The sequence below is a fragment of the Pseudomonas sp. TH21 genome (genome assembly GCF_016651025.1).
Taxonomy (GTDB): Bacteria; Pseudomonadota; Gammaproteobacteria; order Pseudomonadales; family Pseudomonadaceae; genus Aquipseudomonas; species Aquipseudomonas aylmerensis.
Window position 1 is genome coordinate 1,825,511 of the sequence record NZ_JAEKEQ010000001.1, and the last position, 115,343, is coordinate 1,940,853.

Consider the following 115,343-nt stretch of genomic DNA (forward strand, 5'->3'; position numbering starts at 1 on the left):
GTGGTGGTCGCGGCGCGGCCACCGGTGTCCAGCACAGGCGCCTGCTTGAACAGCTTGCCGACAAAGGCCTTGGCCTTGTTCTCGTCGCCGCCGTTTTTCAGCACGTAGCCCCAGGCCGACAGGTAGGTGTAGCGGCCGTTACCGGAAGTCTTCGGGTTGGGCACGATCACTTGCACGCCGTCTTTCAACAGGTCCGGCCAGTCTTTCAGGGCTTTCGGGTTGCCTTTGCGCACGATAAACACCGTGGCGGAGGTGAACGGCGCGCTGTTGTTCGGCAGGCGCGTGACCCAGTTGTCCGGCACCAGCTTGCCGTTGTCGGCCAGGGCGTTGATGTCGGTGGCCATGTTCATGGTGATCACGTCAGCCGGCAGACCGTCGATCACCGAGCGCGCTTGTTTGCTGGAGCCGCCGAAGGACATCTGCAGGGTCAGCTTGTCGTTCGGGTGCTCGGCGTCCCAGTGTTTCTGGAAGGCGGCGTTGTAGTCCTTGTAGAAATCGCGCATCACGTCATACGAGACGTTGAGCAGAGTGACCGGGGCTGCCTGGACGGCGCCCGCCAGGGCAAGGCCGGCGGCCAGTAGAGAGGCGCTAACGAGTTTTTTCACTGCTCATTCCTTGTTGTTCGAGAAGGTTATCGATTGAGTGAGGGCATTTTGCCAGCGACTATAGCTGGGCCTGCATAGACGCTTAAAGATTAAAACGCACTTTGCTTATTCCACTTTCTTAAACAACGCATTGCCACAGCGCGAGCAGAACGCCGCGTTGGGCTCGTGGCTGTTCTTGTTGCACACCGGGCAGTCGGTTTGCAGCTGCTCACCGCGCATGGCACTGGCCAGTTCGGCGGTAAAAATCCCCGTCGGCACGGCGATGATCGAGTAACCGGTGATCATCACCAGTGACGAAATCACCTGGCCCAGCGGGGTCTTGGGCACGATATCGCCAAAGCCCACGGTGGTCAGGGTCACGATCGCCCAATAGATGCCTTTGGGAATGCTGGTAAACCCGTGCTCCGGGCCTTCGATCACGTACATCAAGGTGCCGAATACGGTGACCAGGGTGCACACACTGACCAGGAACACCACGATCTTCTGCTTGCTGCCGCGCAGCGCGGCCATCAGGTAGTTGGCCTGCTTGAGGTAAGGGCTGAGCTTGAGCACGCGGAAGATCCGCAGCATCCGGATGATGCGGATGATCAGCAGATACTGGGCGTCGCTGTAATACAGCGCGAGGATGCCGGGGACGATGGCGAGCAAATCCACCAGCCCATAGAAGCTGAAGGCATAGCGCAGCGGCTTGGGCGAGCAGTACAGGCGCAGGCCGTACTCGATGGCGAAAATGATGGTGAAGCCCCACTCGATGTAGGCCAGCACGTCGGCGTAGTTGTCGTGGACGGTCTGGATACTGTCGAGGATCACAATCACCAGGCTGGCGAGGATGATCAGCAGCAAGGTGCTGTCGAAGCGCCGGCCGGCCGCTGTGTCGCTTTGGAAAACCATGACGTAGAGCCGCTGACGCCAGTCGTTGTTGCTGTCCATAAAGCCCGCCTGAATCGAATATCGAGCAAGCCTAGGGGGATTCGAAGGGGCTGTCCATGCGGGGTTTACCCAGCATCCGGCGACCGGCACGCACCAGCCAGCACGCGAGGATGAACGGGGCGGTCAACGCCGGCAGGTGCAGCGCGGCAAAGCCTGGCGTGAGGACGATTGCCAGCAGGATGCCGAGCAGCGGTTGCCAGGCGTGGCGGCGCGTCTGACACAGGGCCAGGGCCGCCAGCGCGGGGTTGTAGCTGTGCAGGCCGAGCAGGGCGCTGGCGGTCTCGTCGAGCAGCAGCGCGATCAGCACTCCGCAGAGGGCGCCGGTCAAGGCCCAGAGGGCGGCACGCCGATTGGCCAGCCACAGGCCAAGCGCGATCAGCGCACCGGCGAGGGGCTGGTCGAGCAGCATGATTTGCGCGAGCCCGGTAAAGGGCGCGGCCAGGACGGCCAGGGTGTCGGCTTCGCCGAGTGCAAACGTGCTCGGCGGCACGCTGCCCAGCAACAGCCAGCCCAGGCCGACAAACGGTGCGGTGTAGGCGGGCAGGTCATCGGGGCGGGTTGCGTGTTTGAGCCATTGTCGCGTGAGCATCGCACTCAAGCCGCCGCACGCCAGGATCAGCGGTGGCAGCACGGCCGACCAGGCAAAGTGCTGGCTGATCAGCAAGCCCAGCAGTACGCCGTTGTAGCTATACAGGCCGGCCTGGCGTTCGGCCTTGGGATAACCCCGGCGCTGGGCCGTGAGCAAACCGGCGACGCCTCCCAGCAACGCCCCGCCGAGCAGGGCCGGGGCGCCGATCAGGATGGCCAGCAGGCACAGCAGGCCACACAGGGGATGGCGCTGCAGGAAGATCTGGCTGAAGCCGTTGAGCAAGGCTTCGGCCCAGTCGGGGCAGGATTGGTTGGGCATGGTGGGTGAGTCTGAGGGACCGATTTGCCCCCAATCGCCGGCAAGCCAGCTCCCACATTTGAATCGGTTCACCAATCAAAATGTGGGCGCCGGGCCTGCCCGCGATGAGGCCTGAACAGACGCTAGATCAACGTCTCGATACGCAGCGAGTTGGTCGACCCCGGTTGCCCGAACGGCACTCCCGCGGTAATCACCAACGTATCCCCGCGCTGCGCCATCCCCTGGGCCTGGGCGATCTCCAGCGCGGTCGAACACACTTCATCGACCTGGCGCAGCCGATCATTGACCACCGAATGCACGCCCCACGCCACGCTCAAGCGGCGCGCAGTGGAGAGGTTCGGCGTGAGGTTGAGGATCGGCGCCACCGGCCGTTCCCGCGCCGCGCGCAGGCTGGAGCTGCCGGACTCGCTGTAGTTCACCAGCACCGCCACCGGCAGGATGCTGCTGATCCGCCGGATCGCACAGCTGATGGCGTCCGACACCGTGGCGTCCGCCTTAGGCCGGCTGACGTCCAGTTGCGTCTGGTAGTCCGGGCCGTTTTCGACCTGGCGGATGATCTTGCTCATCATCTGCACGGCTTCCAGGGGGTACTCGCCGGACGCGGTTTCCGCCGACAGCATCACCGCATCGGCGCCTTCGGCCACGGCGTTGGCGACATCGGTGACTTCGGCGCGAGTCGGTGCCGGGGAGAAACGCATGGACTCGAGCATCTGCGTGGCCACCACCACCGGCTTACCCAACTGGCGGCAGGTGCTGATGATGTCTTTCTGGATCTGCGGCACGCTCTCGGCGGGCACTTCCACACCCAGGTCGCCCCTGGCCACCATGATCGCGTCGCTCAGCTCGGCGATTTCCTGCAGGCGCTGCACGGCCGAGGGCTTCTCGATCTTGGCCATCAGGAACGCTTTGTCGCCAATCAACTCACGGGCTTCGCGGATGTCTTCCGGGCGCTGCACGAACGACAGCGCCACCCAGTCCACACCCAGCTCCAGGCCGAAGCTCAGGTCGCTGCGGTCCTTGGCGGTGAGCGGGCTGAGTTCCAGCAGCGCCTGTGGGACATTCACACCTTTGCGGTCGGACAATTCGCCGCCATTCAGCACCGTGGTGTCGATGGCATCCGCATGCTTGGTGATGACCCGCAGGCGCAATTTGCCGTCATCCAGCAGCAGGTCCATGCCCGGCTCCAGCGCCGCGATGATTTCCGGGTGCGGCAGGTTGATACGGCGCTGGTCGCCCGGCGTGGGGTCCAGGTCCAGGCGCAGGGCCTGGCCACGCACCAATTGCACCTTGCCTTCGGCAAAGCGCCCGACCCGCAGCTTCGGCCCTTGCAGGTCCATGAGGATGCCCAGCGGGTAGTTCAGCTGGCGCTCGACCTGGCGAATCCACTGGTAGCGCTGGGCGTGATCGGCGTGCTCGCCGTGGCTGAAGTTGAGGCGGAAGATATTCACGCCGGCCTCCACCAGCTCGCGGATATCATCGATACCGTCGGTGGCCGGCCCCAGGGTGGCGAGGATTTTGACCTTCTTGTCAGGCGTCATGTTTGGCAGTCTCAAGGATCAGGATGGCGCGGAAATCATTGACGTTGGTGCGCGTCGGTTCGGTGACGATCAAGCCCTCGAGCGCGGCGAAATAGCCGTAGCCGTTGTTGTTATCCAGCTCGTCGCTGGCCGACAGGCCCAAGGCCTCGGCGCGGGCATAGCTGCAGGGGGTCATGATGGCGCCGGCGTTGTCTTCGGAGCCGTCGATGCCGTCGGTATCACCGGCCAGGGCGTACACGCCCGGCAAGCCCTTGAGGCTGTCGGTCAGGCTCAGCAGGAATTCGGCATTGCGCCCGCCACGACCATTGCCGCGCACGGTGACGGTGGTTTCGCCACCAGAGAGGATCACGCAGGGCGCCGCCAGTGGCTGGCCATGCTGCACGATTTGTCGGGCGATGCCGGCGTGCACCTTGGCCACGTCCCGCGCTTCGCCTTCAAGGTCGCCGAGGATCAGCGGGCTGAACCCGGCCTGGCGGACTTTCACCGCGACCGCTTCGAGGGATTGCTGCGGGCGCGCGATCAATTGGAAGTGGCTGCGCGCGAGTGCCGGGTCACCCGGCTTGACGGTTTCCGAGGCCGGGTTCTGCAACCAGCTGCGTACCGAGGCGGGAGCGTCGATGCCGTAGCGCTTGAGGATCGCCAGCGCCTGTTGCGACGTGCTCGGGTCGCCAACGGTGGGGCCGGAAGCAATCACCGTGGCCTGGTCGCCCGGCACATCGGAAATCGCATAGGTGTAGACCGTCGCCGGCCAGGCCGCCTTGGCCAGTCGGCCGCCCTTGATCGCCGAGAGGTGCTTGCGCACGCAATTCATCTCGCCAATGGTGGCGCCGGATTTGAGCAGGGCTTTGTTGATGGCTTGCTTGTCGGCCAGGGTGATGCCTTCGGCGGGCAGGGCGAGCAGGGCAGAGCCGCCGCCAGACAGCAGGAAGATCACGCGGTCGTCTTCGGTCAGGTTGCTGATCAATGCCAGCACGCGTTTGGCCACGGCGAGGCCGGCGGCATCGGGGACCGGGTGGGCGGCCTCGACCACTTCGATTTTCTTGCACGGCGCGCCGTGGCCGTAGCGCGTAACCACCAGGCCAGAGACTTCGCCCTGCCAGGCGTTTTCCACCACCAGGGCCATGGCGGCGGCGGCTTTGCCGGCGCCGATCACGATCACGCGGCCGCTGCGGTCGGTGGGCAGATAAGGTTCGAGGACTTGCCGGGGGTGGGCGGCGTCGATGGCTGTGGCAAACAGCGCGCGAAGCAGGTGTTGCGGATCGACCGACATAAGCGGGCTCCCGGGGGATTCTTGTTATTAGGGGGGCATCAATTCCAGGCCGGAATGCGATCAAATGTGGGAGCGGGCTTACTCGCGGATGCGTTCTGACATTCAACATCCATGCTGACTGATACACCGCTTTCGCGAGCAAGCCCGCTCCCACATTCGACCGCATTCAAAGGTGGAAGCGGTGTGGGTTACTTATCGCGAATCGAAAAATTCGCCATATGCTCCAGCCCCTTGATCAGCGCCGAATGGTCCCAGTTGCCGCCGCCGATCGCCGTGCAGGTGCTGAACACCTGTTGGGTGCCGGCGGTGTTCGGCAGGTTGATCCCCAGCTCCTTGGCACCGGCCAGGGCCAGGTTCAGGTCCTTCTGGTGCAGGTTGATGCGGAAGCCCGGATCGAAGGTGCCCTTGATCATGCGCTCGCCATGCACTTCGAGGATCTTCGAGGAGGCAAAGCCGCCCATCAGCGCTTCACGCACCTTGGCCGGGTCGGCGCCGTTCTTCGAGGCGAACAGCAGCGCTTCGGCCACCGCCTGGATATTCAGCGCGACGATGATCTGGTTAGCCACCTTGGCCGTCTGGCCATCGCCATTGCCACCCACCAGGGTGATGTTCTTGCCCATCCTCTGGAACAGGGGCAGGGCGCGTTCGAAGGTCTGCGGCTCGCCACCGACCATGATGCTCAGGGTGCCGGCCTTCGCGCCGACTTCACCGCCGGACACTGGCGCATCCAGGTACTGCGCGCCGGTCTGGTTGATCTTGGCGGCGAACGCCTTGGTGGCGGTGGGGGAGATCGAACTCATGTCGATCACCACCTTGTTGGGTGACAGGCCGGCGGCGACACCGTCGGCGCGGAACAGCACGTCATCGACCTGCGGGGTGTCGGGCACCATGACGATGATGAACTCGGCTTCCTGGGCGACTTGCTGCGGGTTGGCCAACGCGATGGCGCCCGCGCCGATCAGCTCGGCCGGCGCCTTGCCGTGATGCTCGGAGAGAAACAGTTGGTGGCCTGCTTTCTGCAGGTTGGCGGCCATGGGTTGGCCCATGATGCCGGTGCCGATGAATCCGATTTTAGCCATGACGAAAATCCTCTCTTTATTCGATGTGAGAGCTGCTTTTTGTGGGAGCTGGCTCGCCTGCGATGGCATTACCTCGGTTTAACTGAGAGACCGAGTTGCCTGCATCGCAGGCAAGCCAGCTCCCACACAAGCCCTGCTTTCACATTGGGTTTTGTGTTGTTCAGTCAGATCGCGTTGTGGGTTTTGAGCCAGCCCAAACCCGCTTCGGTGGTGGTCAACGGCTTGTATTCACAGCCGACCCAGCCCGAGTAACCGATGCGGTCCAGATGCTCGAACAGGAAGCGATAGTTGATCTCGCCGGTACCCGGCTCATTGCGCCCGGGGTTGTCCGCCAGCTGGATATGGTTGATCTCGCCCAGGTGCGCGGCCATGGTGCGGGCCAGGTCGCCTTCCATGATTTGCATGTGATAGATGTCGTATTGCAGGAACAGGTTGGCGCTGCCCACTTGCTCGCGAATCGACAGGGCCTGGGCGGTGTTGTTGAGGTAGAAGCCCGGAATGTCGCGGGTGTTGATGGCTTCCATCACCAGCTTGATGCCCACCGCTTGCAGCTTGTCGGCCGCGTACTTGAGGTTGGCGACAAACGTCTTTTCCAGGGTTGCATCATCGACACCGGCAGGCCGGATCCCCGCCAGGCAGTTGATCTGGGTATTGCCCAGCACCTCGGCGTAGGCGATGGCCAGGTTGACCCCGGCGCGGAATTCCTCGACCCGGTCCGGGTGGCACGCCAGGCCGCGCTCGCCTTTGGCCCAATCACCGGCCGGCAGGTTGAACAGCACTTGAGTCAGGCCATGGGCGTCAAGTTGTGCCTTGATTTCGGCGGAGCTGAACTCATACGGGAACAGGTACTCGACCCCTTCGAAACCGGCCTCGGCGGCGGCTTTGAAGCGGGCGAGAAAGTCCTGCTCGGTAAACAGCATGGACAGGTTGGCGGCAAAGCGCGGCATAGGGTTCTCCTTAATCGAGCAGGGAAATGGCAGTCGGCGCATCGTTGCCGACCAGGGCCAGATCTTCGAATTCGTTGACGGCGTTGATCTCGGTGCCCATGGAAATATTGGTCACGCGCTCCAGGATGATCTCGACGATCACCGGCACCTTGAATTCCTCGATCATCTCCTGCGCCTTGCGCAGGGCCGGCTGGATCTGGCCCGGCTCGAACACACGCAGGGCCTTGCAACCCAGGCCTTCGGCGACGGCGACGTGGTCGACGCCATAACCGTTGAGCTCCGGCGCGTTGAGGTTGTCGAAGGACAGCTGGACGCAGTAGTCCATTTCAAAACCGCGCTGGGCCTGGCGGATCAGCCCCAGGTAGGAGTTGTTCACCACCACGTGGATGTACGGCAGCTTGAATTGCGCGCCCACCGCCAGCTCTTCGATCATGAACTGGAAGTCATAGTCGCCGGACAACGCCACCACCTTGCGGCTCGGGTCGGCCTTGACCACGCCGAGCGCTGCGGGGATGGTCCAGCCCAACGGGCCGGCCTGGCCGCAGTTGATCCAGTGGCGCGGCTTGTACACGTGGAGGAATTGCGCGCCGGCAATCTGCGACAGGCCGATGGTGCTGACGTAGCAGGTGTCTTTGCCGAACACCTGGTTCATCTCTTCGTACACCCGTTGCGGCTTGACCGGCACCGCGTCGAAGTGGGTCTTGCGCTGCAGGGTGGCCTTGCGCTGCTGGCAATCATGCAGCCAGGCGCTGCGGTCCTTGAGCTTGCCGGCGGCTTTCCACTCGCGCGCCACTTCAATGAACAGGGTCAGCGCGGAACCGGCGTCGGAGACGATGCCCAGGTCCGGGGTGAACACGCGGCCAATCTGTGTCGGCTCGATGTCGACGTGAATGAACTTGCGGCCTTCGGTGTAGACCTCCACCGAACCGGTGTGGCGGTTGGCCCAGCGGTTGCCGATGCCGAGCACCACGTCCGACTTGAGCATCGTCGCGTTGCCATAGCGGTGGGAGGTTTGCAGGCCGACCATGCCGACCATCAGCGGGTGGTCGTCGGGGATGGTGCCCCAGCCCATCAGCGTCGGGATCACCGGGATGCCAGTGAGTTCGGCGAACTCCACCAGCAGTTCGCTGGCGTCGGCGTTGATCACGCCACCGCCGCTGACCAGCAGCGGCCGCTCGGCGGCATCGAGCAGGGCCAGGGCTTTTTCCACCTGGATGCGGGTTGCCAGCGGCTTGGCCAGGGGCAGCGGCTGGTAGGCGTCGATGTCGAATTCGATTTCGGCCATCTGCACGTCGAACGGCAGGTCGATCAACACTGGGCCTGGGCGGCCTGAGCGCATTTCGTAGAAGGCTTTCTGGAACGCGTAGGGCACCTGGCCAGGTTCGAGCACAGTGGTTGCCCACTTGGTCACGGGCTTGACGATGCTGGTGATGTCGACGGCCTGGAAGTCTTCCTTGTGCATCCGTGCACGCGGGGCTTGGCCGGTGATGCACAGGATCGGGATCGAGTCCGCCGAAGCGCTGTAGAGGCCGGTGACCATGTCGGTGCCCGCCGGGCCCGAAGTGCCGATGCACACGCCGATATTGCCGGCCTTGGTGCGGGTGTAACCCTCGGCCATGTGCGAGGCGCCTTCAACGTGGCGAGCAAGGACGTGATCGATGCCACCGACCTTCTGCAAGGCCGAATACAGCGGGTTGATCGCGGCGCCAGGGATACCGAAGGCGGTGTCCACGCCTTCACGGCGCATCACCAGGACGGCGGCTTCGATTGCTCTCATTTTGCTCATGATTTTGGTGCCTCTTGCGTTTTGTAATTGTATACAAGTGGTGTCTGGATAAAGTGTATTCACGGCGAGCGGCGCAGGTCAAACCATTTTGTTCGCGGCCCTTTGCGTTCGTCGGAAGGCATTTTTTCGACGTATGGAGTGTTTGTGCGAAATTATTGTATACAAAATTAATTGTCATTGTGTTCTATTTGTTTGATCGAGCATCTGATCAGACAGACCTCCACCGCTTTCCCAATAACAAAAGAAGGACGGCACCATGAGCGCTTTAACCTTGAAAATCGCCACCCAGCTCGCCAGTCAGGCCCTCAACGCAGGGCGCACGCTGTCGACGGCGCCGCTGACCATCGCGGTCCTCGACAGCGGCGGCCACTTGATCACCCTGCAACGCGAAGACGGCGCCAGCCTGCTGCGCCCGCAGATCGCCATCGGCAAGGCCTGGGGCGCGATTGCGCTGGGCAAGGGCTCGCGCTTGTTGGCACTGGACGCGCAGCAGCGACCGGCGTTTATCGCGGCATTGAACAGCCTGGGGCAGGGCAGCGTGGTCCCGGCACCGGGCGGGGTATTGATTCGAGATCGAGAGGGGGTGGTACTGGGGGCGATCGGGATCAGTGGCGACACATCGGACATCGACGAGCAATGCGCGATCACCGCAATCGAGGGCGTGGGGTTGTTGGCGGATGCGGGGGTGCCCGCGTGAGTTGAAGTGACGGTGCGGGCCTCTTCGCGAGCAAGCCCGCTCCCACATTTTGAATGCATTCCAAGTGTGGGAGCGGGCTTGCTCGCGAAAGCGGCGACGCGGTCTCGGCACTAAACCCGGCTCACCTCCCACAACGGATCACCCCCAAATTTCTCCAGTAACCCGGCTCCCACATTTGGAATGCAATCCAGTGTGGGAGCGGGCTTGCTCGCGAAGGCGGCGAAGCGGTCTCGGCACTAAACCCAGGTCACCTCCCACAACGGATCAACCCAATCCCCCCAACAACCCGGCTCCCACATTTTGAATGCATTCCAAGTGTGGGAGCGGGCTTGCTCGCGAAAGCGGCGACGCGGTCTCGGCACTAAACCCAGATCGCATCCCACAGCGGATAGTCGCCGATTCGTTCTACCAAGTTGGCCCGCAATGGATTAGCCACCACATACCGGGCCATTTTCACCAGGTCGTCTTCCTTTCGTAGCGCACGATCATGAAAGCTGGTTTGCCAAAGCCTGCCTTTGCGACCGCTGGCGCCGTTAACGGTGCGGGTGCTTTTGGATTTCACCTGGCACATCAGGTCTCCCAAGGAGCCTTTTTGCAGTTCGATCAGCCAGTGGAAATGGTCTGGCATCACCACCCAGGCCAGGGAGTTGGCCAGCCCTTGGTATTGGGCGAGCCGGAATTGCCCGACCACCAGGCGGCCGAGGTGGAAGTCGCGAAATATCGGCAGGCGTTCGTGGGTGTTGGTGGTGATCAGGTAGACACGGTTCGATTCGCTGAACCGCCCGATACGCAGGCGGTGTGAAGTGGCTAAATCAGGCATTCCATGGCCTCTCTTCAAGTGGTGTCCTGAGAGGCTAGATCTCGCCGATCAATGCTGGGCGCCAGGCTTTTGGCAGGATGTGTCTGGAAAGCCGCTTTCGCGAGCAAGCCCGCTCCCACTGGGGGTGGAGGGATTCGAACATTTTGTGTTCAGCACCGCATAAGTGCAGGCGCTGGCTTGCCTGCGATGCAAACACCATCCTCCATCAGTCCGGCTCACACCCCTTGAGCACCAACCGGATGATCGTCTGCGCTGCCGCTTCATAGTCCGCCTCATCCAATTTGGCCTTTCCGGTCACCGCCGAGATCTGCCAATCGAAATCCGCATAGGTCTGCGTCGCGGCCCAGATGCTGAACATCAGGTGGTTGGGGTCAATGGCGGCGATCAGGCCGCGATCTACCCAGTTCTGGATGCAGTCGATGTTGTGCTTGGCCTGGGCGTTGAGCTGTTCAACCTGGTCGGCACTGAGGTGCGGTGCGCCGTGCATGATTTCGCTGGCGAACACTTTGGAGGCGAAAGGCAGGTCGCGGGAAATGCGGATTTTCGAGCGGATGTAGTTGCTCAGTACCACCGACGGCTCACCCTCGGGGTTGAACGGCGTGGACGCTGCCAGGATCGGCTCGATAATGCTTTCGAGCACCTCGCGATAGAGGTTGTCCTTGGACTTGAAGTAGTAATAGACATTGGGCTTGGGCAGCCCGGCCTTGGCGGCGATGTCGCTGGTTTTGGTCGCGGCGAAGCCCTTGTCGGCAAACTCCTCGCTGGCCGCCCGCAGGATCTTTTCTTTGTTGCGCTCGCGAATGGTGCTCATAAACCAGGGTTTTCCTTGCCAGGACAGGCGGTTGCGCATGGTAGCACCGGCCTTGCGCAGCGCTCAAGAATCCTACTCCAGGCCTTGCAGGCCGGGGGCTTGCGCCAGATTGTCTGTCTTGATGCTGAACGCATTCAAGGTTGTACAGGCATAGGCCGGGCGCGCTGCTAGAGTTCAGGTCAGCCACCGACTCATTGCAGCGGTCGGTCTATCCTGATTTCGGCGTTCGAGAGAGAAACCGTGGAGAAAAGCAAACGACGCACGTTCGCCTGGCTGGCGGGCGTCGTCCTGGTGGTACTGGCGATTGTCCTGGGTCTCCATTTCTTCACCGCGCAGCACAAGGGCAAGCCTGCAGCCACAGGTGAACCGGTGGCCGTGGTGCCCGTCGCCTTGCAGGATGTGCCGGTGTACATCGACGCCCTCGGCACCGTGACCCCGACACGCAGCGTCACGGTGGTCAGCCAGGTCGACGGCATCCTCAGCAGCGTCGAATTCAAGGAAGGCCAGCACGTCAGCAAGGGCCAGGTCATCGCCCGCATCGACGACCGTGCGCTCAAGGCGCAATTGGCTGTGGCCAAGGGCACGCTGGCGCACGACCAGGCCGTATTGAGCAATGCCCAGCGCGACCTGGCCCGTTATCGCGACCTGGTCAAGGCCGGCTCTACCAGCCAGCAAACCCTCGATACCCAGGCCGCCGTGGTGCAGGAGCAGCAGGGCACCGTCGCCGCCGACCAGGGCAATGTACAAAACCTCGAGGTGCAACTGAGCTACTGCACCATCACCTCGCCGGTGGATGGCGTGGTTGGCTTGCGCCTGGTCGACCCCGGCAACTACGTGACCACCACCAGCACCACCGGCATTGTGGTCATTACCCAGATGAACCCGGCCACGGTGGTGTTTGCCGTGCCCGAAGATGACCTGGGCAGCATCGACCAGGCCATGGCCCGTGGCAGCGTGACCGTGCTGGCCTACGACCGCAATAAAAAGACCCTGCTGGCCACCGGCAGCCTGCTGGCCCTGGATAACCAGGTCGACACCAGCACCGGCACGATCAAGGTCAAGGCGCAGTTCGACGACGCAGGTGATGCGCTGTTCCCCAACCAATTCGTCAACGCGCGTCTCAAGGCCGACACCTTGAGCCAGGTCGCCGTGGTGCCGACCCGGGCGATCCAGCACGGCAGCAAGGGGGATTTCGTGTTTGTGGTCAACGGCGACAAGGCCGCGCTGCGCAACGTCAAGACCGGGCCGTCGATGGGCGATGTCTCGGCGATCCTCGAGAACGGCGTCAAGCCTGGCGAGCAGGTGGTCACCGAAGGTGCCGATAAACTTGACGACGGTTCGCCGGTAAAAGTCGTCGCCCAGTAAGGAGCTGCCGGTCATGAATGTCTCGCGGCCCTTTATCGAACGCCCGGTGGCAACCACGCTGATGATGGTGGCCGTGCTCTTGCTCGGGTTGCTCGGGTACCACTTGCTGTCGGTGTCGGCGTTGCCCGAGGTCGATTACCCGACCATCCAGGTCTTCACCCAATACCCCGGCGCCAGCCCGGACGTGGTCAGCTCCTCGATCACCGCGCCGCTGGAGCGCCAGCTCGGCGAGATGCCGGGGCTCAAGTCGATGAACTCCACCAGCTCCGATGGCGCCTCGGTGGTGACCCTGCAATTCGACTTGTCGTTGTCCCTGGATGTCGCTGAACAAGAAGTGCAGGCGGCGATCAACGCGGCCGGTACCTTCCTGCCGGCGAACCTGCCGTACCCGCCGGTGTACAGCAAGGTCAACCCGGCGGACGCGCCGGTGCTGACGCTGTCGCTGACCTCCGATGTGCTGCCGCTGACCAAGATCGAAGACCTGGCCGACACGCGCCTGGCGCAGAAAATTTCGCAGATCACCGGCGTCGGCCTGGTCACCATCAGCGGCGGCCAGCGCCCGGCGGTGCGGGTCGAGGCCAATACCTCGGCGCTGAACAGTCTCGGCCTGTCCCTGGATGACCTGCGCACCTCGCTGGGCACCGCCAACGTCAACCAGGCCAAGGGCAATATCGACGGCAAGTTCCAGGCGTATTCCATCGGCGCCAACGACCAACTGCAATCGGCCGAGGAGTACCGCGACCTGGTGATCGCCTACAAGAACGGCGCGCCGATTCGCCTGTCGCAGATCGCCAGTTCGACCCAGGGCGCCGAGAATCCGCGCCAGGCCGCCTGGACCAACAGCACGCCGTCGATTGTGTTGAATATCCAGCGCCAGCCTGGCGCCAATGTGATCCAGGTAGTCGACCGCGTGCAGCAATTGCTGCCCAAGCTGCGCGCCAGTTTGCCAGCCACATTGAAGGTCGACGTGCTCACCGACCGCACCCAGACCATCCGCGCGTCGGTCACCGACGTGCAGTACGAATTGGCCATGGCCATCGCGCTGGTGGTGATCGTGATTTTCATCTTCCTGCGCAACGTCGCGGCGACGATCATTCCGGCGGTGACCATCCCGCTGACGCTGGTGGGTACGCTGGCGGTGGCCTATGCCCTGGGCTTTTCCCTCAACAACCTGACGCTGATGGCGCTGACCATCGCCATCGGTTTCGTGGTGGATGACGCGATCGTGATGATCGAAAACATCACGCGCTACCTGGAGGCTGGTGACTCGCCGCTGGAGGCGGCCCTCAAGGGCTCGGCGCAGATCGGCTTCACGATCATCTCGCTGTCGATTGCGCTGATCGCGGTGATGATCCCGTTGCTGTTCATGGGCGATGTGGTCGGGCGGCTGTTCCGCGAATTCGCCATGACCGTGGCCGTGACTATCGTGATCTCCGCGCTGATTTCCCTGACGCTCACGCCGATGATGTGCGCGCGGATGCTCAAGCACCGGCAGCAGGAACACCGGGTGGATTTCTTCGACCGCATCAACACGCACTATGTGCGGGGCCTCGATTGGGTGCTGGCGCACCGCACGCTTACGTTGATCTCGGTGGTGCTCACCGCAGCCCTGACCCTGGTGACACTGGTGCTGATGCCCAAGGGCTTTTTCCCTGATCAGGACACCGGCCTGATCCAGGGGATTTCCCAGGCGGCGCCGACCATTTCGTTCCAGCAGATGCAGGTGGAGCAGCAGCGCCTGGCCGCGCGGATTCTCAAGGATCCGGCGGTGCAGAGCCTGTCGTCGTTCGTCGGCATCGACCAGACCAACCCGACCATCAACCAGGGCAACCTCCTGATCAACCTCAAGCCCCGAGGCGAGCGCGACAGCAGCACGGAAGTGATCCGCCGCCTCGCCGATGCCAACGCCGACGATGCCGGCATCCGCCTGTACCTGCACTCGGTGCAGGACCTGACGCTGGACGCCACGGTGTCGACCACCAGCTATCGCCTGGGCCTGCAAGCCACCGACCCGGATGAGCTGGAGCAGTGGACCAACAAGCTGCTCGCGGCGATCAAGCGGGACCCGATGTTCACCGACGTGCAAAGCCAGGCGATGCAGTTTGGCAACCAGATCCAGCTGACCTTCGACCGCGCCACCGCCTCGCGCCTGGGCATCACCCCGCAAGCCATCGACGATGTGCTGTATGACGCGTTTGGCCAGCGCCAGGTGTCGACGATCTACACCCAGCTCAACCAGTACCACGTGGTGATCGCCACCGATCACCCGCCGCGCAACCTGCCGGATCTGCTCACCGGCTTGTACGTGGACATTCCCGCCGGCGGCGTGGCGCCGCTGTCGAGCATGGCCACGATGCAGGTGGTGCGCACCCCGGTGACCATCAATCGCCTCGGGCAATTTCCCTATGCGGATGTGTCGTTCAACCTCGCGCCGGGGCAAACCCTTGGCGCAGCGGTGACCCGGCTCAAGGACATTGAGGCCAAGGTCGGCCTGCCGCTGTCGGTGCAGGCCAACCTTGAGGGGGCGGCGGCGACGTTCGAGGCGTCGCTGTCCAACCAGGTGTTCCTGGTGGTGGCGGCGATTGTGGTGGTGTACCTGATGCTGGGGATTCTCTACGAGAGCTTCGTGCACCCGGTGACGATCCTCTCGACATTGCTTTCGGCCGCCCTCGGCGCGTTGCTTGCGCTGCTGGTCACTGGCACGCAGTTTGACATCATCGGTTTGATCGGCATCGTGCTGTTGATCGGCATCGTCATGAAGAACGGCATCATGATGGTCGACTTCGCCCTGGCACTGCTGCGCGAGGGTGGGCTGACCCCGGTGGCGGCGATCCGGCAGGCGGCGGAGTTGCGGTTTCGGCCGATCCTGATGACCAGCATGGCCTCGCTGTTCGGCGCGGTGCCGCTGGCGCTGGGCACCGGTATCGGCTCGGAACTGCGCCATCCACTGGGCATCGCGATCATTGGCGGGCTGATGCTCAGCCAGTTGCTGACGCTGTTTTCCACCCCGGTGATCTTCCTCGCCATGCACGGGCTGGAACAGCGCTTCAGCCGGCGCCCGGTTGAAGCGGACCCGGCGCAATGAACCTCAGCGCGCCGTTTGTCCATCGCCCCATCGCCACCACCCTGATGGCGGCGGGGCTGGCGCTGTTCGGCGCGCTGGCCTTTATGCTGTTGCCGGTGGCGCCGTTGCCGGAGGTGGATTTCCCCACCATCAGCGTCAGTGCCTCGTTGCCTGGCGCCGACCCCAATACCGTCGCCAGTTCGGTGGCCACGCCGCTGGAGCGCGAGTTCGGGCAGATCGCCGGGGTCACGCAAATGACCTCCGCCAGCAGCCTCGGCTCCACCCGCATCACCCTGCAGTTTGATCTCAACCGCGATATCGACGGCGCCGCGCGCGACGTGCAGGCAGCGATCAACGCGGCGCGCACCAACCTGCCGAGCGACCTGTCCGGCAACCCGACCTATCGCAAGGTCAACCCGGCCGACTCGCCGATCATGATCATCAGCCTGACCTCCGACAGCGCCACGCCGGGGCAGATGTACGACGTGGCCTCGACCCTGCTGGAGCAGAAACTGTTGCAGACCACCGGCGTCGGCGACGTGACGGTTGGCGGCGGTGCGCTGCCGGCGGTGCGCGTGGAGCTCAACCCGGATCGCCTCAACCAGTACGGCGTCAGCCTGGAGCAGGTGCGCCAGGTCATCAGTGCCTCGAATGCCAACCTGCCCAAGGGCAACGTGGCAATCGGTGACCGCTCCTACGGGATTGGCGCCAATGACATGCTGCTCAACACCGACGACTACGGCCCGTTGGTGGTCAAGGAACACAACGGCGACCTGATCCGCATCGCGGACCTCGGCTACGTGCGCGAAGACGTGCAGGACCTGCGCAACTTCGGCCTGTCCAACGGCAAGCCGGCGGTGTTGCTGGTGGTGTTCAAGCAACCCGGCGCGAATGTGATCGACACGGTGGACGCGGTAAAAGCCTCGCTGCCGTTTCTGCAAAGCTCGATCCCGGCGTCGATCAAGCTCAACCTGTTGATGGACCGCACCACCACCATCCGCGCCTCGCTGCATGATGTGGAAGTGACCCTGCTGGCGTCGATCCTGCTGGTGACGCTGGTGACGTTCGGGTTTTTCCGCGACTGGCGCAGCACGCTGGTGCCGGCGATCGTGGTGCCGCTGTCGTTGCTCGGCACCTTCGGCGCGATGTACTTCCTCGGCTACAGCCTGAATAACCTGTCGTTGATGGCGCTGACCATTTCCACCGGGTTTGTGGTGGACGATGCCATCGTGGTGGTGGAAAACATCATGCGCCACCTGGAGAAAGGCGAGAGCCGGGTCCAGGCTGCGCTGAATGGCGCCAAGGAGGTCGGCTTCACCGTGCTGACCATCAGCGTGTCGCTGGTCGCGGTGTTCATTCCGCTGCTGTTGATGGGCGGGATTGTCGGGCGGCTGTTCCGTGAGTTTTCGGTATCGCTGTCGGTGGCGATCGTCATCTCGATGCTGATCTCGCTGACGGTCACGCCGATGCTCGCCAGCGTGTTGCTGCGCGCGCCCAAGGAGGTGCACGAAGGCGATGAACACCCGGATTCGCGTTTTCACCGTTTCTACGACCGGACCCTGGGGTGGGTCATCGAGCATTCGATCCTGATGGGCCTGGTCACGGTGCTGGTGATCGTGCTGGCCGGGGTGCTGTATGTGCTGGTGCCCAAGGGCTTTTTTCCCCAGGAAGACACCGGCCGCCTGCAGGGCAGCATCCTGGCCAACCAGAGCATTTCCTACGGGGCGATGCAGACGGACTTCACCGAGATCAACCGCAAGGTCATGACCAACCCCAATGTGGAAACCGCCGCCGGGTTTGTCGGTGGCGGCGGCGGTGGCGGTGGGGCGGTCAACAGTGCGCAGATGTTCGTGCTGCTCAAGCCACTGGGCGAGCGCAAGGACGACGCCAGCCAGGTGATCGGGCAAATCCGCCACGCCCTCGGTGACTTGCCCGGCACCAAGCTGTTTCTGCAGTCGGCCCAGGACATTACCGTGGGCGGCCGCCAGAGCGGCGCGCAATATCAATACACGCTCACCGCCGATGACCAGTCATCCCTGGACGAGTGGGTGCCGAAGGTGGTGGCTGTGTTGCGCAAGCTGCCGCAGTTGACCGACCTGAACACCGACCAGCAGGACAACAGCCTGCTGGCCAATGTCGGCATCAACCGCGACACGGCGGCGCGGCTCGGGGTGAGCATGTCGGCCGTCGACCAGACGCTGTACGACGCCTTTGGCCAGCGCCAGGTCTCGACCCTCTACCGCGCCGCCAACCAGTACCACGTGGTGATGGAAATCGCCCCCGAATACTGGACCGACCCGTCGGCGCTCAAGGGCATTTATGTGCCGGTGGGCAGCGCGGCGCTGGCCAGCAAAGGCAGCGTCGTCGCGCCCAACCTGGCGGCGCAGTCGACCTTGGTGCCACTGTCGGCGATTGCCGATGATTCGGTGGCGCGCACGGCGATCTCCATCAGTCACCAGGGCAGTTTTCCGGCGGTGACGGTCTCGTTCAACCTGGCGCCCGGCACGTCCATCGGCCAGGCCACCGCCTTGGTCGACGACGCGGTGAAGCAACTGCGCATGCCCGCCAGTGTGGTCGGGCAGTTCGCCGGCACCGCCCAGGTGTTCCAGTCATCGGTGGCCAGCGAGCCGTTGCTGATCGTCGCGGCATTGCTCTCGGTGTACATCGTGCTGGGCATTCTGTATGAAAACATGATGCACCCGCTGACGATTCTTTCCACCTTGCCTTCGGCGGGTGTCGGTGCCTTGATCGCGTTGCTGCTGACCGGCACCGAACTGTCGATCATCGCGCTGGTGGGCGTGATTTTGTTGATCGGCATCGTCAAGAAGAACGCGATCATGATGATCGACTTCGCGATCACCGAACGGCGCGAATTCGGGCTCACGGCCAAGGCGGCCATTCGCCGTGCGTGCCTGATCCGCTTCCGGCCGATCATGATGACCACCCTGGCGGCGATCCTCGGCGCGCTGCCGCTGGTGCTGGGCACCGGCTATGGCTCGGAATTGCGCCGGCCGCTGGGGATTTCGATTATTGGCGGGTTGCTGCTCAGCCAGGTGCTGACGCTGTACACCACCCCGGTGATTTACCTGTGGCTCGACCGGGCGTCCCAGCGCCTGGGACGGCGTAAGGAAGCAAGCGCATGAAACTCACAGACAGCGTGCTGTTGTTAAGCCTGGTACTCGGTGGTTGCATGGTCGGGCCCGACTATCAAAAGCCTGCGATGCCGCTGCCGCAGACCTTCAAGGAGGGCGCGCAGTGGCAACGCGCGGCGTCCAATCCCCAGGGCGCGTTGGACAGCCAATGGTGGCTGGCGTACCAGGACCCGGTGTTGAATGACTTGGTGGCGCGCTCGGCCAAGGCCAACCAGTCGATCATTGCCGCTGAAGCCGCGTATCGGCTGGCCCAGGCGCAAGTGGCGTCGAGCCGCGCCGGGCTCTGGCCGACGGTGGGCGTGGGGTTGTCCGGTTCGCGCGGCGAGGGCGGTGACGGCACCACGTCCAGCAGCACCACGTCGACGGGCGTGAAAAACAGCGTCAGCGCGACGTTGACCGCCAGCTGGGAGCCGGACCTGTGGGGCGAGGTGCGTCGCGGCATCGAGTCAAGCCAGGCCGCCGCGCAGCAATCCGATGCGTTGCTGGCCGGGGTGCGCTTGTCGATCAGCTCCAGCGTGGCCAGTAACTACCTGGCGCTGCGCCAGATGGATATCGACGTGCGCCTGCTCCAGCAGCAACAGGCGATCAACCAGCAGTTGCTGGCCATGATCCAGGCCCAGTTCACCCAAGGCGTGGCGACTAACGATCAGCTGCTGGTGGCTCAGGACCAACTGACCACCTCGATTGCCGACCTGCAGACTTCCCAGCGCGACCGCGAGCAATATGAACACGCATTGGCGGTGCTGGTGGGCATGGCGCCGAGTGAATTCAGCGTGGCGCCACGCAATGACTTCAGCTTTGTCGTGCCGCGCCCACCGCTGACCCTGCCGTCGACCTTGCTGCAACGGCGCCCGGATGTGGTGGCGGCCGAGCGCTCGGCGGCAGCGGCCAATGCGAAAATCGGTGTGGCTGAGGCAGCGTTCTTTCCGACACTGGATTTGACCGCCCAGCTGGGTTATCGCGGCAGTGCCTTGGGCGGGTTGTTCTCCTTGCCCAACCGCATCTGGACCCTGGGGCCGGCGCTGGCAGAGACGATCTTCGACGGCGGCGCCCGTGAGGCCGCGGTCAAACAGGCCGAGGCCAGCTACGACCAGATCGCCGCAAACTACCGTGGCACGGTGCTCAGCGCCTTGCAGAACGTCGAGGACAACCTGTCGGCGATCAATCACCTGCAAACCCAGGCCGATGCCTTCCAGCAGGTCTACCAGCGCAACCAGCAACTGTTCGGCAGCCAGGAGGCGCAATTGCGTGCGGGTACGGTCAGTCGCGAGACGGTATTGACCCAGCAACTGGTGTTGCTGCAAGCCGAACAGAACCTGCGTGACACCCAAGGGCAGCTCAGCCAGGGCAGTGTGGCGTTGATCCAGAGCCTGGGCGGTGGTTGGCAGCCCTGATGCCCCGTTCATCACGCAGGCGGGGAGACCGCCATCGCCGGCAAGCCAGCTCCCACCCGGTGAGCAAGATCAACAGCAGATCGGCAGTGATCCGCGTTATATTCGCGGCATTCTCACGGCAGGAAGTCCCCCAATGGCAGGAAGCAGTTTGCTGGTACTGATCGACGACATCGCTGCGGTGCTCGACGATGTGGCGTTGATGACCAAGATGGCCGCCAAGAAAACCGCCGGGGTCCTCGGCGATGACCTGGCACTCAACGCCCAGCAGGTCTCTGGAGTACGCGCCGAACGGGAGATCCCGGTGGTGTGGGCGGTGGCCAAGGGCTCGTTTCTCAACAAGCTGATTTTGGTGCCGGCGGCGCTGTTGATCAGTGCGTTTGCGCCTTGGGCGGTCACGCCGCTGTTGATGCTGGGCGGGGCTTACTTGTGTTTCGAGGGGTTTGAAAAGCTCGCGCACACCTTCCTGCACAAACGCACCGAAGAGCAGGCGCATCTGGTCGAGGCCGTGGCCGACCCGGCAACCGACCTGGTGGCGTACGAAAAGGACAAGATCAAAGGCGCGATCCGCACCGACTTCATCCTCTCGGCGGAAATCATCGCCATCACCCTCGGCACCGTGGCCGCTGCACCGTTGATGCAGCAGGTGGTCGTGCTGTCGGGCATTGCCATCGTCATGACCATTGGCGTGTATGGCCTGGTGGCCGGCATCGTCAAGCTCGATGACCTGGGCCTGTGGCTCACCCAGAAGCCCGGCCAGATGGCGCGCAGCATCGGCGGCGCAATCTTGCGCGCGGCGCCGTACATGATGAAAAGCCTGTCGGTGATTGGTACTGCGGCGATGTTCATGGTCGGCGGCGGCATCCTGACCCATGGCGTGCCGGTGGTGCATCACTGGATCGAGACGGTCAGCCAAAGTACCGCAGGCTTGGCGTGGTTAATGCCGACCTTGCTGAATGCGGTGGCAGGGATCATTGCGGGGGCGGTGGTGTTGGCCGTGGTGTCGGTGGTTGGCAAGGTATGGCGAGCGACGAAAAGCTGATTCACGGCTGTTCAAGCTTAATCCTACTGTTCCAGACGGCAGGTGTGCCTCCTGGTCACGGTGTCAGCTGAGTCAGCAAAATCAGCGCAATAAAAAAGGCCATTCATTCGAATGGCCTTTTTTTGTCAGCGGTTACTACTCCGCAATCTGCAACTTGCGCGACTCGGTATAGATATACCGCACCTTTTCATACTCGAACGGTGAGTTCATCTGCCCATAGCGGAAGCTGGTCTGGTAGCGCTTGTCGACCGCGCGCAGGGCCCAGATTTCCGGGTGGTTTTCGCTGACTTTGGACACGTTGAGGAAGTTGATCTCGGTCTCCGCGCCGTAATCGACCAGCAAGCCCGTGGTGTCACGCAGGTTCGACGGGCCGAAGATCGGCAGCACCAGGTACGCGCCGCCTGGCACGCCATAGAAGCCCAGGGTCTGGCCGAAGTCTTCGCTCTGGCGCGGCAGGCCCATGGCGGTGGCCGGGTCCCACAGGCCGGCGATGCCGATGGTGGTGTTGAGCAGCAGGCGCCCGGTGGTTTCCAGGGAGCGGTGGCCCTTGAGCTGCAGCAGGCTGTTCAACAGGTTGGGCACGTCGCCCAGGTTGTTGAAGAAATTGCTCACTCCGGTGCGCAGGAAGCTCGGGGTGACGTAACGGTAACCGTCGACCACCGGCAGGAACACCCATTGGTCGAAGCGGTAGTTGAAGTGGTACACGCGGCGGTTCCACGACTCCAGCGGGTCGTAGACGTTGAGCGCGGTCAGCGACGAACGCTCGAACTCGCGTTGGTCCAGTCCCGGGTTGAACTTGAGCTTGGTCAGCGGTTCCTTGAAGCCATCGGAGCCCACCACGGTAGGCGCATGGGCCTTGCTGTTGTCGGCGTTGGCCACGCCTGCGCACATCAAGGCGGCAAGCAGCAGAAGATATTTAGCCACGGAAGAACTCCAGCATGGCGTCGGCGTTGACGCGGTAATTGAGGTTGCCGCAGTGGCCGCCCAGCGGGTAGACGGTCAAGCGATCGCCGAAGGTTGTACGCAGGAAACCGAGGTCGCCGGGGCCCAGGATCACATCGTCGGCGTTGTGCATGACGGCGATTTTCGGGCTGTTGTGCAGGTAATCCTTGAGTGCATACAGGCTGACCTGGTCAACCAGTTGCAGCAGGCTGCCGCCATCGGAACGGGCGCGCCACATCGGGATGACCTGCTCGGTCAGGTAGCAGTCGAAATCGCATTGCAGCGCACGCTTGAGGAACGGCGTGAGGCTGGTGCCTTCGGTGATCGGGTATTTCGGCGGGATGATCAGGCCACGGCGGTTGATCAGGTCCGAAGTGAAGGCAATGTCGGCGGCCGAGAAGCGGAAGGAGGTGCCGATCAGCATGGCCATCTGTTCGTTGGTCAGGTGCTGCTTGGAGTTCTGGAAGTCGTAGAGCAGGGCGTCATTGAGGTCGATGTAGCCCTTTTGCTGGAAGTAGCGGGTGAGCTTGTTCAACACCAGCTCATAGAACGTGGTGGTGTTGTTGATGCCCTTGACCTCGGTCTGGACCAGTTTGTCGAGGTTGGTGATCGAGGTGTAGAGGTTGACCGGCGGGTTGAGCAGCAGCACTTTCTTGAAGTTGAAGCTGCGGCGGGTCTCGTCGAGCTTGCTGACAAAGGCCGCATCCAGGGCGCCGAGGCTGTAGCCGGTGAGGTAGAAGTCGGTTACCGGCAGCGAGGCATTCTGTGCACGCACGGCCTGCATCACGCGGTACATGTCTTCGGCGTCTTCCTGGCTGATCCCAGGGGTGGCAAAGCGCGAAGCCGAGGCGATGAAGTCGAAGCTGGTCGGCGACGACAGTTGCACCACGTGGTAGCCGGCCTGGTAATAGAGTTTTTTCAGGTATTCGTTGATGCTGCTGTCAAACCGCGCACCGGTACCTGCGATCAGGAAGATCAGCGGGGCGGCACGGTCCTGCTTGGCGATGCGGTAAGTCAGCTTCTTCACCGCCCAGAAGTTGTCCGGCAGGCTGAATTCGCGCTCGGGGCGCATGTTCAGGGTGTAGTCGGACTGATTGATCTCGTCGTCGCTCGGCAATTTGGGCCGCAGGTCAGGCGGTGTGGTTGCGATGGTCGCTTCGAACGGGTTGGTCAAAGGGTAGCCATAGCTGGCTTGGTCGATATCGACGGCCAGTGCTGACGCACTCAAAAAAAGGCTGCCCAGCAAGGCAGCACAGCGCAAGGAACGGAGCATGACTTTATCCCTAAGAGGAAACGTGCTGAATGAAGTTCGCAGGCTATGACCACCGCGTTGCCACCGAAGTGCCAGCCCTCGGCACGAAAAGTCGGAAAAAAACGTCGGAATCGGGGTAATAGTAGCCAGACGATACACTTTGGCACGCTTTGTTGAACAGTTATCTGCGTACACACCTTGCTAACGGCCGCCGGCGCATTAAGCTGAGCGCCGTTTTTGCCTATCGGAGTGCCCCATGTCTCGCCGCTTGCCGTTGATTTTGCTGCTTATCGCCTTGCCGTTGTGGCTGGCTGCCAGCTATGCCGCGCGTTATGGCTTCATGGAGGATGGCCAGTGGGTCGGCATCTGTGCGGATGAGGCCAGCCGCTGGGAATGCCAGGTGCGTTCGAACCTGGGCCTGATGATTCACTTCAAGGTGTTGGGCTGGGCGGCACTGGTGACGTCGGTGCTCGCGTTTTTCGTGCCGGGCCGTGCGGGGTGGGGTTTGGCGGTGTTAGGGCTGGTATTCGGCCTGCCGGCGCTGGCGTTGTACAACACCACCTTCGCGGTGTTTGCGGTGGTGATCGCGGGGTTGCGGTTGGTGCGCAAGAACAGGGCCATCTGAATAGGCGCTATCGCCGGCAAGCCAGCGCCTACGATCAAGTGTAGGCACTGGCTGGCCGACGAAAGTGGTGTTACGCCTTACGCACTCGCAGACAGCGCCACAACGCTACAACCATGAGCAGGCTAACCACCGCCCAACCCCACGCCTGCTGGTTCAACAACCCTTCACGGTACAACTGCGGCGCAACGCCGGCGCCGATGATGAAGGTCAGCAGGGCAATCTCCCGGCGTGGCCCGGTCACCGGGCGTACCAGGTACACCAAGGCCGGCAATACCAGCGCTGCACTCGGGAAGCTGCGATAACGTGGGTCGAACACCAGCGCCAGCATCATCACGGCGCCAGCAAAGCCGGCGATTGCCACCAGCCAGCCCGCGCGCTGCTCCAGCCAGTTGAACGCCCGCTCGCGCCAACCTTCGCGTGCGCTCAAGGCCAGCGCAGCGTGGGCCAGCACCAGCAGGTTCAGCGCGACCAGTAACCCGGCCCATACCCACTCATCATTGAAACGCGCGGTCACGCGAGTCAGTTCAGCCCAGGTGCCGATGGAGCAGGCCGCCACTGCGCCCAGCAGCGGCAGGGCAAACGCGGCCCGGGTGCTGCGCACGCGACCGCCGAGCGCCAGCGTGCCCAGCAGGATAATCCCGCCCACCCCCAGCCACAGCGGCCAATACGGCACGTTGGTCACCGGGCCGGCAAGGATGCCCTTGTCCTGGCGATCGGCATCGAACAGGCCCCAGTAACCGCCGACGGCGCCTTCACTCGCGCGCTTCCACGGCTGGTCAAAGGCTTCGATCAGGTTGTAATGCCAGCCATTGGCTTCAGCCATGGCGACGAAACCCCGCATGAACTTGGCCTCATTGACCCGGCTCGGCACCGCCGTTTCGCGCTGGCGGCCTTCGCTCGGCCAGCCGGTCTCGCCGATCAACACGTCCTTGGGGGCAAACTTGTTGCCGAACGTCTGGCGTACATCGCCCACGTGCTTGAGCGCCTGGTCGATGCCGGACGGATCATCTTCCCAGTAGGGCAGCAAGTGAATGGTCAGGAAATCCACCGCCGGGGCGATTTCCGGGTGTTGCAGCCAGAACTCCCAGACATCGGCGTAGGTGACCGGCTGCTTGATCTGGCTTTTGACGGTATGGATCAGCGTCACCAGCTGTTTGGCGGTGACCTCCTTGCGCAGCAGGGCTTCATTGCCGACGATCACCGACGTCACTACATCGGGGTTGGCGTTGGCGGCAGCGATCAACGCGTGGATTTCTTTTTCGGTGGCAACCGGGTCACTGCTGACCCAGGCGCCGGCCATCAGTTTCAATCCATGCTTGCGCGCCATTTCCGGCAAGGCTTCCAGGCCGGTCATGGAGTAGGTGCGGATGCATTCGAAGCGGGTGGCCAGCAGGGCGAGGTCGGCGTCCATGCGCTCGGGACGCAGCTTGAACGGCTGGTCGAAGGGCGATTGGTCTTTGTCGAACGGCGTGTAGGATGCACATTGCAGCTTGTGGCTGGCGCTGGCGACATCCGGCAGCACGACCGGGCGGCCGAGGCCGTACCAATAGCCAGCGAGGGCCAGCAGGCCGAGGATCAAGGCGAAGCAATAGGGCAGGGCAGGGAAGCGGGCGGTCGCGGGCATGGTCGGCTTATCTGGAGGAGCAAAGGCGCGCATCTTACCCGGATTTGCCCCGTCCCAGTGGGGCTGCATAATTTTGACATGCAAAGTTCGGGCGGGATTCCGGGTTCGAGTCCTACAAAACTTCCTACTGGCGATGTGATGTCGTTTCTTGCTTGCATGAGGTCGCTGACAGAGCAGGTCCGAGGTTCCGGCAGGTTGATGATCGAAGTGTCAGTTCTCCGCTGGCGGCGCACTACCGTGATTGATGCGCGTGAAGGGGGCGCGGTGCACCACATAACAACAGGTTGACGTCGCTCGGCATCCGCCGGGCGCAGCACTTTCGGGGAAGTACTATGAAGATGCGACGACTCTTGGGCGCGGCTGCCACGCTGGTAGTTGCGATGAGCTCCACACTGGCCAGTGCCGACAGCAAAACCCTGAGCATCGGCTACGTGGACGGTTGGTCGGACAGCGTTGCCACCACCCACGTGGCGGCAGAGGTGATCAAGGAAAAGCTCGGTTATGACGTGAAACTGCAGGCCGTCGCCACCGGGATCATGTGGCAGGGCGTGGCCACCGGCAAGCTCGACGCCATGCTTTCCGCATGGTTGCCCGTGACCCACGGCGAGTATTGGGCCAAGAACAAGGACAAGGTGGTCGACTACGGCCCCAACTTCAAGGATGCGAAGATCGGCCTGATCGTACCGGAGTACGTCAAGGCCAAGTCCATCGAAGACCTCAAGACCGACACCACCTTCAAGAACAAGATCGTCGGCATCGACGCCGGCTCAGGCGTGATGCTCAAGACCGACGAGGCGATCAAGGCCTATGGCCTGGACTACAAGCTGCAAGCCAGTTCGGGCGCCGCGATGATCGCCGAGCTGACCCGTGCCGAAGACAAACAGGAATCCATTGCGGTCACCGGTTGGGTGCCACACTGGATGTTCGCCAAGTGGAAACTGCGTTTCCTGGACGATCCAAAAGGGATTTATGGTGCTGCTGAAACCGTCAACAGCATCGGCAGCAAGGGCCTGGAGAAGAAAGCGCCGGAAGTCGCAGCCTTCCTGAAGAAATTCCAGTGGGCCTCCAAGGACGAAATCGGCGAAGTCATGCTGGCGATTCAAGAGGGCGCCAAGCCTGACGCAGCGGCCAAGGATTGGGTCGCCAAGCACCCTGAGCGGGTGGCCGAGTGGGTGGGTAAATAAGGGTTAACCCTGTAGAAGTCACGCAGCAGGCCTAATGTGGGAGCGGGCTTGCTCGCGAATGCGGTGTGTCAGTCAGCACATTTATTGACTGATGTACGGCATTCGCGAGCAAGCCCGCTCCCACATTTTTTTGCCTGCATTCGGGCTGTTGTTTATTTGTTGACTGAAAAACTTGCGAAGTTGCTATCTCGCTCTACTACTAAGGTCGTCTGGAACCTGTCCCGCAGCCGCATACAGTGGATACGTTCCAATAATAAAAAAGCTGTGCTGCGAGGATAAAAACAATGAACGACAGCATTTACCTCTCGATTCAAAACAGCCCGCGTTTCAAGGAGCTGGTCAGAAAAAGGGAAAGGTTCGCCTGGATTCTCTCGGCGATCATGCTAGGGCTTTACTCCGCTTTCATCCTGTTGATCGCCTATGGGCCACAAGTGCTGGGGGCCAAGCTCAGCCCCGGTTCGTCGATTACCTGGGGCATTCCCCTGGGCGTCGGGCTGATTGTGTCTGCCTTTATCCTGACCGGCATCTACGTGCGCCGGGCCAATGGCGAGTTTGACGACCTGAACAATGCGATTCTCAAGGAGGCTGCGCAATGATCCGGCGTCTACTGGCAATATTCGGCGCGTCGCTGTTTGCGCCTGCTCTTTGGGCGGCGGACGCATTGACCGGTGAAGTGCACAAGCAACCGTTGAACGTCTCGGCCATCGTGATGTTTGTCGCGTTTGTCGGTGCCACCCTGTGCATCACCTACTGGGCTTCCAAGCGCAACAAGTCGGCGGCCGACTACTATGCGGCCGGCGGCAAGATCACCGGCTTCCAGAATGGCCTGGCGATTGCCGGCGACTATATGTCGGCGGCGTCTTTCCTGGGTATTTCCGCCCTGGTGTTCACCTCCGGCTACGACGGCCTGATCTACTCGATCGGCTTCCTGGTGGGCTGGCCGATCATTCTGTTCCTGATCGCCGAGCGCCTGCGTAACCTGGGCAAGTACACCTTTGCCGACGTGGCGTCCTACCGCTTGGGCCAGACCCAGATCCGCAGCCTGTCGGCATGTGGCTCGCTGGTGGTGGTGGCGTTCTACCTGATCGCGCAGATGGTCGGTGCCGGCAAGCTGATCCAGCTGCTGTTCGGCCTGGACTACCATGTCGCCGTGATCCTGGTAGGTATCCTGATGTGCCTGTATGTGCTGTTCGGCGGCATGCTGGCGACCACCTGGGTGCAGATCATCAAGGCCGTACTGTTGCTGTCCGGTGCCTCGTTCATGGCGCTGATGGTGATGAAGCACGTCAACTTCGACTTCAACACGCTGTTCGCCGAAGCGATCAAGGTTCACCCTAAAGGTGAGGCGATCATGAGCCCTGGCGGCTTGGTCAAAGACCCGATCTCGGCATTCTCCTTGGGGCTTGCGCTGATGTTCGGTACCGCTGGCCTGCCGCACATCCTGATGCGCTTCTTCACCGTAAGCGACGCCAAGGAAGCGCGTAAGAGCGTGCTGTATGCCACAGGCTTCATCGGTTACTTCTACATCCTGACCTTTATCATCGGCTTCGGCGCGATCCTGCTGGTCAGCACCAACCCGGCGTTCAAGGATGCTGCAGGCGCCTTGCTCGGCGGTAACAATATGGCGGCAGTGCACCTGGCCAACGCGGTGGGTGGCAGTATCTTCCTGGGCTTCATCTCGGCCGTGGCGTTTGCCACCATCCTGGCAGTGGTTGCCGGTTTGACCCTGGCGGGTGCCTCGGCGGTGTCCCATGACCTGTATGCCAGCGTGATCAAGAAAGGCAAGGCCAACGAGAAGGATGAGATTCGCGTGTCGAAGATCACCACCATCGCCCTGGCTGTATTGGCGATCGGCTTGGGTATCCTGTTCGAAAGCCAGAACATCGCGTTCATGGTCGGCCTGGCATTCTCGATTGCCGCCAGCTGTAACTTCCCGGTGCTGCTGCTTTCCATGTACTGGAAGAACCTCACCACCCGTGGCGCCATGATTGGCGGCTGGCTGGGCCTGGTCAGTGCGGTTGGCCTGATGATCCTGGGCCCGACCATCTGGGTCTCGATCCTGCACCATGAAAAAGCCATCTTCCCGTACGAATACCCGGCGCTGTTCTCGATGATCATCGCGTTCGTGGGCATCTGGTTCTTCTCCATCACCGACAAGTCGGCGGCGGCAGAGAAAGAGCGTGCGCTGTACTTCCCGCAGTTTGTGCGTTCGCAGACTGGCCTGGGAGCGAGTGGGGCGGTTAACCACTAATCGCTGTAGCTGTTACAAAAAAATGCCCCGGTCGCGAGATCGGGGCTTTTTTTTGCTTTTATTGGTAACGGATACGACAAAACTGTTTCTCAAATCCAGCAGCAATAAGACTGCCTGGCGAGGCCGTTTTCACCCCTGTGCACGGTAACGCTGACTGTCACGTGAGGCATTCCCCCGCAGAACGTAGGAACGGTCAGCCACGACCCATTGCAGGAGCCGGTTTGCGGCGATGGTAGCCTGGAGCCTGGCGCTGTCCTTGCGGGCCTCACTACAGTGGGGGAGGGGGCGTTGGGGCTGCAGAAACAAATAAGGCCTCCAGAGGAGGCCTTATTCAGTGCAAGGAGGCAGTCAGCTGCTTACTTGCGATCTTCCAGCTTGGTGATGTCACGCGACTCGTAGCCGGTGTACAGCTGGCGCGGGCGGCCAATCTTGTACGGGCTGGAGAGCATTTCTTTCCAGTGGGAGATCCAGCCCACGGTCCGCGCCAGGGCGAAGATCACGGTGAACATGCTGGTTGGAATGCCGATCGCCTTGAGGATGATCCCCGAGTAGAAGTCGACGTTCGGGTACAGCGAGCGTTCGATGAAGTACGGGTCGGTCAGGGCGATCTCTTCCAGGCGCATGGCCAGTTCGAGTTGCGGATCGTTCTTGATCCCCAGTTCCTTCAGGACTTCGTCGCAGGTCTGCTTCATCACGGTGGCGCGCGGGTCACGGTTCTTGTAGACGCGGTGACCGAAGCCCATCAGCTTGAACGGATCGTTCTTGTCCTTGGCCTTGGCGATGAAGGTGTCGATGTTCGAGACATCGCCGATTTCATCGAGCATGGTCAGTACGGCTTCGTTCGCACCGCCGTGGGCAGGGCCCCACAGTGCGGCGATACCGGCGGCGATACAGGCGAACGGGTTGGCACCCGAAGAGCCAGCCAGGCGTACGGTAGAGGTGGAGGCGTTCTGCTCGTGGTCGGCGTGGAGGATGAAGATCCGGTCCATTGCCTTGGCCAGCACCGGGCTGATCGGTTTGATCTCGCACGGAGTGTTGAACATCATGTGCAGGAAGTTTTCCGCGTACGTCAGGTCGTTGCGCGGGTACATCATGGGTTGACCCATGGAGTACTTGTAGACCATCGCGGCCAGGGTCGGCATCTTGGCAACCAGGCGGATCGCGGAGATTTCGCGATGCTGCGGGTTATTGATGTCCAGGGAGTCGTGATAGAAGGCCGACAGGGCGCCGACCACACCGCACATGACGGCCATCGGGTGGGCGTCGCGACGGAAGCCGTTGAAGAAGGTCTTCAACTGCTCGTGAACCATGGTGTGGTTCTTCACGGTGCTGACGAACTGCGCTTTCTGCTCGGCTGTTGGCAATTCGCCATTTAGCAGCAGGTAGCAGGTTTCCAGGTAGTCCGATTTCTCAGCCAGTTGCTCGATCGGGTAGCCCCGGTGCAGCAGAATGCCATTATCGCCATCGATATAGGTGATCTTCGACTCGCAAGAGGCGGTCGACATGAAGCCTGGGTCGAATGTGAAACGGCCCGTGGCCGTCAGGCCCCGTACGTCGATAACATCGGGACCAACGGTGCCGGTTAAAATGGGCAGCTCGACGGGGGCTGCGCCCTCGATGATCAACTGCGCTTTTTTGTCAGCCATGTGGCCTCCTATTTATGCTTCAAATCATCAGACAGACCCCCCACGCAGGGCCCGCACCACTATAGTGAGATAAATTCAGATGTCAATTTGCCTAAAGTCTTGCTCCAGAAGGCTTTAACCGTACTTTTTCCTCGAAATTGACTGCCATTTACGCCTTTTATCCCGCCAGCGCAATCAGCTATTAGGGTGAGGAGCGCGCGTTGTCATTAGTAACCTAACTGTCTATACTCGGCCACCGACCGCCAAGGGCTTTTGGGCTTGCTTTCATTGGGGGTCGCACTCCCTGGGTGGTGCTTACCTGACCAGTGCACTCCCCAACAACTTTGCCCTGATTGTTAGGGGCTCTTCAGTGTGAAAAAAAGCCGTGAATAGCCAACGACCTGTAAACCTAGACCTAAGGACCATCAAACTCCCCATCACCGGCGTTACGTCGTTCCTGCACCGTGTTTCCGGCATCATCCTGTTCCTGGGCTTGGGCATCATGCTTTATGCATTGAGCAAATCCCTGGGTTCCGAGGAAGGATACGCCGAGGTGAAGGCATGCTTGACCAGCCCGCTGGCCAAGTTCGTAGCATGGGGCCTCCTGTCCGCTCTGCTGTATCACCTGGTAGCCGGTGTGCGCCACTTGATCATGGATATGGGCATCGGTGAGACGCTGGAAGGCGGCCGACTGGGCTCGAAAATCATCATCGCCATTTCCGTGGTGCTGATCGTTCTGGCAGGAGTTTGGATATGGTAACCAGCGTTACGAATCTGTCGCGTTCGGGCCTCTATGACTGGATGGCACAGCGTGTGTCTGCGGTCGTTCTCGCGGCTTATTTCATTTTCCTGATCGGATACCTCGTCGCAAACCCGGGCATTGGCTATGAGCAATGGCACGGCCTGTTTTCCCACAATGCGATGCGAATCTTCAGTCTGCTGGCACTTGTAGCCCTGGGCGCACACGCCTGGGTCGGCATGTGGACCATCGCGACCGACTACCTGACGCCAATGGCGCTGGGCAAGTCCGCGACTGCAGTACGTTTCCTCTTCCAGGCAGTATGCGGCGTCGCGATGTTCGCTTACTTCGTCTGGGGTGTGCAGATTCTTTGGGGTATCTGATTCATGGCTAACATTCCAACTATTTCATTCGACGCCATCATTATTGGTGGCGGCGGTGCTGGCATGCGCGCAGCGCTGCAGCTGGCCCAGGGCGGTCACAAGACTGCCGTGATCACCAAGGTGTTCCCGACGCGTTCCCACACCGTCTCGGCCCAGGGTGGCATCACCTGCGCCATCGCCTCTGCCGACCCGAACGATGACTGGCGCTGGCACATGTACGATACCGTCAAGGGTTCCGACTACATCGGTGACCAGGACGCTATCGAATACATGTGTCAGGAAGGCCCGGCTGCCGTATTCGAGCTGGACCACATGGGTCTGCCGTTCTCGCGTACCGAGCAAGGTCGTATCTACCAGCGTCCATTCGGCGGCCAGTCGAAGGATTACGGTAAAGGCGGCCAGGCTGCCCGTACCTGCGCTGCGTCCGACCGTACCGGTCACGCGCTGCTGCACACCCTTTATCAGGGCAACCTGAAAGCCGGCACCACGTTCCTGAACGAGTACTACGCGGTTGACTTGGTCAAGAACGCGCAAGGCGAGTTCGTCGGTGTGATCGCCATCTGCATCGAAACCGGTGAAACCACCTACATCCGCGCCAAGGCAACTGTCCTGGCGACCGGCGGTGCAGGTCGTATCTACGCGTCGACCACCAATGCACTGATCAACACCGGTGACGGCGTTGGCATGGCCCTGCGTGCTGGCGTGCCGGTGCAAGACATCGAGATGTGGCAGTTCCACCCGACCGGTATCGCCGGCGCGGGCGTACTGGTTACCGAAGGTTGCCGTGGTGAAGGTGGTTACCTGATCAACAAGCACGGCGAGCGTTTCATGGAGCGTTATGCTCCGAACGCGAAAGACCTGGCGGGTCGTGACGTTGTTGCCCGTTCGATGGTCAAGGAAATCATCGCCGGCAACGGCTGTGGCCCGAACGGCGACCACGTACTGCTCAAGCTCGATCACCTCGGCGAAGAAGTGCTGCATAGCCGCCTGCCAGGTATCTGCGAGCTGTCCAAGACCTTTGCTCACGTTGACCCGGTGGTTGCTCCGGTGCCGGTTGTTCCGACTTGCCACTATATGATGGGCGGCGTGCCGACCAACATTCATGGCCAGGCGATCACCCAGAACGCCGAAGGCCAGGATGAAATCATCCACGGTCTGTTCGCGGTAGGCGAAGTGGCTTGCGTATCGGTTCACGGTGCCAACCGCCTGGGCGGCAACTCGCTGCTCGACCTGGTGGTATTCGGCCGTGCTGCTGGCCTGCACCTGGAAAAAGCGCTGACCGACGGCATCGAATACGATGACGCGACCGACGCCAACATTGAGGCCGCCCTGGCGCGCCTGAACGCTCTGAACGAGCGTACCGATGGCGAAGACGTGGCGACCCTGCGTCGCGAGCTGCAAAGCTGCATGCAGAACTACTTCGGTGTATTCCGTACCGGCGAATACATGCAGAAGGGTATTGCCCAGCTGGCTGACCTGCGCAAGCGCATCGCCAACGTCAAGATCAACGATAAGAGCCAGGCCTTCAACACCGCTCGTATCGAAGCTCTTGAGCTGCAAAACCTGCTCGAAGTGGCTGAAGCGACTGCGATCGCCGCCGAGGTTCGTAAAGAATCCCGTGGTGCTCACGCTCGTGAAGACTTTGAAGATCGCGACGACGAAAACTGGCTGTGCCACACCCTGTACTTCCCGGGTGACAAGCGCGTTGCCAAGCGTGCCGTGAACTTCTCGCCGAAGACGGTTCCGACGTTTGAACCGAAGATTCGGACTTACTAAGGGTGGCTGCCATGTTGAAAGTCAGTGTTTACCGCTACAACCCTGATCAGGACGCTGCGCCGTTCATGCAGGAATTCCAGGTCGATACCGGTGGTAAAGACCTGATGGTGCTGGATGTATTGGCACTGATCAAAGAGCAGGACGAAGGTTTCTCCTATCGTCGCTCTTGCCGTGAAGGTGTATGCGGTTCCGACGGCATGAACATCAACGGCAAAAACGGCCTGGCGTGCATCACGCCACTGTCCGCTGTCGTCAAAGGCAACAAGCTGATCGTTCGTCCTCTGCCAGGTTTGCCGGTTATCCGTGACCTGGTCGTCGATATGAGCATCTTCTACAAGCAATACGAGAAAGTTAAGCCGTTCCTGCAGAACGATACTCCGGCTCCGGCCATCGAGCGTCTGCAGTCCCCGGAAGAGCGTGAAAAGCTCGACGGTCTGTACGAGTGCATCCTTTGCGCTTGCTGCTCGACGTCGTGCCCATCCTTCTGGTGGAACCCGGACAAGTTCCTGGGTCCAGCTGCCCTGCTGCAAGCGTACCGCTTCCTGGCAGACAGCCGTGACACCAAGACGTCCGAGCGTCTGGCTTCGCTGGATGACCCGTTCAGCGTATTCCGCTGCCGCGGGATCATGAACTGCGTCAACGTATGTCCCAAAGGCCTGAACCCGACTAAGGCCATTGGTCACATCCGTAACATGCTGCTGCAAAGCGGCGTGTAACGACGTTGTAGTAAAAGCAGGACCGTTGTGCCCGTAAATGCTACGGCGCAGGCTTCAACCGGCGCCGTAGTTTTAACTTGAGCAGCGACTTACAAAGCCGCGGCTCTTATTTTGAAGAAATGAGACAAGCAGGGGCATTCGGGTTGGTACCCGAACTATCAGCGTGATCCTAAGTGGCTTGTTTTGGTCGCTGCACTTGGCCTTTTGCAAGCAAACTCGGTGTTTTCGCCGGTGGTGTCCCCAAATCGAGGGTGACCAAGCATGCAAGAAAGCGTGATGCAGCGCATGTGGAACAGCGGCTATCTTTCAGGTGGTAACGCTGCCTATGTGGAAGAGCTTTATGAGCTCTACCTGCACGACCCTAACGCTGTGCCAGAAGAATGGCGCACCAAATTTCAGACGTTGTCTTCAGACGGCAACGCTGCCACCGATGTATCGCACGCAACAATTCGCGATCAGTTTGTGCTGCTGGCAAAGAACCAGCGCCGCGCCCAACCGGTTTCCGCCGGCAGCGTGAGCAGTGAGCACGAGAAGAAGCAAGTTGAAGTATTGCGACTGATCCAGGCCTACCGGATGCGTGGCCACCAGGCGGCCCAGCTTGACCCGCTGGGGCTCTGGCAGCGTCCTGCACCTGCTGACCTGTCGATCAATCATTACGGCTTGACCAATGCCGATCTTGATACGACCTTCCGTGCCGGCGACCTGTTCATCGGCAAAGAGGAAGCGAGCCTACGCGAAATTCACGAAGCGTTGCAGCAGACATATTGCCGCACCATTGGCGCTGAGTTCACGCACATCACCGATTCCGAGCAACGCCACTGGTTCCAGCATCGCCTGGAAGGCGTGCGTGGCCGTCCGGTGCTGTCTGCCGACGTGCGCAGCCACCTGCTGGAGCGCGTGACCGCAGCTGAAGGTCTCGAGAAATACCTGGGTACCAAATACCCGGGCACCAAGCGTTTCGGCCTGGAAGGCGGCGAAAGCCTGATTCCGATGCTCGACGAGTTGATCCAGCGTTCCGGTTCCTACGGCACCAAGGAAATCGTGATCGGCATGGCTCACCGTGGTCGCCTGAACGTGTTGGTCAACACGTTCGGCAAGAACCCGCGCGAGCTGTTCGACGAGTTCGAAGGCAAGAAGAAGGTCGAGCTGGGCTCCGGTGACGTTAAGTACCACCAGGGTTTCTCGTCCAACGTGATGACCACCGGCGGTGAAGTTCACCTGGCCATGGCGTTCAACCCATCCCACCTGGAAATCGTTTCTCCAGTGGTCGAGGGTTCGGTACGTGCTCGCCAGGATCGTCGTAACGACACCACCGGCGAGAAGGTCCTGCCGATTTCCATCCACGGTGACGCGGCATTCGCCGGTCAGGGCGTGGTCCTGGAAACCTTCCAGATGTCGCAGACTCGCGGCTTCAAGACGGGCGGTACCGTTCACATCGTCATCAACAACCAGGTGGGCTTCACCATCAGCAACCCGTTGGACGCGCGTTCCACCGAGTACGCCACCGACGTTGCCAAGATGATCCAGGCGCCGATCCTCCATGTGAATGGTGATGATCCGGAAGCCGTGCTGTTCGTGACCCAACTGGCCATCGACTACCGCATGCAGTTCAAGCGTGACGTGGTGATCGACCTGGTTTGCTACCGCCGTCGCGGTCACAACGAAGCCGATGAACCAAGCGGCACCCAGCCGTTGATGTACCAGCAGATCACCAAGCAGCGCACTACCCGTGAGCTGTACGCCGAAAGCCTGACCAAGGCCGGCGTGGTTGACGATGCGCGTGTTCAGGCGAAAGTCGACGAATACCGCAACGCGCTGGACAACGGTCTGCATGTAGTGAAAAGCCTGGTCAAGGAGCCGAACAAAGAGTTGTTCGTGGACTGGCGTCCTTACCTGGGCCACGCCTGGACTGCACGTCACGATACCTCGTTCGACTTGAAGACCCTGCAGGAACTGTCTGCCAAGCTGCTGGAAATTCCAGAAGGCTTCGTCGTACAGCGCCAGGTCTCGAAGATCTACGAAGACCGTCAGAAGATGCAAGCCGGCGGCCTGCCGATCAACTGGGGTTACGCCGAAACCATGGCGTACGCGACCCTGGCGTTCGAAGGTCACCCGATCCGCATGACCGGCCAGGACATCGGCCGTGGTACGTTCTCGCACCGTCACGCGGTATTGCACAACCAGAAAGACGCCAGCACCTACGTACCGCTGCAACACCTGTACGAAGGCCAGCCGCGTTTCGACCTGTACGATTCTTTCCTGTCCGAGGAAGCCGTACTGGCGTTCGAATACGGTTACTCGACCACCACGCCGAACGCGCTGGTGATCTGGGAAGCCCAGTTCGGCGACTTCGCCAACGGTGCCCAGGTGGTTATCGACCAGTTCATCACCAGCGGCGAGCACAAGTGGGGCCGTCTGTGCGGTCTGACCATGCTGCTGCCACACGGTTATGAAGGTCAGGGTCCGGAGCACTCCTCGGCCCGTCTGGAGCGTTACCTGCAGCTGTGCGCCGAGCACAACATCCAGGTGTGCGTGCCGACTACCCCGGCCCAGATCTACCACTTGCTGCGTCGCCAGGTGATCCGCCCGCTGCGCAAGCCATTGGTAGTACTGACGCCGAAGTCGCTGCTGCGTCATAAATTGGCCATCTCGACCCTGGAAGATCTGGCTGACGGCTCGTTCCAGACCGTGATTCCAGAAATCGACACGCTGGACGCCGCCAAGGTCACTCGCCTGATCCTGTGCAGCGGCAAGGTCTACTACGACTTGCTGGAAAAACGCCGTGCAGAAGGCCGCGAAGACATCGCCATCGTGCGTATCGAGCAGCTTTATCCGTTCCCGGAAGACGACCTGATGGAGGCCATCGCGCCTTACACCAACCTCACCAACGTGGTGTGGTGTCAGGAAGAACCGATGAACCAGGGCGCGTGGTACAGCAGCCAGCATCACCTGCGTCGCAGCATCGGTAACCACAACAAGGCCCTGGGCCTGGAGTACGCCGGTCGTGATGCTTCTGCTGCACCTGCGTGTGGTTATGCGTCGATGCACGCCGAGCAGCAGGAAAAACTGCTGCAAGATGCTTTCACTGTTTAACGCCTTCGCGCTGACTGAAACCGAATTTTAAGGACCCACAGATAATGGCTATCGAAATCAAAGCCCCGTCATTCCCGGAATCGGTTGCCGATGGCACCGTTGCCACCTGGCACAAGAAACCAGGTGAGGCCGTCAAGCGTGACGACCTGATCGTCGACATCGAGACCGACAAAGTCGTGCTGGAAGTGTTGGCCGAAGCTGACGGCGTACTGGGCGCAATCGTTGCCGAAGAAGGCGCTACCGTGCTGTCGAACCAGGTTCTGGGCTCGATCGAAGAGGGCAGTGCTGCCGCCGCCGCTCCAGCCGCTGCTGCACCGGCTGCTGCTCCAGCCGCCGCCGCTGCTCCGGCTGCGGGTGGCGAAGATCCAATCGCTGCACCGGCTGCGCGTCAGTTGGCTGAAGAAAATGGCATCAACCTGGCTTCCATCAAAGGCACCGGCAAAGACGGCCGTGTGACCAAGGAAGACGTGGTTGCCGCTGTTGAAGCCAAGAAAAACGCACCGGCTGCCGCACCTGCCAAGGCTGCTGCCCCGGCTGCTGCTGCGCCTGTGTTCGCTGCTGGCGACCGCACCGAGAAGCGTGTGCCGATGACTCGCGTACGTGCCACCGTGGCCAAGCGCCTGGTTGAAGCACAGTCGAACATGGCGATGCTGACCACCTTCAACGAAGTCGACATGACTGAAGTCATGGCCCTGCGTTCGAAGTACAAGGACCTGTTCGAGAAGTCCCACAACGGCGTGCGCCTGGGCTTCATGTCGTTCTTCGTGAAAGCGGCCACCGAAGCGCTGAAACGCTTCCCGGCTGTCAACGCTTCCATCGACGGCAACGACATCGTTTACCATGGCTACGCAGACGTCGGCGTTGCCGTGTCCAGCGACCGTGGCCTGGTGGTTCCAGTACTGCGTAACGCCGAGCTGATGAGCCTGGCTGAAATCGAAGGCGGCATCGCGACCTTCGGCAAGAAAGCCCGTGACGGCAAGCTGACCATCGACGAGATGACCGGCGGTACCTTCACCATCACCAACGGTGGTACCTTCGGTTCGATGATGTCGACCCCGATCGTCAACCCGCCACAAGCCGCGATCCTGGGCATGCACAACATCATCCAGCGTCCGATGGCCATCAACGGCCAAGTCGTGATCCGCCCAATGATGTACCTGGCACTGTCTTACGATCACCGCCTGATCGATGGTAAAGAAGCCGTGACTTTCCTGGTGACCATCAAGAACCTGCTGGAAGACCCGGCTCGTCTGCTGCTGGACATCTAAAGACGCAGCTGCAAGTTGCGAGCTACAAGCTGTAGGAAAAAGCAGCTTGGCTTGCAGCTTGTCGCTTGAAGCTTGTCGCTGAATAGAGGATCTATTTTCATGACACAGAAATTTGACGTTGTAGTGATTGGTGCAGGTCCTGGCGGCTACGTTGCCGCCATCAAGGCCGCACAACTGGGCCTCTCGACTGCTTGCATCGAAAAATACACCGACAAGGAAGGCAAACTGGCACTGGGCGGTACCTGCCTGAACGTTGGTTGCATTCCTTCCAAGGCGCTGCTGGACAGCTCCTGGAAATTCCACGAAGCCCAAGACGGCTTCGCGATCCACGGCATCAACCATGCTGGCGTGACCATGGACGTGCCAGCAATGGTCGGCCGTAAAGCCAACATCGTCAAAGGCCTGACTTCCGGCGTTGCGACCCTGTTCAAGGCCAACGGCGTTACTTCCCTGCAAGGCCACGGCAAACTGCTGGCCGGCAAGAAAGTTGAAATCACCAAGCCAGACGGTTCGGTTGAAGTCATCGAAGCCGAGAACGTGATCCTGGCACCAGGTTCGCGTCCAATCGACATTCCACCGGCTCCAGTCGACCAGAACGTGATCGTTGATTCGACCGGCGCCCTGGAATTCCAATCGGTTCCAAAACGCCTGGGCGTGATCGGCGCTGGCGTGATCGGCCTGGAACTGGGTTCGGTCTGGTCCCGTCTGGGTTCTGAAGTGACCGTGCTGGAAGCCCTGGACACGTTCCTGCTGGCTGCCGACACTGCGGTGTCCAAAGAAGCGCTGAAAACCCTGACCAAGCAAGGTCTGGACATCAAGCTGGGCGCACGCGTGACCGGCTCCAAGGTCAACGGCGAAGAAGTTGTCGTGACCTACACCGACAAGGATGGCGAACAGACCATCACTTTCGACAAGCTGATCGTAGCCGTGGGTCGTCGTCCGGTGACCACCGACCTGCTGGCTTCCGACAGCGGCGTGAACATCGACGAGCGTGGTTTCATCCACGTTGACGATCACTGCGCAACCACCGTTCCTGGCGTGTACGCCATTGGTGACGTGGTGCGTGGCATGATGCTGGCGCACAAGGCTTCCGAAGAAGGCATCATGGTTGTCGAGCGCATCAAGGGCCACAAAACCCAGATGAACTACGACCTGATCCCGTCGGTTATCTACACCCACCCGGAAATTGCATGGGTCGGCAAGAACGAACAGCAGTTGAAAGCTGAAGGCGTTGAAGTTAACGTCGGCACCTTCCCGTTTGCCGCTTCTGGCCGTGCCATGGCAGCCAACGACACCGGTGGTTTTGTCAAAGTCATCGCTGATGCCAAGACTGACCGCGTATTGGGCGTCCACGTGATCGGCCCAAGCGCTGCAGAACTGGTTCAGCAAGGCGCAATCGGTATGGAATTCGGCACCAGTGCCGAGGACCTGGGCATGATGGTCTTCTCCCATCCGACCCTGTCCGAAGCGTTGCACGAAGCAGCGTTGGCAGTGAATGGCGGCGCCATCCACATCGCCAACCGCAAGAAGCGCTAAGCGAGATAATAAGAAACCACGGCGGAGTTGCCCGTCGTGAGCCTTGCGCGCAAGACTCACCGCGGAATATCCGCTGGACGCAGCCTTGCGCAGCTTTACGGGCCTTGAGCCCTGCAAGTTGCGCAAGCAGCAGTCACAGGTGGCGCGGCACTCATAATGAGCGCAGCGCCGAATGCGCAGTACCTAACGAAGACGGTAAAAAGCATGAATCTTCACGAGTATCAGGGTAAGCAGCTGTTCGCTGAATACGGCCTGCCAGTTTCCAAGGGCTACGCAGTAGACACCCCGGAAGCAGCAGCAGAAGCTTGCGACAAAATCGGCGGCAGCGAGTGGGTTGTCAAAGCCCAGGTCCACGCCGGTGGTCGCGGTAAAGCGGGCGGCGTTAAGCTGGTTCGCAGCAAAGAAGACGCCAAGGCCTTCGCACAGCAGTGGCTGGGCAAGCGTCTGGTGACTTACCAGACTGATGCCAATGGCCAGCCAGTCACCAAGATCCTGGTTGAATCGTGCACTGATATCGCTAAAGAGCTGTACCTGGGCGCTGTCGTTGACCGTTCGAGCCGTCGCATCGTGTTCATGGCTTCCACCGAAGGTGGCGTGGACATCGAGAAGATCGCTCACGAAACCCCAGAAAAAATTCTGAAAGCCACTATCGATCCACTGGTTGGCGCTCAGCCATTCCAGGGTCGTGAGCTGGCTTTCCAGTTGGGTCTGGAAGGCAAGCAAGTTGCCCAGTTCGCCAAGATCTTCGTTGGTCTGGCCAAACTGTTCCAGGATCACGATCTGGCCCTGCTGGAAGTGAACCCGCTGGTGATCAAGGCTGACGGCGATCTGCACTGCCTCGACGCCAAGATCAACATCGACGCCAACGCCATGTACCGTCAGCCTAAGCTGAAGACTTTCCACGATCCGTCGCAAGACGATCCGCGCGAAGCGCACGCTGCCAAGTTCGAACTGAACTACGTAGCCCTGGAAGGTAACATCGGTTGCATGGTCAACGGTGCTGGCCTGGCCATGGGTACCATGGACATCGTCAACCTGCATGGCGGCAAACCAGCCAACTTCCTCGACGTGGGCGGTGGTGCTACCAAAGAACGCGTTACCGAAGCCTTCAAGATCATCCTGTCCGACTCCAACGTCGCTGCAGTACTGGTCAACATCTTCGGCGGCATCGTTCGTTGCGACATGATTGCCGAAGGCATCATCGGTGCAGTGAAAGAAGTTGGCGTTAAAATCCCGGTTGTTGTTCGCCTTGAAGGTAACAACGCTGAACTGGGCGCTAAAGTACTGGCAGAAAGCGGTTTGAACATCATCGCGGCTACCAGCCTGACCGACGCTGCTCAACAAGTTGTCAAAGCTGCGGAGGGCAAATAATGAGCGTCCTGATCAATAAAGACACCAAAGTTATCTGCCAGGGTATTACCGGTTCGCAAGGTAGTTTCCACACCCAGCAAGCCATCGAATACGGCACCAAGATGGTTGGCGGCGTAACTCCGGGCAAAGGCGGCACCGAGCACCTGGGCCTGCCAGTGTTCAACACCGTGAAAGACGCTGTAGCAGCCACTGGCGCCACCGCCAGCGTGATCTACGTTCCAGCTCCTTTCTGCAAGGACTCGATCCTGGAAGCAGCATTCGGCGGCATCAAGCTGATCGTGTGCATCACCGAAGGCATTCCTACCCTGGACATGCTGGACGCTAAAGTTAAGTGCGACGAGCTGGGCGTAGTCCTGATCGGCCCTAACTGCCCAGGCGTGATCACCCCAGGCGAATGCAAGATCGGCATCATGCCAGGTCACATTCACTTGCCAGGTAAAGTCGGTATCGTTTCGCGTTCCGGCACCCTGACCTACGAAGCTGTGAAGCAGACCACTGACGCCGGTTTCGGTCAGTCGACTTGCGTCGGCATCGGCGGTGACCCGATCCCAGGCTCGAACTTCATCGACATCCTGAAGCTGTTCCAGGAAGACCCGAAGACCGAAGCGATCGTCATGATCGGTGAGATCGGCGGTTCGGCTGAAGAAGAAGCGGCTGCCTACATCAAGGCACACGTGACCAAGCCGGTTGTTTCCTACATCGCTGGTGTGACTGCCCCTGCGGGCAAGCGCATGGGCCATGCTGGCGCAATCATCTCTGGCGGCAAAGGCACTGCAGACGAGAAATTCGCTGCACTGCAAGACGCAGGCGTTAAAACCGTGCGTTCGCTGGCAGACATCGGCAAGGCCCTGGCCGAGCTGACCGGTTGGGCTGTCAAGTAAGCCTCGCGCTAACCTGACGCTTCACCACGCAAAGGCCACCTTCGGGTGGCCTTTGTGCTTTCTGCAGGTTGCTGAAAATCAAAATGTGGGAGCGGGCTTGCTCGCGAATGCGGTCTATCAGTTGATACATTCAGTGCTGACCCACCGCATTCGCGAGCAAGCCGCTCCCACATTCTATTGCGTTCCAGCATTTAGATATACAGATGCGACATCAAAGTGTCGCTTATCGGACAGTCCGCCCCGCAACAGTGCGTTTGTCAGGCTAATTCTGTAATCTAGCCGCCTCTTTATGCGTCCGCATCCCAAAAGGAAGCTGCGCGCTAGACCGGTCGGTCCCCATCAGGGCCGGCAGTATTTCCCTCATCCATAGGGAATCCCTCTCTAAATTCCGATTCAGTAGTGTGGTATTTCCTCAAATGAAAGTGTTGAAAAGCCAGGATGTCCTGGCGCTGGGCTTCATGACGTTTGCCCTGTTCGTGGGCGCTGGCAACATCATCTTCCCGCCAATCGTTGGTTTGCAGTCCGGGCCTCACGTCTGGATGGCAGCGCTGGGTTTCCTGATCACTGCGGTGGGCCTGCCGGTGGTCACCGTGATCGCCCTGGCCAAGGTCGGCGGCGGCATGGACGCGTTGAGCAGCCCGATCGGCAAGATCGCCGGTGGCCTGCTCGCGGCAGCGGCGTATCTGGCGGTAGGGCCGCTGTTCGCCACCCCGCGTACCGCAACCGTGTCGTTTGAAGTCGGCCTGGCGCCGTTGACCGGTGAAAGTCCGCTGGCACTGTTTCTCTACAGCTCGGTGTATTTCCTGGTGGTGTTCTTCGTCTCCCTCTATCCGGGCCGACTGCTGGACACCGTGGGGCGTTTTCTCGCGCCGCTGAAAATCATCGCGCTGGCCATCCTCGGCATCGCCGCGTTTGCCCTGCCGGCCGGCGAAGTGGGCGTGGCTACCCCTGAGTACGTGGCTGCGCCGTTCTCCCAGGGCTTTATCAATGGTTACCTGACCATGGACACCCTGGGCGCGCTGGTGTTTGGCATCGTGATCGTCAACGCGATCCGTTCCCGTGGTGTCGATTCGCCCAAGCTGATCACCCGCTACGCGATCATTGCCGGCCTGATTGCCGGCGTCGGCCTGGCACTGGTCTACATCAGTCTGTTCCGCCTCGGTTCGGGCAGCCATGCAGTGGCTGCCGGTGCCAGTAACGGCGCTGCGGTATTGCACGCCTACGTGCAGCACACGTTCGGTTCGCTGGGCAGCGGCTTCCTCGCGGTGCTGATCTCCCTCGCGTGCCTGGTCACTGCGGTGGGCCTCACCTGCGCCTGCGCCGAGTATTTCAGCCGCGTCCTGCCGCTGTCCTACAAGGCCCTGGTGGTGATCCTCGCGCTATTCTCGCTGTTCGTGTCGAACCTGGGCCTGACCAAGCTGATTGCGTTCTCGATCCCGGTGCTCACCGCGATCTACCCGCCGTGCATCGTGCTGGTGGCCTTGAGCTTCTGCAAAGATTTCTGGCAGGAACAGGGTCGTATCGTCGGTCCGGTGATGCTGGTGTCGTTCATCTTCGGTTGCATCGACGCACTCAAGGGTGCTGGCCTGGCCGATTGGATGCCGTCGCAACTGGCGCACCTGCCATTGAGCGAGCAGGGCCTGGCATGGTTGGTGCCTTCGGTGATGACCTTGGGCGTGGCGTTCGTGATTGATCGCATGCTGGGCAAGCGCAGCGAAGCGCTCGCTTAAATAGCCGGCTTCACGCTACATGGAAATGCCCCGTATCAATCGATACGGGGCATTTTTTATGTGTTTGCAACACGATCCCGTAGGAGCCGGCTTGTGTTCACCCAACCACCGCTTAATAGGACCCCCATGTCGTTCGTCGAAACCAATCAGATCCACCTGCTTGCCGCCCTCTGGTTTGTCCTGTGTTGGGGCGGCTACACCCGCTATGCCACCTGGAAGGCCCGGGACACTGCGTGCCTGGCCAGTGTGCTGCATCTGTATCGCGAAGACTGGATGCGCCGCATGCTGCTGCGCGACAACCGCATCGCCGACGCCAGTGTGATCGGCAACCTGGAACGCAACGCGTCGTTCTTTGCCTCCAGCACCTTGATCATCCTGGCCGGCATTCTCACCGTGCTCGGTGCTTCAGAGCGCGCAGTCTCGCTGCTGGCTGACATTCCCATGGTGCAGCAGGCGTCCCAGGGCATGTCGGAGATCAAGCTGCTGTGCCTGGCCCTGGTGTTCGTCTATGCGTTCTTCACGTTCAGTTGGTGCATGCGCCAGTACAACTTTGCGGCAGTGCTGGTCGGCTCGGCGCCGATGGTGGGGGAGCGGCATGTGTCGGAGCAGGAGCGCAAGGCATTTGCGCTACGCGCGGCGCGGGTGATTTCCATGGCGGCCAACCAGTTCAACTTCGGCCTGCGCGCTTATTACTTCGGCATGACCATGCTGGCGTGGTTTGTCAGCCCCTGGTTGTTCATGTTGATGAGTGCCGGAGTGGTGGTCGTGCTGTACCGTCGCGAGTTTCATTCCGACGTACTGCAAGTGATGGTGTATACCCAGACGGACACACCGCCGCCGGAGGCGGTTAAAGAGTCGGCTTAAGTAACCTTGAAATAAAAACACCAGGCAAAGTAAAGCCCGCTATCTAAGCGGGCTTTCTTTTTGCAGCCAAGCTATTTCAAGCCGCGGTATCAAGAACCGCTGGCAGGGGTAGCAGGTGCTGCTTCTTTCGCTGCGGCTTCGTTCGATTCAGCCTGAGCTTTGGCAGCATCGGCGTTTTCTTTCGCAGCGTCGTTCACTTTATCCTGAGCCTTCGCCATATCTTTTTGAGCTTGCTCGGAATGTGCGGCGGCGTCTTGGGCTTTGTCTTCGGATTTCTTATCGCAGGCAGCGAGACCGAGGGCAGCGGCCAACATCATGGAAATAGCTAAAGTCTTGCGCATGGGGTGTTTCTCCTTATTGAAGATATCTACTGGCCTTTCGAGCATGGGCGTTCTGCATTAGTTCCTTTAATTCCACAGATATATAAACCATCGGCGCAAAGGAACTTTCCTGCCCGCCGGCTATTGCACCGATCATCACTAATAAGAGTCTTCAACGAATGACCGAAAATCCCTTGTTAGAGCGTGCGTCGCGCTTTGTATCAGCCTTGCGCCATTGTCAGGTGCTGGGTATCACCGCTCATCAGGCCAGCGAGGAGGGCATCACGCTGCTCATGCCCTATGCGCCGCAACTGGTCGGCGACCCGCGGACCGGCGTCATTCACGGTGGCGCATTGACCTCCCTGATGGACACCGCCTGCGGCATGGCCACCCTGTGCGTGTTGCCGGAGTTCGAGGTGTGCCCGACCCTCGACCTGCGTATCGACTACATGCATCCCGCCGCACCGCACCAGCCTGTCTATGGGTTTGCCCAATGCTACCGGGTGACCACCGACGTGATCTTCACGCGCGGCTTTGCCTACCAGGATGACCCACAGCAGCCTATCGCCCATGTCGTCGGCACGTTCATGCGCATGGGCAAGCGTCTCAAAGGGGCGCAAGGGTTGAGCAACACGATCAAGGGAGAGCAGGCATGACCCATCGATTCAAGACGCGCCTGGAGCAGGCCCATGAACGCGGCGATTACGCAGCGCTGCTCGAACTGATCCCCTACGCCAAGCTGATCGGTATCGAATGCACCCGGCTTGGGGATGAGTTGCTGTTCCGCCTGCCGGCCAACAAGGACAATATTGGTAACCCGATATTGCCGGCGCTGCATGGCGGGGTCATCGCAGGCTTCATGGAGTTGTCTGCCGCGCTGCATCTGCTGGTGTTCACCGGCGCGCCGGGCTTCCCGAAAATCATCGATTTCTCCCTCGATTACCTGCGTGCCGGGCAGTTTCGCGACACCTACGCCAAATGCCAGGTGTGGCGCCAGGGCCGACGGGTCGCGAATGTGGCGATCACCGCCTGGCAAAGCACGCAGGCTGAGCCCATCGCCACCGCCCGCGCGCATTTCAAGATTGAGGAAGTCGGCCGCCCTTGAAATCCTGCTCTTAGCCCCCAACTTTGATGACAACCCGCCGCCAACCCTCAAGGGCGCGGCCACTGCCATCCAATTGGAGTTTGATGACCATGAGTGTGGAAACTCAAAAGGAAACCCTGGGCTTCCAGACCGAGGTGAAGCAACTGCTGCACCTCATGATCCATTCGCTGTATTCCAACAAGGAAATCTTCCTTCGCGAATTGATCTCGAACGCCTCTGACGCTGTCGACAAATTACGTTTCGAAGCCCTGTCCAAGCCTGAATTGCTGGAAGGCGGCGCCGAACTGAAAATCCGCGTGAGCTTCGACAAGGACGCCAAGACCGTCACCCTCGAAGACAACGGCATCGGCATGAGCCGCGAAGACGCGATCACCCACCTGGGGACCATCGCCAAATCCGGCACCGCCGACTTCATGAAAAACCTCTCGGGCGACCAGAAGAAAGATTCGCACCTGATCGGCCAGTTCGGCGTGGGCTTCTACTCGGCCTTCATCGTCGCCGACAAGGTGGAAGTCTTCAGCCGCCGCGCCGGCCTCGACGCCAGCGAAGGCGTGCATTGGTCCTCGAAAGGCGAGGGCGAATTCGAAATTGCCACGATCGACAAGGCTGATCGCGGCACGCGCATCGTCCTGCACCTCAAGTCCGGTGAAGACGAATTCGCCGATGGCTGGCGCCTGCGCAACATCGTCAAGAAGTACTCCGACCACATCGCCCTGCCGATCGAGCTGCCGAAAGAACCAGCGGCTGCCGAAGGCGAAGAAGCGCCTGCCCAGGAATGGGAAGTGGTCAACCGCGCCAGCGCGCTGTGGACCCGTCCGCGTACCGAGATCAAGGACGAGGAATACCAGGAGTTCTACAAGCACATCGGTCACGACTACGAAAACCCGCTGAGCTGGAGCCACAACAAGGTCGAAGGCAAGCTGGAATACAGCTCGCTGCTCTATGTGCCGGCCCGCGCGCCGTTCGACCTCTACCAGCGTGAAGCGCCAAAAGGCCTGAAACTCTACGTACAGCGCGTGTTCGTCATGGACCAGGCGGAATCCTTCCTGCCGCTGTACCTGCGCTTCATCAAGGGCGTGGTCGACTCCAACGACCTGTCGCTGAACGTGTCGCGGGAAATCCTGCAAAAAGACCCGATCATCGACTCGATGAAGTCGGCGCTGACCAAGCGCGTGCTCGACATGCTGGAAAAACTGGCGAAGAACGAGCCTGAGCAATACAAGGGCTTCTGGAAAAACTTCGGCCAGGTCATGAAAGAAGGCCCGGCGGAAGATTTTGCCAACAAGGAAAAAATCGCCGGCCTGCTGCGTTTTGCCTCCACTCAAGGCGACGACGGCGAGCAGAACGTTGCCCTGGCCGAATACCTGGCGCGCGCCAAGGAAGGCCAGGACAAGATCTACTACCTCACCGGCGAAACCTACGCGCAGGTCAAGAACAGCCCGCACCTGGAAGTCTTCCGCAAGAAAGGCATCGAAGTGCTGCTGCTGACCGACCGTATCGATGAGTGGCTGATGAGCTACCTCAACGAGTTCGACGGCAAATCCTTCGTCGACGTGGCTCGTGGTGACCTGGACCTGGGTAACCTCGACTCCGAAGAAGAGAAGAAAGAAGCCGAAGAAGTCGCCAAGTCCAAAGAAGGCCTGGTTGAGCGGATCAAGGCGTCCCTGGGCGACGCGGTCAGCGAGGTGCGGGTTTCCCACCGCCTGACCGATTCCCCGGCGATCCTGGCTATCGGCGAGCAGGACCTGGGCATGCAGATGCGTCAGATCCTGGAAGCCAGCGGCCAGAAGGTACCGGACTCCAAGCCGATCTTCGAATTCAACCCGGCTCACCCGCTGATCGAGAAACTCGACGGCGAGCAGAGCGAAGAGCGTTTTGGCGACCTGTCGCACATCCTCTTCGACCAGGCGGCCCTGGCCGCTGGCGACAGCCTGAAAGACCCGGCCGCCTATGTGCGCCGACTGAACAAGCTGTTGGTGGAACTGTCGGTTTAACACCGTTGTAGAAAAACCCGCTTCGGCGGGTTTTTTCATTTGTAGCGCTTCACTGCAGGTGCACGCCTGTCGATGAAAAACTCGATGGCACTGCGTTCATTCAGGATGCTCGCGCTATTGTTGACGTTCTTCCCGAGCAAGCGTGCGCCTACACCTCAACTGGAGTAAATGATGAGCCAAGTCACTGTGCGTTCCGTGGTCTATCAGATTGATGGCCAGTCTTATGAAAGCCGCCTGGCATTCGATGCCAGCCACAAGGGCCCGCTGCCGGGTCTGCTGATGGCGCCGAACTGGATGGGTGTGAGTGCGGGGGCCGAAGAAATCGCCAAGACCGTCGCCAGCAAAGGCTATGTGGTGCTGATCGCCGACCTGTACGGGCAAACGGTGCGCCCATCCAACGGCGATGAAGCCGGTGCAGCGATGATGCCGCTGAAAAATGACCGCCCGTTGTTGAACAAGCGCATGCAAGCAGCGTTTGAGCAACTGCAAGGCCAGACCGAAGCCGCAGTGGACACCTCGAAACTGGCTACCTTTGGCTTCTGTTTCGGCGGCTGCTGCTCTCTGGAGCTGGCGCGTACCGGTGCGCCGCTCAAGGCTGCCGTGTCGTTCCACGGCACCCTCGACACGCCGAACCCGGCGGACGCGAAGAACATCAAGGGTTCCGTGCTGGTGCTGCACGGTGCTTCCGACCCGTTGGTGCCGAAAGAGCAACTGCCGGCCTTTGAAGATGAAATGAACGCGGCCGGTGTGGATTGGCAACTGCTGAGCTACGGCGGCGCGGTGCATTCGTTTACCGACCCGCATGCCAATGTGCCGGGCAAGATGATGTACGACGCAAAGACCGCTGCGCGGGCTTTCCAGTCGATGCATAACTTGCTGGATGAAGTGTTCAAGGGCTAAAGCTTGAGCGCCTGTCAGGGCGTCTTAGCGGCCAAGCCCACTCCCAGTTGAATGTGGGAGCGGGCTTGCCTGCGAAGGCTATCTGACAGGCAACTCGATCCTGTCGGTTTCTCCCGGCACCGTCGGCCAATCCCCAGCCGCCCAGCGCTGCCTGGCCTGCTCGATCAGCGCCGGATCGCTCGCGACAAAATTCCAATTGATCCGTCGTGGTCCATCCAGTGGCGCGCCGCCAAACACCACCAGGTGACAATCACTGTCGGCAAACAACGTCATTGCCTGCCCGGGCTTCAGCACCACCAGGCTGTTGACCTCCAGCCCCTCGCCGTCCAACTGCGCTTCACCGTCCAGCACATACACGGCGCGTTCCTCATGCTCATCCGGGATCAGCAGGGTGGTGGCCGTCTGCATCTGCACCTCGGCATACAGCGTGGGTGACAGCACCGGCACCGGCGATTTCAGGCAGAAGCCGCTGCCCGCGATCATGCGGATCGTCACACCCAGATTGTTACTCACCGGCAGGCTCGCGGCTGGGTGATGGCTGTAGTGCCCTGGTCCGTTTTCGTGGTCCTTGGGCGAAGCCAGCCACACTTGCAGCCCGTGCAGGCTGAAGCCACTGGCCTTGAGCGCCTCGGGCGTGCGCTCGACGTGGGCAATTGCGCTGCCGGCAGTCATCCAGCTGACATCGCCGGCCTGCACCACCTGGTCCGAACCCAGGCTGTCCTTGTGCTGCAGTGCGCCTTCGAACAGGTAGGTGAGGGTCGACAGGCCGATATGCGGGTGCTGGCGGATATTCATGCCGCTGCCTGGTGCGTAGCGGGTGGGCAGCATATGGTCGAAAAACACAAAAGGCCCGACGCTGCGGCATTCCCGCGAAGGCAGCGGGCGCAGGATAGGCTGGCCTTCGACATCTTCGGGGCGCGGGCGGATCACAGTGAGGGCGGTCATGGTGCATCCCAGTCTGAGCGGGTTAGGTGGCTTTGAGCATAACCCGCCCGACGGGAGGTTGCCGCTATTGGCTGAAGGCGCCTTCCGACAATGTTGTCTCGATGGTGACTTCGGCCGTGGTCATCAGCTTGTGCACCGGGCAGCGATCCGCCACGCGATGCAGTTCGTCGCGCTGCTCGTCAGTCAGCACGCCCTTGAGGGTCAGCTTGACGGCGAGCTTGTATTTACCCTTTTGCTCTTCACTGGCGTCGTGGCTGACTTCCACGGTCACGCCGGTCAGCGGGATGTCTTTTTTCTGTGCGTAGAGCTTGACGGTCAAGGCCTTGCACGAGGCCAGCGCGGCATCGAAGTAGTCGTGGGGGGAGGGCGCCGAATCGTCACCGCCCAGGCTTTTGGGCAGGTCGGTAAACAGCTCGTGGTTGTTGATGTTGACGCTGTGACGGAAGTTGTCGGCGTTCAACGTATTGACGGTAACTGGCATGGCAAACCTCACAGGGTGGCAGGATGAAGGTCATGCAGTTATAGAGCATGCTGGCACTTCGGTGTTCCGCGATTTTTGCCGGCTGAACCCCGGCAAGGCGCGCAAGGTCTACCAGAGTCAGCCCCTATCGAGGTTTTATCGTGCCCTGGACCCGCCTGAGTCTTGCCCTGTTACTCGCTGCCACCAGCCTGGCCGCCCACGCGCGTGACTATGCCTACAGCGACGCGCACCTGCATTACGTGGATTTTTTCCAGGAGACGGCAGGCATGGACAAGCTGCTCAAGGCCATGGCCGATAACCGCATCGAGCACGTGATGATTTCCGGTATCCCGGTGGCGAAGAAATGGCACGAAGACGAACCCAAGCGCCCGCGCTACTACGCCGGTGATGACGCCGATGCCTATTGGTACAGTGCCACCGATGTGATCGTTGCGGCGGCGGTGACTAAACTGACGCCTGAACAGCGCCAGCACTTTCATCCCTTCCTCAGTGGCTTCAACCCCAACGACAAGAACTCCGCCGCGCACATCCAGCGCATGCTCGATCTCAATCCCGGGCTGTGGCAGGGCATCGGCGAGGTGTTCACCCGCCACGACGACCTGACCGCCCTGACATCCGGCGATACCCCGCGCGCGAATAACGAAGCCATGACCCGCATCTATCACTTGGCGGCCGAGAACGACCTGCCGGTGATGCTGCACTCCAATATTACCTCCAAGCGCGAACGGAATCCGCTGTACCTGGCCGAAGTGGAGGAATCACTGCGCAACCACCCGCACACGCGCTTTATCTGGGCGCATGCCGGCACCAGCAAGGAAATCCATCGCCACCAGGTGCAGATGGATTTTTTACTGCCCACCTTGAGTCGGCTGCTGGAGGCCTATCCCAACCTGTACATCGACCTGTCCTGGAGCATGCTCACGCCTTACTTGCTGGATGACGCGGGCAAGCCTCGGCCAGAGTGGACAGCGTTGGTGGAGCGCTTCCCGGAGCGTTTTATGCTGGGGTCGGACGTGGTAGGGCGTTTCAACAAGCTGGGTAAGGAAATGCACCGCTTCGAGCCCTTCCTCGACGCGCTTCCTGAGGACATTGCCCACAAGGTGGCGCGGGATAACTTCCTGGCCATCCTGCCTAAAGCGCCTCGCGATTTGCCTCCTCGTTGATATCGCGTTTTGGTCTTACGCAATCGGGCGAGGACGCCGATAACGTTCAGGAGACCGGCTGCAGGTGGATGCAGCGCTTCTGGAAGGAACCTACGCAATGAATGTTCGCAGTTTGAATATCGCCCCGCGCGCCGGCTTGGGCTTTGGCGTGCTGGCATTGATGGTGTTTGCCCTGGGCGGCTTTGCCCTGTTGCAGATGGCCAATATGCGCCAGCAATCGGATCAGGTGGAGAACAACTGGCTGCCCAGCGTGATGGCGGTGGGGGAGATGAGCCAGGACCTGCTGCGGGTGCGCGCGCTGACCTTGCGCTTGCTGCTTAACCGCGAGCCCGAGGCGCTGGCGCAGAACGAGCGCAAGCTCAATGACCTCAAGAGCGGCTTGCATCACGCGCAGACCCTGTACGAAGCGCTGATCGTGCTGCCCGAGGAGCGCACGCTGTTTGACCGCTTCAAGGTCCAGGAACAGCAATACCTGCAACGCCAGGAACAGGTGATGGGGTTTTCCAGGGCCAATCAGCTGGAGGACGCTATCAGGGTGGTCAACGGCGAAATGAATCAACTCGCCGATGAAATGGCTGCGACCCTGCGCGACCTGGTCAACCTGAATAAGACCAACGCCAACCTGGCGGCAAGCCTGGCGCAGAGTGTGTTCAGCCAGTCGCGCAGTTGGGTGATCGGCATGATCGTGCTCACGGCGTTGATTACCATCGGGCTGGCGGTGTGGCTGACGCGCAGCATTGTGTTGCCACTGGCGCAGTCGTTGAAGGTCGCCCAGGGCGTTGCCAGTGGCGATCTCACCGGCAACATAAGCGTCACCGGCAACGACGAGCCCGCGCGCCTGCAGCAGGCGCTCAAGGGCATGCAGGAGAACCTGCGCGACACTATCCGGCGTATTTCCGAGTCGTCGAACCAGTTGGCATCGGCTTCCGAGGAGCTCAGTTGTGTCACCGAGGACGCCACGCGCGGCCTGCATCAGCAAAACCAGGAAATCGAACAGGCGGCCACGGCGGTCAACCAGATGACGGCAGCGGTGGAGGAAGTGGCGAGTAACGCCGTGGCCACCTCCCAGGCCTCGCGCGAGTCCGACCGCATTGCCCAGCAAGGGCGTGAGCAGGTGCACCAGACGGTGGTGTCCATCGAGGCGCTGGCCACTGACGTGACCGACAACGTGACGCAGGTCGAGGACCTGGCGCAAAAGGTCTATGGCATCAGCAAGGTGCTGGACGTGATCCGCTCGATTGCCGAACAGACCAACCTGCTCGCACTGAATGCAGCCATCGAGGCGGCGCGGGCCGGGGATGCCGGGCGCGGCTTTGCGGTGGTGGCCGATGAAGTGCGCGCGCTGGCCCACCGTACCCAGCAATCGACCCAGGAAATCGAGCAGATGATCAGCGGCATTCAGCAGGGCACCGACCAGGCGGTCAGCTCGATGCAACAGAGCAACAGTCGCGCGCGTTCCACCCTGGATATCGCCAAGTCGGCGGGGATGGCACTGGAGGAAATTGCCTCGGCGTTTACCTTGATCAACGAGCGCAACCTGGTGATCGCCAGTGCGTCCGAGCAACAGGCGGCCGTGGCGCGGGAGGTGGATCGCAATTTGATGAACATTCGCGACTTGGCGCACCAGACATCGACCGGGGCGAACCAGACCAGCGCGGCGAGCCAGGAGTTGTCGCGGCTGGCGGTGGACCTGAATTCGATGGTGGCGCGGTTTTCGGTGTAGGGCAGCTGCTCGAGCTGGCGCCATCGCAGGCAAGCCAGCTCCTACATTTGGCTGTATTCACACTTCAAAATGCCGGAGCTGGCTTGCCTGCGATAGAGGCGCCGCGGTCTCACCTGTAATCACCCACAAAAAAGCCCCGAACCAGTCGGGGCTTTTTATTGGGTCGAGCTACAGGTCTTACTTACCCTGCCAGCGTTTCAGTACCAGGGTGGCGTTGGTGCCACCGAAGCCGAAGCTGTTGCTCATCACGGTGTCGATCTTGGCGTTTTCGACGGTCTTGGTCAGGATCGGCATATCGGCGACGACCGGGTCGATCTCGTCGATGTTGGCCGAACCGGCCATGAAGTTGCCTTCCATCATCAGCAGGCAGTAGATCGCTTCGTGAACGCCGGCGGCGCCCAGGGAGTGACCGGACAGGCTCTTGGTGGAGCTGATGGCTGGCGCCTTGTCGCCGAATACCGCACGCACACCTTCCATTTCCTTGGCGTCACCGACCGGAGTCGACGTGCCGTGGGTGTTCAGGTAGTCGATTGGGGTATCCACGGTGGACATGGCCATCTGCATGCAACGGATGGCGCCTTCACCGCTTGGCGCAACCATGTCGTAGCCGTCGGAGGTCGCGCCGTAGCCGACGATTTCCGCGTAGATCTTGGCGCCACGGGCGAGGGCGTGTTCCAGCTCCTCGACCACCACCATGCCGCCACCGCCGGCGATGACGAAACCGTCACGCTTGGCGTCGTAGGCGCGGGAGGCCTTCTCCGGGGTTTCGTTGTACTGGGTGGACAGTGCGCCCATGGCGTCGAACAGGAACGACTGGCTCCAATGTTCTTCTTCACCGCCGCCGGCGAACACGATGTCCTGCTTGCCCAGCTGGATCTGCTCAACGGCAGTCCCGATGCAGTGGGCGCTGGTCGCGCAGGCGGAGGAAATCGAGTAGTTCACGCCCTTGATCTGGAATGGCGTGGCCAGGCAGGCGGAAACGGTGCTGCCCATGGTCCGTGTGACGCGGTAAGGGCCTACACGCTTGACGCCTTTTTCGCGCAGGATGTCCAGCGCTTCCATCTGGTTCAGGGTGGATGCGCCGCCCGAACCGGCGATCAGGCCGGTGCGTACGTTCGAAACCTGGTCTTCGCTCAGGCCGGAGTCGGCAATCGCGTCTTTCATGGCCAGGTAGGCATAGGCGGCAGCGTGGCCGACGAAGCGGTAGATCTTGCGATCGATCAGTTCTTCGAGGGGCAGGTCGATGGAGCCGGAAACCTGGCTACGCAGACCCATTTCGGCATATTCCGGGTTGAAGCGGATGCCAGGGCGACTTGCACGCAGGTTAGCGGTGACGGTCTCTTTGTCATTGCCCAGGCAAGAAACGATGCCCAGACCAGTGATAACGACGCGGCGCATGCGGATAACCCTTAAAAGTTGTCAGTGGAAGTGAATACGCCGACCCGAAGGCCTTCGGCAGTATAGATCTCGCGACCGTCGACGCTCACCGAACCATCGGCGATGGCCAGGTTCAGCTTGCCCTTGAGGACGCGCTTGATCTGAATGTTGTAGGTGACTTTCTTGGCGGTCGGCAGGACCTGGCCAAAGAACTTCACTTCGCCCGAACCCAGGGCACGGCCGCGGCCCGGCAGGCCTTGCCAGCCGAGGAAGAAACCGACCAGCTGCCACATGGCGTCGAGGCCCAGGCAGCCCGGCATCACAGGGTCGCCTTCGAAATGGCAGGCGAAGAACCACAGGTCCGGGGTGATATCCAGCTCGGCGACCAATTCACCTTTGCCGTACTTGCCACCCTCTTCGCTGATATGGGTGATGCGATCCACCATCAGCATGTTCGGGGCGGGCAGTTGCGCGTTACCTGGGCCGAACAGCTCACCGCGACTGCAGCGCAGCAGGTCTTCCCGAGTAAAGGCGTTTTGTTTGGTCATGCGAGCTCCTCAATAATCCCATGCGGCAGGGTAGGGCAAATCTTCCCGAACCGAATGAAGCGTTCATGCCTCATGTCGGCAGCCTACACATAGACTATTGCGTTGTAGTGAAAGTCACAGCGGCAAGGTACTGAATGTACACTTGTTCACTGAAATTTTAAACCGGGCCTGTTTATCGGCCCGTTTGGGTGCCTAAGACTGCCGCACTTTCGTCTTTCACGCCAGTCGGAAGTGGCTGATGGCGCGGCGCTATTGCACCCAACGCTGCAGTATTTGCTGCAAATCCGTGCGTTTGAACGGCTTGGCCAGGTAATCGTTCATTCCCGCTGCGAGACACGCCTCACGGTCACCCTGCAGGGCGTTCGCGGTGAGGGCGATAATCGGCAGGTCGGCGCAGCCCGGCAACTGGCGAATCTGGCGGGTCGCTTCATAGCCGTCGATCAGCGGCAGCCGGCAATCCATCAGGATCGCAGTGAAAATCAGGCTCTCGGCGCTGCGGATCGCCTCGGCGCCGTCGGTGGCCAGACTGACCTGGAAGCCCAGGCTGCGCAGCATGGCTTCGACCACCGTGCGGTTCACCGGATTGTCCTCCACCAGCAACACATGGCGACCCTCTCCGGCGCTGGTCTTGCCTTCGGCGTTGGCGGCAATCGCCGGCACGCTGTGCTGGTCGATGGCCAGCGGGATTTCCAGGGTAAACACCGAGCCACGGCCTTCTTCGCTCTGGGCGCGCAAAGTGCCACCCATGCGCTCGGCCAGGGTACGGGCGATGGGCAGGCCGAGGCCAGTGCCGCCGTAACGTCTTGAAATGGAACTGTCAGCCTGCTGGAACGCATCGAACATCAATTCCAGGCGTTCGGCGGAAATCCCGATGCCACTGTCGCGCACGGTGCAGGTGAACCACACCAGTTCATGGTCCAGGGTCTGCCAATGGGGCTCGACGCTGACGGTGCCGTGTTCGGTGAACTTCAGCGCATTGCCGATCAGGTTCACCAGGATCTGGCGGATACGCGTCGGATCGCCCTGCACCCGCAGGGTGTCCATGCCGGGCGGGATCGGTAGTTGCAACGCCAACCCGCGCTGCTGGGCGCTGTGCTGGAAGGCCTGGGCACAGCTGTTGATCAGGTCCGCCAGGTTGAACGGAATGTGCTCCAGCTCGAGGGCGGCGCGCTCGATGCGCGAGAAGTCGAGGATGTCGTTGATGACCTTGAGCAGGTGCTCGGTGGACTCGGAGGCCAGCGCCGCGTATTCGGTCTGCTCCTCGGTCATCTCGGTGGTTTCCAGCAACTGCAGCATGCCCAGCACGCCGTTCATCGGCGTGCGCAGCTCATGGCTCATCATCGCCAGGAAGTCTGACTTGGCGTTGTTGGCGCGCTCAGCCTCCTCGCGGGTCTGGATCAACTGCGCCATGGCCTGCTGCTGTTCGCGACTGGCCTGGTTGAGGCCTTCGGCGAGGTTGTTGATATGCCGCGACAGGTCGCCCAGTTCCGAGTCATCGACAATCGGCAGCGGCGTCTTGTAGTCGCCTTGCTGGATGGCTTTCACCGCGTGGCCCATGGCGCTGATCGGCTGCGACAGGCTGGCGGCCAGGCGCCGTGCGAGCAGGAAGGTAAACAGCAGGGCGAACAGCGCGAGGATCCCGGCCTTGAACAGGATTTCCTGCTGGCGCTGGCTGAACGCGTCGTTGGACATGCCGACAATCACCCGGCCCAGGTAGTCCGCGCGGGGTGCCTTGGGTTCGTTGAGATTGTCCTGGAAAAAGTCGTTGCCCAGCTGGATATGCTGGAGGCGGATCGGCGCCTGGAAGACTTTCACCGACAGCGAGCGGTCATGTTTTTCCGAGGGCTGCTCGACGTAGACGAGGATGTTCTCGCTGCTGTCCTGGATCTCCAGGAAGCGCACGTGGGGCGTGGCCAGCGTGGCGCGCAGCAGGCTGTCGAGCACGTCGTTGTTGCCGGAAATCACCCCGTATTCAGTGGCCGGCGCCAGTTGGTTGGCGATCAGTTGGCCGGTGTGGTCGAGTTCCTGGCGCAGGTCCTGGATACGCACGAAGGTGAAGAAGCTGATCAACAGCAACGTCAGCAACAGCGCCGGGCCCAGGGTGATGAGCTGGGTGCGGGTGTTGATGTCCCAACGACGACGCAAGGTCATGGGTGTTTTTCTCCTTCGGCCAATCGGGCGGCGACGCTGGCGTCGTCCACCTGTTCGATGCCCAGTGAGCGCGCAACTTGCGGGTTGCCGACGACTTTGAAGTGTCTCGGGTACAGCGCGCGCGGCCAGGTGGCTGGCGGTTGTTCAAGCAAATGGTCGAGCACGCTCAGCCAGTCGGCCTGGTCGCTGTAAGTGCTGGCCAGGCTGCCGGCCCGCACGAACCCGGCGTTCGGCCCCACCAACGGCAATTGTTGGGCGTAGCTGCTGAGCAACAGGTTCTTCGCGGTTTTCGGGTTGTAGAGTTGTGGATCGTCGAGGCCGAGCAGCACGTCGCTGTTTCTGAACAGCGATTGCAGCGGGCGGCTGTCGTTAATGTTGTCCCAGCGCTGTGGCACGATTTCCAGGCCCAGCAACGTGGCCTGCTGGCGCAACTCGGGCAGCAGGAATTCGCTGTCGGCGCTGTAGAGCACGCCAATGCGCTGCGCTTGCGGCAGGATATTGTTGATCAGGCGCAGTTGGCGCTCCAGCGGCGGGTCGCTCCACAGCAGGGTAATGCGTGGATGCTGGGTGCTGCCCGGCCGTTCATGGGCTTGCAGGCGGCTGATGCGCAGCACCAGGGTCGGCGGGCCCTGGGCGTCCTGCAGGCGCCAGTCGAGGCCGGGCAGGTCGAGCAGGATCAGGCGGGTCGTGGCCGGCAGGTGGCTGGGGGCCGGCAGGTCCTTGAGGGGCGTGAAGGTGACATGGTCCTGCGGTCGTTGCTCGGCCAGGGCCTTGGTAAAAGCCTGCACGCCGGCACCGTCCTCGGCGGCGGTCAACAGGATCTCGGCACTCCAGGCCGGTGTGGCCAGCAACAGACAGGCCAGCAGCACGCTGCGCCGGCAGAGTGTGTAGAGGTCAATAAAGAAGAAGGTCATCCGTGACGAGTCGCCCATATCAGAACTCTAACTCCGCGCTGAAGTAGAGTACGTGACGGTGGTCGTAATTGTTATCGGCCCATGTCGTGGGCTGGTTATCGAGGCGTTGTTGCAGCATGCCGGCCAGCTCCACGTTGGCTTTGCCCAGGGCAATACGCTTGGCCACGCGCAGGTCGACCCGTTCGAAGCGATATTGGTTGAGTGCGTCGTCGCCATAGTAGAACAGCGCGCTGGACCAGCCGTGGCCCCATTCGCGCAACCAGCCGGCCGAACCACTGTTACGCGCGGTCTGCGCTTTGTCCAGCGGATTGCTGGAGCTGGCATCCACATAAGCATAGGTGAGCCGCAGGCGGTCGGCGTTGCTCATGCGCCAGTCGAATTGCGATTCGGCACCGCTGAACCGTGCGCTGTTGGCATTGCTGGCAATGTACTGGTTGTTGCGCAGCGGCGAGCTGATCATGTCGGTGATTTCGTCGTAGAACAGCTTGACGTCCATGTTCAGCCCGATATCGGCAAAGAAACCGTTGTAGCCCAGTTCCCGCGAGCGCATCAGTTCTTTGTCGAGGTTGCCCGGGCCGCGCGTCTTCACGAAGTACTGGCCGCTGGTCTGGCCATAGGCCGGGGAGCTGAGGTTGGTGACGCGATAGCTCCAGTTGACATTGTTTTCGAACATGTCCGGCGAGCGGATTGCCTCGGAGTACACCGCGCGCAGGCCGTGGCGCGGGTTGATCAGGTAGTTGACCGCCACCCGTGGCGTCAGCGAGTTGCCGCTCAGGTGCGTGTCTTCATACATCGCGCCGCCCTGCAGCAGCCAATGTTCGCTGGCGCGCCATTCCAGTTGGCCGAACAGGCGCCAGGTGGTGTCGTCCAGGGTACCGTTGAAGTAGGTGTCGGAGTCGGCCCGGTCGTAGCGATAATTCATACCGCTGACCAGGCGCAGGCTGTCGGACAGGCTGAGGGTGTCCTGGACCTCGATGTCGTAGCGGCTTTCGCGGGTGCTCTGGTCGATATCGCCGCACACGCTCTGGTTGTTGCCGTCGCGCCACTGGTCCAGCACCCGGTTGGCCAGCGCTTGCTCGGCGGCGCTGCCGGGTGGCGCGCTGCCCTGGCTGTAGGTGTCCATGTGGCGGGCGAGCAGCTCGGCGTAGTTGGGGTTCATCTGCCACAACTGGGTCAGTTCCGGACTGAACGAGACCTTGGCGTCGCAGGCCTTCCAGACTTGCTGGCGGTCCCACTGTTGCGCAGAGCCCTGGATGTACAGGCTGTGGTCGGGGTTGAAGTCGAAATTCCAGCGCAGGGAGCCGGCATAGTCCTTGGACTTGACGTCGGAATTGTTACCGCCTTCGGTAATCCCGGCGAAGACCGGGGTGTAGGTATAAGGCCGTTGATTGGTGCCTTCCTTGGCATCCAGTTGCCAGTCGATACTCTGCTGCGCATTCAACGTCTGGCTCACCGCCAGGCTGAAGCGGTTGAGGCGGCGGCTGTCACGGCGATCGGCGCCGCTGGCGTCAGTGTCGAAACCGTCGTCCTGCTGGCCGGACAGCGACAAGCGCAGATCGCCGGTTTCCCAACCCACGCCCTGGCTGGCATAGAAGTCATTGATGCCCCGTTCGCCGCGCACCACCTTGACCCTTGAACCATGGCTGTTGGCCGGCGAGCGCGTGAGGATATTGACCACCGCCATCAATGCATTGGCGCCGTAACTGACGGTGTTGGGCCCGCGAAAAACCTCGATGCGCTCGATGTCTTCCATGGCCACCGGGATATCGCTCCAGTCCACCGTGGCCAGGCCGGCGCGGTACACCGAGCGGCCGTCGATCAGCACCTGCATGCGCCGCGCATCGCTGGCGCTGGTGCCGTGGTAGTTCACTGCCGCCTGGTTGCCGGTGGTGTAGCCGACCATCATCCCCGGTACCAGGCGCAGCAGTTCGCTGATGTCGCGTGCGCCGCTGGCCTTGATCAGCTCGCTGTCGATCACGGTCATGCTGCCGGGCACCGCGGCGGCCGATTGCTTCAGGCGCGTGGCGGTCAACACTTGCGGCAGCGGCTGGCTGTCGAGGAACAGGTCGTCGGCCAATACCGGTGCACTGCACAACAGCATCAGCCACAGAGATGAACGGGGAGGAGGGCCCAAATACACGGCACGGCCTTGATAATTACGGATAGCCGCCCATGTTAACTGAGGTAGGGTCTTTTGCCAGTCGTCGGACTTGCAATTACTTCACCCGCGCGCGGCATTTTCCGACAAGCGTACGAATTGATACGGGGGCTGGCCGCAAGCGGGTCGCTCCGTATAATGCCGCCATCGCCACTGGTATGGATTAACGGATTGCATATGACTGAACAGCGCCCTATTGCGGTCCTGGGAGGCGGAAGTTTTGGTACCGCCGTGGCTAACCTGCTGGCCGAGAACGGCCATCCGGTACGGCAGTGGATGCGTGATCCCGAGCAGGCCGAGGCCATTCGGGTGCACCGCGAAAATCCGCGTTACCTCAAGGGCATCAAGATTCTTCCCGGGGTCGAGCCGGTTACAGACCTGCTGGCCACCCTGACCGAGTGCGACCTGTGCTTCGTCGCCCTGCCTTCCAGCGCCTTGCGCTCGGTGCTGGCGCCGCACGCCGACCGGTTGGCGGGCAAGCTGCTGGTCAGCCTGACCAAGGGCATCGAGGCGCAGACCTTCAAGCTGATGAGCGAGATCCTCGAAGAGATCGCCCCGCAGGCGCGCATCGGCGTGCTCTCCGGGCCGAACCTGGCGCGGGAAGTGGCCGAGCACGCGCTGACCGCCACCGTGATCGCCAGCGAAGATGAAGCGCTGTGCGAGCGCGTGCAGGCGGTGCTGCACGGCCGCACTTTCCGCGTCTACGCCAGCAGTGACCGCTTTGGCGTCGAGCTGGGCGGCGCGTTGAAGAACGTCTACGCGATCATCGCCGGCATGGCCGTGGCACTGGGCATGGGCGAAAACACCAAGAGCATGCTGATCACCCGCGCCCTGGCAGAAATGACCCGCTTTGCGGTGAACCAGGGCGCCAATCCGATGACCTTTCTCGGGCTGGCGGGCGTGGGCGACTTGATCGTCACCTGCTCGTCGCCGAAAAGCCGCAACTACCAGGTAGGGTTCGCCCTCGGCCAGGGCCTGAGCCTGGACGACGCGGTGACGCGGCTCGGCGAAGTGGCCGAAGGGGTCAACACCCTCAAGGTGCTCAAGGCCAAGGCCCAGGAAGTCGGCGTGTACATGCCGCTGGTCGCCGGGCTGCACGCGATCCTGTTCGAAGGGCGCACCTTGAACCAGGTCATCGAGCTGTTGATGCGGGCCGAGCCTAAAACCGATGTCGATTTTATTTCCACCAGTGGTTTCAACTGAGGAACGCGTCATGAACGATCCCAAAGCAGCCCCCAAGTACGAGTCGATTGCCCTGCGCATCCTGTGGATGCTGGTGTTTGCCCTGGTGTGGCAGGTCGCGCAGTTCCTGCTCGGCGCGCTGGTGGTGGTGCAACTGATCTACCGCCTGATCTACGGCGCCCCGAACCTGGGCCTGATGAACTTCGGCGACAGCCTCAGCCAGTTCCTCGCGCAGATCGGCCGTTTCGGCAGCTTCCATACCGAGCAGAAGCCCTGGCCTTTCGCCGATTGGCCAACCCCACGCGCACCAGAGGGCGAGGCCGCCCACAGCGTGCCGCCGGCACCGCATCCGGTGCGCGATGAAGAGCCGAAACTGTGAAGCTCTGGGTCTTGCGCCACGGCGAGGCCGAAGGGCATGCACGGTCGGACGCCGAGCGTAACCTCACCGAGCATGGCCGCGCCGAAGTGTTGCGCAGTGCTGCGCACCTGATCGGCCAGCCGCTTAGTGCCATCCTCGCCAGCCCCTATGTGCGGGCGCAACAGACCGCGCACCTGGTGCGCGAGGCCTTGGGCTTTCAACCCGAGATTCGCACGGTGCCGTGGCTGACCCCCGACGGCAACCCGCAGCAGGTGCTGGAAAAACTCGACACCGATGACAACGTGCTGCTGGTCAGCCATCAGCCGCTGGTCGGCAGCCTGATCAGCTTTCTGCAGCATGGCCATCTGCGCCAGCCGCAGCCGATGTATACCGCCAGCCTGGCGGAACTGGAAGGCGACTTCCCGCTGGCGGGGCTGATGAGCCTGGTCAGCGTGAACAATCCGTAGGCGTTATCGCGGCTTTGTGTGTGCTATATAGTCAACCGAGCAAGTGCTTGGTTGGCTATCGTCGGACCACAAAGGAGCGCGTCCCATGCCCGTCGCTTTTCGTTTGCCGTTGCAGGTCTTCTTCGAACGTGAAGCGCGTCATCCGCGCAAGACTTTGCTGGTGCAGCCCATTGGCGGGGGAGTCGTACACTCCCTCACCTGGGGCGAAGTCGGCCACCAGGCCCGTTGCGCCGCGCACTGGCTGCGCGCGCGCGAGCTGCCCGCCGGTTCGCACATTGCCCTGATCTCGAAAAACTGTGCCCACTGGATCATCGCCGACCTGGCAATCTGGATGGCCGGTCACGTCTCGGTGCCGCTGTACCCCAACCTGACTGCCGACTCCGTCGCCCATGTGCTGACCCATTCCGAGGCGGCCCTGGTGTTTATCGGCAAACTCGACGACTGGCCCGCCATGGCCCCCGGGGTCCCCGCAGGCGTGCCGACAGTCAGCCTGCCGCTATGCCCGGCGGGCGCATTCGACTTCAGTTGGGACGACCTGCAAGCCTGTCCGCCGATCGAGGATGAGCCGCTGCCCGCCGCGTCGGACCTGGCCACCATCATCTACACCTCAGGAACCACCGGCCTGCCCAAAGGCGTGATGCACAGCTTTGGCGCCCTGGGTTTTGCGGCCACGCGCGGCACCGCGTTGTTCGGTTTGGGCGAGGACGACCGCCTGCTGTCCTACCTGCCGCTGTGCCACGTGGCCGAGCGGATGTTTGTGGAAATGGCGGCGATCTATACCGGGCAAACCGTGTTTTTCGCCGAAAGCCTCGACACCTTCCTGGTTGACCTGCGCAGGGCCAGGCCGACCGCGCTGTTCGGGGTGCCGCGGATCTGGACCAAATTCCAGCTGGGCGTCTACGCCAAGATCCCGCAAAAACGCCTCGACACCTTGCTGCGCCTGCCGTTTATCGGCAAGCGCGTGGGCCACAAGGTGCTGGCAGGCTTGGGCCTGGATGCATTGCGCATTGCGCTGTCCGGCGCAGCGCCGGTGCCCGAGGCGTTGTTGCGCTGGTACCAGCGCCTGGGCCTGGATGTGCTTGAGGTGTATGGCATGACCGAAAGCTGTGGCTACTCCCACGTCTGCCGCCCCGGCCAGCAGACCCTCGGCTGGATCGGCCTGCCGTGCCCGGAGGTCGAGGTGCGTATCGACCCAACCGGCGAAGTGCAGGTGCGCAGCGGTGCGACCATGCTCGGCTATTTCAAGGACCCGGGTAAGACCGCCGAAACCGTCACTGCCGACGGGTTCCTGCGCACCGGTGACAAGGGCGAGCAGGACGCCGACGGCCGCCTGCGCCTGACCGGGCGACTCAAGGAAATCTTCAAGACCAGCAAAGGCAAGTACGTGGCCCCGGCGCCGATTGAAAACCGCCTGGCCGAGCACGCGCGCATCGAGCAGGTGTGCGTGGTCGGCGATGGCCTGACGGCGCCGATGGGCTTGTGCGTGCTGTCGGCCCCGGGCCAGGACCGGCAAGCGTTGCAGGCCAGCCTGGAGCGCTGGCTGGAACAGGTCAACGCGGTGCTGGACAAGCATGAGCGCTTGCGCCAGCTGGTGGTGGTCAAGGACAACTGGGCCGTGGAGAACGGCTTCCTGACCCCGACCTTGAAGATCAAGCGCAACGTGATCGAGTCGACTTACGGCGCACAGTTCCCCGACTGGAGCGCGCGCACCGAGGCGATTGTGTGGCAGGATTAGGGGCGTAATAAAACCAATAAGGACACTGTGTATGAGCTTGTGGCGCACCCAACCGAATATCGAGCAACTCAACGCGATTCAGAAAAACACCATCGGTGAACTGCTGGATATCCGCTTTGAAAGTTTTGACGATGAGTCCCTGACCGCCAGCATGGTGGTCGATCACCGCACCCATCAGCCCTATGGCCTGCTGCATGGCGGTGCGTCGGTGGTGCTGGCCGAGAGCGTCGGCTCCATGGCTGCCTACCTGTGTATCGACCCGAGCAAGTTCTATTGCGTCGGCCTTGAGGTCAACGCCAACCACCTGCGCGGTGTGCGCAGCGGGCGCGTGACGGCGGTGGCCAGGGCCATCCATATCGGCCGCACCACCCAGGTGTGGGACATTCGCCTGACCAGCGACGACGGCAAGGCCAGTTGCGTATCGCGCCTGACCATGGCCGTGGTGCCGCTGGGCGAGAACCCGCCGACGCGATAGGCGTGGCGTGAGTGTCATCATTCCTGGCGGTTACAGTCATTGCTGTGGGGCGCCGGCGTGGTGACAATCAATCTCTGTATTTGTCGATGGGTCCGCTATGTCGCAGCACGTGTTTTTCGCCCATGCCAATGGGTTTCCTTCGGCCACCTACGGCAAGCTGTTCGCCGCCCTGGCCCCGGAATACGCGGTGGCTCACCTGCCCCAGCACGGTCACGACCCCCGGTTTCCGGTGGACGATAACTGGCAGAACCTGGTGGACGAGTTGATCCACCATCTTGAGCAGCAAGCGGAACCGGTGTGGGGCGTGGGCCATTCCCTCGGTGGCGTGCTGCATTTGCACGCGGCCATGCGCTGCCCGCAGCTGTACCGCGGGGTGGTGATGCTGGATTCGCCGGTGCTGACCCGCGCCGACCGCTGGGTGATTCGCGCCGCCAAGCGCTTTGGCTTTATCGACCGCCTGACCCCGGCCGGGCGCACCTTGGGTCGGCGGGAAGAGTTTTCCGACCTGGACGCCGCGCGCAGCTACTTTGCCGGCAAGACGCTGTTTCGCGGCTTCGACCCCGAATGCTTTGACGCTTACCTGCAACATGGCCTGCAGCAGGTCGGCGATCGCCTGCGCCTGCGCTTCGACCCGGCCACCGAAATCAGCATCTACCGCGGCGTGCCCCACACCAGCCCGGGCCAGGTGCGTCAATTGAAAGTGCCGTTGGCGGTGGTGCGCGGCCGGCAGAGCAGGGTGGTGATGCGTCACCATGCCAGCGGCGTCGGGCGCCTGCCCATGGGCGAAATGCTCACCATGCCCGGCGGCCACATGTTTCCCCTCGAGCGCCCACAGGACACCGCGACCCTGATCAAGAATCTGTTTGCCCGCTGGCAAGCCCGCGAGCGCAGTTGCGCATGAGTACGCCCGTCGAAGAAGTGCGCCTGAGCCTGCCGCATATCGAGCTGGCCGCCCATCTGTTCGGCCCCGAGGATGGCGTGCCGGTGATCGCGCTGCATGGCTGGCTGGATAACGCCAACAGCTTCGCGCGCCTGGCGCCGAAGCTTGCCGGCTTGCGCATTGTCGCCCTCGACATGGCCGGGCATGGACACTCGGCGCATCGTCCTGCAGGCGCCGGGTATGCCTTGTGGGATTACGTGTTTGACGTGCTGCAAGTGGCCGAACAGTTGGGCTGGAAACGTTTTGCATTACTTGGCCACTCCCTTGGCGCCATCGTCTCGCTGGTGCTGGCCGGAGCCTTGCCCGAGCGCATTACGCACCTGGGATTGATCGACGGCGTGGTCCCGCCCACCGCCAGCGGCGAGAGCGCCGCCGAGCGGCTGGGCATGGCCTTGCAGGCGCAATTGAACCTGCAAGACAAGCGCAAGCCGGTCTACGGCACGCTGGATCGGGCGGTTGAAGCGCGCATGAAAGGCGTGGTGGCCGTCAGCCGGGAAGCTGCCGAACTGCTGGCCCAGCGCGGTTTGATGCCGGTACCAGGCGGTTATACTTGGCGCACGGACAGCCGCCTGACGCTGGCTTCGCCGATGCGTCTGACGGATGAGCAGGCGATGGCTTTCGTGCGGCGTGTGGCGTGCCCGACACAGTTGGTGGTCGCCGCCGACGGCATGCTGGCGAAACATTCCGAATTGCTTTCTCAGCTGCCTTTCTCGTTCACCACGCTGCCGGGCGGCCATCATTTACACTTGAATGATGAGCCCGGCGCAGCTCTTGTTGCAGACTGTTTCAATCGGTTCTTCTCCACGCCTTGACTTGGCGCGGTCAACTGCCGAGGCTGGGCGGATTGAAAGGGAGTCAACCATGTACGATCTCAACACCGCTGCGACCTCCAATGGCCAGGGCTCACCGATCCGATGAGCCTGGGTAAAGGATGTATCCGCTTCCTCGGGCTGTGTGCTTTCAGCCCTCTGGTATTCGCCGCCGACGCACCGGGCAGTCAGGACCTGCCCAGCGTAGCTCGCCAGGTCGACGCACAAATCGTGGATTACCGCCCCGCTGAAGAAAAGGAACGCATCTACCCGATGGGCGCGATCCGCAAGATCAGCGGCCAGTTGCGTTACGAGGGCCAGGCCACCGCCCGTGGGCAAGCCACGGCGATCACCTATGAACTGCCCGCCGAGCACACCTCCAGCGCCGCGTTCACCGCGACGCGCGAAGCGTTGCAGGCCAAGGGGGCGCAACTGTTGTTCTGGTGCCAGGCCCGCGATTGCGGCGAGAGCAGCCTGTGGGCCAACGAAGTGTTCGGCAATGCCAAGCTGATGGGCGCCGATGGCCAGCAGGAATACCTGCTCTTGCGTCTCGCAGCCCCGCAGGATAATTCGCTGGTGGCGCTGTACGGCATCACCCGCGGCAATCGCCGCGCCTATCTGCATGTGGAACAACTGGACGCCAACGCGCCACTGGGCGACCTGCTGCCCACCTCGGCGACCCTGTTGCGCGAGTTGAAAAGCACTGGCGAGCTGGATTTCCCCACGTTGGGCGGCGAGCCTGACGACACCTGGCTGACCCTGATCTCCCGCGGCTTGAACCTGGACGCCACGTTGCGCGTCAGCCTGACCGGCGCCAGTGCCGAAGCCTGGCGCCAGGCCCTGGTCGACAAAGGTGTGCGCGCCGCGCGCATGGAAACCGGCACCGCTGAAGCCAAAGGCCTGCACCTGCATCTGATACGCTGACCGTTACAAGGCGGACGGACCCGTGCCGTTCGCCTAAGCTCTCTTCCTACAGCCTTTTTCTAGAGATACCCCATGCTCAATAACGATCGCCTGCTGGTGCAAATCCTGCTGCTGGTGCTGTTCGGTGCCAGCTTCTGGGTCATGGCGCCGTTCTGGTCGGCGCTGTTCTGGGGCGCGGTACTGGCGTTTGCCAGTTGGCCGGTGATGCGCTTGCTCACGCGCGCGCTGGGCGGCCGTGAATCCCTGGCGGCCGGGATCCTGACCCTGGTCTGGATGCTGCTGGTGGCGGTACCGCTGGTGTGGCTGGGCTTCAACCTGGCGGATCATGTGCGTGATGCCGTGGCGTTGATCAAGGATATTCAGGTCGACGGCTTGCCCGAAGCCCCCGCGTGGCTGGGCTCGATCCCGGTGGTTGGCGAGCGGCTGGTGGCGATGTGGGACAGCATCGACCAGCAGGGCGCGGCGCTGATGGTCAGCATCAAGCCGTACCTGGGGCAGGTCGGTAACTGGTTGCTGGCGCGCAGTGCGCAGATCGGCGGCGGCATCCTCGAACTGACCCTGAGCCTGGTGTTCGTGTTCTTTTTCTACCGTGACGGGCCGCGCCTGGCCGTATTCGTACACCGTCTGCTGGAGCGGTTGATCGGCGAGCGTGCCGGTTACTACATCGAACTGGTGGCCGGCACGGTACAACGGGTGGTCAACGGTGTGATCGGTACGGCGGCTGCCCAGGCCTTGCTGGCGCTGATCGGCTTCCTGATCGCCGGTGTCCCGGGCGCGCTGGTGCTGGGCATCGTCACCTTCCTGCTCAGCCTGATCCCGATGGGCCCGCCGCTGGTGTGGATCCCGGCCACGGCCTGGCTGGCGTGGAAGGGCGACTACACCTACGCGGTGTTCCTGGGGGTGTGGGGCACGTTTATCATCAGCGGCGTGGACAACGTGCTCAAGCCTTACCTGATCAGCCGTGGCGGCAACCTGCCGCTGGTGATCGTGCTGCTCGGGGTGTTTGGCGGGTTGATTGCCTTTGGCTTTATCGGCCTGTTCATCGGCCCGACCTTGCTGGCAGTGGCGTACAGCCTGCTGATGGATTGGAGTGCAACCCAGGCGCAAGGGCGGCGCGAAGACACCCGTTCATAACCCGTAGGAGCCGGCAAGCCGGCGCCTGCGTTCAGGCGCGGGGCAGCCACATCACGGCGGTCAAGCCGCCGCCCGGGGTCTCTTCCAGGGTCAGGCTGCCGCCCAGGCGCTCGGCGGCTTCCTTGGAAATCGTCATGCCCAGGCCGACGCCGCCGGAATTGCGATTGCGCGAACCTTCCAGCCGATAGAACGGCTCGAACACGGCCTCACGCTTGTCGGCGGCAATGCCCGGGCCATGGTCGATCACGCGGATGACCAGCGCATCGCGGCTGTCCGACAACTCGACGCGCGCCGTCCCGGCATAGCGCAGGGCATTGTCGATCAGGTTGTTGAGGCACGAACGCAAGGCCATCGGTTGCACCTGCAAGGGCGCGCAGGTGCCGGCAAATTGCACATCGGAGCCCTGATCCTGGGCGTTCTCGCTCAACGACTCCACCAGCGCCTGCACATCCAGCCAATGCCGGGTTTCGCTGGTGCGTTGTTCGTGCAGGTAGCTCAACGTGGCGTCGAGCATGCCGATCATGTCATTCAGGTCCTGGCGCATCTGGCCTTGCAGCTTGACGTCGTCGATCTGCTCCAGGCGCAGCTTGAGGCGCGACAGCGGGGTGCGCAGGTCGTGGGAGACGGCACCGAGCATGCGTGCGCGTTGGCTGACCTGCTCGCGGATGCGTCGCTGCATCAGGTTGAAGGTCGATGCTGCCTGCTTGGCCTCTCGCGGGCCCAGTTCGTCGAGGGGCGGGCTGTCGAGGTCCAGGCTCAGGCGTTCGGCGGCTTCACTCAGGCGCTGGATCGGCCGGCTCAGCAACTTGGCGCCATACCAGGCGGCGATGATCAGCGAGATGAACTGGAACGTCAGTGGCACTGCCGGGCCGTTGAACCAGGAGCGCTTATGCTTGGGCAACAGCTTCATCGTGCCGTCCGGCTGCTCGACGAAAGTGCCCTGCGGCGGTGGTGGCGGCGGACCGTAATGGTGAAACCAGAAGAACCCCAGCAGGTGGGCCAGCACAATAGCCACCAGCAACACGCCGAACAGCCGCCCGAACAGCGTGTTGAAGGGGGCCCGCATCAGCCGATATCCCGGGCGTCGAACAGGTAGCCTTCGCCACGCACGGTCTTGATCAGTTGCGGGGCTTTCGGGTCATCCCCGAGTTTTTGCCGCAGGCGCGACACCAGCAGATCGATGCTGCGATCAAAGGCTTCGATCGAACGGCCACGAGCGGCATCCAGCAATTGCTCACGGCTCAATACCCGACGCGGGCGCTCGATAAACACCCACAGCAGGCGGAATTCGGCGTTGGACAGCGGCACGACCAGGCCATCGTCGGCCACCAGTTGACGCAACACACTGTTGAGCCGCCAGTTATCGAAGCGAATATTCGCGCGCTGCTCGGTGCGGTCATCCCGCACTCGGCGCAGGATGGTCTGGATGCGCGCCACCAACTCGCGCGGCTCGAACGGCTTGGACATATAGTCGTCGGCCCCCAGTTCCAGGCCGATAATGCGGTCGGTGGGCTCGCAGCGGGCGGTGAGCATCAGGATCGGGATGTCCGATTCGGCGCGCAACCAGCGGCACAGCGACAGCCCATCCTCGCCCGGCAGCATCAGGTCGAGCACCACCACATCAAAGGTTTCGGCTTGCATGGCCTGGCGCATCGCTGCGCCGTCGGTCACGCCGGTCGCAAGAATATTGAAGCGCGCGAGGTAGTCGATCAGCAGTTCGCGGATCGGCACATCGTCGTCAACGATCAGCGCGCGGGTGTTCCAGCGCTTGTCATCGGCGATCGCCGCGCCTTTTTGCTCGTCATTTACAGGGACGGAAGGGGTATGCATAGTGCGATCATCTGCCTGGTTGTTGCGGTCAGCATAGGCGCCCAGCCCCATGGCTGGAAGTGCTGGTCGGTGGGTCGTGCGGGCGAGGCTAGCCCTGGGGCGTGTTGGGCGCATGTCGTGAATGTATCAATTTTGAAATAATTCCCGGAAATGCCCGACTGACGGCGGTTGGTCAGTATTTACCGATCATCGGATCCCGCTACGGCGCCGCTTGCGCTACAATCCGCGCCGATTTCGACTTGCCTGAGAGCCCATTCCAATGTCCGCCTGCCAGACTCCTATCATCGTCGCCCTGGATTACCCCACTCGTGACGCCGCACTGAAGCTGGCTGACCAGTTGGACCCCACGCTTTGCCGGGTCAAGGTCGGCAAGGAACTGTTCACCAGTTGCGCCGCGGAAATCGTCGGCACCCTGCGTGACAAAGGCTTCGAGGTGTTCCTCGACCTGAAATTCCACGACATCCCCAACACCACCGCGATGGCGGTCAAGGCCGCCGCCGAGATGGGCGTGTGGATGGTCAATGTGCACTGCTCCGGCGGCCTGCGCATGATGAGTGCCTGCCGGGAAGTGCTGGAACAGCGCAGCGGCCCGAAGCCCTTGCTGATCGGCGTGACCGTGCTTACCAGCATGGAGCGCGAAGACCTGGCCGGCATCGGCCTGGATATCGAGCCTCAGGAGCAGGTCCTGCGCCTGGCCGCCCTGGCGCAGAAAGCCGGCCTCGATGGCCTGGTGTGCTCGGCACTGGAAGCCCAGGCCCTGAAAGCTGCGCATCCGTCGCTGCAACTGGTGACCCCAGGCATTCGACCGGCCGGCAGCGCCCAGGATGACCAGCGCCGCATCCTCACGCCACGCCAGGCACTGGATGCAGGTTCCGACTACTTGGTGATCGGTCGCCCGATCAGCCAGGCGGCGGACCCGGCCAAGGCGTTGGCGGCGGTGGTTGCCGAAATCATGTAAGCGCTGACCGCAGCGCCTCGGTGTCGCTCAAACACCGAGGCGCCTGCGTCACGGGCAAGCCCGGCTCCCATATAACAGTGGTGACCGGACTGCCTGTGGTATGTCAGCTGACCTTGAGCACCAACTTCCCAAAGTTCTCGCCGTTGAACAGCTTCATCAACGTTTCCGGGAACGTCTCCAGCCCTTCCACGATATCTTCCTTGCTCTTGAGCTTGCCCTGCGCCATCCAGCCGCCCATTTCCTGGCCGGCAGCTGCGAAGTTGGCGGCGTGGTCCATCACCACGAAACCTTCCATGCGCGCGCGATTGACCAGCAGTGACAGATAATTGGCCGGACCCTTCACGGCTTCCTTGTTGTTGTACTGGCTGATGGCACCGCAGATCACCACGCGGGCCTTCAGCGCCAGGCGGCTGAGCACGGCGTCGAGAATGTCGCCGCCGACGTTATCGAAATACACATCGACCCCTTTGGGGCACTCGCGCTTGAGGGCAGCAGGCACGTCTTCGCTTTTGTAGTCGATGGCGGCGTCGAAGCCCAGTTCATCGACGAGGAACTTGCACTTGTCGGCGCCGCCGGCAATGCCGACTACGCGGCAGCCTTTGATCTTGGCGATCTGCCCGGCAATGCTGCCCACCGCGCCGGCGGCGCCGGAGATCACCACGGTCTCACCGGCCTTGGGTGCCCCGGTATCAAGCAGGGCGAAGTAGGCGGTCATGCCCGTCATGCCCAAGGCCGACAGGTAGCGCGGCAGCGGGGCAAGCGTCGGATCGACCTTGTAGAACCCGCGCGGCTCGCCGAGGAAGTAATCCTGCACCCCCAGCGCGCCATTCACGTAATCGCCTACGGCAAATTTCGGGTTGTTGGAGGCAATCACCTTGCCCACGCCCAGCGCGCGCATGACTTCACCAATGCCCACCGGCGGAATATAGGACTTGCCTTCATTCATCCAGCCACGCATGGCCGGGTCGAGGGACAGGTATTCATTGCGTACCAGCACTTGCCCGTCCTGGGGCGTGCCAACCGGCACTTCCTGGTAGGTGAAGGTATCCCGGGTGGCTGCGCCGACCGGGCGCTTGGCGAGCAGGAATTGACGGTTGGTCTGGGCGGTCATGGCAGCGACTCTTCTGGAAATGAACCTCAAGTGATAGACCTTGAACGCGCGCGGGGCAAGGTTGACCGAAGGCGCGAATGCCCGCCGATAGGCCTTGCTGATAGTCATGCAGTGGGCCTTATCACTGCGATTCATGCAGCCCCAACCGGTCTTCTGATAGTGCTGACGCGCCCAGCGCGGCGTTGGCTAGACTCGACCCACGGCTATTTTTCCCACAGGACATCCCCCATGAGCATGACGTTTTCCGGCCAGGTCGCCCTGGTCACTGGCGCCGCCGCCGGTATTGGCCGCGCTACCGCGCTGGCCTTCGCTGACGAAGGCTTGAAAGTGGTGGTCGCCGACCTGGATGTGGCCGGCGGTGAAGGCACCGTAGCTTTGATCCAACAGGCCGGAGGTGAGGCGCTGTTCGTGCGTTGCAATGTCACCCTTGAGGCGGACGTGCAACAACTGATGGCGCAGACCGTTGCTGCTTATGGCCGCCTGGATTACGCCTTCAATAATGCCGGGATCGAGATCGAGAAGGGCAAGTTGGCGGACGGCAGCCTGGATGAGTTCGACGCCATCATGGGTGTCAACGTCAAGGGGGTGTGGCTGTGCATGAAACACCAGCTACCGCTGCTGCTGGCCCAGGGCGGCGGGGCGATCGTCAACACGGCGTCTGTGGCGGGGTTGGGGGCCGCGCCGAAAATGAGCATTTACGCCGCCTCCAAGCATGCCGTGATCGGCCTGACCAAATCGGCGGCCATCGAGTATGCGAAGAAGAAAATCCGCGTCAATGCCGTCTGCCCGGCGGTGATCGACACCGATATGTTCCGGCGAGCCTATGAAGCCGACTCGCGCAAAGCCGAATTTGCCGCGGCCATGCACCCGGTCGGGCGTATCGGCAAGGTCGAGGAAATCGCCAGTGCGGTGCTCTACCTCTGTAGCGATGGCGCTGCATTCACCACTGGCCAGGCACTGGCGGTGGACGGTGGCGCAACCGCAATCTAGGACCTCGCGCGGCGCCCCAATCGAAAAGGGATTGGGGGGCTGTGGGGTATTTCCAGAGCTGGCAAAGTGCCGCGCCCGAATGTGTATCACCAGGTAAATAACCTAATAAAATCAATAATTTAATAAATCTTAGCAGCCGGTCATGACGGCCTTCTGTGCTTAACTCTTTGGGGTTGAATAACAGACAGTTGAAGTGAGTGGCTCATGGATTTAGGGATCGATCGACAAGCCCTTGTACCGGTGGTGCAGCAAATCGTCAGCGCCGTGGCGGAGTGGATTCGCAGGGACGGGGTAAGTCCCGGCACGCGCCTGCCGTCCGTGCGGCAGTTGGCCCTCGATAACCTGCTCAGCCAGTCCAGCGTGATCGAGGCATTCGAACGGATGGTCGCCCAGGGCGTGTTGGCTGCCAGGCCGGGCTCAGGCTTTGTGGTGGCCCCGCCGACCGCGCTGACCGAGGGGCACTGGTATGAAGGCGCGGAGCGGGAGTGGGGCGCCTTTGCCGATAATCCGCTGGGAGAGCTGAAGCTCGGCTGTGGCTGGTTGCCGGATGCCTGGCGCGAAAGCGATGACATCAGTTACGCGATTCGCGAAGTCACCCGTACCGACACGGGCGGCCTGTTCAACTACAGCACGCCCCTGGGCCTGGCAGCGCTGCGCGAGCAACTGCTCAAGCGCCTGTCCCGCTTGCATATTGTCACCAGCCTCGACCGTATCCTTACCACTGGCGGCGCCAGCCACGCCCAGGACCTGCTTATTCGCACATTGCTCAGGCCCGGTGACAGTGTGGTGGTTGAAACCCCCGGTTACGGCAACCTGTATCGGCAACTGGCGTTTCACGGTGTGCGGTTGCTGGAAGTGCCGCGTACCCGCGCAGGCCCGGACATCCCGGCGCTGGAAGCCCTGTTGCAGCGCCATCGGCCCAGGTGCCTGTTCATCCACAGCCTGTATCACAATCCCACCGGCACCAGCCTGAACCGCGCAGTGGCCGAGCGTCTGCTGGAGTTGGCGGGCAGCAAAGACTTCCTGATCATCGAAGAAGATGTCTACGGCGACTTGCAGCACGCCAGTTGCACGCGGCTTTCGGCGCTGCCCCATGATGATCGGGTGATCTATGTGGCGAGTTTTTCCAAGTGCTTGAGCAGTGCCTTGAGAGTCGGCTACCTCAGTGCCAGTACGACGCTCATCGAGCAACTGGCCAGCCTCAAGACCCTGACCGGTTTCGGCACCTCGCGATTTGCCGAGGCGGTGGTGGCCACGCTACTGGCCAATGGCACGTACCGCAAATGGGTGCAGCGCTTGCGCAAGCGGTTGAGTATTGAGATGGTCGCGACCCTGCAAGTCCTGGAGGATGAGGAGTGGGAGGTGTTCGCGGTGCCGGCCGGCGGCATGTTCGTGTGGGCGCGGCCAGGCGGCGGCGATCGTTCGCGGTTGCAGGCCTGTGCGCGGCGGCTCGGGGTGTTGCTGGCGCCTGGCGCGTTGTTCAATCCAGGCGGTGAACCCAGCGATTGGCTGCGCATCAATGTGGCCTACGCGGCTGACCAGCGTGCCCAGGCGTTTTTCCGGGCCTTGGGGCCTGCCAGATCGACCTCGACCATTCTGAAAACGACGAGCAAGTAGCTTTTTGCCATTATTCAGGCGCCAACGTCTTGTGCTCAGTGCCTTGGGGTTGCCAATCTCGCTTCTGGTCAACCGGGCTTGATGGCATCTGCCATTGCAAGAGGATGCAAGTGCAATGATTTCGGGCGTGCAACGACGTTTCGCCAACCTCGGTATGGCGAAAAAGCTGGGCTTGGGGTTCACCTTGGTACTGCTGCTGACGGCCGTGGTCGCGGCCATTGGCGTGTGGTCCCTGCAGACCGTTGGGCAACGCTTCGAAGGCCTCACGGCGATGTCATCGCTCAACAGCGGGTTGCTCAAGGTGCGCCTGATCGAACAGGACTACGCGCTGCACGCCGACCCCAAGGCGGTCGATGCCCTGCACGCCAGTGTCGACGCCTTGGCCGCCCAGGCGGCGAGCCTCAAGGCGCAGTCCGCCGCGAATGGGCCGGTGATGGGCGATGTCGAACAGGCCCTGGCCGCCTACCGCAAGGCCTTCGATGAATTCGTCGAACTGACCCAGACCAAGGACCTGGCGCTGGAAATGGCCAGTTGGTCGGTGTCCAGCGTGGCCAATAACCTCGACGTGTTGCAGGCCGGGCTGGCGGACGACGGCGCGTATGGCTTGAAGGAAAGCCAGGGCAAGGAGGGCGCCGAATTCATTGAGCAGGCCGGGCAGGTCAGCCAGGTCTCGCGCCTGATGCTGCAGGCGATGAACGAAGCCCATGTGCGCCTGGACCAGAGCCGCAAGGTGGATGCGGACGACGCCGAACAAGGCAAGATCGAGCAGGCCGACCAGGCCCTGGCCCAGGTCGAACAACTGAAAACCTCGGTCAAGGACCCCGGTTATCAAACGGTGCTCAACGAGGTCTCTGGGCACATTGCCGCGTTCAGCGAGAAACTCGCTGAATACACCGGCCTGCTGGCACAGGAAAAAGGCGTCTACAAGCAGCTGCGCGATCGCGCCGAGCAAGTGGTCAGCCGCGTCAACCAGGCGTATGACGCCGAAGACCAGTCGATGCAGGCGCAACTGAAGAAAAGCGCGCTGCTGATCATTGGCTCGTCGGCCCTGGCCCTGCTGGTGGGCTTGATTGCGGCCTGGGTGATTACCCGCCTGATCGTTGCGCCGCTGCGCAGTGTGATTGCCGTGGCCCAGCAGATTGCCGCCGGCGATCTGAGCGGGCGCATGGAGGTCACTCGCCGTGATGAAATCGGCCAGCTGATGCAGGCGATGCAGCAGATGGGCAATGGCCTGAGCCAGATGGTCAGTGGCCTGCAGGCGGGTATCGAGCAACTCGCCAGCTCGGCGCATTCGCTCTCCAGCGTCACCGAGCAGACCAATGTCGAGGTCAGCAGCCAGAAGGAAGAAACCGAGCAAGTGGCCACGGCCATGAACCAGATGACCGCCACCGTGCATGACGTGGCGCGCAATGCCGAAGAGGCCGCGCAAGCCGCGCAGACCGCGGACGACAAGGTCGACTGTGGCCAGCAGGTGGTGCGCCAGAGTCTGCAGCGCATCGAGCTGCTCGCCACCTCCAGCACCCATGCCAGCGCCAGCATCGAGAGCCTGAGTGCCGAGATCCAGAACATCGGCACAGTGTTGGGTGTGATCAAGAGCGTCGCCGAGCAGACCAACTTGCTGGCCCTCAACGCGGCTATCGAAGCCGCCCGCGCGGGTGAGCAAGGGCGTGGCTTCGCCGTGGTGGCCGATGAGGTGCGGGCGTTGGCCAAGCGCACCCAGCAATCCACCGAAGAAATCGAACGGCTGGTCAGCACCTTGCGCAACGCGGCGCAGTCTTCGGTGCAGCAGATCCAGCAAAGCGGCGAGCTGGTGAAACTGGCCGTCAGCGACGCGCTGGAAACCGAAAGTGCGCTGGGCAGCATCGCGGTGGCGGTGTCACTGATCCAGCAGATGAACCAGCAGATTGCTGCCGCCGCCGAGGAGCAAAGCTCGGTGGCCGAAGAGATCAACCGCAGTGTCACCAGCATTCGTGCCAGTGCCGATCAATCGGCGTTGAGCATGCAGGGCAACGCTGCGTCGAGTATCCAACTGGCGCAGCTGGGGGCGGAGCTCAAGGGGATGGTCGGGCATTTCCGGCTTTGATCGCCGTCTGGTTACCGCGATCAAAACGCCGGAGTCAGGTGTGGCTGGCCAGGAAAGTCAGCAACGCGCCATTCACGAACTCCGGATTTTCGCGGCTGGAAATATGCCCGGCACCTGGAATCAGCACCAGTGGGCAGCCAATCGACTCTGCCATCTCCCGAGCCTCGGCCGGAGGTCGTGGCTGGTCTTCTTCCCCACACATCACCAGCGTTGTAGCGGGGCTGAGCTTGTGCAACTGATCGAAGATATCGCTGCGACCAAAGGTGACGCGGCCCAGTGGCACGATGCTGTCACGCAGCTGCTCTGCGGAGAAGCCTGTCAGAGTGTGGCGGAAACCCTTGTACAAGGTCGATTCACGATCGATTCCCGGCCGAAAGAAAATCGGCGCGACGATATCCAGCAAATGCTCCGGGAAGTGGCCTGCGTCCTCGATCATCTTCAATAGCGAGAAGTAGTAGTCGCGGGTTGCCTGAGGTTCTGCGCCCAGATACGTGTCCATCAGCACCAGGCTATTGATCCGGCCGGGCTCCTTCAACGCCAGGCGTGCCCCCCACATGCCGCCGACCGAAAGGCCGACCAGATTGACCTTGTCGATTTGCAGGTGATCCAGCAGACGCAGTGCCTGGTCGGCCAGGTCGTCCAGGGACTCTGTGGTCTCGGACATTTGGCCTGATTGGCCATGGCCCCATAGGTCAGGGGCGATCACTCGATAATATTTCGCCAGGGCGTTGATCTGCGGCGTCCACATGTCGCTGTTCCACAGGTAACTGGAACCCAGCAAGACGACCGGGCCGGTGCCTTGGTCGACGTAGTGCAGCGGTTGTCCATCGATAACGGCGACAGGCATAGCGGGCCTCTGACTTTACGGAGTTAGGGGCACGTTTTTACCCTAGTCGGAGGCGGGGGGATAGATGCACATTGATGGCATTTTGTGGCAAGCCGCGTGTTGTGGGGGAGGGTTTGATGGGGGGTGTTATGTTTGAGGGTTGTTGAGGTGAATGGAGGTGTTGTGGATGAGGGGTGTTGAGGTGAATGGAGATGTTGTGGATGAGGGGCTGTTGTGGCGAGCGGGCTTGCCCCGCGTTGGGCTGCGAAGCGGCCCCAAAATCAGGCAGTGAGGGGGCAACTGAAACACCGCGTTTTGCTGTGATGGGGCTGCTTCGCAGCCCAACGCGGGGCAAGCCCGCTCGCCACAACAAGCCCGCTCTTCACAACAAGCTCGTTCGCCACAACAAGCGGGCTTGCCACAAGAAGCGGGCTCGCCTCAACGAGCGGGCCCGCAGGACGGCCACTCAGTCGTAGATGACTTTCTTTTTCCACTCGGCGTCGGCGTCGACCACTTTGAGGCCTTCGGTCAGCTCGTTGACTTCATCCTCAGCCGGCTTGCTGTTGGTCAGCACTGTCGAGTTGGCCTTGGCCAGTTGCGCTTCCAGCTGTTGCAGCTGCGCGCTGTAGATCACCGGTTCCGGCTGTTTGCGCAAGTACTGCACGCCACGCTCGAACGCCAGGCGGGCCTGGCCCGGTTGGCCTTGTTGCAGGGCATGCTGGCCAAGGTTGTTGAAAAACTCGATGTGCAGCAGCACCAGGATATGGCGAATTTCCTTGATCCAGTGCTTGGCTTCGTTGGTCGGCAGGAAGCCGTCCTGGGCGGCGCGGGTGACTTGGCCGTGCAGGGCTTCGAGCAGGAAACGCACGTCCTTGGCCTTGGCTTCGGTCTGGATCGGGGCGGGCGGGTTTGCCACCGGGATCGACTCGCCCTGAGCCACCAGTGCATTCAACTCGGTGATCCGGGCCTTGATCGGTGCGCTGGTCTTGTTGAGATTCAACAGGCGCTGGTTGACGTTGAGTTCCAGGCGGGTCAGCAACAATTTGAGCGCCGGCGTCATCAACTGGCCGGGGAAGGTCTCGGTGATTTCACCGCAACGGCGCAGGCGATCATTGAGCTCGATCTCGGTGCGCTTCTTTTCCAGCTTGTTGTTTTCCACCACGTGGTTCATGTAGCCAATGGCGATCAGTATTACGATCCCGGCTATTACCAGCAGGGTGATCATGAGTGGTGTCACCGGTGTGACCTCTTTATAGGGTTTGCTGTGGAGTGTAGAGACTGAGGCATCCGCCGGATAGGACTGAGCGACCAGTTGCCCGGGTAGTTTCTTCTATATAGGTAAGGCGTTCCCTGCATGGATGCACATTGCCATCATTTGCTGGAGCGAACTATAGCGCCTTGTGGTGCGCCAGAATATAGGCGTCAAAGCCCTAACGGGCAGAATGCCCGCCGGGGCCCGCAAAGCAGGGCGAAGTCATTGATTTAAATAAATTTATCCTTGGGGGTTGACGACCTTTCAATCCATCCATAGAATGCGCGCCACTTACAGCGTAAAGCACACAGCGAAACGCGGTAGGGAGTGAATGTTGTACGTGTGTCCCCTTCGTCTAGTGGCCTAGGACACCGCCCTTTCACGGCGGTAACAGGGGTTCGAGTCCCCTAGGGGACGCCAATATGCGGGAATAGCTCAGTTGGTAGAGCACGACCTTGCCAAGGTCGGGGTCGCGAGTTCGAGTCTCGTTTCCCGCTCCAAATTTAAGCAGTGTTGCTCTCGGGCGGCACTGAGTGAAACCAGGGCATAATCTTCGGATTTAATCTCTGGACACTGAAATACACACCATGTGTTTCAGTTGTGTGTCCCCTTCGTCTAGTGGCCTAGGACACCGCCCTTTCACGGCGGTAACAGGGGTTCGAGTCCCCTAGGGGACGCCATTTGCGGGAATAGCTCAGTTGGTAGAGCACGACCTTGCCAAGGTCGGGGTCGCGAGTTCGAGTCTCGTTTCCCGCTCCATATTCAATGAAAACGCCGATCAGCAATGATCGGCGTTTTTGTTTGTGCGCGTTTTATCGCAAGCTCGCCGCGTGGGCCAAACGCACTGTAGCCTCGCGGATTTCTGCCTGATTGAGTGCCGCAAAGCCCAGGCGCAGCGCATTTTCCGGCTGGTCCAGTGGCGAAAACTGCCGGCCACTGCGTACAACCAGCCCGTGATCCAGTGCCGCGCCGACCATCTGCTCGACGTTGATTTCATCGTCGAAGCGTACCCACAGCGCCAGGCCACCTTCCGGCTCGCGCACCTTGATTCGATCACCGAACGCCTCATGCAGGCAGCTCTGCAAGGTTTCGCGGCGGACGCGGTATTCCTTCGACACCCGGCGCAAATGCTTCTTCAACTCCCCATCATTGATCAGGTCGGCGAGCATTTTCTGCGCGACCGCATCGGCATCCCCCATCATCAGCGCGGCATTGCTGTGCAGGGCTTGGATCACATCCGTGGGCGCCACCACATAACTGCAGCGAAACGTCGAGCCAAGGGCTTTGGATAACGAACCGACATAGATCACATGGCGCTGCGAGCGGTCACTGGCGAGGGGGAGGTAGGGCCGCCCGTTGAAGTGGTATTCGTGGTCGTAGTCTTCTTCGATGATGCAGAAATCATGCAGTGCCGCCAACGCCAACAGCTGCTGGCGTCGCGCCGCGTGCAGGCTCACGGTGGTGGGGAACTGGTGGTGTGGGGTGAGATAGATCATCCGCACCTTGTGTTCGCGGCAGAGGCGGTCGATCTGGTCCGTGCGACAGCCTTCTTCGTCCATCTCCACGGTGACCAGTTGCGCGCCCAGCTTGCGGAAAATCTCCCACGCGGGTGGGTAACTCAGGCGTTCCACCAGCACCACATCTCCGGGTTTGAGCAGCAGGCTCGCGGTCAGGTACAGCGACACCTGGGTGCCTTGGGTGAGGCAGATATTCTCGGCGCTGACCGTCAACCCGCGGTTGTTGCGCAGCATCTCGGCCAGGGCGCAGCGCAAATGGTAGCCCGTGCCCTCGCTGCCGTAGCGCACGGTGTTGGAGCTGAAGCTGTTGCGCAATGCATTGCGGTAGTAGCGATGCAGGACGGCCTGGGGCAGCAAGCGGTGATCGCTGGTGCCGTTATCGAAAAACAGCGCGCCATGCCGATGCTGCAGTGCCGTCACCTGGGCGTTCTGGGCGAAATACGGGGCGACCGCCTGCGCCAGGATGGGCGGAGCGAAGGACTGTTGCGCGCGACTCGGTAACTGCTTGGGCGTCAGCTGCGCGTTGACGAAGGTTCCACGGCGTGGCTCGCTGACGAGCCAGCCTTTGGTCAACGCTTCTTCGTAGGCGAGGATCACGGTCTTGCGGTTGACGTCGAGCAACTGCGCCATTTCCCGCGTGCCCGGCAGCAATGTGCCGGGCGGCAATCGCCCTTCAACGATCGCGGTCACCAGGCCTTCGGCAATTTTGCGGTAGGACGCCTGGCCGTCACCCTCGTCCAGCTTGAGCAGCGGACGCCATTTACGCATCTGGACCATCTGAAGTATCCAAAACTGGAGGTTTTAATGGGCCTAGTCTAGCGCAACAATCAAGCCTCACTTACCCCGAGGTTGTTATGAATACACGTCATGTCATCGAACTGTCCCCCTCGGGGAAAACCTTTGAGGCCGGTGATGAGCTGTTGCTGGATGCGATGCTCGCCCACGGCCTGTCCGTGCCATTTTCCTGCCGCCGCGGTGCTTGTGGGTCGTGCAAGGTGGTGGTCGCAGAAGGTCAGTACCGGGCCAAACAGCTCGCGCCGGATGCGCCGGCGCCCTGCTATCCGCTGGCAGCCAATGAGATGTTGTTGTGCCAGAGCCACGCCTGCGGCGACATGCGCCTGGAAATTCCCGGCTGGTCGCTGGACTCGCCCGCGTTGGTCGTCGAGGCAACCGTGCTGAGCAAACGCGCACTCAGCCCCGACATCATCGAGTTGGTGGTGATGCCGGATACGCCCTTGGCGGTGCGGGCGGGCCAGTACCTCAAGATCCAACTGGTCGACGGCGACTCGCGTTGTTTTTCGATCGCCAACCTGCCGGCCGAAGACGAGGGGCGGCTGGTCTTCCAGATTCGCCAGGTCAGCGGCGGGCTGTTTTCCGAAACCCTGCTGGGGTGCCTGGAAGCCGGCGATCTGTTGCAACTGGAAGGGCCGTTTGGTGCCTGTACCTGGCAGGACCATGACGATGCGCCCGTAGTCTTGTTCGCCACGGGCACCGGCTACGCTGGCATCAAGCCGATCCTGCTGAGCGCCTTGAAACGCGATGTCGAGGTGACGCTGTACTGGGGCGGTGCACAGCCGGCCGATTTTTATGACCGCGTGTTCCTGGACACAGCCGTCATCGAACACCCGCGTTTTCACTGGCACCCGGTGCTGGCCTCGCAGGGCCGGGTGCAGGAAGTGGCGCTCAGCCATGGGCATCCCTGGGAAGTGGCCCACGTGTACGCGTGCGGTAGCGGCGCAATGATCACCCAGGTGCGTACCGAATGCCTGGAAGCGGGCCTGCCGGGCCATCGGTTTGTCGCGGAAGCCTTTGTGCCCAGCGGCCGGTCGAGTGCGGGCACGGCATCGAAGCCGCTGCATCCTGTGTGGGAAAAAGTTGGTCCGCGCTACTCCCTGGACGGCATGCTGGCGGCGCGCGACCAGTCCATACGCGCCCTGGCGGCAATTGCCAGCCGCCTGCAGGTGGGCATGACCACCGGCGAAGCCCTTGATATGGCCGCCGAACAACTGCAGGCCATGGGCGCGTCCCACACCTGGCATCCGACTTATATTCGTTTTGGTGACGATACCGTTCGCCCACCCCGCGAAGGTATCGATCGTCAACGCAGGCTACGCGCCACCGATATTGTCGTGGTCGACCTGGGCCCGGTGTGGGACGGCTACGAGGGCGACTATGGCGATACCTTTGTATTCGGTGACTCGCCGTTGCACCTGGCATGCAGGACGGCCCTGCACGAAGTGTTCGATGCGACCCGCGACGCCTGGTTACGTGGCCTCACCGGTCGCGAACTGTATGACTTTGCCGAGCAGAGTGCGGTGTCAAAAGGCTGGAGGCTGGCGCGCAATCTCGCGGGGCATCGCCTCGCGGATTTCCCCCACGCGTTGTTCGAGTGCAAGGACCTGGCGGACCTGGAAATCCCGCCGAGTGAAATGGCCTGGGTGCTGGAGATCCAGCTGTGCCATCCCACGGAGCCGGTCGGTGGTTTTTTCGAGGATATGTTGATGCTGCAAGCCTGAAGAGCCCGCCATTGCGGCGGGCTCCTTTGGATCAGAGCTTCGGCAGCTGGCCGATACGGCTCATCATTTCGGTGACGATCTGCAGGTCCAGCAGGAACTGGTCGACGGTCTTGAACTCGTTGTCGGTGTGCCCGGTGTACTTCACTTCCGGGCGCGCCAGGCCGAATTGCACGCCATTGGGCAGTTCGTGCACCGATGTCGCGCCGGCCGAGGTGCCGAACTTGTGCTCCATGCCCAGGTTTTCGCTGGCGACGGCCAACAAAGCCTTGACCCATTCACCTTCCGGGTTGCGGTACATCGGTTCGGCCACCGAGTAGGTGAAGTCCACCTTGACCTTGGATTGCTTGTCCCAGGCATTCAGCTTGTCGGCAATCTCGGCCTTGAGTTTCTCCGGCGACTTGCCCTTCGGCACGCGCAGGTTCACCGCCAGCTTGAAGGCTTTGTCATCCAGGCCGACAAAGGTCAGCGAGGTGGTCAACGGGCCCATGAAATCATCCGAGAAGCCCACGCCCAATTTGCCGCCGAGGTAATCCAGGCCCCAGTTGTCGGACGCATAACGCGCCGCGTCGGTGATGTGGTTGTGCTTGAGGGCAATCTTGCCGTCGACGCTGTGGATCAGCTCCAGCATACGCGCGACCGGGTTGACCCCGGACTCGGGTTCGGAGGAGTGAGCGGACACGCCGGTGACGGTCAGCTTGACGTTTTTGCCGTCGACCTTGGCGGCCACTGCAAAATCACCGCCGTTGAGCTTGGCGTATTCAGTCCCGGCCTTTTGCAGGCTGGCGGCCAGCTCGGCCGGTTTGTCGCTGACGAAGGTCGCGACCGAGGCCGAAGGGATCTGGTTGGTCGCCATGCCGCCGGTCATCGAGATGATTTCCGCGCCTTTGCCTTCACCCTTGCGACGCGGGAAGGTTGCCATGACCGTGCCGTAGCCTTTCTCGGCAATCACCACCGGGTAGCCGCCGTCCAGCGCCAGGTTGTACTGCGGCGTCGGGTTGTGCTCGAAGTAATAGGGGATCGCGTCGCCGGAGGTTTCTTCGGTGGTGTCCACCAGCAGCTTGAAATTGCGCGCCAGCGGCAGCTTTTCTTCCTTGATGACCTTCATGGCGTACAGGGCCACCACGATGCCGTTCTTGTCATCCTCGGTGCCACGGCCGTACATGCGATCGCCGATCAGCGTGACCTTGAACGGATCTAGCTTGGTGCCATCCTTTAGCACCCAGTTCTCTGGCGTCACCGGCACCACATCGGCGTGGGCGTGGATACCGACCACTTCATCACCGCTGCCTTCGAGGGAGATCTCGTAGACGCGATTGTCGATGTTGCGAAAGTTCAGGTTGAAGTCTTTCGCCAGGGCCTGGATCTTGCCGGCGATCTTGATGAATTCCGGGTTCTTGTACTGCGGCACACCGTCGACGTTGAAGGTCGGGATTTCCACCAGCTCACGCAGGGTTTCGGTGGCGGCCTTGCCGTACTTCACGCGTGTGTAGATACCGAGCAGACGATTGATTTCGTTCTGCTGGTCGGCGCTCAGGGTTTTGTTATCCAGGAAGGTACTGATTGCCGGGCCGACGTCGCTGGTTTTACCCCGCTCGCCCTTGGCCAGTGCGCCGAGGAAACCACGGAAATCGGTGACGGACGTTTCGTTGAGACTCTTGAGAATCGCCGTGCTTTGGTCGGGTGTGATGTTGGCGAAGGCCGGTGTGGCGATGGCCGAAAGGCTGGCCGCGAACACGGTGGCAGCCGCTAGTTGCTTGAGTGGAAAGTGCATTGAGAGACGCATTCCTTTGCAGGTAGTGAGTAGGAAGTTTCTGATCGATATGTCAGAAACATTTCCACACACTACCACCTCTTTTTTCCACGGGCGAGGGTCTACGCAAAGGGTCCCGCAGGAGCCGGCTTGCCGACGATGAAGCGCATTGCCAGGCGGATCACAGTGCCGGGACTATTATCGTCGGCAAGCCAGCGCCTGCAGGAGACCCGAGTCACGGCTGGCCAGGGTGGGGCTCGGGGTACGCCTCGGTTACGTTCAACGCCTTGGCGTAGGGCCCATCCCACAATTGCTCATGGAGTTGCCCGACACGCTTGGCCATCGCTTCGCTGCGCATCACTACTTCCAGGTTGCGCGAATTATCCAGATACCCACCCAGCCAGTTGCTGGTGCCGATCCAGGCGACCTCGCCGTCGATCTCCATGGTCTTGCTGTGGATCACCCGCGCATAAGGGATAAACCCTTGCCTGGCTTGCGGCAGGGTGACGATCTTGACCTGGACGTTGGGCAGGACCGCCAGGCTTTTCAGGTAGGGCAGTTCCAGTTTGTCGGTGTTCCAGTTGGACACCATCAGCTTGACTGACACCCCACGCGCCGCCGCTGCGCGCACGGCATTGTCGATCACCGCGTAGTAAGGGCGGGTTTTATCCGGCCCGTAGGACAGCGGCGCATAGTCGAGCAGTTGCACGCGCACCTCTTTTTTGGCTTCACCGAGCAGGCGCGGCAACTCCAGTTGTGAATCGCCTACACCCGGCGGGTTGTAGCGCTGCGGGCTGGCGACCAGATAGTTGCCAGTGCGCGCAGGGGGTTCGCTGGCTACGGGCAAGGGCACCGGGGTGTGCTCGGTCAGCGCTGCCTGGGCGCGCCAATCCTGTTCGAAGATCGCCTGGACCTGGCTCACCACGGTGGCGTCGCTGATGCGCAGGCCGGTTTCGTGGATATGTTCCAGGGAGCGCCAGTCGAAATTCTGGCTGCCGACAAATGCCTGCTTGCCATCCACCACCATGTATTTGGCGTGGATGATCCCACCGCTCAGTTGCCCATAGGGCAGCACACGGAAGGTCAGGTTGGGGATCGCACGCAAGCGCTCCAGCGTGGAAGCTTCTGACAACTTGATGCCTTTTTCTTCCAGCAAGAAGCGAATCTTCACACCGCGTTTGCCGGCGGCCTCAAGGTGTTCGATCACCGTGTCCATCACCGAGCCAGGATGGTCGGCGGCATAGAACTGGCCGATATCGATGCGGCTTTTGGCGCCATCGAACAACGCGATCCACACCGGCCCCGGCTGGCGCAAATCGTCGGTGTCCAGCGTGGTATCCACCGGCACGGTGTGCACCAGTTCAAACCCCGGAATCGAAAAGTCCGCCTGAACCAGCGGACTCATGAGCAAGCCGGCCAGGCCTGCGATACGCAATTTCAAGGAGGCAGACATAGGGACCTCTATCAACGAAGAAAGCGGGCGCATTGCGCGCCCGCTGTAACCATCACGCCGTGCGGCTGTGCAACGGTGTCGGCACCAGGTGCGGCACTTCACTCTGTACCCGGGCGCCGGTGGCGGCGCGGATCAGCAGGATTTTCAACTGGTCGTTGATGCGCTCCAGGCTGTCCTGGAAGAAGTTGTGGAACACCACGCAGAACAGCGCGATGGCGATCCCCAGGCCAGTGGCGAACAGCGCCGTGCCGATGCCACCGGAAATCTGCCCTGGGTCGGACACCCCGGCACTCGCCAGCGCCTTGAAGGTGTCGATGATGCCGAGGATGGTACCCAGCAAGCCCAACAGCGGCGCGGCCGTGGTGATGGTCTCGATGATCCACAGGCTGCGGGCCAGTGGCGCGCGAGTGGTCAGATACTGGGTTTCGATCACGTCATCCAGGTCCTTGCGTGAACCGTGCGAGGCTTTCTGTGCCAGCACCGGCAACACCATGCTCAAGGGCAGGCTGTCACGTTGGGTCAAGCCCTGCGGCAAGTCGCGTTCGCTGTGTACGTTGGCGTCCAGCACCGCCGTGAGCGCGCGAGCCTGGCGACGCACGTAGGCGAAGTAGATACCGCGCTCGATGGTGATGAAGATAGCGATGGCCATCGCGGCATACATCACATAGAAGGTGATGTCGTGGAGCAGGTTCATGTCCATGTTCGCTTACCTCGCAATTAGAAATTGGCTTCCAGGGAAACCGTCACAGTGCGTTCCAGGCCGACGATGTACGCCGGGTCGCCGTCGCGGAAACCGCCGTAGGTCGCGGCGTTGGTCTTGGTGGTGTACACGCCGTCCAGGTATTTCTTGTCGAACAGGTTGTCGACGTTCAGGCGCAGGGTGGCGTCCTTGACCACTTTCTTGTCCACCGGCAGGTAGATACCCGCGCCGGCGTTGAACACGGTGCGCCCGGAAATGGCTTCATCGTTGGTCAGGTCGCCGTAGAGCTTGCTCGTGTACTTGCCGCCGAAGGTGCCGTAGAAGCGACCGTCGTCATAACCGATGTTGGCCGCCAGCATGTTCTTCGGCACGTTGGCAAATTGCTTGCCGCTGGTGGGCAGCACGATGGCTTTGCCGGCGTTGTACACGGTCAGGTCGTCTTGCTGCTCGGCCTTGGTGTAGGTGTAGGAGGTGTAGTAGTTGAAGTGGTTGGGCAGCAGGCCGCTCCACTCCAGCTCCAGGCCGCTGTTGTTGACCGCGCCCGCGTTGATGTCGGCGAAGTCGCCGTTGATGTCTTTGGACGAGACCTGGCGATCCTTGAACTGCATGTAGAACAAGGTCGCCGCCACGGTCATGTCGTCACCGGTGAAGCGCCAGCCCAACTCGTGGTTCCAGCTGGTTTCCGGCTTGGAGTTGATCGAGTCCAGGCCCTTGTCGTACAGCACATAGTTCTGCGGGATCCGCATGTTGCGCGACAGGCTGTAGAACAACTGGTCGCGCTCATCCAGCTGGTACTTGAGGCCGACGTTGGGCAGCAGTTTGTTGTAGGTCTGGTTACGTTTTTCCGCCTGTTCGGTGAGGCTGCCGTGGTTGGTGCCGTCACGCTTGACGTTCATGTAGGCGAGGCCTGCCACCAGCGTCCAGTCCGGGTCGATGTACCAGGTGTCCTGGGCCCAGACCTTCTGGGCGGGGGTGATGGTGAAGCGATCGCGACCCTGGATGGTGTTGCCATTGGCATCGACCACGGCGTCGTTGGAGTCTGGCCAGGTGTCGACCGGTTTGCCGCTGGACTTGAGCGGAATGAACGGTTGGGTCTGGCTCTGGCGCGCGCGTTCGTACCAGTAGCCAAATTGCACGCTGTGATCACCCAGGTCCCAGTTCAGTTTGGTGGTGATCCCCGGACGCCAGGTTTGCGTGCGTGAAGGGCGGTAGTACACGCCGCTGTTCGGCGTGCCATCGGCGTTGTACTGCGCGCCGGTAGGCAGGTTGCCCAGGTTGAACACGCCGCCCTGGTTCGAGCCGCTGTTCAGCGCATAGCTGGACGAGCCGACGCCACTGCCGTTGCCCCAGTAGTAGTACGGAATCACCGACAGCGCGAGGTTGTCAGCCAGTTTGAGCTGGGTGTTGAGCACGGCGGTGAAGGTCTGGAACGGGTTCTGCGCCAGCGCGTAATAGCTGTTGTACTTGCCATTGGCACCCACGGTCGGCGTTGCCGGGTAGGGGTCGTACTTGCGGCCGTTCTGTTGAAACTGCGCCTTGGTCAGCTGGCTGTAACTGTTGTTGTCCTGCTCGTGGTACTTGAGGATCAGGTTGGCAGTGTTGCCGTCGCCCGCATCGAAGAAGCTGTTCCACTCGACCTTGTCCGCCCGCACTGCACCCGAGCCGCGCCACATCTGGCCTTCGGTGTGGGACGCCGACAGCCAGTTGCTGAGGCCGTTGACTTCACCGGTGTTCAGCCGCGCGAAGGTCTTGCGGGTGGCGTTGCTGCCCATCACCTGTTTGACGAAGGCGCCGGTTTCCTTGGTCGGGCGAATCGTCACGATGCCGATGTTGCCGCCGCTGGAGCCGATGTGCGGGCCGTCGGCTTCCGAGGAGCCCTGGGTGACGAAGATCTGGTCGATGTTTTCCGGGTCGCCCAGCAGGTTGGAATACAGCGCGTAGTTGCCCGAGTCGTTGATCGGCATGCCGTCCACCGACATCCCCACCTGGTCGGAGTTGAGCCCGCGCATGGTGAAGCGAAAGCCCGACAGGCCGGTGTTGTCTTCGCTGGAAATGTTCAGGCCCGGGGTGTACTTGAGCTTGTCGATGGCGTTGCCGGTGGCGGTCTGTTTATCCAGCGCCTCCTTGGTCACCGTGGAGCGGCCCTTGATGCTTTCTTCCTGCACCATGTAGCCGCCACCCGCAGTGGCCTTGCCCTGGACGCCGATGGTGCCGACGTCGCTGTTGCCGGTGTCGGCCATGGCCATGCCCTGGCCCATGCTTGCGGCAACAAGTGCCAGATGAATACGTGTGAACCTCATCACTGTCGTCCTGGTGTCGGGTGCTTATTGCACGCTGTAGTTGAAGGTGGCGGTGAAGCGCTGCTCATTGCGGCCCCCGAAGGCTTGCTCGGGGAACGGCTTGACTTGCTTGATACGGCGCAAGCTGTTGGTGGCGGCCCGGTTGAGCAACATGCTCGAGGCCTGGGTTTGCAGGCCGGAGTCCAGAACGCGACCCTGGCGGTCTACCAGCAGCCAGACCACGACTTCGCCGGTCGGGCGTTCGAGGGAAGCCTGGCGTCCGGTGGGGTACTGTTTGTAGGTGTCCAACTCGTTGCGCAAACCCTTGAGATAGCCGCCTTCGAGTGCCTGGCCGTCGACTTTCGGCGGGGCCGGTGGTGCCGGCGTTGGCGCGGCCTGGGCCGCCACGGCGGGGGCCGGTTTGGCGGCCACCGGCGGCGGTGTCGGCACGGGCGATGGCTTGGCCACCACGGGCTTTGGCTGAGGTTTCGGCTTGGGCTTGGGCTCAGGTTTTGGCAACGGCTTGGGCGGCGGTGGCGGCGGGGCCGGCTCGGCCTCTTCATCCTCGATCACCGGCGGCGGTGGCTCTTGTTCCACCACCGGCTCCGGGGTCACTGGCGGCTCGGGCTCGACCAACGCCAGCTCGACCGCCGACTCGTCGTACACCGGTTCAACCTTCAACGTCTGGGACTGGATTCCCAGTGCAATCAGCACCAGGGCGATCAGGGCCGGGACACTGCCCAGCAGCTGTCGCGCACGAAACAGGACGTACATGATCACGACTTGCGCGTGGCGATGGACACGGAGGTAAAGCCACCCAGACGCAGGGTGTCCATCACCTCCACCAGGCGCGAAACTTCCACGCCCTTGTCGCTGTTGACGATGATCGTCGACTTGGTGTCAGGCTTTTCGGCCGCCTTCAAGGCCGGCACCAGCGCATCGACGGTGAGGTCCTTGCCATCCAGTTGCAGCTGGCCTTCCAGGCCCAGGGTCAGGATGAATTTGTTCTGCGGCTTGAGCTGCTGCGAACTGCTGGCGCTGGGCAGTTGGGTCTTCATGCCGAGGGCCGGAATCACGTTCAGGCTCACGAGTACGAAAAACACCAACAGGAACATCATCACGTCGATCATCGGGATCAGCTCGATGTGCGCCTTGCGTTTTTTCGGTTCGTCCCAGGTTCTCATTCCGCTACCCCGTCATTGAATTAGGGGCGACACGCTAACAACCAAAAATGACCGAATGGTTAACTTTAATTGACGTTTTGAGGGCTCTAGGACGCGTCTTACAGGGCATTAACAAGTCATTTTTGTGACGTAACAGAATTGAAACGAAGCGCGGCCATTCTCAAAAACTTTACATCGAGGCCCCCCGGAAATGAGCAGCGACTTGCCCCATCTGTCCACCCCGCGACTGCTATTGCGCGCCCTGGAAAAACCCCAGGCCGAGACGTTGTGCGCCCTCGCCAACGGTCCGAAGATCGCCGATAACACCGCCAGTATTCCATCGCCCTACACCCTGGAAATCGCGCTGGATTTCATTGACGGCATGCAGGCGAAATATCGCTCGACGGGGTTGCTGAGCCTGGGGATGCACCGGCGTGACAATGGCGAGTTGATCGGTATCGTCAGCCTGCGCATCAATGCTGCTCATCGCTACGGGCACCTGGGCGGCTGGGTCGCGGCGGATGCGCGCAACCGGGGGTACGCGGCCGAGGCGGCGACAGCATTGATGGACTACGGCTTTGCCGAACTTGGCCTGCATCGCGTGGGCAGCCAGTGCTTCAGTCGCAACAAGGAATCGGCGCGGGTCATGGAGAAAATCGGCCTGCAATATGAAGGCTGCATGCGCGGCGCGTTCCTCAAGAACGGCGTGCATGAAGACCTGCTGGTGTTCGCCACGGTGCGTGAGGTGTGGGAGTACCGGGTGTGAGCGGCGGCGTCGACCACGGCCGGCGCCGGGTACTCGCCGGGCTGGCGGTGGCCACCACGTTTTCGATCCTCAGTCCGTTCGCGCGCAGTGCCGGGGTCGACTATCCGTTTACCCTGGGCGTGGCGTCGGGCGACCCGTTGCCGGATGGCTTTGTGATCTGGACGCGCCTGGCGCCGCTGTTCAATGCAGTGGATGGCCGGGGTGGGTTGAGCCGTTCGGTGGCGGTGCGTTGGCGGGTCGCCAGCGATGCGGCGATGACCCGCATCGTGCGACAGGGCGAGGTCATGGCCAGCGAGCGGTTTGCCCATTCGGTGCACGTGGAAGTCGCCGGGCTGGAGGCGGGCCGGCCGTATTGGTATCAGTTCGAAGGCCTCGGCGCGCAGAGCCCGGTGGGGCAGTCACGTACGGCGCCCGCCGTGCAGGCGCTGGCGTCGGCGCGGTTGGGATTTGTCTCGTGCTCGCACTGGGAGCGCGGCTATTTCAGCGCCTACCGTCACCTCGCGGCAGAGCAGCCTGACCTGGTGTTTTTTCTCGGTGACTATATCTACGACAGCTCCTACGCGGCAGACTCGGGCAAAATCATTCGCGCCCACGGCAGCGGCAATGCGGTGAGCCTGGGCGATTACCGCAACCGTTATGCCTTGTACAAAACCGATCCGGACCTGCAGGCCTTGCATGCCGCCGCACCCAGCGTGGCGACCTGGGACGACCACGAAGTGCAGAACGACTACGCCAATCGCTGGTCCCAGGATCCCAAGATCCCGGTGGCGCAATTTCTCCAGCAGCGCGCGGCGGCTTACCAGGCGTTCTATGAACATATGCCGCTGCGTGTGAGCAGCGTGCCCAAAGGCCCGGATATGCGCATCTATCGGCGCCTGGACTACGGCCGACTGGCGCGTTTCCACGTGCTCGACGGCCGTCAGTATCGCTCCGAACAACCGTGCATTCCGGCCAACGGCAGCCACCAGGGGCATATCGCCGCCAACACCTGCGCCGACCTGCGCGACCCCGCGCGGACTATGCTCGGCTGGCAGCAGGAGGCCTGGCTGGACCAGGGCTTTGCGCAGTCGCGGGCGCAGTGGAATGTGATCGCCCAGGACTTGCTGGTGGCGCCGCTGACCCAGCGCGACCCGACCAGCCAGGCACTTGGGCGCTGGACCGATGGCTGGGATGGCTACATGGCCAACCGTTCGCGGATGCTCGCATCGATCCAGCGCCATCGCGTCAACAACCCGGTGTTCTGGGGCGGTGATATCCATTCGTTCTGGGCCACGGACTTGCACGTCGATGGCAATGATCTGGATTCACCGATCGTGGCCACCGAATTCGTCGGCTCATCGGTGACGTCCGACGGCCCGCCCTATGATGCGTTTTCCCAGTTGTTGCCACTCAACCCGCACGTGAAGTTTTTCGACAGTCGCCAGCGCGGGTACGTGTCGGTGCAGTTGGAGGCGCGGCAGATGCTGACGGAGTTTCGCGCGATCAGCGACCCGCGCGATCCACAGGCTGGCGTGTCGACTCTCAAGTCGTTTGTGACGGAGCCGGGCAGGGCGGGTGTGATGACAGCTTGAGGCATCGCCTGGTGACGTGCGATAGGGTTTGTTGTGGCAAGCACGATGCTGTGGCAATCAGGTTTGTCATGTTGAGCAGGCTGTTGTGGTGAGCAGGCTTGTTGTGGTTGAGCAGGCTTATTGTGGTGTACAGGATTCTTGTGGTGAGCAGGCTTGTCCTGCGTTGGGCTGCGCAGCAGCCCCCAAACCTGACTGGAGTTTTTCCCAGACAAACTGTGGCGGTCTTATTGGGGCTGCTGCGCAGCCCAACGCAGGGCAAGCCTGCTCACCACAGGGGGAAACCTGCCTGAGTGGGTGCACCTGCCACTGCGGGTGAACCTGACACTGTGGGCTTGCCTATCACAGCGAGTGCACCTGACACAGTGGCTTATCTGTCGCAGCGGGTAGTTGGGGATGCTGTGGCAATCAGGTTTGTCATGTTGAGCAGGTTGTTGTGGTGTACAGGATTGTTGTGGTGAGCAGGCTTGCCCTGCGTTGGGCTGCGCAGCAGCCCCCAAACCTGACTGGAGTTTTTCCCAGACAAACTGTGGGGGCCTTATTAGGGCTGCTTCGCAGCCCAACGCAGGGCAAGCCTGCTCACCACAGGGGGAAACCTGCCAGAGTGGGTGCACCTGCCACTGCGGGTGAACCTGACACTGTGGGCTTGCCTATCACAGCGAGTGCACCTGACACAGCGACTTATCTGTCGCAGCGACCAGTTGGGGATGCTGTGGCAATCAGCTTTGTCATGTTGAGCAGGCTTGTTGTGGTGTACAGGATTGTTGTGGTGAGCAGGCTTGCCCTGCGTTGGGCTGCGCAGCAGCCCCCAAATTTGACTGGAATTTTTCCAGACAAACCGCAGCGGCCTTATTGGGGCTGCTTCGCAGCCCAACGCAGGGCAAGCCTGCTCACCACAGGGGGAAGGCTGCCAGGTGGAGTGCACCTGTCACGGTGGGTGAACCTGACACTGTGGGCTTGCCTATCACAGCGAGTGCACCTGACACAGTGGCTTATCTTTCGCAGCGACCAGTTGGGGATGCTGTGGCAATCAGGTTTGTCATGTTGAGCAGGCTTGTTGTGGTGTACAGGATTGTTGTGGTGAGCAGGCTTGCCCTGCGTTGGGCTGCGCAGCAGCCCCCAAACCTGACTGGAGTTTTTCCCAGACAAACCGCGGCGGCCTTATTGGGGCTGCTGCGCAGCCCAACGCAGGGCAAGCCTGCTCACCACGGGGGGGGAACCTGTCAGATGGAGCACACCTGTCACTGTGGGTGCATCTACCAGAGAGAACACACCTGCCAGGGTAGGCAAATCTCAGCCAGCAAGCCGGGCGTAGCGCTTCAGTCGAGGGTGTAACGCACCGACAGTGCGCCCTTTTTCTCCGACAGGGCCAGGATGGTCACTTGGCCCAGTTCGCTCAGCGCCTGTACATGCGTGCCGCCGCAGGCGTAGGCCGGCAGTTCGCCGAAGCCGACTTCGCGGGTGCCGTCTTGCAGGGTCATATGGCGCGGATAGTCGGCGGCAATCCACTGGTTGACTTGCTGTTGAATCGTCTCGGCCTCGAGGACTTGGGCGGCGTCGCCGCGGATAAACGTGATCTTGCCTTCGCCCGGCCAGTGATGCGCCTTGATCGGCATCCAGCCCAGGGTCTCGCCAACGTTGCCGATCAAGTGCCCGGCGGAATGCAGGCGTGTGTGCAGGGCGCGGCGTTGCTCGTCGACCCGTGCGCTGATCAAGCCAAGCGCCACGGGGCGGTCGGTGTAGTGCACCACGCGATCGGCTTCCTGGGTGACGCGCAGGACATTGGCCTCGCCGAGCCAGCCGGTGTCGAAAGGTTGCCCGCCGCCTTGCGGGTGGAAGAGGGTTGACTGCAGGGTGACGGCAAAGAGGTCTTCGTGCGGCGTGCAGTCCAGCACTTCAAGCTCGGCAGTCAGGTGATCGTGGGTGAAAAACAGGCGCTCGGTCATTATCTACATCCGCATCAAGGTTCTGCGAGCAGTATAAATAGTGCGTGGATGGGTGATAATCCGCTCAACTCTCAATGGACCTGTGCGCTATGAGCATCAATCTTCCCTTGCCGCTGCTGGGTGAAATGGCGATTTTCGTCAAGGTAGTGGAAGCCGGCAGCTTTTCCGAGGCGGCCCGGCAGATGGGGGCTTCGCCGTCTTCGGTGAGTCGCAGTATCTCGCGCCTGGAAAAGGCCCTGGCCACCCGTTTGCTGCAACGCACTACGCGCAAACTGCGCCTGAGCGAGGGCGGGGAAGAGGTGTTCAAGCGTTGCCAGGAGATGGTCAACGCGGCGCGTTCGGTCATGGAGATCAGCGGCCAGTTCACCCATGAGGCCGAAGGTCAGGTGCGGGTCAGTGTACCCAAGGCGGTGGGGCGGTTTGTGGTGCACCCGCATATGCCGGAGTTTCTGCGGCGCTATCCCAAGGTCGATGTGCAACTGATCCTCGAGGACCGGCACGTGGACCTGATCGATGACAACGTGGACCTGAGCATCCGCATCACCGACAGCCCGCCGCCGGGGCTGGTCGGACGGCAGCTGTTGCCCATCGAGCACTTGTTGTGCGCGACCCCACAGTACCTGGCCGAGCACGGCACGCCGGGTCATCCCCAGGATTTACTCGCACACAGCTGCATCTACCTGGGTGAAACCCCGGCGGACTCACGCTGGAAATTTCGCCAGGCGGGCAAGGCGGTAACGGTGGGTGTGCACGGGCGTTATGCGGCGAACCACACCGGGGTACGCCTGGATGCGGTGTTGCAGCATGTGGGGATTGGCAGTCTGCCGTATTTCACCGCGCGGCATGCTTTGGAGGAGGGGCGGTTGGTGCAGGTGTTGCCGGCATGGGATTTTATTGCGTCCTACCATGGCGAAGCGTGGTTGCTGCATTCGCCGACGCGGTACCTGTCGCCGAAGTTGCGGGTGTTTATCGACTATCTGGTGGAATGCATGGCGAAGGAGCCGACATTGCGCCGACAACACCTGGTAGGAGCCGGGTCGCCGGCGATTGGCCCTTGAAGCCACCGCTGGACTCAAGGCCGCCATCGCCGGCAAGCCGGCTCCTGCAAGGGAAATCGTGGGGGTTGATCAGTGCTTGCTCTGGTCCTGCGGCATGGCCAGCAGCTGCTTTTCCTGGTTCCAGTCGAACGGTTCGTCGTTCTGTTCGGCTTCGAAGCGACGCTCTTCCAGGGCCTGGTACAGGTCCAGTTCTTCGTCAGGCATGAAGTGCAGGCAGTCACCACCGAAGAACCACAGCAGGTCGCGCGGTACCAGGTGGGCAATCTGTGGGTAGCGCAGGATGACCTGGCTCATCAGGTCCTGGCCCAGGTACTGGCTTTCGATCGGGTCGATCGGCAGCAGGGCGCGCAATTCGTCGAAGCGCTCCAGGAACAGGGTGTGGCTTTCCTCGGGTACCTGTTCGGCTTCGCCGACGGCAACCAGGATGCTGCGCAAGTGGTCGAGCAAGACGAGATGATCGGCAACGACGTTGGACACGAGATAAGTCCTCTAAAGCAAAAACGGGCGCGAGAGTATATAGCCCTCGCGCCCGTATTTATATGACCGCTGGACTCAGCGGACTTTACCCTCGGTGTGTTCCAGCTCTTCCTTGCTGAAATCATCCACGTCGATCACCTTGCGCCGCGCCGCCTCGGCGTCACGCAGGGTCTGTGCTTCAGCCGGTTGCAGCACGCCGGCGTGCAATGCAGCGTCGATCGCATGTTCGCCGGCAGTCGGCTTGACCTGGCCGCTTTTGAGCGCGCTGTGCAGTTTTTTCTGCAGTGGGTGGCTGGCACCCAGCAGGTCGTAGGCATGTTGCAGGGCGCCCACCGGATCTTCCGCCGATTGTGGGCGGTAGCAGCCGGCCAGCAGTTCTTCCAGGGTCGGGTCGCCTTTGGCACGGCCAATCACCGCGGCCACTTCGGCATCCAGCGCGTCGGACGGCCCGGTATGGCGACGCCCGAACGGGAACACGATGACCCGCAGCAGGCAGCCCAGTACCTTGTTCGGGAAGTTGCTGAGCAGTTCATCCAGTGCGCGCTCCGACTCGCCGAGGCTTTCTTCCATGGCCCAGGCGAACAGCGGTTCCAGGTGATCAGGCGAATCCAGGTCGTGATAACGCTTGAGTGCTGCCGAGGCCAGGTACATGTGGCTCAACACATCGCCCAGGCGCGCGGACAGGCGTTCGCGGCGCTTCAACTCGCCGCCGAGCAACATCATGCTCAGGTCGGCGAGCAGGGCGAAGGCGGCAGCCTGGCGATTCAGGGCGCGGAAGTAACCTTGGCTGAGGCGGTTGCCCGGGGCTTTTTCGAAGTGACCCACGCCCAGGTTCAGCACCAGGGTGCTGGCGGCGTTGCTCACGGCGAAACCGATATGCTGCATCAGCAGGCCGTCGAACTCCTTGAGTGCCTGGTCATGGTCTTCGCGACCGGCCAGGGCCATTTCCTTGAGCACGAACGGATGGCAGCGGATGGCGCCCTGGCCGAAGATCATCAGGTTGCGCGAGAGGATGTTCGCGCCTTCTACCGTGATGAAGATCGGCGCACCCTGCCAGCTGCGGCCCAGGTAGTTGTTGGGGCCCATGATGATGCCCTTGCCACCGTGCACATCCATGGCGTGGCTGATGCATTCACGACCGCGCTCGGTCAGGTGGTACTTGAGGATCGCCGACAGCACCGAGGGTTTTTCGCCCAGGTCGACGGCGTTGGCGGTGAGCATGCGCGCGCTGTCCATCAGCCAGGCGTTGCCGCCGATGCGCGCCAGGGCTTCCTGGATACCTTCGAAGGCCGACAGCGGCACGTTGAACTGCTCACGCACCTGGGCGTACTGGCCGGTGACCAGGCTGGTGAACTTGGCGGCGCCGGTGCCGACAGCGGGCAGGGAGATCGAACGGCCGACCGACAGGCAGTTCATCAACATCATCCAGCCCTTGCCGAGCATTTCCTGGCCACCAATGAGGAATTCCAGGGGGATGAACACGTCCTTGCCGGAGTTGGGGCCGTTCATGAAGGCAGCGCCCAGGGGCAGGTGGCGACGGCCGATTTCCACGCCGGGGGTGTCGGTGGGGATGAGCGCCAGGCTGATGCCCAGGTCTTCTTCCTCGCCCAGCAGGTGGTCCGGGTCATGTGCCTTGAAGGCCAGGCCGAGCAAGGTCGCGACCGGCCCCAGGGTGATGTAGCGTTTTTCCCAGTTGAGGCGCAGGCCGAGGGTTTCCTTGCCTTCCCATTCGCCTTTGCAGATCACGCCGGTGTCGGGCATGGCGCCGGCGTCGGAGCCGGCCAGCGGGCCGGTCAGGGCGAAGCAGGGGATGTCATCGCCGCGCGCCAGGCGCGGCAGGTAGTGGTTGCGTTGCTCATCGGTGCCGTAGTGCAGCAGCAATTCGGCCGGGCCGAGTGAGTTGGGCACCATCACGGTCGACGCCAGGTCGCCGCTGCGGGTGGCGAGTTTCATCGCGACCTGGGAGTGCGCATACGCGGAGAAGCCCTTGCCGCCGTATTCCTTGGGAATGATCAGGGCGAAGAAACCGTGGGTCTTGATGTGTTCCCAGGCAGCGGGCGGCAGGTCCATGGCCTGGCCGATTTCCCAGTCGCTGACCATGGCGCAGAGTTCTTCGGTCGGGCCGTCGATGAACGCTTGTTCTTCTTCGGTCAGTTGCGCCTTGGGATAGGCCAGCAACTTGTCCCAGTCCGGGCGACCGCTGAAAAGTTCGCCGTCCCACCACACGGTGCCGGCGTCGATGGCATCGCGCTCGGTCTCGGACATCGGCGGCAGGACTTTCTGGAACCAGCTGAACAGCGGCTTGGTGAAGTATTGGCGGCGCAGGTCCGGTAGCAACAACGGCGCCGCGACGGCGGCCAGCAGCACCCAGAAGATCAGCAGCAACCAGCCGGGAGCGTGACTCCAGGCGCCCATCGCCAACAGGTAGACGGCGACCACGCCCAGGGCGGGCAGGGGTGCGGTGCGCCGGTGTGCCAGGTAGGCAATGCCGACCACCAGAACCAGTATCCACAACAACAGCATATTCAATCCTCCGTGAAACCAGGGGCGAAACCACCAACGAGCTTAGTCGGCATCCGAGCAAGCGGGGTGATCAGGGTGTAACGAGTTGTGCTGGAAGCACCCATCTTCAGGCGCCGACATTTGGCCGAATCGTCGTTATCTCTGTGGCGGACCTGTCGTTAAACTCAAGGCTTCCTTCGGAGATCAAGCTCATGGATACGTACCTGAGTCCCAGCAGCTTCATCGATAGTGACCACCCTGCGGTGGTGGAGTTCGCCGAAAAACATCGCGGTCCCAGCGCGGATTTAAGTGACCAGGCGGTCAGTCTTTATTACGCCGTACGTGAGGCGATTCGCTACAACCCCTACACCTTCAGTCGCGACCCAGACACCCTGAGCGCCAGCTATGCCCTGGCTGCCGGCGAAAGCTACTGCGTGCCCAAGGCCACCTTGCTCGCTGCCTGTGCCCGCCACTGCGGGATCCCGGCACGCATCGGCCTGGCCGACGTGCGCAATCACCTGTCGACGCCACGCCTGATCGCGTTGCTCAAAAGCGACGTGTTCGCCATGCACGGCTACACCGAACTGTACTTGCGCGGTCGCTGGGTCAAGGCGACGCCGGCGTTCAACAGCCAGTTGTGCGAGTTGTTCGATGTGCCGCCGCTGGAGTTCGATGGCCTCCACGACAGTGTTTTCCATGCGTTCAATCGCCAGGGCCAGCGCTCGATGGAGTACGTGGTGGACCACGGGCAATTTCCCGACGTGCCCGAGGCATTTTTCTTCGCCCATATCCAGCAGTGTTACCCGCACTTGTTCGCCGAGGACATGCCGACGTTGCTGGGCGATATGCAGAGTGATTTGAGCCGCGCGTGAACCGGCGTATGCTGCTGCGTTCATCTAGCCATGTTCATCAACAATAAGGCGCGGTCATGCTGAAAATCTGGGGTCGTAAAAATTCATCAAACGTCAGGAAGGCACTCTGGTGCGCCGAGGAACTCGGCCTGGACTATGAGGCAATTGATGCGGGCGGGGCTTTTGGTGTGGTCGACACGCCGCAATACCGGGCGTTGAACCCCAACGGCCGGGTGCCGATGATCGAAGACGGTGACTTCGTGTTGTGGGAATCCAACACCATCGTGCGTTATCTGTGTGCCAAGCAGGCATCCAGCTTGTATCCCACCGACCTGAAGGCGCGGGCCAACGCTGAAAAGTGGATGGACTGGACCACGTCGACTTTCGCCGACCCGTTCAGGACCGTGTTCTGGGGCGTGCTGCGCACCCCCGCGGACAAACAGAACTGGGACACCATCCACGCCGGGCGCAAGACCTGTATCGATGTGCTCAAGACCGTCGACCAGGCGCTCGCAGTGCAGCCGTATCTGTCGGGCAATGAAATCGGCATCGGCGATATTCCCCTGGGCAGCTTCATCTACGCCTGGTTTGAAATGCCCATCGAACGGCCTTCGATGCCCCACCTGGAGGCCTGGTACCAGCGCCTGCAACAGCGTCCGGCCTACCGCAAGGCGGTCATGACTGCGTTGACTTAATACCCACTATTAATACGGGTGACTGTACTTGTGCGGCGCGGGCAAGCACCATGCTTGTCATGCGCCGCCGTTGAACTACGTGGGCTGCGCCCTCATCTATTGTTTCTATTCCCTTCTTTGGTGCGTAATCCGATATGAGTTCCGCTCTGTCCATCCGGCAGCTAACCAAAACCTACGGCAACGGTTTCCAGGCCCTGAGTGGTATCGATCTGGACGTTGCCGAGGGTGATTTCTTCGCCTTGCTCGGCCCCAACGGTGCCGGCAAATCCACCACCATCGGTATCCTCTCGACCCTGGTCAACAAGACCAGCGGCACGGTGAATATCTTCGGGCATGACCTGGACAAATCCCCGGCGGCGCTCAAGCGTTCGATCGGCGTGGTGCCCCAGGAATTCAACTTCAACCAGTTTGAAAAGACTTTCGACATTGTCGTGACCCAGGCGGGTTACTACGGCATTCCGGCGAAAGTCGCCAAGGAACGCGCCGAGCAGTACCTGACCCAGTTGGGCCTGTGGGACAAGCGCGACGTGCCTTCGCGCTCGCTGTCCGGCGGCATGAAGCGGCGCCTGATGATCGCCCGCGCGCTGGTCCATGAGCCGCGCCTGCTGATCCTCGACGAGCCCACCGCTGGCGTGGACATCGAGCTGCGCCGTTCGATGTGGACCTTCCTCACCGAGCTGAACCAGAAGGGCATCACCATCATCCTCACCACCCACTACCTGGAAGAGGCTGAGCAGCTGTGCCGCAACATCGGCATCATCGACCATGGCACCATCGTCGAGAACACCAGCATGCGTAACCTGCTGGGCCAGTTGCATGTGGAGACTTTCCTGCTCGACCTGAAGAACAACCTGTCGGTCTCGCCGCAACTGCTCGGCTACCCGAGCCGCCTGGTGGACAGCCATACCCTGGAAGTCCAGGTGGACAAGGCCATGGGCATCACCGCGCTGTTCACCCAGTTGGCGGCCCAGAACATTGAAGTGCTGAGCCTGCGCAATAAAACCAATCGCCTCGAGGAGTTGTTCGTGTCCCTGGTGGAGAAAAATCTGGCGAAGGTGGCGGTATGAGTTCCGAACTGCAACCCAACATCGTCGCGCTGCAAACCATCGTCTACCGCGAAGTGAAGCGCTTTACCCGGATCTGGCCGCAGACCCTGCTGCCGCCGGCGATCACCATGGTCCTGTACTTCGTGATCTTCGGTAACCTGATCGGCCGGCAGATTGGCGACATGGGTGGCTTCACCTACATGGAGTACATCGTGCCGGGCCTGATCATGATGTCGGTGATCACCAACTCCTACGGCAACGTGGTCTCCAGCTTCTTCGGCAGCAAGTTCCAGCGCTCCATCGAGGAGCTGATGGTCTCGCCGGTCTCGCCGCACACCATCCTGATCGGCTACACCCTGGGCGGCGTGCTGCGTGGCCTGATGGTCGGGGTGATTGTGACGCTGCTGTCGCTGTTCTTCACCCACCTGCAGGTACATCACCTCGGGGTCACCTTGCTGGTGGTGGTGCTGACCGCGACGATCTTCTCGCTGCTTGGCTTCATCAACGCGGTGTTTGCGCGCAACTTCGATGACATCTCGATCATCCCGACTTTCGTGCTGACACCGCTGACGTACCTGGGCGGGGTGTTCTACTCCATCACCTTGCTGCCGCCGTTCTGGCAGACCGTGTCGCTGGCCAACCCGGTGCTGCACATGGTCAACGCCTTCCGCTACGGCATCCTGGGCGTGTCGGACATCAAGATCAGCGTGGCGATCACCTTCATGCTCGTGGCGACCGTGGTGCTGTACATCGGTTGTGCTCGGTTGCTGGTGAGCGGGCGTGGGATGCGTACGTAACCTCGACGCGGTCAAAAATGTGGGAGCGGGCTTGCTCGCGAATGCAGTCTGTCAGTCGATACATCTCTGACTGATCCACCGCATTCGCAAGCAAGCCCGCTCCCATATTGGTTTTTGCAGTGTGCCTTCAGGGTTTGAGTGCCAGCTCGATCAGGCCGTGCAGCTCTTGCACCGACAGCGGCGCGGATGAGAAGAGAATCCGAAACACCGTCGGCGCCGCCAGCAGATTGATCAAGTGGTCCACGCTCGGTGGCGATTGGTCCGGATAGCGGTCGACAATCGCCTGCAACTGCCCACTCAGGATACTCACGCAGTAACCCGGCGTGATCATGCATTGCAGGTCGCGCATCATGTTGCGACCGGGCTCTGAACTCATTTCATCCAGGTATTGCTCGGCCCAGGCTTGCAGGTCGCCGCGCAGGCTGCCGGTGTCGGCGGGCGCGCTGTCGGGGCGCATGCGGGCCAGGGCCACGTCCGCGAGCAGCACCGACAAATCGCCCCAACGCCGGTAGATGGTCGAGGGCGTGACGCCCGCGCGCGCAGCAATCATCGGTACGGTGACGCTGGAGCGCTCATGGGCTTCCAGCAATTCACGCACTGCCGAATGGACCGATTCTTGTACCCGGGCACTGCGGCCCCCCGGGCGGAGGCCTTCTTTTATCGCCATGCTTGTGACCTTAACACAAAGAATTTGCTTTAAGCGCTGGCGAGTAGCACACTCCGCAAAAGCAAAATATTAGCTTTAGCGGAGCGTGCCCATGTCCAGCCCTATTTCCCATCGTTCCAGCCTGGTGTTCCTCGCGATCACCTTGCTGACGTTTCTCGCGGCCTCCAGTGCGCCGACGCCGTTGTACCACCTGTATCAGGAGGGCCTGCATTTTTCGGCGGGCATGCTCACGCTGATCTTCGGGGTCTACGCCTTGAGCCTCCTGGCGGCGCTGTTGACCGTCGGATCGCTGTCAGATTACCTGGGGCGCAAGCCGGTGATTTTTGCCGCGCTGATCCTGGATATGCTGGCAATGTTGCTGTTTATCAATGAAGACAGCGTCGCCTGGCTGATCGCCGCGCGCACCTTGCAGGGTTTCGCCACGGGCATGGCCACCGCAGTGTTGGGCGCCGCCTTGTTGGATACCGATCGCCAGCAAGGCCCGCTGGTCAACAGTGTGGCGCCTTTGCTGGGCATGGCCTGCGGCGCGATGGGCAGCAGTCTGTTGGTGGAGTTCGCGCCATTGCCGACCCAACTGATTTACTGGACGTTGCTGGCATTGATGCTGTTGCAGGCCGTGTATGTGTGGCGCTTGCCGGAAAGCGTCAGCCGCATCCCCGGCGCGCTGGCGTCGCTGCGCCCCACCTTGCATGTACCGCCCCAGGCGCGCCGCGCTTTGTGGCTGTCGTTGCCGGTGGATGTGGCAGTGTGGGCGATGGGCGGCTTCTATCTCTCCCTGGCGCCTTCGCTGGTGCGCGCCGCCACCGGCTCGACCTCCAACCTGATCGGTGGCGGCCTGGTCGCCGTGCTGACCCTGAGCGGCGCGCTGATGATCTTCACCCTGCGCAATCGCCCGGCCGACAAGGTGCTGCGCCTCGGGGCCGGCTTGCTCGCCATCGGTGTGACGCTGATCCTAACCGCCGTGCACAGCGCCAGCCTGCCGCTGTTCTTCATCGCCACGCTGATCGCCGGCAGCGGTTTTGGCGCGGGCTTTCTCGGCGCCTTGCGCAGCGTGGTGCCGCTGGCATTGCCCCATGAGCGTGCGGGCCTGATGTCGGCGTTCTATGTGCTGAGTTACCTGGCGTTCTGCTTGCCCTCGCTGCTGGCGGGCAACCTGATCCGCAGTTTCGGCCTGATCGCCACCACCGATGGCTACGGCGCGATCCTCATTCTGCTGGCGCTGGGCGCGTTGTTAGGGCTGCTGCTGCAGGACTCGGCGCGAGCCAGGGCCACGGCAGGCCACTGAGTCCGACTTTTATATTGGTAAAATAGATAACAGTTAGAGATATTACCCGTTATATAGATATTCGATCAGGTTCTATCATGGTCTCAACCTCATGCGAGGAAGAGGATTGCCATCATGACCTGCTCGACAACCATCAGTTACAAACCCTTCAGTCACCTGACCCGTCCCCGGGAAGTGATTCGCCAGTTCACCCCCAACTGGTTTGCCGCGACCATGGGCACCGGCGTGCTCGCGCTGGCCCTGGCGCAGCTGCCGGTCAACCTGCCTGGCCTGCATGCCATCGCCGAAGGGCTGTGGCTGCTGACCATTGGCCTGTTTGTGCTGTTCAGCCTGTTGTACGCGGCGCGCTGGGTGATGTTTTTCCACGAGGCGCGGCGTATTTTCGGGCACTCCACCGTCTCGATGTTCTTCGGCACCATTCCCATGGGCCTGGCCACGATTCTCAACGGGCTGCTGCTGTTCGGCCTGCCACGCTGGGGCAACGAGGTGATCGCGCTGGCTGAAGCGGTGTGGTGGCTGGATGTGGCGATGGCCCTGGCCTGCGGTGTGCTGATCCCGTTCATGATGTTCACCCGCCAGGAACACAGCATCGACCAGATGACAGCCGTGTGGTTGTTGCCGGTGGTAGCCGCTGAAGTCGCCGCCGCCAGTGGTGGCCTGCTCGCGCCGCACCTGGCCGACGCCCATTCGCAACTGGTGATGCTGGTGACCAGCTATGTGTTGTGGGCGTTCTCCCTGCCGGTCGCATTCAGCATCCTGACCATCCTGATGTTGCGCATGGCCTTGCACAAATTGCCCCACGCCAATATGGCTGCCTCGAGCTGGCTGGCCCTGGGCCCAATCGGCACCGGCGCCCTTGGCATGTTGCTGCTGGGGGGCGATGCGCCGGCGATCTTCGCGGCCAACGGCTTGCCGGGTGTGGGCGAGATGGCCAACGGCCTGGGCCTGGTGGCCGGCATTACCCTGTGGGGCTTCGGCCTGTGGTGGATGCTGATTGCGGTACTGATCACCCTGCGTTACCTGCGCGCCGGCATTCCGTTCAACCTGGGTTGGTGGGGGTTTACCTTTCCGCTGGGGGTGTATGCCTTGGCCACGCTGAAGTTGGCGAGCCTGTTGAACCTGGGATTCTTCAGTGTGTTTGGTTGCGTGCTGGTGGTGGCATTGGCGCTGATGTGGCTGATCGTTGCTACGCGCACCGTGCAGGGCGCCTATAAAGGCGAGCTTTTTGTATCGCCGTGCATTGCAGGACTAGCGAATAAGTAAGCGGAGTTAGGTAAAGTCGTGGCCTGAATCTATAACAGGCCACGCAGGAACACGGACGATGAGCCACCCCTCGCAATTCACCTTGCTGCGCACACGGCGTTTCCTGCCGTTCTTCATCACCCAGTTGCTGGGCGCGTTCAACGACAACATCTTCAAGCAATCGCTGATCCTGGCCATTCTGTACAAGCTCACCATCGACGGCGATCGGGCCATCTGGGTCAACCTGTGTGCGCTGTTGTTCATCCTGCCGTTCTTTCTGTTCTCGGCGCTGGCCGGGCAGTTTGGCGAAAAATTCAACAAGGATGCGTTGATCCGCGCGATCAAGATCGGCGAGATCGTGATCATGGCCGTCGGCGCCACGGGTTTCCTGTTCAATCACCTGGAACTGATGCTGCTGGCGCTGTTTGCCATGGGCACGCACTCGGCGCTGTTCGGGCCGGTGAAGTACTCGATCATGCCCCAGGCGCTGCATGACGATGAGCTGGTGGGCGGCAACGGCCTGGTGGAAATGGGCACGTTCCTGGCGATCCTGGCCGGTACCATTGGCGCCGGGATCATGATGTCGTCCACCCATTACGCGCCGGTGGTGTCGGTGGCGATTGTCGGTGTGGCGGTACTCGGTTACCTCGCCAGCCGCAGCATCCCGCGCGCGGCGGCCTCGACCCCGCAGTTGCGGTTGAACTGGAATATCTTCAGCGAATCCTGGGCAACTTTGCGCCTCGGCCTGGGCCAGACCCCGGCAGTGTCGCGCTCGATCGTGGGCAACTCGTGGTTCTGGTTCGTCGGTGCGATTTACCTGACGCAGATTCCGGCCTACGCCAAGGAGTGGCTGTACGGCGACGAAACCGTGGTCACGCTGATCCTGACCGTGTTCTCGGTGGGCATCGCCCTCGGTTCGATGCTCTGTGAAAAACTCTCGGGCCGTAAGGTGGAAATTGGCCTGGTACCGTTCGGCTCGTTTGGCCTGACCGTGTTCGGCCTGTTGCTGTGGTGGCACTCCGGCGGCTTCCCACAGAATGTGCAGGCCAATGACTGGCTGGCGGTGTTGAGCTATGGGCAGGCCTGGTGGGTGTTGTTCGATATCCTCGGCCTGGGTGTATTCGGCGGCTTTTACATCGTGCCGCTGTACGCGCTGATCCAGTCGCGTACCGCCGAGAATGAGCGGGCGCGGGTGATCGCCGCCAACAACATTCTCAACGCGCTGTTCATGGTGGTCTCGGCGATCGTGTCGATCCTGCTGCTGAGCGTGGCCAAGCTGTCGATCCCCGAACTGTTCCTGGTGGTGTCACTGCTCAACATCGCGGTCAACACCTACATCTTCAGGATCGTTCCCGAGTTCACCATGCGGTTCATGATCTGGCTGCTCAGCCATTCCATGTACCGCGTGGAGCATCGCAACCTTGATCTGATTCCGGACGAGGGCGCGGCGTTGCTGGTGTGCAACCACGTCTCGTTTGTCGATGCACTGTTGATCGGCGGCGCGGTACGTCGGCCGATTCGCTTTGTCATGTACTACAAGATCTACCGCTTGCCGGTGCTGAACTTTATCTTTCGCACGGCCGGGGCGATTCCGATCGCCGGGCGCAACGAAGATATCCAGATCTACGAAAAGGCCTTCACGCGGATTGCGCAGTACCTGCAGGACGGGGAGTTGGTGTGCATTTTCCCGGAAGGCAAATTGACCAGCGACGGTGAGATGAATGAGTTCCGTGGTGGCGTGACGCGCATTCTGGAAGAGACGCCAGTGCCGGTGATTCCGATGGCGCTGCAGGGGTTGTGGGGGAGTTTCTTCAGCCGCGATCCGAACAAGGGCTGGTTCCATCGCATCTGGTCGCGGGTGGTGTTGGTGGCAGGTGAGCCGGTATCGGTCGAGTCGGCGACGCCGGCGCAGTTGCAGGAGAAGGTCACGCAACTGCGCGGCACGGTCCTGTAGGAGCACGGCTTGCCGGCGATGGCGCCCGTTCAGGCGCTATCGCCGCAAGCGGTCATGTGCTGATCTTGAGACCAATCAGTCCACAGATGATCAACGCCACGCTGGCCAGGCGGAACAGCGCCATGGATTCCCCGAACAGGATAATCCCGGCGATCACCGTGCCCACCGCACCCACGCCCGTCCAGATGGCGTACGCGGTGCCCAATGGCAGTTCCTTCATGGCCAGGCCCAGCAGGCCGAGGCTGATGGCCATGGCGGCAATGGTCAGGGCGGTCGGCAGTGGCTTGCTGAAACCGTCGGTGTACTTCAAGCCGACGGCCCAGCCGACTTCAAACAAACCGGCAAAAAACAGAATGATCCAGGACATGATGACCTCGCTTTTATAGGCGGGGTCGTCCCCGGAGTATGCGCCTCGATAGCGTCGCGGGGTCGTCCCCGCGAAGCTCGGTAGAGTGCCGAAAATTGATCAGGCGATCAAGTTTGCGGCGTGTTCTCCAGCGCGCGGCGGTCTTCCTTCTCGCTCATGCGGCGGAAATACGTCGAGAGCAATGCCCCGGAAATATTGTGCCAGACGCTGAACAGCGCGCTCGGTACCGCCGCCAACGGCGAAAAGTGTGCGCTGGCCAATGCGGCGCCCAGCCCGGAATTCTGCATGCCGACTTCCAGCGCCAACGACTTGCGTTGCGCCAATGGCAGTTTGAACAGGCGACCGGTGAAGTAGCCCAGCAGGTAACCGAAGCTGTTGTGCAGCATCACCACTGCCATGATCAGCAGGCCCGACTCGGCGATTTTCGCCTGGCTGGCCGCCACCACCGCCGCGACGATGATCACGATGCTCACCACCGAGACCAGCGGCAGCACCTCCACGGCGTGGCGCACCCGCTCGCCGAGCAGGCGTTGCGCGACCACACCGAGCACGATCGGCAGCAGCACCACTTGCAGGATCGACCAGAACAACTCCATGAACGACACCGGCAGCCAGGCCGACGCCAACAGCCAGATCAGCGCCGGCGTGAGCAGCGGGGCGAGGAGGTGGTGACGGCGGCGATGGCCACCGACAGCGCCAGGTCGCCACGAGCCAGCCAGGTCATCACGTTGGACGAAGTGCCGCTCGGGCAGCAGCCGACCAGGATCACGCCGACGGCAATTTCCGGTGGCAGGTGGAAAGCCTGGCACAGCAGCCAGGCCACGCCCGGCATGATTACAAAGTGCGCGACCACGCCCAGTGCCACGCGCCATGGGTGGCGTGCGACCTCGGCGAAGTCTTCGAGTTTGAGGGTCAGCCCCATGCCGAACATCACCAGGCCCAGCAGCGGGACGATGGCGCTTTTCAGGCCAATGAACCAGCTGGGTTCGAGGAAGGCCACGACGGCGAAAATCAACACCCAGTAGGCGAAGGTGTTGCCGACGAAGCGGCTCAAGGCAGCGAGTGCACGCATGGAGATGTCCTTGTTATTAGAAGTCGGAAGTACAAATGCGATCAGATGTGGGAGCGGGCTTGCTCGCGAAGGCGGTGTGCCAGTCAATCCATCTGCTGACTGATCCACCGCCTTCGCGAGCAAGCCCGCTCCCACATTTTGATCTTCACATGGCTTTAGATGCCTTGTGGAGTCTCTTCGCCGCCGAGTGCTTCCACCAGCGCCGGCAGGAAGTCGCCAAACGTCAGCATCATCAGGGTAAAGCTTGCATCCAGTTGGCCCAGGGCTTCTTCACCGCCGTCCTGTTCCGCCTGGTCTTGCAGCAGGTCTTCGAACTTCAGGCGCTTGACGGTCATCTTGTCGTCGAGCATGAAGGACAGCTTGTCCTGCCAGGCCAGCGACAGTTGGGTCACGACTTTGCCGGTGGTGAGGTGCAGCTGGATTTCCTCGCCGGTCAGGTCTTGGCGCTTGCAGCGCACGATGCCGCCGTCTTCGTGGGTGTCGCGCAGTTCGCATTCGTCGAGGACGAAGAAATCATCGGCCGGCTTCTGGGTAGTGACCCAGTCGGTCATGATCGCGGTCGGTGCGGTCTTCACGGTGAGTGGACGTACCGGCAGGGTGCCGATTACTTCACGCAGGGTCGAGAGCAGGTCTTCGGCACGTTTCGGGCTGGCCGAGTTGACCAGGATCAGGCCCTGTTTCGGCGCGATGGCGGCGAAGGTCGACGAGCGACGGATAAAGGCGCGGGGCAGGAAGGCCTGGATGATTTCATCCTTGATCTGGTCGCGTTCCTTTTTATAGACCTTGCGCATTTGCTCGGCCTCGATCTCTTCGACTTTCTCTTTCAGCGCGTCACGCACCACGCTGCCCGGCAGGATGCGTTCTTCCTTGCGCGCGGCAATCAGCAGGAAGTCACCGCTGACGTGAACCAGAGGAGCGTCTTCGCCTTTACCGAAAGGCGCGACGAAACCGTAAGTGGTCAACTCCTGGCTTGCACAAGGGCGCGCCAGCTTGGTGGCCATTGCCGCTTCCAACGCCTCGGCATCAACAGGCAGATCTTGGGTCAGGCGATAGATAAGCAGGTTCTTGAACCACATGGGGTGAGTCTCTCCTTTATACAAAGGGGGGCATTATTCTCTTGATATCGCCTGAGGCCAACCCTGCCTAAGCCATTGGAAGGCCTCAAAAAAAAGATTTAAGAAAGTGCTTGCCAGACCCAGGGGCGCTCCGTAGAATGCGCGCCACACCGAAACGAAGGGTGATTAGCTCAGCTGGGAGAGCATCTGCCTTACAAGCAGAGGGTCGGCGGTTCGATCCCGTCATCACCCACCATTCGCTTCAAGTGTTACGCGCAGCGGTAGTTCAGTCGGTTAGAATACCGGCCTGTCACGCCGGGGGTCGCGGGTTCGAGTCCCGTCCGCTGCGCCATATTCGGCAACCTGGAACACTGAACGCCAGGTCGCCACAAGAAGCCCGCTCATTGAGCGGGCTTTTTTTTGCCTGCGATTTGACCTCCCGCTACCTTGCCATGTGCACTGCAGGTTCATCCTGAGCGGTGGGTACACCATGACGTGGCGGAATACCCCCATGCCCATTGGTCGATTGCGCCTCCTGCCGCTTAAACGGTTATCTATAGCCACGCGAAGACTTCCAGGCGAGCTACCGCAGCAGGACGCTGTGGTGCCCGCTCTCTAACAATGGCCTGTCAAGGCGATAAAAATAGTCTGCAAGGGGAATGGCACTTGATGAAATATCCACTGCGTCCGTTGGTGTTCTGGCCAACGTTCCTGATCCTGCTGGCGGCAGTGATCGCCAGCTACATTGACCTGAATGCGTTCCTGACGGTCAGCAAACAGCTCAACAGCCTGATCCTGAACAACTTCTCCTGGTTGTTCAGCGCCGGCTCGTTCGCCATGGTGGTGTTGACTGCGATTGTCTACCTGTCGCCGCTGGGCAGGGTGCGTATCGGCGGCGAAGATGCCCAGCCCCTGCTGAGCAAGTGGCGCTGGTTCATGGTGGCGCTGTGCACCACCCTGGCGGTCGGTGTGTTGTTCTGGACCACCGCTGAACCGCTCTATCACCTCTACGGCCCCCCCACCAGCCTGCCCATCGAAGCAGGCAGCGGCGCGGCCAAAAGCTTTGCCATGTCGACGATGTTCCTGCACTGGACCATCACCCCCTACGCCATCTACCTGGTGCCCTCGCTGGTGTTTGCGCTGGTGTTCTACAACCGCCGCGGCAACTTCTCGATTGGTGCCATGCTCGAGCCGCTGCTGGGCGAGGCGCGGGTCAAGCGCTATGCCGGGTTGATCGACACCCTGGCGATGTTTGCCCTGGTGGCCGGCATGGCTTCGTCCCTGGGCACTGGCGCGCTGACCTTGTCGGGTGGCCTGAGCCAGTACATCGGCGGCGAAACCACACCCCTGCGCCTGGCGATCATCATCGCGATCATTGTCATCACCTTTGTCGCCTCGGCCGCCAGCGGCCTGCAGCGCGGCATTGTGATGCTGTCGTCGTTCAACACCTGGATCATGCTGGCCCTGGGGCTGTTCGTGCTGTTGTGCGGACCGACCCTGTACATGTTCAGCCTGGGCGTCGAGTCCCTGGGCATCTACCTCGACACCTTCTTCAGCCGCAGCCTGTTCACCGGCGCCGCCAGCGGCGACACCTGGCCACAGAGCTGGACCGTGTTCTACTGGTCGGTGTGGTTTGCCTGGGCACCGGTGAGCGCGCTGTTCCTCGGCAAGATCGGCCGCGGCTACACCGTGCGCGAATTCATTCATATCAACATGCTGTACCCGGCGTTGTTCACTGCGGTGTGGATCTGCATCTTCTCCGGCACCAGCCTGTACTTCGACGCCCTGGGCGACGGCAGCCTCAACCGCGTGCTGAACGAGCAGGGCGTGGAGCATGTGCTGTACCAGATGTTCCAGCAATTGCCGGCCAGCGCCTTGATGGTCGCGTTCCTGCTGTTCGTGGCGTTCATCTCCTTCGTTACCGCCGCAGACTCCAGCACCGATGTGATCGCCAACCTGTGCAGCAAAGGCGTGACGGCCGATTCCGACCTGGACGGCAACCCGACATTGAAGATTGTGTGGGGGGTGATTATCGGCACGGTGTCGTGGGTGATGGTCGCCTTCATCGGCATCGACGGCGTGAAGATGCTCTCCAACCTCGGCGGTCTACCGGGGATGATCCTGGTGCTGCTGGCCAGTACCTCGCTGATCTTCTGGCTGAAGAACCCCGCGTTACTCGAGGTGAAACGCCAGCAGCCCGTCAGCGAGCCCGACGTGCGTGACGTCGACCCCGTCGCGGCATACGCCCGCTAACTCATGAAACTGTGTGCCTCCCCACGCGCTCCCTGGCGGGCGCGGGGGAGTCGTTTGTTTGCAATAAACGCGTTTGGAGCTACCGATGGAAATCGTTACCGAGTTTGCCTACAAGGTCCGTGAAATCGAGCATTGCCTGATCCCCTTGAAGGACGGCACCCAACTGGCCGCGCGCATCTGGCTGCCGGAAGTCGCCGGTTTGCAGACCTTTCCGGCGATCCTGGAATACCTGCCGTACCGCAAGCGCGACGGCACTGCCGTGCGCGATGCGCTGACCCACCCGTGGATGGCGGGCCAGGGTTATGTGTGTGTGCGCGTGGACATGCGTGGCAACGGCGAATCCGAAGGCCTGATGGCCGACGAATACCTGCTGCAGGAGCAGGACGACGCCCTCGAAGTGATCGACTGGTTGTGCCGGCAACCCTGGTGCGACGGCAACGTCGGCATGATGGGCATCTCGTGGGGCGGCTTCAACGGCCTGCAGGTCGCAGCGCGCCAGCCCGAGGCGTTGAAGGCGATCATCACCTTGTGTTCCACCGATGACCGCTTTGCCGACGACATCCACTACAAGGGCGGCAACCTGCTGATGGAGAACTTCGGCTGGGCCGCGACCATGCTCAACTTCAGCGCCGCGGTGCCCGATCCCCTGCTGGTGGGCGACGCCTGGAAAACCCTCTGGCACCAGCGCCTGGAGGGCATGCCGCTGCTCGCCGAAACCTGGCTGAAACATCAGACCCGCGATGACTATTGGCGCCACGGTTCGGTGTGCGAGGACTATTCGAAGATCAAGGCGGCGGTGTACGCCGTCGGTGGCTGGGGCGACGCTTACCGCAACACGGTCTCGCGCCTGATGGAGCACCTGCCGGGCCCCAGGAAGGCCATGATTGGCCCGTGGATTCACAAGTATCCGCATTTTGCCGTGCCGAATCCGGCTATCGGGTTCCTGCAAGAAGCCCTGCGCTGGTGGGATTACTGGCTTAAAGGTATCGAAAATGGCGTGATGGACACTGCCGCATGCACCTTTTACCTACAGGATATTCTGTCACCCAAAGGCAGTTACGCCGAGCGTCCCGGCATTTGGGTGCAGACCTCGGGCTGGCCGGACCCGCAAGTGCAGTGGCGCGATTTCAGTCTCGACGAGCGTGGCCTCACGCCCGGCAATCACGCATTGGCCGCGCCCCGCAGCGTGTGTTCGCCGTTGACCACTGGCTTGCACCAGGGTGAATACTGCGCCATCTGGTTTGGCCCCGACGGGCCGACGGACCAGCGTCGCGATGATGCCCATTCGCTGTGCTTCGACTCCCAGCCGCTGACCGAACCCTTGGCGCTGTTGGGCGATGTACGCCTCACTTTGCGCCTGGCCAGCGATACAACCTGCGGGCAATTGGTCGCGCGCCTGAATGCGGTGGCGCCGGATGGGCAGGTCACGCAGATCAGTTATGCCGTACTTAATCTCACTCTTCGCGAAGACTTTTCCCACGTCACACCGGTAGTTCCGGGTGAAGCGATGGACGTGCAGCTGAGCCTCGATCATATCGGCATGCGTTTGCCGGCCGGCTATCGCTTGCGCCTGGCCTTGAGCACCGCGAGTTTCCCGTTGCTGTGGCCGAGTCGCGAGCTGACCACGCTGACCCTGCTGCCGGGTGTGCAAAGCCTGCAACTGCCGGTATTCGTCGGCGAAGCGGTGGACTGCCCGTTCGAGGCGCCACAATCGGCACCCCCGGCGGCCCTGGAAGTCTTGCGTGCCGCCGCGCCGAAACGCACATTGATCGAAGACGTCGGCAGTGGCGAAGTCTGCGTGAAGATCGAAGACGACCTGGGGGCCGTGCGCTTTACCGATCACGGCCTGTCCGTGGACCAGCGCTGCACCGAGCAATATCGCACCTTGCCCTGGGACCCGCTGTCCACCCGTGCCGATATCCAGTGGCACTATCGGGTGGGCCGCGATGCCTGGGAGGTGGAGGTGGAAAGCCGCCTGAGCGTGCACGCCGATGCCGAGTGGTTCTACGTCGAGGCGGAGCAGACGGCCTGGGAGAACGGCCAGTTGGAACACCGTCGGCAATGGAGCAAGCGCGTGGCCAGGGTCGCGCTGTGAGTCAGCAACTGGCAGGATGCCTGGCCACGTGATCTCTGCGGGCCCGGCCAAACCCGGGCCCGTTCTGCCATTGGAACCGCTTATGTCACGCCGAAACGTCGACCTTCCGCCCCTCAACTGCCTGCAGACGTTCGAAGCGGCGGCCCGTCATCTGAGTTTTACCCAGGCTGCCCATGAACTGAACCTGACCCAGAGCGCGGTCAGCCGCCAGATCAAGCGTCTGGAAGAAGACCTGGCGCGCCCGTTGTTCTACCGGCTGGCGCTGGGATTGAGCCTGACGCCCGCCGGGGTTCGCTACTTTCGGACCGTCCAGCGGCTGTTGCGCGAACTTGACCGCGAGTCCGCCGAGTTGCGTCGGCGCGGCGCCGATCGCCAATTGACCCTGGCCAGCACGCCGACCATCAGTTCGATCTGGCTCGCCGGCCTGCTGCCGGAGTTCCAGCGCGAACACCCGGACCTGGATATCCGCATCCTGTGCAGCGAAAGTCCTGATCATCTGGATGTGAGCGAGTACGACCTGGGCCTGTTCTATCAC

Annotated in this window: 94 protein-coding genes, 6 tRNA genes and 3 pseudogenes (2 of these 103 running past the window's edge); 62 read left to right on the top strand and 41 right to left on the bottom strand. The window is 61.7% G+C overall.

The features are described from left to right. The 8 genes from JFU04_RS08255 to gcl form a co-directional block, all read right to left on the bottom strand. Positions 1–605 carry the 5' portion of a sulfate ABC transporter substrate-binding protein gene (locus tag JFU04_RS08255; protein ID WP_065901602.1) on the bottom strand. 400 nt of this gene lie to the left of the window's left edge, so 605 of the gene's 1,005 nt are visible here — the first part of the coding sequence; the start codon lies at positions 603–605; its stop codon lies beyond the left edge, outside the window. Between the two features lie 105 nt (positions 606–710). After that, entirely contained in the window at positions 711–1,535 is an 825-nt protein-coding gene (locus JFU04_RS08260) for an ion transporter (protein WP_065901600.1), read from the bottom strand. Between the two features lie 31 nt (positions 1,536–1,566). Then, the gene (locus JFU04_RS08265; protein WP_106804703.1) at positions 1,567–2,442 is read right to left on the bottom strand and encodes an urea transporter; all 876 of its coding nucleotides are present in this window, start codon (positions 2,440–2,442) and stop codon (positions 1,567–1,569) included. A gap of 122 nt (positions 2,443–2,564) precedes the next feature. Next, the gene (gene pyk / locus JFU04_RS08270; RefSeq protein WP_201143828.1) at positions 2,565–3,980 is read right to left on the bottom strand and encodes a pyruvate kinase; all 1,416 of its coding nucleotides are present in this window, start codon (positions 3,978–3,980) and stop codon (positions 2,565–2,567) included. Beyond that, positions 3,970–5,250: a glycerate kinase type-2 family protein gene (locus JFU04_RS08275; RefSeq protein ID WP_065901594.1), complete on the bottom strand. Its 1,281-nt coding sequence runs from the start codon at positions 5,248–5,250 to the stop codon at positions 3,970–3,972. The genes pyk and JFU04_RS08275 overlap by 11 nt, the downstream gene beginning before the upstream one ends. A 188-nt stretch (positions 5,251–5,438) precedes the next feature. Next, the gene (locus tag JFU04_RS08280; protein WP_201143829.1) at positions 5,439–6,329 is read right to left on the bottom strand and encodes a 2-hydroxy-3-oxopropionate reductase; all 891 of its coding nucleotides are present in this window, start codon (positions 6,327–6,329) and stop codon (positions 5,439–5,441) included. Positions 6,330–6,493: 164 nt separating this feature from the next. After that, positions 6,494–7,276, bottom strand: a complete 783-nt coding sequence (gene hyi / locus JFU04_RS08285; protein WP_106804701.1) for a hydroxypyruvate isomerase — start codon at positions 7,274–7,276, stop codon at positions 6,494–6,496. A gap of 10 nt (positions 7,277–7,286) precedes the next feature. Then, the gene (gcl, locus tag JFU04_RS08290) at positions 7,287–9,062 is read right to left on the bottom strand and encodes a glyoxylate carboligase (protein WP_065901588.1); all 1,776 of its coding nucleotides are present in this window, start codon (positions 9,060–9,062) and stop codon (positions 7,287–7,289) included. Positions 9,063–9,318: 256 nt separating this feature from the next. On the opposite strand from gcl, the gene JFU04_RS08295 reads away from it, so the two are divergent. After that, complete coding sequence (locus JFU04_RS08295; RefSeq protein ID WP_065901586.1) at positions 9,319–9,759, top strand: GlcG/HbpS family heme-binding protein; 441 nt, start codon at positions 9,319–9,321, stop codon at positions 9,757–9,759. A 361-nt stretch (positions 9,760–10,120) separates the two neighbouring features. On the opposite strand, the gene JFU04_RS08300 is transcribed toward JFU04_RS08295, so the two are convergent. Then, positions 10,121–10,579: an REP-associated tyrosine transposase gene (locus JFU04_RS08300; RefSeq protein WP_201143830.1), complete on the bottom strand. Its 459-nt coding sequence runs from the start codon at positions 10,577–10,579 to the stop codon at positions 10,121–10,123. A 205-nt stretch (positions 10,580–10,784) separates the two neighbouring features. Further along, entirely contained in the window at positions 10,785–11,390 is a 606-nt protein-coding gene (locus JFU04_RS08305; protein WP_065901582.1) for a TetR/AcrR family transcriptional regulator, read from the bottom strand. Positions 11,391–11,630: 240 nt separating this feature from the next. Here JFU04_RS08305 and JFU04_RS08310 point away from each other — a divergent pair, with 240 nt between their 5' ends. The 5 genes from JFU04_RS08310 (at position 11,631) to JFU04_RS08330 (ending at position 21,404) form a co-directional block, all read left to right on the top strand. Beyond that, positions 11,631–12,755, top strand: a complete 1,125-nt coding sequence (locus JFU04_RS08310) for an efflux RND transporter periplasmic adaptor subunit (protein WP_201143831.1) — start codon at positions 11,631–11,633, stop codon at positions 12,753–12,755. A 13-nt stretch (positions 12,756–12,768) separates the two neighbouring features. Then, positions 12,769–15,840 (top strand): efflux RND transporter permease subunit, encoded by a 3,072-nt coding sequence (locus JFU04_RS08315; RefSeq protein ID WP_201143832.1) that lies wholly within the window; start codon positions 12,769–12,771, stop codon positions 15,838–15,840. Continuing rightward, entirely contained in the window at positions 15,837–18,962 is a 3,126-nt protein-coding gene (locus JFU04_RS08320; RefSeq protein ID WP_201143833.1) for an efflux RND transporter permease subunit, read from the top strand. Before JFU04_RS08315 ends, JFU04_RS08320 begins: the two co-directional genes overlap by 4 nt. Beyond that, positions 18,959–20,365: an efflux transporter outer membrane subunit gene (locus JFU04_RS08325; protein ID WP_201143834.1), complete on the top strand. Its 1,407-nt coding sequence runs from the start codon at positions 18,959–18,961 to the stop codon at positions 20,363–20,365. The genes JFU04_RS08320 and JFU04_RS08325 overlap by 4 nt, the downstream gene beginning before the upstream one ends. A 133-nt stretch (positions 20,366–20,498) precedes the next feature. Continuing rightward, complete coding sequence (locus JFU04_RS08330) at positions 20,499–21,404, top strand: DUF808 domain-containing protein (RefSeq protein ID WP_201143835.1); 906 nt, start codon at positions 20,499–20,501, stop codon at positions 21,402–21,404. A 135-nt stretch (positions 21,405–21,539) separates the two neighbouring features. On the opposite strand, the gene JFU04_RS08335 is transcribed toward JFU04_RS08330, so the two are convergent. After that, positions 21,540–22,328 carry an MlaA family lipoprotein gene (locus JFU04_RS08335; protein ID WP_065901571.1) on the bottom strand — a complete coding sequence of 263 codons (789 nt, stop codon included), beginning with the start codon at positions 22,326–22,328 and terminating at the stop codon, positions 21,540–21,542. Further along, on the bottom strand, positions 22,321–23,619 hold the full coding sequence (locus JFU04_RS08340) for a serine/threonine protein kinase (RefSeq protein WP_065901569.1): 1,299 nt from the start codon (positions 23,617–23,619) through the stop codon (positions 22,321–22,323). Before JFU04_RS08340 ends, JFU04_RS08335 begins: the two co-directional genes overlap by 8 nt. 235 nt (positions 23,620–23,854) lie before the next feature. Between JFU04_RS08340 and JFU04_RS08345 the strand changes: the two genes are divergently transcribed. Next, complete coding sequence (locus tag JFU04_RS08345) at positions 23,855–24,223, top strand: hypothetical protein (RefSeq protein WP_120447997.1); 369 nt, start codon at positions 23,855–23,857, stop codon at positions 24,221–24,223. A 70-nt stretch (positions 24,224–24,293) separates the two neighbouring features. Here the strand turns inward: JFU04_RS08345 and JFU04_RS08350 are convergent, their stop codons facing one another. Continuing rightward, positions 24,294–25,847 carry a glycoside hydrolase family 17 protein gene (locus JFU04_RS08350; protein WP_201143836.1) on the bottom strand — a complete coding sequence of 518 codons (1,554 nt, stop codon included), beginning with the start codon at positions 25,845–25,847 and terminating at the stop codon, positions 24,294–24,296. 332 nt (positions 25,848–26,179) lie between these two features. On the opposite strand from JFU04_RS08350, the gene JFU04_RS08355 reads away from it, so the two are divergent. The 3 genes from JFU04_RS08355 (at position 26,180) to JFU04_RS08365 (ending at position 29,282) form a co-directional block, all read left to right on the top strand. Then, positions 26,180–27,031, top strand: coding sequence for a glycine betaine ABC transporter substrate-binding protein (locus tag JFU04_RS08355; protein WP_065901566.1), 852 nt, complete (start codon positions 26,180–26,182; stop codon positions 27,029–27,031). Between the two features lie 284 nt (positions 27,032–27,315). Further along, positions 27,316–27,627: a DUF485 domain-containing protein gene (locus JFU04_RS08360; protein ID WP_016972153.1), complete on the top strand. Its 312-nt coding sequence runs from the start codon at positions 27,316–27,318 to the stop codon at positions 27,625–27,627. Next, positions 27,624–29,282: a cation acetate symporter gene (locus JFU04_RS08365; RefSeq protein WP_065901564.1), complete on the top strand. Its 1,659-nt coding sequence runs from the start codon at positions 27,624–27,626 to the stop codon at positions 29,280–29,282. Before JFU04_RS08360 ends, JFU04_RS08365 begins: the two co-directional genes overlap by 4 nt. 356 nt (positions 29,283–29,638) lie before the next feature. Here JFU04_RS08365 and gltA read toward each other — a convergent pair whose 3' ends face one another. Beyond that, positions 29,639–30,928 (bottom strand): citrate synthase, encoded by a 1,290-nt coding sequence (gltA, locus tag JFU04_RS08370; protein WP_014717728.1) that lies wholly within the window; start codon positions 30,926–30,928, stop codon positions 29,639–29,641. 364 nt (positions 30,929–31,292) lie between these two features. Here gltA and sdhC point away from each other — a divergent pair, with 364 nt between their 5' ends. The 11 genes from sdhC to JFU04_RS08425 all read left to right on the top strand — a co-directional run bounded on the left by sdhC (position 31,293) and on the right by JFU04_RS08425 (position 45,264). Beyond that, a complete protein-coding gene (sdhC, locus tag JFU04_RS08375) occupies positions 31,293–31,667 on the top strand; it encodes a succinate dehydrogenase, cytochrome b556 subunit (RefSeq protein WP_003172804.1) in 375 nt (124 codons plus the stop codon). Continuing rightward, on the top strand, positions 31,661–32,029 hold the full coding sequence (sdhD, locus tag JFU04_RS08380) for a succinate dehydrogenase, hydrophobic membrane anchor protein (protein ID WP_003172805.1): 369 nt from the start codon (positions 31,661–31,663) through the stop codon (positions 32,027–32,029). Before sdhC ends, sdhD begins: the two co-directional genes overlap by 7 nt. A 3-nt stretch (positions 32,030–32,032) precedes the next feature. Then, positions 32,033–33,805 (top strand): succinate dehydrogenase flavoprotein subunit, encoded by a 1,773-nt coding sequence (gene sdhA, locus JFU04_RS08385; RefSeq protein WP_065901559.1) that lies wholly within the window; start codon positions 32,033–32,035, stop codon positions 33,803–33,805. Between the two features lie 11 nt (positions 33,806–33,816). Continuing rightward, a complete protein-coding gene (locus JFU04_RS08390; RefSeq protein ID WP_003172807.1) occupies positions 33,817–34,521 on the top strand; it encodes a succinate dehydrogenase iron-sulfur subunit in 705 nt (234 codons plus the stop codon). A gap of 261 nt (positions 34,522–34,782) precedes the next feature. Then, positions 34,783–37,614 (top strand): 2-oxoglutarate dehydrogenase E1 component, encoded by a 2,832-nt coding sequence (locus tag JFU04_RS08395; protein WP_065901555.1) that lies wholly within the window; start codon positions 34,783–34,785, stop codon positions 37,612–37,614. A 44-nt stretch (positions 37,615–37,658) separates the two neighbouring features. Beyond that, positions 37,659–38,882, top strand: a complete 1,224-nt coding sequence (gene odhB / locus JFU04_RS08400) for a 2-oxoglutarate dehydrogenase complex dihydrolipoyllysine-residue succinyltransferase (RefSeq protein WP_065901552.1) — start codon at positions 37,659–37,661, stop codon at positions 38,880–38,882. Between the two features lie 99 nt (positions 38,883–38,981). Beyond that, positions 38,982–40,418: a dihydrolipoyl dehydrogenase gene (lpdA, locus tag JFU04_RS08405; RefSeq protein ID WP_065901549.1), complete on the top strand. Its 1,437-nt coding sequence runs from the start codon at positions 38,982–38,984 to the stop codon at positions 40,416–40,418. 204 nt (positions 40,419–40,622) lie between these two features. After that, positions 40,623–41,789: an ADP-forming succinate--CoA ligase subunit beta gene (gene sucC, locus JFU04_RS08410; RefSeq protein WP_003190011.1), complete on the top strand. Its 1,167-nt coding sequence runs from the start codon at positions 40,623–40,625 to the stop codon at positions 41,787–41,789. Next, on the top strand, positions 41,789–42,670 hold the full coding sequence (gene sucD / locus JFU04_RS08415) for a succinate--CoA ligase subunit alpha (protein WP_003172813.1): 882 nt from the start codon (positions 41,789–41,791) through the stop codon (positions 42,668–42,670). Before sucC ends, sucD begins: the two co-directional genes overlap by 1 nt. Before the next feature lie 416 nt (positions 42,671–43,086). Next, positions 43,087–44,400 (top strand): branched-chain amino acid transport system II carrier protein, encoded by a 1,314-nt coding sequence (brnQ, locus tag JFU04_RS08420; RefSeq protein WP_201143837.1) that lies wholly within the window; start codon positions 43,087–43,089, stop codon positions 44,398–44,400. 126 nt (positions 44,401–44,526) lie between these two features. After that, positions 44,527–45,264 carry a DUF599 domain-containing protein gene (locus JFU04_RS08425; protein WP_065901545.1) on the top strand — a complete coding sequence of 246 codons (738 nt, stop codon included), beginning with the start codon at positions 44,527–44,529 and terminating at the stop codon, positions 45,262–45,264. A gap of 89 nt (positions 45,265–45,353) precedes the next feature. On the opposite strand, the gene JFU04_RS08430 is transcribed toward JFU04_RS08425, so the two are convergent. Next, positions 45,354–45,605 carry a hypothetical protein gene (locus tag JFU04_RS08430; protein ID WP_065901929.1) on the bottom strand — a complete coding sequence of 84 codons (252 nt, stop codon included), beginning with the start codon at positions 45,603–45,605 and terminating at the stop codon, positions 45,354–45,356. Positions 45,606–45,763: 158 nt separating this feature from the next. On the opposite strand from JFU04_RS08430, the gene JFU04_RS08435 reads away from it, so the two are divergent. From JFU04_RS08435 to JFU04_RS08450, 4 genes are all read left to right on the top strand, one after another. Further along, positions 45,764–46,240, top strand: a complete 477-nt coding sequence (locus JFU04_RS08435) for a PaaI family thioesterase (protein WP_065901542.1) — start codon at positions 45,764–45,766, stop codon at positions 46,238–46,240. Next, a complete protein-coding gene (locus JFU04_RS08440; RefSeq protein WP_106804690.1) occupies positions 46,237–46,689 on the top strand; it encodes a PaaI family thioesterase in 453 nt (150 codons plus the stop codon). The genes JFU04_RS08435 and JFU04_RS08440 overlap by 4 nt, the downstream gene beginning before the upstream one ends. Positions 46,690–46,778: 89 nt before the next feature. Next, positions 46,779–48,683 carry a molecular chaperone HtpG gene (gene htpG, locus JFU04_RS08445; protein WP_106805702.1) on the top strand — a complete coding sequence of 635 codons (1,905 nt, stop codon included), beginning with the start codon at positions 46,779–46,781 and terminating at the stop codon, positions 48,681–48,683. A 171-nt stretch (positions 48,684–48,854) separates the two neighbouring features. Beyond that, the gene (locus JFU04_RS08450) at positions 48,855–49,583 is read left to right on the top strand and encodes a dienelactone hydrolase family protein (protein ID WP_065901536.1); all 729 of its coding nucleotides are present in this window, start codon (positions 48,855–48,857) and stop codon (positions 49,581–49,583) included. A 78-nt stretch (positions 49,584–49,661) separates the two neighbouring features. Here the strand turns inward: JFU04_RS08450 and JFU04_RS08455 are convergent, their stop codons facing one another. Together JFU04_RS08455 and JFU04_RS08460 are read right to left on the bottom strand one after the other, a co-directional pair. Continuing rightward, positions 49,662–50,528 (bottom strand): pirin family protein, encoded by an 867-nt coding sequence (locus JFU04_RS08455; protein ID WP_201143838.1) that lies wholly within the window; start codon positions 50,526–50,528, stop codon positions 49,662–49,664. 64 nt (positions 50,529–50,592) lie between these two features. Beyond that, positions 50,593–51,009, bottom strand: coding sequence for an OsmC family protein (locus JFU04_RS08460; protein ID WP_065901531.1), 417 nt, complete (start codon positions 51,007–51,009; stop codon positions 50,593–50,595). Between the two features lie 140 nt (positions 51,010–51,149). On the opposite strand from JFU04_RS08460, the gene JFU04_RS08465 reads away from it, so the two are divergent. The 3 genes and pseudogenes from JFU04_RS08465 (at position 51,150) to JFU04_RS30560 (ending at position 53,895) form a co-directional block, all read left to right on the top strand. Next, a complete protein-coding gene (locus tag JFU04_RS08465) occupies positions 51,150–52,172 on the top strand; it encodes an amidohydrolase family protein (RefSeq protein WP_201143839.1) in 1,023 nt (340 codons plus the stop codon). A gap of 97 nt (positions 52,173–52,269) precedes the next feature. After that, a pseudogene (locus JFU04_RS30555) lies at positions 52,270–53,040 on the top strand (MCP four helix bundle domain-containing protein); the annotation flags it as partial. Continuing rightward, entirely contained in the window at positions 53,032–53,895 is an 864-nt protein-coding gene (locus JFU04_RS30560) for a methyl-accepting chemotaxis protein (protein WP_404940335.1), read from the top strand. The pseudogene JFU04_RS30555 and the gene JFU04_RS30560, both read left to right, overlap by 9 nt. A 177-nt stretch (positions 53,896–54,072) precedes the next feature. On the opposite strand, the gene fabB is transcribed toward JFU04_RS30560, so the two are convergent. The 5 genes from fabB to JFU04_RS08495 form a co-directional block, all read right to left on the bottom strand. Next, on the bottom strand, positions 54,073–55,293 hold the full coding sequence (gene fabB / locus JFU04_RS08475) for a beta-ketoacyl-ACP synthase I (protein ID WP_017134470.1): 1,221 nt from the start codon (positions 55,291–55,293) through the stop codon (positions 54,073–54,075). A gap of 11 nt (positions 55,294–55,304) precedes the next feature. Continuing rightward, a complete protein-coding gene (gene fabA / locus JFU04_RS08480) occupies positions 55,305–55,820 on the bottom strand; it encodes a 3-hydroxyacyl-[acyl-carrier-protein] dehydratase FabA (RefSeq protein ID WP_010211704.1) in 516 nt (171 codons plus the stop codon). Positions 55,821–56,069: 249 nt separating this feature from the next. Next, positions 56,070–57,971: an ATP-binding protein gene (locus JFU04_RS08485; protein ID WP_120448002.1), complete on the bottom strand. Its 1,902-nt coding sequence runs from the start codon at positions 57,969–57,971 to the stop codon at positions 56,070–56,072. Beyond that, positions 57,968–58,903 (bottom strand): ABC transporter substrate-binding protein, encoded by a 936-nt coding sequence (locus JFU04_RS08490; protein ID WP_106804685.1) that lies wholly within the window; start codon positions 58,901–58,903, stop codon positions 57,968–57,970. Before JFU04_RS08490 ends, JFU04_RS08485 begins: the two co-directional genes overlap by 4 nt. 1 nt (position 58,904) lies before the next feature. Next, positions 58,905–61,025 carry a TonB-dependent receptor plug domain-containing protein gene (locus JFU04_RS08495; RefSeq protein ID WP_315974939.1) on the bottom strand — a complete coding sequence of 707 codons (2,121 nt, stop codon included), beginning with the start codon at positions 61,023–61,025 and terminating at the stop codon, positions 58,905–58,907. Positions 61,026–61,220: 195 nt separating this feature from the next. On the opposite strand from JFU04_RS08495, the gene JFU04_RS08500 reads away from it, so the two are divergent. The 9 genes from JFU04_RS08500 to JFU04_RS08540 all read left to right on the top strand — a co-directional run bounded on the left by JFU04_RS08500 (position 61,221) and on the right by JFU04_RS08540 (position 69,067). Continuing rightward, a complete protein-coding gene (locus JFU04_RS08500) occupies positions 61,221–62,246 on the top strand; it encodes an NAD(P)H-dependent glycerol-3-phosphate dehydrogenase (RefSeq protein WP_106804683.1) in 1,026 nt (341 codons plus the stop codon). A gap of 10 nt (positions 62,247–62,256) precedes the next feature. Next, a complete protein-coding gene (locus tag JFU04_RS08505; protein WP_201143841.1) occupies positions 62,257–62,604 on the top strand; it encodes a DUF4389 domain-containing protein in 348 nt (115 codons plus the stop codon). Continuing rightward, positions 62,601–63,050 carry a phosphohistidine phosphatase SixA gene (sixA, locus tag JFU04_RS08510; RefSeq protein ID WP_065901506.1) on the top strand — a complete coding sequence of 150 codons (450 nt, stop codon included), beginning with the start codon at positions 62,601–62,603 and terminating at the stop codon, positions 63,048–63,050. The genes JFU04_RS08505 and sixA overlap by 4 nt, the downstream gene beginning before the upstream one ends. 85 nt (positions 63,051–63,135) lie before the next feature. Further along, the gene (locus JFU04_RS08515) at positions 63,136–64,785 is read left to right on the top strand and encodes an AMP-binding protein (protein ID WP_201143842.1); all 1,650 of its coding nucleotides are present in this window, start codon (positions 63,136–63,138) and stop codon (positions 64,783–64,785) included. 31 nt (positions 64,786–64,816) lie between these two features. Further along, positions 64,817–65,260, top strand: a complete 444-nt coding sequence (locus JFU04_RS08520; RefSeq protein WP_201143843.1) for a hotdog fold thioesterase — start codon at positions 64,817–64,819, stop codon at positions 65,258–65,260. A 97-nt stretch (positions 65,261–65,357) separates the two neighbouring features. Then, positions 65,358–66,161, top strand: a complete 804-nt coding sequence (locus JFU04_RS08525; RefSeq protein WP_201143844.1) for an alpha/beta fold hydrolase — start codon at positions 65,358–65,360, stop codon at positions 66,159–66,161. Next, entirely contained in the window at positions 66,158–67,012 is an 855-nt protein-coding gene (locus tag JFU04_RS08530; protein WP_201143845.1) for an alpha/beta hydrolase, read from the top strand. The genes JFU04_RS08525 and JFU04_RS08530 overlap by 4 nt, the downstream gene beginning before the upstream one ends. A 102-nt stretch (positions 67,013–67,114) precedes the next feature. Further along, positions 67,115–67,933: a DUF4892 domain-containing protein gene (locus JFU04_RS08535; protein ID WP_106804678.1), complete on the top strand. Its 819-nt coding sequence runs from the start codon at positions 67,115–67,117 to the stop codon at positions 67,931–67,933. A 72-nt stretch (positions 67,934–68,005) separates the two neighbouring features. Next, positions 68,006–69,067, top strand: coding sequence for an AI-2E family transporter (locus tag JFU04_RS08540; RefSeq protein WP_065901486.1), 1,062 nt, complete (start codon positions 68,006–68,008; stop codon positions 69,065–69,067). A gap of 31 nt (positions 69,068–69,098) precedes the next feature. On the opposite strand, the gene JFU04_RS08545 is transcribed toward JFU04_RS08540, so the two are convergent. Together JFU04_RS08545 and JFU04_RS08550 are read right to left on the bottom strand one after the other, a co-directional pair. After that, entirely contained in the window at positions 69,099–70,133 is a 1,035-nt protein-coding gene (locus tag JFU04_RS08545; protein ID WP_065901483.1) for a sensor histidine kinase, read from the bottom strand. Continuing rightward, the gene (locus tag JFU04_RS08550) at positions 70,133–70,897 is read right to left on the bottom strand and encodes a response regulator (RefSeq protein ID WP_065901925.1); all 765 of its coding nucleotides are present in this window, start codon (positions 70,895–70,897) and stop codon (positions 70,133–70,135) included. The genes JFU04_RS08545 and JFU04_RS08550 overlap by 1 nt, the downstream gene beginning before the upstream one ends. Positions 70,898–71,156: 259 nt before the next feature. On the opposite strand from JFU04_RS08550, the gene pyrF reads away from it, so the two are divergent. After that, complete coding sequence (gene pyrF, locus JFU04_RS08555) at positions 71,157–71,855, top strand: orotidine-5'-phosphate decarboxylase (protein WP_065901481.1); 699 nt, start codon at positions 71,157–71,159, stop codon at positions 71,853–71,855. Positions 71,856–71,958: 103 nt separating this feature from the next. On the opposite strand, the gene JFU04_RS08560 is transcribed toward pyrF, so the two are convergent. Continuing rightward, positions 71,959–72,966, bottom strand: a complete 1,008-nt coding sequence (locus JFU04_RS08560; protein WP_065901479.1) for an NADP-dependent oxidoreductase — start codon at positions 72,964–72,966, stop codon at positions 71,959–71,961. Positions 72,967–73,194: 228 nt separating this feature from the next. Here JFU04_RS08560 and JFU04_RS08565 point away from each other — a divergent pair, with 228 nt between their 5' ends. The 4 genes and pseudogenes from JFU04_RS08565 to JFU04_RS30570 all read left to right on the top strand — a co-directional run bounded on the left by JFU04_RS08565 (position 73,195) and on the right by JFU04_RS30570 (position 77,656). Further along, positions 73,195–73,956, top strand: a complete 762-nt coding sequence (locus JFU04_RS08565) for an SDR family oxidoreductase (protein ID WP_201143846.1) — start codon at positions 73,195–73,197, stop codon at positions 73,954–73,956. A 204-nt stretch (positions 73,957–74,160) separates the two neighbouring features. Beyond that, complete coding sequence (locus JFU04_RS08570) at positions 74,161–75,573, top strand: aminotransferase-like domain-containing protein (RefSeq protein ID WP_201143847.1); 1,413 nt, start codon at positions 74,161–74,163, stop codon at positions 75,571–75,573. Between the two features lie 997 nt (positions 75,574–76,570). Next, positions 76,571–76,750, top strand: a pseudogene (locus JFU04_RS30565) (HAMP domain-containing protein); the annotation flags it as partial. A gap of 201 nt (positions 76,751–76,951) precedes the next feature. Next, positions 76,952–77,656, top strand: a complete 705-nt coding sequence (locus tag JFU04_RS30570; RefSeq protein WP_410017422.1) for a methyl-accepting chemotaxis protein — start codon at positions 76,952–76,954, stop codon at positions 77,654–77,656. Between the two features lie 34 nt (positions 77,657–77,690). Here JFU04_RS30570 and JFU04_RS08580 read toward each other — a convergent pair whose 3' ends face one another. Then, positions 77,691–78,503 carry an alpha/beta fold hydrolase gene (locus tag JFU04_RS08580; RefSeq protein ID WP_201143849.1) on the bottom strand — a complete coding sequence of 271 codons (813 nt, stop codon included), beginning with the start codon at positions 78,501–78,503 and terminating at the stop codon, positions 77,691–77,693. 445 nt (positions 78,504–78,948) lie between these two features. Then, positions 78,949–79,719 carry a hypothetical protein gene (locus tag JFU04_RS08585; RefSeq protein WP_065901461.1) on the bottom strand — a complete coding sequence of 257 codons (771 nt, stop codon included), beginning with the start codon at positions 79,717–79,719 and terminating at the stop codon, positions 78,949–78,951. 359 nt (positions 79,720–80,078) lie between these two features. Here JFU04_RS08585 and JFU04_RS08590 point away from each other — a divergent pair. The 4 genes from JFU04_RS08590 (at position 80,079) to JFU04_RS08605 (ending at position 80,493) form a co-directional block, all read left to right on the top strand. Further along, positions 80,079–80,154, top strand: a tRNA-Glu gene (locus JFU04_RS08590). Between the two features lie 4 nt (positions 80,155–80,158). Beyond that, positions 80,159–80,234, top strand: a tRNA-Gly gene (locus tag JFU04_RS08595). Between the two features lie 104 nt (positions 80,235–80,338). Next, a tRNA-Glu gene (locus JFU04_RS08600) sits at positions 80,339–80,414 on the top strand. A gap of 3 nt (positions 80,415–80,417) precedes the next feature. After that, positions 80,418–80,493 (top strand) — tRNA-Gly (locus tag JFU04_RS08605). Between the two features lie 53 nt (positions 80,494–80,546). Here the strand turns inward: JFU04_RS08605 and pdxR are convergent. After that, a complete protein-coding gene (pdxR, locus tag JFU04_RS08610; RefSeq protein WP_201143850.1) occupies positions 80,547–82,028 on the bottom strand; it encodes a MocR-like pyridoxine biosynthesis transcription factor PdxR in 1,482 nt (493 codons plus the stop codon). Between the two features lie 77 nt (positions 82,029–82,105). Here pdxR and JFU04_RS08615 point away from each other — a divergent pair, with 77 nt between their 5' ends. Continuing rightward, positions 82,106–83,767, top strand: a complete 1,662-nt coding sequence (locus tag JFU04_RS08615) for a M24 family metallopeptidase (protein WP_201143851.1) — start codon at positions 82,106–82,108, stop codon at positions 83,765–83,767. 31 nt (positions 83,768–83,798) lie between these two features. Here JFU04_RS08615 and JFU04_RS08620 read toward each other — a convergent pair whose 3' ends face one another. The 6 genes from JFU04_RS08620 to JFU04_RS08645 form a co-directional block, all read right to left on the bottom strand. After that, positions 83,799–85,538 (bottom strand): dipeptidase, encoded by a 1,740-nt coding sequence (locus JFU04_RS08620; protein ID WP_201143852.1) that lies wholly within the window; start codon positions 85,536–85,538, stop codon positions 83,799–83,801. Positions 85,539–85,752: 214 nt separating this feature from the next. Further along, positions 85,753–86,970, bottom strand: a complete 1,218-nt coding sequence (locus JFU04_RS08625; RefSeq protein WP_201143853.1) for a phospholipase D-like domain-containing protein — start codon at positions 86,968–86,970, stop codon at positions 85,753–85,755. A gap of 52 nt (positions 86,971–87,022) precedes the next feature. After that, positions 87,023–87,670, bottom strand: coding sequence for a MotA/TolQ/ExbB proton channel family protein (locus JFU04_RS08630; protein WP_065901446.1), 648 nt, complete (start codon positions 87,668–87,670; stop codon positions 87,023–87,025). 17 nt (positions 87,671–87,687) lie between these two features. Then, complete coding sequence (locus tag JFU04_RS08635) at positions 87,688–89,970, bottom strand: TonB-dependent receptor (protein ID WP_201143854.1); 2,283 nt, start codon at positions 89,968–89,970, stop codon at positions 87,688–87,690. A 24-nt stretch (positions 89,971–89,994) separates the two neighbouring features. Then, complete coding sequence (locus JFU04_RS08640) at positions 89,995–90,723, bottom strand: energy transducer TonB family protein (RefSeq protein WP_065901440.1); 729 nt, start codon at positions 90,721–90,723, stop codon at positions 89,995–89,997. Positions 90,724–90,725: 2 nt separating this feature from the next. Beyond that, a complete protein-coding gene (locus JFU04_RS08645; RefSeq protein WP_005786670.1) occupies positions 90,726–91,133 on the bottom strand; it encodes an ExbD/TolR family protein in 408 nt (135 codons plus the stop codon). Between the two features lie 190 nt (positions 91,134–91,323). On the opposite strand from JFU04_RS08645, the gene JFU04_RS08650 reads away from it, so the two are divergent. Next, positions 91,324–91,878, top strand: a complete 555-nt coding sequence (locus JFU04_RS08650; RefSeq protein WP_201143855.1) for a GNAT family N-acetyltransferase — start codon at positions 91,324–91,326, stop codon at positions 91,876–91,878. Beyond that, a complete protein-coding gene (locus JFU04_RS08655) occupies positions 91,875–93,449 on the top strand; it encodes an alkaline phosphatase D family protein (protein ID WP_201143856.1) in 1,575 nt (524 codons plus the stop codon). The genes JFU04_RS08650 and JFU04_RS08655 overlap by 4 nt, the downstream gene beginning before the upstream one ends. A 1,316-nt stretch (positions 93,450–94,765) precedes the next feature. Here JFU04_RS08655 and JFU04_RS08660 read toward each other — a convergent pair. After that, positions 94,766–95,392, bottom strand: coding sequence for an alanyl-tRNA editing protein (locus JFU04_RS08660; protein ID WP_201143857.1), 627 nt, complete (start codon positions 95,390–95,392; stop codon positions 94,766–94,768). Between the two features lie 89 nt (positions 95,393–95,481). On the opposite strand from JFU04_RS08660, the gene JFU04_RS08665 reads away from it, so the two are divergent. Further along, a complete protein-coding gene (locus tag JFU04_RS08665; RefSeq protein ID WP_201143858.1) occupies positions 95,482–96,450 on the top strand; it encodes a LysR family transcriptional regulator in 969 nt (322 codons plus the stop codon). A gap of 69 nt (positions 96,451–96,519) precedes the next feature. Here JFU04_RS08665 and JFU04_RS08670 read toward each other — a convergent pair whose 3' ends face one another. Both JFU04_RS08670 and JFU04_RS08675 read right to left on the bottom strand, forming a co-directional pair. After that, positions 96,520–96,927 (bottom strand): PA2817 family protein, encoded by a 408-nt coding sequence (locus JFU04_RS08670; protein ID WP_010567536.1) that lies wholly within the window; start codon positions 96,925–96,927, stop codon positions 96,520–96,522. A gap of 75 nt (positions 96,928–97,002) precedes the next feature. Then, positions 97,003–99,450, bottom strand: a complete 2,448-nt coding sequence (locus tag JFU04_RS08675) for an acyl-CoA dehydrogenase (protein ID WP_065901428.1) — start codon at positions 99,448–99,450, stop codon at positions 97,003–97,005. A 191-nt stretch (positions 99,451–99,641) separates the two neighbouring features. On the opposite strand from JFU04_RS08675, the gene JFU04_RS08680 reads away from it, so the two are divergent. The 4 genes from JFU04_RS08680 to JFU04_RS08695 all read left to right on the top strand — a co-directional run bounded on the left by JFU04_RS08680 (position 99,642) and on the right by JFU04_RS08695 (position 102,818). After that, positions 99,642–100,301, top strand: coding sequence for a transglutaminase-like domain-containing protein (locus tag JFU04_RS08680; protein ID WP_201143859.1), 660 nt, complete (start codon positions 99,642–99,644; stop codon positions 100,299–100,301). Between the two features lie 56 nt (positions 100,302–100,357). After that, complete coding sequence (locus JFU04_RS08685; RefSeq protein ID WP_106804664.1) at positions 100,358–100,975, top strand: glutathione S-transferase family protein; 618 nt, start codon at positions 100,358–100,360, stop codon at positions 100,973–100,975. Positions 100,976–101,109: 134 nt separating this feature from the next. Next, entirely contained in the window at positions 101,110–102,042 is a 933-nt protein-coding gene (locus JFU04_RS08690; RefSeq protein WP_065901421.1) for an ABC transporter ATP-binding protein, read from the top strand. Continuing rightward, positions 102,039–102,818 carry an ABC transporter permease gene (locus tag JFU04_RS08695; RefSeq protein WP_065901419.1) on the top strand — a complete coding sequence of 260 codons (780 nt, stop codon included), beginning with the start codon at positions 102,039–102,041 and terminating at the stop codon, positions 102,816–102,818. The genes JFU04_RS08690 and JFU04_RS08695 overlap by 4 nt, the downstream gene beginning before the upstream one ends. 127 nt (positions 102,819–102,945) lie before the next feature. Here JFU04_RS08695 and JFU04_RS08700 read toward each other — a convergent pair whose 3' ends face one another. After that, positions 102,946–103,485, bottom strand: coding sequence for a TetR/AcrR family transcriptional regulator (locus tag JFU04_RS08700; RefSeq protein ID WP_120448018.1), 540 nt, complete (start codon positions 103,483–103,485; stop codon positions 102,946–102,948). Positions 103,486–103,576: 91 nt separating this feature from the next. Between JFU04_RS08700 and JFU04_RS08705 the strand changes: the two genes are divergently transcribed. The 3 genes from JFU04_RS08705 to JFU04_RS08715 all read left to right on the top strand — a co-directional run bounded on the left by JFU04_RS08705 (position 103,577) and on the right by JFU04_RS08715 (position 107,966). Further along, positions 103,577–104,770, top strand: coding sequence for an MFS transporter (locus JFU04_RS08705; RefSeq protein ID WP_201143860.1), 1,194 nt, complete (start codon positions 103,577–103,579; stop codon positions 104,768–104,770). Positions 104,771–104,884: 114 nt separating this feature from the next. After that, positions 104,885–106,033 carry a TDT family transporter gene (locus JFU04_RS08710; RefSeq protein ID WP_120448020.1) on the top strand — a complete coding sequence of 383 codons (1,149 nt, stop codon included), beginning with the start codon at positions 104,885–104,887 and terminating at the stop codon, positions 106,031–106,033. Between the two features lie 58 nt (positions 106,034–106,091). Then, positions 106,092–107,966 (top strand): MFS transporter, encoded by a 1,875-nt coding sequence (locus tag JFU04_RS08715; RefSeq protein ID WP_106804660.1) that lies wholly within the window; start codon positions 106,092–106,094, stop codon positions 107,964–107,966. 52 nt (positions 107,967–108,018) lie between these two features. On the opposite strand, the gene sugE is transcribed toward JFU04_RS08715, so the two are convergent. From sugE to rdgC, 3 genes and pseudogenes are all read right to left on the bottom strand, one after another. Further along, on the bottom strand, positions 108,019–108,333 hold the full coding sequence (sugE, locus tag JFU04_RS08720) for a quaternary ammonium compound efflux SMR transporter SugE (RefSeq protein WP_003237114.1): 315 nt from the start codon (positions 108,331–108,333) through the stop codon (positions 108,019–108,021). A 107-nt stretch (positions 108,334–108,440) separates the two neighbouring features. Beyond that, a pseudogene (locus JFU04_RS08725) lies at positions 108,441–109,405 on the bottom strand (bile acid:sodium symporter family protein). Positions 109,406–109,560: 155 nt separating this feature from the next. After that, the gene (gene rdgC / locus JFU04_RS08730; RefSeq protein ID WP_065901389.1) at positions 109,561–110,481 is read right to left on the bottom strand and encodes a recombination-associated protein RdgC; all 921 of its coding nucleotides are present in this window, start codon (positions 110,479–110,481) and stop codon (positions 109,561–109,563) included. A gap of 159 nt (positions 110,482–110,640) precedes the next feature. On the opposite strand from rdgC, the gene JFU04_RS08735 reads away from it, so the two are divergent. The 5 genes from JFU04_RS08735 to JFU04_RS08755 all read left to right on the top strand — a co-directional run. Continuing rightward, positions 110,641–110,716 (top strand) — tRNA-Val (locus JFU04_RS08735). A 19-nt stretch (positions 110,717–110,735) separates the two neighbouring features. Further along, a tRNA-Asp gene (locus JFU04_RS08740) sits at positions 110,736–110,812 on the top strand. 317 nt (positions 110,813–111,129) lie between these two features. Further along, complete coding sequence (locus tag JFU04_RS08745) at positions 111,130–112,713, top strand: BCCT family transporter (protein ID WP_201143861.1); 1,584 nt, start codon at positions 111,130–111,132, stop codon at positions 112,711–112,713. Between the two features lie 85 nt (positions 112,714–112,798). Beyond that, the gene (locus JFU04_RS08750; RefSeq protein WP_201143862.1) at positions 112,799–114,808 is read left to right on the top strand and encodes a CocE/NonD family hydrolase; all 2,010 of its coding nucleotides are present in this window, start codon (positions 112,799–112,801) and stop codon (positions 114,806–114,808) included. Positions 114,809–114,890: 82 nt separating this feature from the next. Then, positions 114,891–115,343: the 5' portion of a LysR substrate-binding domain-containing protein gene (locus JFU04_RS08755; RefSeq protein WP_065901379.1), read on the top strand. Its footprint extends 483 nt past the window's final position; only the first 453 of its 936 coding nucleotides appear in the window; its start codon is at positions 114,891–114,893; its stop codon lies beyond the right edge, outside the window.

Bases quoted from the DNA above. Each gene is read 5' to 3' on its own strand.
- JFU04_RS08365 (WP_065901564.1), top strand. From the start codon at position 27,624: ATGATCCGGCGTCTACTGGCAATATTCGGCGCGTCGCTGTTTGCGCCT.
- JFU04_RS08645 (WP_005786670.1), bottom strand. From the start codon at position 91,133: ATGAGAACCTGGGACGAACCGAAAAAACGCAAGGCGCACATCGAGCTG.
- JFU04_RS08640 (WP_065901440.1), bottom strand. From the start codon at position 90,723: ATGTACGTCCTGTTTCGTGCGCGACAGCTGCTGGGCAGTGTCCCGGCC.
- JFU04_RS08345 (WP_120447997.1), top strand. From the start codon at position 23,855: ATGTCTCGCCGCTTGCCGTTGATTTTGCTGCTTATCGCCTTGCCGTTG.
- JFU04_RS08275 (WP_065901594.1), bottom strand. From the start codon at position 5,250: ATGTCGGTCGATCCGCAACACCTGCTTCGCGCGCTGTTTGCCACAGCC.
- JFU04_RS08485 (WP_120448002.1), bottom strand. From the start codon at position 57,971: ATGACCTTGCGTCGTCGTTGGGACATCAACACCCGCACCCAGCTCATC.
- JFU04_RS08560 (WP_065901479.1), bottom strand. From the start codon at position 72,966: ATGACCGCCCAGACCAACCGTCAATTCCTGCTCGCCAAGCGCCCGGTC.
- sdhD (WP_003172805.1), top strand. From the start codon at position 31,661: ATGGTAACCAGCGTTACGAATCTGTCGCGTTCGGGCCTCTATGACTGG.
- JFU04_RS08340 (WP_065901569.1), bottom strand. From the start codon at position 23,619: ATGCTCCGTTCCTTGCGCTGTGCTGCCTTGCTGGGCAGCCTTTTTTTG.
- JFU04_RS08330 (WP_201143835.1), top strand. From the start codon at position 20,499: ATGGCAGGAAGCAGTTTGCTGGTACTGATCGACGACATCGCTGCGGTG.
- JFU04_RS08715 (WP_106804660.1), top strand. From the start codon at position 106,092: ATGAGCCACCCCTCGCAATTCACCTTGCTGCGCACACGGCGTTTCCTG.
- JFU04_RS08315 (WP_201143832.1), top strand. From the start codon at position 12,769: ATGAATGTCTCGCGGCCCTTTATCGAACGCCCGGTGGCAACCACGCTG.
- JFU04_RS08355 (WP_065901566.1), top strand. From the start codon at position 26,180: ATGAAGATGCGACGACTCTTGGGCGCGGCTGCCACGCTGGTAGTTGCG.
- JFU04_RS08425 (WP_065901545.1), top strand. From the start codon at position 44,527: ATGTCGTTCGTCGAAACCAATCAGATCCACCTGCTTGCCGCCCTCTGG.
- JFU04_RS08570 (WP_201143847.1), top strand. From the start codon at position 74,161: ATGGATTTAGGGATCGATCGACAAGCCCTTGTACCGGTGGTGCAGCAA.
- JFU04_RS08525 (WP_201143844.1), top strand. From the start codon at position 65,358: ATGTCGCAGCACGTGTTTTTCGCCCATGCCAATGGGTTTCCTTCGGCC.
- JFU04_RS08745 (WP_201143861.1), top strand. From the start codon at position 111,130: ATGAAATATCCACTGCGTCCGTTGGTGTTCTGGCCAACGTTCCTGATC.
- JFU04_RS08550 (WP_065901925.1), bottom strand. From the start codon at position 70,897: ATGCATACCCCTTCCGTCCCTGTAAATGACGAGCAAAAAGGCGCGGCG.
- lpdA (WP_065901549.1), top strand. From the start codon at position 38,982: ATGACACAGAAATTTGACGTTGTAGTGATTGGTGCAGGTCCTGGCGGC.
- JFU04_RS08650 (WP_201143855.1), top strand. From the start codon at position 91,324: ATGAGCAGCGACTTGCCCCATCTGTCCACCCCGCGACTGCTATTGCGC.
- JFU04_RS08280 (WP_201143829.1), bottom strand. From the start codon at position 6,329: ATGGCTAAAATCGGATTCATCGGCACCGGCATCATGGGCCAACCCATG.
- JFU04_RS08530 (WP_201143845.1), top strand. From the start codon at position 66,158: ATGAGTACGCCCGTCGAAGAAGTGCGCCTGAGCCTGCCGCATATCGAG.
- JFU04_RS08430 (WP_065901929.1), bottom strand. From the start codon at position 45,605: ATGCGCAAGACTTTAGCTATTTCCATGATGTTGGCCGCTGCCCTCGGT.
- sucC (WP_003190011.1), top strand. From the start codon at position 40,623: ATGAATCTTCACGAGTATCAGGGTAAGCAGCTGTTCGCTGAATACGGC.
- hyi (WP_106804701.1), bottom strand. From the start codon at position 7,276: ATGCCGCGCTTTGCCGCCAACCTGTCCATGCTGTTTACCGAGCAGGAC.
- JFU04_RS08685 (WP_106804664.1), top strand. From the start codon at position 100,358: ATGCTGAAAATCTGGGGTCGTAAAAATTCATCAAACGTCAGGAAGGCA.
- JFU04_RS08580 (WP_201143849.1), bottom strand. From the start codon at position 78,503: ATGCCTGTCGCCGTTATCGATGGACAACCGCTGCACTACGTCGACCAA.
- JFU04_RS08690 (WP_065901421.1), top strand. From the start codon at position 101,110: ATGAGTTCCGCTCTGTCCATCCGGCAGCTAACCAAAACCTACGGCAAC.
- JFU04_RS08515 (WP_201143842.1), top strand. From the start codon at position 63,136: ATGCCCGTCGCTTTTCGTTTGCCGTTGCAGGTCTTCTTCGAACGTGAA.
- JFU04_RS08300 (WP_201143830.1), bottom strand. From the start codon at position 10,579: ATGCCTGATTTAGCCACTTCACACCGCCTGCGTATCGGGCGGTTCAGC.
- JFU04_RS08540 (WP_065901486.1), top strand. From the start codon at position 68,006: ATGCTCAATAACGATCGCCTGCTGGTGCAAATCCTGCTGCTGGTGCTG.
- odhB (WP_065901552.1), top strand. From the start codon at position 37,659: ATGGCTATCGAAATCAAAGCCCCGTCATTCCCGGAATCGGTTGCCGAT.
- JFU04_RS08565 (WP_201143846.1), top strand. From the start codon at position 73,195: ATGAGCATGACGTTTTCCGGCCAGGTCGCCCTGGTCACTGGCGCCGCC.
- fabA (WP_010211704.1), bottom strand. From the start codon at position 55,820: ATGACCAAACAAAACGCCTTTACTCGGGAAGACCTGCTGCGCTGCAGT.
- JFU04_RS08490 (WP_106804685.1), bottom strand. From the start codon at position 58,903: ATGGGCGACTCGTCACGGATGACCTTCTTCTTTATTGACCTCTACACA.
- JFU04_RS08520 (WP_201143843.1), top strand. From the start codon at position 64,817: ATGAGCTTGTGGCGCACCCAACCGAATATCGAGCAACTCAACGCGATT.
- JFU04_RS08750 (WP_201143862.1), top strand. From the start codon at position 112,799: ATGGAAATCGTTACCGAGTTTGCCTACAAGGTCCGTGAAATCGAGCAT.
- brnQ (WP_201143837.1), top strand. From the start codon at position 43,087: ATGAAAGTGTTGAAAAGCCAGGATGTCCTGGCGCTGGGCTTCATGACG.
- pyk (WP_201143828.1), bottom strand. From the start codon at position 3,980: ATGACGCCTGACAAGAAGGTCAAAATCCTCGCCACCCTGGGGCCGGCC.
- JFU04_RS08505 (WP_201143841.1), top strand. From the start codon at position 62,257: ATGAACGATCCCAAAGCAGCCCCCAAGTACGAGTCGATTGCCCTGCGC.
- JFU04_RS08390 (WP_003172807.1), top strand. From the start codon at position 33,817: ATGTTGAAAGTCAGTGTTTACCGCTACAACCCTGATCAGGACGCTGCG.
- pyrF (WP_065901481.1), top strand. From the start codon at position 71,157: ATGTCCGCCTGCCAGACTCCTATCATCGTCGCCCTGGATTACCCCACT.
- JFU04_RS08265 (WP_106804703.1), bottom strand. From the start codon at position 2,442: ATGCCCAACCAATCCTGCCCCGACTGGGCCGAAGCCTTGCTCAACGGC.
- htpG (WP_106805702.1), top strand. From the start codon at position 46,779: ATGAGTGTGGAAACTCAAAAGGAAACCCTGGGCTTCCAGACCGAGGTG.
- JFU04_RS08360 (WP_016972153.1), top strand. From the start codon at position 27,316: ATGAACGACAGCATTTACCTCTCGATTCAAAACAGCCCGCGTTTCAAG.
- JFU04_RS08545 (WP_065901483.1), bottom strand. From the start codon at position 70,133: ATGCGGGCCCCCTTCAACACGCTGTTCGGGCGGCTGTTCGGCGTGTTG.
- JFU04_RS08705 (WP_201143860.1), top strand. From the start codon at position 103,577: ATGTCCAGCCCTATTTCCCATCGTTCCAGCCTGGTGTTCCTCGCGATC.
- JFU04_RS08620 (WP_201143852.1), bottom strand. From the start codon at position 85,538: ATGCACTTTCCACTCAAGCAACTAGCGGCTGCCACCGTGTTCGCGGCC.
- JFU04_RS08435 (WP_065901542.1), top strand. From the start codon at position 45,764: ATGACCGAAAATCCCTTGTTAGAGCGTGCGTCGCGCTTTGTATCAGCC.
- gcl (WP_065901588.1), bottom strand. From the start codon at position 9,062: ATGAGCAAAATGAGAGCAATCGAAGCCGCCGTCCTGGTGATGCGCCGT.
- JFU04_RS08305 (WP_065901582.1), bottom strand. From the start codon at position 11,390: ATGAGCACCATTCGCGAGCGCAACAAAGAAAAGATCCTGCGGGCGGCC.
- sdhA (WP_065901559.1), top strand. From the start codon at position 32,033: ATGGCTAACATTCCAACTATTTCATTCGACGCCATCATTATTGGTGGC.
- JFU04_RS08665 (WP_201143858.1), top strand. From the start codon at position 95,482: ATGAGCATCAATCTTCCCTTGCCGCTGCTGGGTGAAATGGCGATTTTC.
- JFU04_RS08460 (WP_065901531.1), bottom strand. From the start codon at position 51,009: ATGCCAGTTACCGTCAATACGTTGAACGCCGACAACTTCCGTCACAGC.
- JFU04_RS08260 (WP_065901600.1), bottom strand. From the start codon at position 1,535: ATGGACAGCAACAACGACTGGCGTCAGCGGCTCTACGTCATGGTTTTC.
- rdgC (WP_065901389.1), bottom strand. From the start codon at position 110,481: ATGTGGTTCAAGAACCTGCTTATCTATCGCCTGACCCAAGATCTGCCT.
- sugE (WP_003237114.1), bottom strand. From the start codon at position 108,333: ATGTCCTGGATCATTCTGTTTTTTGCCGGTTTGTTTGAAGTCGGCTGG.
- JFU04_RS08455 (WP_201143838.1), bottom strand. From the start codon at position 50,528: ATGACCGCCCTCACTGTGATCCGCCCGCGCCCCGAAGATGTCGAAGGC.
- JFU04_RS08450 (WP_065901536.1), top strand. From the start codon at position 48,855: ATGAGCCAAGTCACTGTGCGTTCCGTGGTCTATCAGATTGATGGCCAG.
- JFU04_RS08625 (WP_201143853.1), bottom strand. From the start codon at position 86,970: ATGTCTGCCTCCTTGAAATTGCGTATCGCAGGCCTGGCCGGCTTGCTC.
- fabB (WP_017134470.1), bottom strand. From the start codon at position 55,293: ATGCGCCGCGTCGTTATCACTGGTCTGGGCATCGTTTCTTGCCTGGGC.
- JFU04_RS08295 (WP_065901586.1), top strand. From the start codon at position 9,319: ATGAGCGCTTTAACCTTGAAAATCGCCACCCAGCTCGCCAGTCAGGCC.
- JFU04_RS08680 (WP_201143859.1), top strand. From the start codon at position 99,642: ATGGATACGTACCTGAGTCCCAGCAGCTTCATCGATAGTGACCACCCT.
- JFU04_RS08675 (WP_065901428.1), bottom strand. From the start codon at position 99,450: ATGCTGTTGTTGTGGATACTGGTTCTGGTGGTCGGCATTGCCTACCTG.
- JFU04_RS08635 (WP_201143854.1), bottom strand. From the start codon at position 89,970: ATGAGGTTCACACGTATTCATCTGGCACTTGTTGCCGCAAGCATGGGC.
- gltA (WP_014717728.1), bottom strand. From the start codon at position 30,928: ATGGCTGACAAAAAAGCGCAGTTGATCATCGAGGGCGCAGCCCCCGTC.
- JFU04_RS30570 (WP_410017422.1), top strand. From the start codon at position 76,952: ATGACCGCCACCGTGCATGACGTGGCGCGCAATGCCGAAGAGGCCGCG.
- JFU04_RS08325 (WP_201143834.1), top strand. From the start codon at position 18,959: ATGAAACTCACAGACAGCGTGCTGTTGTTAAGCCTGGTACTCGGTGGT.
- JFU04_RS08615 (WP_201143851.1), top strand. From the start codon at position 82,106: ATGAATACACGTCATGTCATCGAACTGTCCCCCTCGGGGAAAACCTTT.
- JFU04_RS08440 (WP_106804690.1), top strand. From the start codon at position 46,237: ATGACCCATCGATTCAAGACGCGCCTGGAGCAGGCCCATGAACGCGGC.
- JFU04_RS08395 (WP_065901555.1), top strand. From the start codon at position 34,783: ATGCAAGAAAGCGTGATGCAGCGCATGTGGAACAGCGGCTATCTTTCA.
- JFU04_RS08630 (WP_065901446.1), bottom strand. From the start codon at position 87,670: ATGGACATGAACCTGCTCCACGACATCACCTTCTATGTGATGTATGCC.
- JFU04_RS08710 (WP_120448020.1), top strand. From the start codon at position 104,885: ATGACCTGCTCGACAACCATCAGTTACAAACCCTTCAGTCACCTGACC.
- pdxR (WP_201143850.1), bottom strand. From the start codon at position 82,028: ATGGTCCAGATGCGTAAATGGCGTCCGCTGCTCAAGCTGGACGAGGGT.
- JFU04_RS08350 (WP_201143836.1), bottom strand. From the start codon at position 25,847: ATGCCCGCGACCGCCCGCTTCCCTGCCCTGCCCTATTGCTTCGCCTTG.
- JFU04_RS08500 (WP_106804683.1), top strand. From the start codon at position 61,221: ATGACTGAACAGCGCCCTATTGCGGTCCTGGGAGGCGGAAGTTTTGGT.
- JFU04_RS08660 (WP_201143857.1), bottom strand. From the start codon at position 95,392: ATGACCGAGCGCCTGTTTTTCACCCACGATCACCTGACTGCCGAGCTT.
- JFU04_RS08695 (WP_065901419.1), top strand. From the start codon at position 102,039: ATGAGTTCCGAACTGCAACCCAACATCGTCGCGCTGCAAACCATCGTC.
- JFU04_RS08535 (WP_106804678.1), top strand. From the start codon at position 67,115: ATGAGCCTGGGTAAAGGATGTATCCGCTTCCTCGGGCTGTGTGCTTTC.
- JFU04_RS30560 (WP_404940335.1), top strand. From the start codon at position 53,032: ATGCAGGAGAACCTGCGCGACACTATCCGGCGTATTTCCGAGTCGTCG.
- JFU04_RS08320 (WP_201143833.1), top strand. From the start codon at position 15,837: ATGAACCTCAGCGCGCCGTTTGTCCATCGCCCCATCGCCACCACCCTG.
- JFU04_RS08700 (WP_120448018.1), bottom strand. From the start codon at position 103,485: ATGGCGATAAAAGAAGGCCTCCGCCCGGGGGGCCGCAGTGCCCGGGTA.
- sucD (WP_003172813.1), top strand. From the start codon at position 41,789: ATGAGCGTCCTGATCAATAAAGACACCAAAGTTATCTGCCAGGGTATT.